108 protein-coding genes and 3 pseudogenes (2 of these 111 cut by a window edge) are annotated in these 111,427 nt (G+C 70.4%); 56 read left to right on the top strand and 55 right to left on the bottom strand.

Annotation, left to right across the window (positions count from 1 at the left end; all coding sequences use genetic code 11):
* From OG266_RS01355 to OG266_RS01335, 5 genes are all read left to right on the top strand, one after another.
* Window positions 1-497, top strand: partial view of an FAD-binding protein gene (locus OG266_RS01355; RefSeq protein ID WP_371541701.1) — the end only. Its footprint begins 1,165 nt before the window's first position; only the last 497 of its 1,662 coding nucleotides appear in the window; its start codon lies beyond the left edge, outside the window; its stop codon occupies window positions 495-497.
* Window positions 494-1,495 carry a thiamine pyrophosphate-dependent dehydrogenase E1 component subunit alpha gene (locus OG266_RS01350; RefSeq protein WP_371541698.1) on the top strand — a complete coding sequence of 334 codons (1,002 nt, stop codon included), beginning with the start codon at window positions 494-496 and terminating at the stop codon, window positions 1,493-1,495. Before OG266_RS01355 ends, OG266_RS01350 begins: the two co-directional genes overlap by 4 nt.
* Window positions 1,495-2,526 carry an alpha-ketoacid dehydrogenase subunit beta gene (locus tag OG266_RS01345; RefSeq protein ID WP_371541695.1) on the top strand — a complete coding sequence of 344 codons (1,032 nt, stop codon included), beginning with the start codon at window positions 1,495-1,497 and terminating at the stop codon, window positions 2,524-2,526. Before OG266_RS01350 ends, OG266_RS01345 begins: the two co-directional genes overlap by 1 nt.
* 65 nt (window positions 2,527-2,591) lie before the next feature.
* Window positions 2,592-2,825 (top strand): biotin/lipoyl-containing protein, encoded by a 234-nt coding sequence (locus OG266_RS01340; protein WP_332880653.1) that lies wholly within the window; start codon window positions 2,592-2,594, stop codon window positions 2,823-2,825.
* 104 nt (window positions 2,826-2,929) lie between these two features.
* Complete coding sequence (locus OG266_RS01335) at window positions 2,930-3,772, top strand: patatin-like phospholipase family protein (protein WP_371541692.1); 843 nt, start codon at window positions 2,930-2,932, stop codon at window positions 3,770-3,772.
* 235 nt (window positions 3,773-4,007) lie between these two features.
* Here OG266_RS01335 and OG266_RS01330 read toward each other — a convergent pair whose 3' ends face one another.
* On the bottom strand, window positions 4,008-5,564 hold the full coding sequence (locus OG266_RS01330) for a class I adenylate-forming enzyme family protein (RefSeq protein ID WP_371541689.1): 1,557 nt from the start codon (window positions 5,562-5,564) through the stop codon (window positions 4,008-4,010).
* A gap of 206 nt (window positions 5,565-5,770) precedes the next feature.
* Here OG266_RS01330 and OG266_RS01325 point away from each other — a divergent pair, with 206 nt between their 5' ends.
* The 4 genes from OG266_RS01325 to OG266_RS01310 all read left to right on the top strand — a co-directional run bounded on the left by OG266_RS01325 (window position 5,771) and on the right by OG266_RS01310 (window position 10,425).
* A complete protein-coding gene (locus OG266_RS01325; protein WP_371541687.1) occupies window positions 5,771-7,432 on the top strand; it encodes a bifunctional 3-(3-hydroxy-phenyl)propionate/3-hydroxycinnamic acid hydroxylase in 1,662 nt (553 codons plus the stop codon).
* A 66-nt stretch (window positions 7,433-7,498) separates the two neighbouring features.
* Window positions 7,499-9,163 (top strand): FAD-dependent oxidoreductase, encoded by a 1,665-nt coding sequence (locus tag OG266_RS01320; RefSeq protein ID WP_371541684.1) that lies wholly within the window; start codon window positions 7,499-7,501, stop codon window positions 9,161-9,163.
* The gene (locus OG266_RS01315) at window positions 9,144-9,776 is read left to right on the top strand and encodes an MFS transporter (RefSeq protein WP_371541682.1); all 633 of its coding nucleotides are present in this window, start codon (window positions 9,144-9,146) and stop codon (window positions 9,774-9,776) included. The genes OG266_RS01320 and OG266_RS01315 overlap by 20 nt, the downstream gene beginning before the upstream one ends.
* Complete coding sequence (locus tag OG266_RS01310) at window positions 9,688-10,425, top strand: MFS transporter (RefSeq protein WP_371541679.1); 738 nt, start codon at window positions 9,688-9,690, stop codon at window positions 10,423-10,425. The genes OG266_RS01315 and OG266_RS01310 overlap by 89 nt, the downstream gene beginning before the upstream one ends.
* Window positions 10,426-10,447: 22 nt before the next feature.
* Here the strand turns inward: OG266_RS01310 and OG266_RS01305 are convergent, their stop codons facing one another.
* From OG266_RS01305 to OG266_RS01285, 5 genes and pseudogenes are all read right to left on the bottom strand, one after another.
* Window positions 10,448-11,728, bottom strand: coding sequence for an acyl-CoA dehydrogenase family protein (locus tag OG266_RS01305; protein ID WP_332880659.1), 1,281 nt, complete (start codon window positions 11,726-11,728; stop codon window positions 10,448-10,450).
* A 67-nt stretch (window positions 11,729-11,795) separates the two neighbouring features.
* Window positions 11,796-12,596 carry an SDR family NAD(P)-dependent oxidoreductase gene (locus OG266_RS01300; RefSeq protein ID WP_371541676.1) on the bottom strand — a complete coding sequence of 267 codons (801 nt, stop codon included), beginning with the start codon at window positions 12,594-12,596 and terminating at the stop codon, window positions 11,796-11,798.
* Window positions 12,597-12,607: 11 nt separating this feature from the next.
* Window positions 12,608-13,660 (bottom strand): phosphotransferase family protein, encoded by a 1,053-nt coding sequence (locus OG266_RS01295; RefSeq protein ID WP_371541673.1) that lies wholly within the window; start codon window positions 13,658-13,660, stop codon window positions 12,608-12,610.
* 103 nt (window positions 13,661-13,763) lie between these two features.
* Window positions 13,764-14,932, bottom strand: a pseudogene (locus OG266_RS01290) (acetyl-CoA C-acyltransferase).
* 65 nt (window positions 14,933-14,997) lie between these two features.
* A complete protein-coding gene (locus OG266_RS01285) occupies window positions 14,998-15,711 on the bottom strand; it encodes an alpha/beta fold hydrolase (RefSeq protein ID WP_371541670.1) in 714 nt (237 codons plus the stop codon).
* A gap of 143 nt (window positions 15,712-15,854) precedes the next feature.
* Between OG266_RS01285 and OG266_RS01280 the strand changes: the two genes are divergently transcribed.
* From OG266_RS01280 to OG266_RS01255, 6 genes are all read left to right on the top strand, one after another.
* Window positions 15,855-16,997 (top strand): acyl-CoA dehydrogenase family protein, encoded by a 1,143-nt coding sequence (locus OG266_RS01280; RefSeq protein WP_371552598.1) that lies wholly within the window; start codon window positions 15,855-15,857, stop codon window positions 16,995-16,997.
* Between the two features lie 9 nt (window positions 16,998-17,006).
* On the top strand, window positions 17,007-19,124 hold the full coding sequence (locus OG266_RS01275; protein WP_371541667.1) for an acyl-CoA dehydrogenase: 2,118 nt from the start codon (window positions 17,007-17,009) through the stop codon (window positions 19,122-19,124).
* Window positions 19,125-19,158: 34 nt separating this feature from the next.
* On the top strand, window positions 19,159-19,911 hold the full coding sequence (locus OG266_RS01270) for a crotonase/enoyl-CoA hydratase family protein (protein WP_371541663.1): 753 nt from the start codon (window positions 19,159-19,161) through the stop codon (window positions 19,909-19,911).
* A 96-nt stretch (window positions 19,912-20,007) separates the two neighbouring features.
* The gene (locus OG266_RS01265) at window positions 20,008-21,162 is read left to right on the top strand and encodes an acetyl-CoA C-acyltransferase (RefSeq protein ID WP_371541660.1); all 1,155 of its coding nucleotides are present in this window, start codon (window positions 20,008-20,010) and stop codon (window positions 21,160-21,162) included.
* On the top strand, window positions 21,159-21,713 hold the full coding sequence (locus tag OG266_RS01260; RefSeq protein WP_371541657.1) for a DoxX family protein: 555 nt from the start codon (window positions 21,159-21,161) through the stop codon (window positions 21,711-21,713). The genes OG266_RS01265 and OG266_RS01260 overlap by 4 nt, the downstream gene beginning before the upstream one ends.
* Before the next feature lie 45 nt (window positions 21,714-21,758).
* Window positions 21,759-22,370, top strand: a complete 612-nt coding sequence (locus OG266_RS01255; RefSeq protein WP_371541655.1) for a cysteine hydrolase — start codon at window positions 21,759-21,761, stop codon at window positions 22,368-22,370.
* A 64-nt stretch (window positions 22,371-22,434) separates the two neighbouring features.
* On the opposite strand, the gene OG266_RS01250 is transcribed toward OG266_RS01255, so the two are convergent.
* From OG266_RS01250 to OG266_RS01210, 9 genes are all read right to left on the bottom strand, one after another.
* Window positions 22,435-23,535 carry a Gfo/Idh/MocA family protein gene (locus tag OG266_RS01250; protein ID WP_371541653.1) on the bottom strand — a complete coding sequence of 367 codons (1,101 nt, stop codon included), beginning with the start codon at window positions 23,533-23,535 and terminating at the stop codon, window positions 22,435-22,437.
* A gap of 23 nt (window positions 23,536-23,558) precedes the next feature.
* Window positions 23,559-24,848 (bottom strand): CaiB/BaiF CoA transferase family protein, encoded by a 1,290-nt coding sequence (locus OG266_RS01245; RefSeq protein WP_371541650.1) that lies wholly within the window; start codon window positions 24,846-24,848, stop codon window positions 23,559-23,561.
* Between the two features lie 19 nt (window positions 24,849-24,867).
* Window positions 24,868-26,355 carry an aldehyde dehydrogenase family protein gene (locus OG266_RS01240; RefSeq protein WP_371541647.1) on the bottom strand — a complete coding sequence of 496 codons (1,488 nt, stop codon included), beginning with the start codon at window positions 26,353-26,355 and terminating at the stop codon, window positions 24,868-24,870.
* 65 nt (window positions 26,356-26,420) lie between these two features.
* Window positions 26,421-27,602, bottom strand: a complete 1,182-nt coding sequence (locus OG266_RS01235; RefSeq protein WP_371541644.1) for a thiolase family protein — start codon at window positions 27,600-27,602, stop codon at window positions 26,421-26,423.
* Window positions 27,599-28,033: a Zn-ribbon domain-containing OB-fold protein gene (locus OG266_RS01230; protein WP_332880671.1), complete on the bottom strand. Its 435-nt coding sequence runs from the start codon at window positions 28,031-28,033 to the stop codon at window positions 27,599-27,601. The genes OG266_RS01235 and OG266_RS01230 overlap by 4 nt, the downstream gene beginning before the upstream one ends.
* Before the next feature lie 94 nt (window positions 28,034-28,127).
* Window positions 28,128-28,889 (bottom strand): FadR/GntR family transcriptional regulator, encoded by a 762-nt coding sequence (locus tag OG266_RS01225; protein WP_371541641.1) that lies wholly within the window; start codon window positions 28,887-28,889, stop codon window positions 28,128-28,130.
* A gap of 15 nt (window positions 28,890-28,904) precedes the next feature.
* Entirely contained in the window at window positions 28,905-29,222 is a 318-nt protein-coding gene (locus OG266_RS01220) for a hypothetical protein (protein WP_371541638.1), read from the bottom strand.
* Window positions 29,219-30,697, bottom strand: coding sequence for a class I adenylate-forming enzyme family protein (locus OG266_RS01215; RefSeq protein WP_371541635.1), 1,479 nt, complete (start codon window positions 30,695-30,697; stop codon window positions 29,219-29,221). The genes OG266_RS01220 and OG266_RS01215 overlap by 4 nt, the downstream gene beginning before the upstream one ends.
* Before the next feature lie 226 nt (window positions 30,698-30,923).
* Window positions 30,924-31,736: a GntR family transcriptional regulator gene (locus OG266_RS01210; protein WP_332880674.1), complete on the bottom strand. Its 813-nt coding sequence runs from the start codon at window positions 31,734-31,736 to the stop codon at window positions 30,924-30,926.
* Between the two features lie 264 nt (window positions 31,737-32,000).
* On the opposite strand from OG266_RS01210, the gene OG266_RS01205 reads away from it, so the two are divergent.
* Window positions 32,001-33,422, top strand: a complete 1,422-nt coding sequence (locus OG266_RS01205; RefSeq protein ID WP_371541633.1) for a family 1 glycosylhydrolase — start codon at window positions 32,001-32,003, stop codon at window positions 33,420-33,422.
* 12 nt (window positions 33,423-33,434) lie between these two features.
* Here OG266_RS01205 and OG266_RS01200 read toward each other — a convergent pair whose 3' ends face one another.
* The gene (locus OG266_RS01200) at window positions 33,435-34,484 is read right to left on the bottom strand and encodes a 2,3-butanediol dehydrogenase (protein ID WP_371541630.1); all 1,050 of its coding nucleotides are present in this window, start codon (window positions 34,482-34,484) and stop codon (window positions 33,435-33,437) included.
* Between the two features lie 154 nt (window positions 34,485-34,638).
* Here OG266_RS01200 and OG266_RS01195 point away from each other — a divergent pair, with 154 nt between their 5' ends.
* Window positions 34,639-35,271, top strand: coding sequence for a TetR/AcrR family transcriptional regulator (locus OG266_RS01195; RefSeq protein ID WP_371541628.1), 633 nt, complete (start codon window positions 34,639-34,641; stop codon window positions 35,269-35,271).
* Between the two features lie 5 nt (window positions 35,272-35,276).
* Window positions 35,277-36,254, top strand: a complete 978-nt coding sequence (locus tag OG266_RS01190) for an NADPH:quinone oxidoreductase family protein (RefSeq protein WP_371552596.1) — start codon at window positions 35,277-35,279, stop codon at window positions 36,252-36,254.
* Window positions 36,255-36,288: 34 nt separating this feature from the next.
* Here OG266_RS01190 and OG266_RS01185 read toward each other — a convergent pair whose 3' ends face one another.
* Window positions 36,289-37,887 carry a class I adenylate-forming enzyme family protein gene (locus OG266_RS01185; protein ID WP_371541625.1) on the bottom strand — a complete coding sequence of 533 codons (1,599 nt, stop codon included), beginning with the start codon at window positions 37,885-37,887 and terminating at the stop codon, window positions 36,289-36,291.
* A gap of 217 nt (window positions 37,888-38,104) precedes the next feature.
* Here OG266_RS01185 and OG266_RS01180 point away from each other — a divergent pair, with 217 nt between their 5' ends.
* A complete protein-coding gene (locus OG266_RS01180; RefSeq protein ID WP_332880679.1) occupies window positions 38,105-38,686 on the top strand; it encodes a flavin reductase family protein in 582 nt (193 codons plus the stop codon).
* Window positions 38,687-38,742: 56 nt separating this feature from the next.
* Here the strand turns inward: OG266_RS01180 and OG266_RS01175 are convergent, their stop codons facing one another.
* The 3 genes from OG266_RS01175 to OG266_RS01165 are packed head-to-tail and all read right to left on the bottom strand — an operon-like array spanning window position 38,743 to window position 42,045.
* The gene (locus tag OG266_RS01175) at window positions 38,743-39,660 is read right to left on the bottom strand and encodes an LLM class F420-dependent oxidoreductase (RefSeq protein WP_371541623.1); all 918 of its coding nucleotides are present in this window, start codon (window positions 39,658-39,660) and stop codon (window positions 38,743-38,745) included.
* Between the two features lie 54 nt (window positions 39,661-39,714).
* Entirely contained in the window at window positions 39,715-40,944 is a 1,230-nt protein-coding gene (locus OG266_RS01170) for an acyl-CoA dehydrogenase family protein (protein WP_371541620.1), read from the bottom strand.
* Between the two features lie 18 nt (window positions 40,945-40,962).
* A complete protein-coding gene (locus OG266_RS01165) occupies window positions 40,963-42,045 on the bottom strand; it encodes a CaiB/BaiF CoA transferase family protein (RefSeq protein ID WP_371541617.1) in 1,083 nt (360 codons plus the stop codon).
* A 158-nt stretch (window positions 42,046-42,203) separates the two neighbouring features.
* Here OG266_RS01165 and OG266_RS01160 point away from each other — a divergent pair, with 158 nt between their 5' ends.
* Both OG266_RS01160 and OG266_RS01155 read left to right on the top strand, forming a co-directional pair.
* Window positions 42,204-43,745, top strand: a complete 1,542-nt coding sequence (locus OG266_RS01160) for a class I adenylate-forming enzyme family protein (protein ID WP_371541614.1) — start codon at window positions 42,204-42,206, stop codon at window positions 43,743-43,745.
* Between the two features lie 34 nt (window positions 43,746-43,779).
* A complete protein-coding gene (locus tag OG266_RS01155; RefSeq protein ID WP_332880684.1) occupies window positions 43,780-44,397 on the top strand; it encodes a nuclear transport factor 2 family protein in 618 nt (205 codons plus the stop codon).
* Window positions 44,398-44,427: 30 nt separating this feature from the next.
* Here OG266_RS01155 and OG266_RS01150 read toward each other — a convergent pair whose 3' ends face one another.
* Complete coding sequence (locus OG266_RS01150) at window positions 44,428-45,177, bottom strand: GntR family transcriptional regulator (RefSeq protein ID WP_371541611.1); 750 nt, start codon at window positions 45,175-45,177, stop codon at window positions 44,428-44,430.
* A gap of 63 nt (window positions 45,178-45,240) precedes the next feature.
* On the bottom strand, window positions 45,241-46,419 hold the full coding sequence (locus OG266_RS01145) for a CaiB/BaiF CoA transferase family protein (RefSeq protein WP_371541608.1): 1,179 nt from the start codon (window positions 46,417-46,419) through the stop codon (window positions 45,241-45,243).
* Between the two features lie 162 nt (window positions 46,420-46,581).
* Between OG266_RS01145 and OG266_RS01140 the strand changes: the two genes are divergently transcribed.
* From OG266_RS01140 to OG266_RS01120, 5 genes are all read left to right on the top strand, one after another.
* Window positions 46,582-47,442 carry a MaoC family dehydratase N-terminal domain-containing protein gene (locus OG266_RS01140; protein ID WP_371541605.1) on the top strand — a complete coding sequence of 287 codons (861 nt, stop codon included), beginning with the start codon at window positions 46,582-46,584 and terminating at the stop codon, window positions 47,440-47,442.
* Entirely contained in the window at window positions 47,439-48,287 is an 849-nt protein-coding gene (locus OG266_RS01135) for a CoA ester lyase (protein WP_371541602.1), read from the top strand. The genes OG266_RS01140 and OG266_RS01135 overlap by 4 nt, the downstream gene beginning before the upstream one ends.
* 12 nt (window positions 48,288-48,299) lie before the next feature.
* Window positions 48,300-49,457, top strand: coding sequence for an acyl-CoA dehydrogenase family protein (locus OG266_RS01130; protein ID WP_371541600.1), 1,158 nt, complete (start codon window positions 48,300-48,302; stop codon window positions 49,455-49,457).
* A gap of 63 nt (window positions 49,458-49,520) precedes the next feature.
* Window positions 49,521-49,976, top strand: coding sequence for a MaoC family dehydratase N-terminal domain-containing protein (locus OG266_RS01125; RefSeq protein ID WP_371541598.1), 456 nt, complete (start codon window positions 49,521-49,523; stop codon window positions 49,974-49,976).
* On the top strand, window positions 49,973-50,398 hold the full coding sequence (locus tag OG266_RS01120) for a MaoC/PaaZ C-terminal domain-containing protein (RefSeq protein WP_371541595.1): 426 nt from the start codon (window positions 49,973-49,975) through the stop codon (window positions 50,396-50,398). Before OG266_RS01125 ends, OG266_RS01120 begins: the two co-directional genes overlap by 4 nt.
* A 76-nt stretch (window positions 50,399-50,474) precedes the next feature.
* Here the strand turns inward: OG266_RS01120 and OG266_RS01115 are convergent, their stop codons facing one another.
* The 7 genes from OG266_RS01115 to OG266_RS01085 all read right to left on the bottom strand — a co-directional run bounded on the left by OG266_RS01115 (window position 50,475) and on the right by OG266_RS01085 (window position 57,879).
* Window positions 50,475-51,401 (bottom strand): SDR family NAD(P)-dependent oxidoreductase, encoded by a 927-nt coding sequence (locus tag OG266_RS01115; RefSeq protein WP_371541592.1) that lies wholly within the window; start codon window positions 51,399-51,401, stop codon window positions 50,475-50,477.
* 1 nt (window position 51,402) lies between these two features.
* The gene (locus tag OG266_RS01110) at window positions 51,403-51,834 is read right to left on the bottom strand and encodes a Zn-ribbon domain-containing OB-fold protein (protein ID WP_371541589.1); all 432 of its coding nucleotides are present in this window, start codon (window positions 51,832-51,834) and stop codon (window positions 51,403-51,405) included.
* 2 nt (window positions 51,835-51,836) lie between these two features.
* Window positions 51,837-52,640: an enoyl-CoA hydratase/isomerase family protein gene (locus OG266_RS01105; RefSeq protein WP_371541587.1), complete on the bottom strand. Its 804-nt coding sequence runs from the start codon at window positions 52,638-52,640 to the stop codon at window positions 51,837-51,839.
* Window positions 52,637-53,917, bottom strand: a complete 1,281-nt coding sequence (locus OG266_RS01100; protein ID WP_371541584.1) for a cytochrome P450 — start codon at window positions 53,915-53,917, stop codon at window positions 52,637-52,639. The genes OG266_RS01105 and OG266_RS01100 overlap by 4 nt, the downstream gene beginning before the upstream one ends.
* 86 nt (window positions 53,918-54,003) lie before the next feature.
* Window positions 54,004-55,119, bottom strand: a complete 1,116-nt coding sequence (locus OG266_RS01095; protein WP_371541582.1) for an NDMA-dependent alcohol dehydrogenase — start codon at window positions 55,117-55,119, stop codon at window positions 54,004-54,006.
* Between the two features lie 41 nt (window positions 55,120-55,160).
* Complete coding sequence (locus OG266_RS01090) at window positions 55,161-56,609, bottom strand: aldehyde dehydrogenase (RefSeq protein ID WP_371541579.1); 1,449 nt, start codon at window positions 56,607-56,609, stop codon at window positions 55,161-55,163.
* Window positions 56,610-56,820: 211 nt separating this feature from the next.
* The gene (locus OG266_RS01085; protein WP_332880695.1) at window positions 56,821-57,879 is read right to left on the bottom strand and encodes a TIGR03857 family LLM class F420-dependent oxidoreductase; all 1,059 of its coding nucleotides are present in this window, start codon (window positions 57,877-57,879) and stop codon (window positions 56,821-56,823) included.
* Between the two features lie 81 nt (window positions 57,880-57,960).
* Here OG266_RS01085 and OG266_RS01080 point away from each other — a divergent pair, with 81 nt between their 5' ends.
* Window positions 57,961-59,031, top strand: a complete 1,071-nt coding sequence (locus OG266_RS01080; protein ID WP_371541576.1) for a phosphotransferase family protein — start codon at window positions 57,961-57,963, stop codon at window positions 59,029-59,031.
* A 99-nt stretch (window positions 59,032-59,130) separates the two neighbouring features.
* Complete coding sequence (locus OG266_RS01075; RefSeq protein WP_371541574.1) at window positions 59,131-60,462, top strand: TetR/AcrR family transcriptional regulator; 1,332 nt, start codon at window positions 59,131-59,133, stop codon at window positions 60,460-60,462.
* 5 nt (window positions 60,463-60,467) lie between these two features.
* On the opposite strand, the pseudogene OG266_RS01070 reads toward OG266_RS01075, so the two are convergent.
* A pseudogene (locus OG266_RS01070) lies at window positions 60,468-60,776 on the bottom strand (transposase); the annotation flags it as partial.
* A gap of 158 nt (window positions 60,777-60,934) precedes the next feature.
* Here OG266_RS01070 and OG266_RS01065 point away from each other — a divergent pair.
* On the top strand, window positions 60,935-61,894 hold the full coding sequence (locus OG266_RS01065; protein WP_371541571.1) for an SMP-30/gluconolactonase/LRE family protein: 960 nt from the start codon (window positions 60,935-60,937) through the stop codon (window positions 61,892-61,894).
* A 233-nt stretch (window positions 61,895-62,127) separates the two neighbouring features.
* Here OG266_RS01065 and OG266_RS01060 read toward each other — a convergent pair.
* Window positions 62,128-62,247: pseudogene (locus tag OG266_RS01060) on the bottom strand (DUF4253 domain-containing protein); the annotation flags it as partial.
* A gap of 342 nt (window positions 62,248-62,589) precedes the next feature.
* Between OG266_RS01060 and OG266_RS01055 the strand changes: the two are divergent.
* Together OG266_RS01055 and OG266_RS01050 are read left to right on the top strand one after the other, a co-directional pair.
* Window positions 62,590-63,225, top strand: a complete 636-nt coding sequence (locus OG266_RS01055) for a TetR family transcriptional regulator (protein ID WP_332880699.1) — start codon at window positions 62,590-62,592, stop codon at window positions 63,223-63,225.
* Between the two features lie 150 nt (window positions 63,226-63,375).
* Entirely contained in the window at window positions 63,376-64,122 is a 747-nt protein-coding gene (locus tag OG266_RS01050; RefSeq protein ID WP_332881040.1) for a glucose 1-dehydrogenase, read from the top strand.
* Window positions 64,123-64,922: 800 nt separating this feature from the next.
* Here the strand turns inward: OG266_RS01050 and OG266_RS01045 are convergent.
* The 5 genes from OG266_RS01045 to OG266_RS01025 are packed head-to-tail and all read right to left on the bottom strand — an operon-like array spanning window position 64,923 to window position 68,736.
* Complete coding sequence (locus OG266_RS01045) at window positions 64,923-65,444, bottom strand: aromatic-ring-hydroxylating dioxygenase subunit beta (RefSeq protein ID WP_371541567.1); 522 nt, start codon at window positions 65,442-65,444, stop codon at window positions 64,923-64,925.
* Window positions 65,441-66,754 carry a Rieske 2Fe-2S domain-containing protein gene (locus tag OG266_RS01040; protein WP_371541565.1) on the bottom strand — a complete coding sequence of 438 codons (1,314 nt, stop codon included), beginning with the start codon at window positions 66,752-66,754 and terminating at the stop codon, window positions 65,441-65,443. Before OG266_RS01040 ends, OG266_RS01045 begins: the two co-directional genes overlap by 4 nt.
* Entirely contained in the window at window positions 66,754-67,254 is a 501-nt protein-coding gene (locus OG266_RS01035; RefSeq protein ID WP_371541562.1) for a 3-ketoacyl-CoA thiolase, read from the bottom strand. Before OG266_RS01035 ends, OG266_RS01040 begins: the two co-directional genes overlap by 1 nt.
* An 11-nt stretch (window positions 67,255-67,265) precedes the next feature.
* Entirely contained in the window at window positions 67,266-68,435 is a 1,170-nt protein-coding gene (locus OG266_RS01030; protein ID WP_371541559.1) for a thiolase family protein, read from the bottom strand.
* Window positions 68,436-68,487: 52 nt separating this feature from the next.
* Window positions 68,488-68,736, bottom strand: a complete 249-nt coding sequence (locus OG266_RS01025; RefSeq protein ID WP_371541557.1) for a hypothetical protein — start codon at window positions 68,734-68,736, stop codon at window positions 68,488-68,490.
* Between the two features lie 202 nt (window positions 68,737-68,938).
* Here OG266_RS01025 and OG266_RS01020 point away from each other — a divergent pair, with 202 nt between their 5' ends.
* Genes OG266_RS01020 through OG266_RS00980 form a run of 9 tightly spaced genes read left to right on the top strand, consistent with a single transcriptional unit; the run spans window position 68,939 to window position 78,442 of the window.
* Window positions 68,939-69,487: a VOC family protein gene (locus tag OG266_RS01020; RefSeq protein WP_371541553.1), complete on the top strand. Its 549-nt coding sequence runs from the start codon at window positions 68,939-68,941 to the stop codon at window positions 69,485-69,487.
* 29 nt (window positions 69,488-69,516) lie between these two features.
* Entirely contained in the window at window positions 69,517-70,419 is a 903-nt protein-coding gene (locus OG266_RS01015) for an alpha/beta fold hydrolase (protein WP_371541550.1), read from the top strand.
* The gene (gene hpaH / locus OG266_RS01010; protein WP_371541548.1) at window positions 70,416-71,363 is read left to right on the top strand and encodes a 2-oxo-hept-4-ene-1,7-dioate hydratase; all 948 of its coding nucleotides are present in this window, start codon (window positions 70,416-70,418) and stop codon (window positions 71,361-71,363) included. Before OG266_RS01015 ends, hpaH begins: the two co-directional genes overlap by 4 nt.
* Window positions 71,350-72,126 (top strand): aldolase/citrate lyase family protein, encoded by a 777-nt coding sequence (locus tag OG266_RS01005; RefSeq protein ID WP_371541545.1) that lies wholly within the window; start codon window positions 71,350-71,352, stop codon window positions 72,124-72,126. Before hpaH ends, OG266_RS01005 begins: the two co-directional genes overlap by 14 nt.
* An 18-nt stretch (window positions 72,127-72,144) precedes the next feature.
* Window positions 72,145-73,602, top strand: a complete 1,458-nt coding sequence (locus tag OG266_RS01000) for an aldehyde dehydrogenase (protein ID WP_371541543.1) — start codon at window positions 72,145-72,147, stop codon at window positions 73,600-73,602.
* An 11-nt stretch (window positions 73,603-73,613) separates the two neighbouring features.
* Entirely contained in the window at window positions 73,614-74,666 is a 1,053-nt protein-coding gene (locus OG266_RS00995; RefSeq protein WP_371541540.1) for a DUF2889 domain-containing protein, read from the top strand.
* A gap of 10 nt (window positions 74,667-74,676) precedes the next feature.
* Window positions 74,677-75,810, top strand: coding sequence for an acyl-CoA dehydrogenase family protein (locus OG266_RS00990; protein ID WP_371541538.1), 1,134 nt, complete (start codon window positions 74,677-74,679; stop codon window positions 75,808-75,810).
* Entirely contained in the window at window positions 75,807-76,952 is a 1,146-nt protein-coding gene (locus OG266_RS00985) for an acetyl-CoA acetyltransferase (protein ID WP_371541536.1), read from the top strand. The genes OG266_RS00990 and OG266_RS00985 overlap by 4 nt, the downstream gene beginning before the upstream one ends.
* Window positions 76,949-78,442: a class I adenylate-forming enzyme family protein gene (locus OG266_RS00980; protein ID WP_371541533.1), complete on the top strand. Its 1,494-nt coding sequence runs from the start codon at window positions 76,949-76,951 to the stop codon at window positions 78,440-78,442. Before OG266_RS00985 ends, OG266_RS00980 begins: the two co-directional genes overlap by 4 nt.
* Before the next feature lie 21 nt (window positions 78,443-78,463).
* Here OG266_RS00980 and OG266_RS00975 read toward each other — a convergent pair whose 3' ends face one another.
* On the bottom strand, window positions 78,464-79,318 hold the full coding sequence (locus OG266_RS00975; protein ID WP_371541531.1) for a mycofactocin-coupled SDR family oxidoreductase: 855 nt from the start codon (window positions 79,316-79,318) through the stop codon (window positions 78,464-78,466).
* Window positions 79,319-79,476: 158 nt separating this feature from the next.
* Between OG266_RS00975 and OG266_RS00970 the strand changes: the two genes are divergently transcribed.
* The 7 genes from OG266_RS00970 to OG266_RS00940 all read left to right on the top strand — a co-directional run bounded on the left by OG266_RS00970 (window position 79,477) and on the right by OG266_RS00940 (window position 86,967).
* Window positions 79,477-81,039 (top strand): AMP-binding protein, encoded by a 1,563-nt coding sequence (locus OG266_RS00970; RefSeq protein WP_371541528.1) that lies wholly within the window; start codon window positions 79,477-79,479, stop codon window positions 81,037-81,039.
* 145 nt (window positions 81,040-81,184) lie between these two features.
* On the top strand, window positions 81,185-81,967 hold the full coding sequence (locus OG266_RS00965) for an enoyl-CoA hydratase/isomerase family protein (protein WP_371541525.1): 783 nt from the start codon (window positions 81,185-81,187) through the stop codon (window positions 81,965-81,967).
* A 92-nt stretch (window positions 81,968-82,059) separates the two neighbouring features.
* Window positions 82,060-83,232, top strand: coding sequence for an acyl-CoA dehydrogenase family protein (locus OG266_RS00960; RefSeq protein WP_371541522.1), 1,173 nt, complete (start codon window positions 82,060-82,062; stop codon window positions 83,230-83,232).
* Window positions 83,233-83,285: 53 nt separating this feature from the next.
* Window positions 83,286-85,157: a 2-oxoacid:acceptor oxidoreductase subunit alpha gene (locus OG266_RS00955; protein WP_371541519.1), complete on the top strand. Its 1,872-nt coding sequence runs from the start codon at window positions 83,286-83,288 to the stop codon at window positions 85,155-85,157.
* Window positions 85,154-86,230: a 2-oxoacid:ferredoxin oxidoreductase subunit beta gene (locus tag OG266_RS00950; RefSeq protein ID WP_371541517.1), complete on the top strand. Its 1,077-nt coding sequence runs from the start codon at window positions 85,154-85,156 to the stop codon at window positions 86,228-86,230. The genes OG266_RS00955 and OG266_RS00950 overlap by 4 nt, the downstream gene beginning before the upstream one ends.
* Window positions 86,227-86,418, top strand: coding sequence for a ferredoxin (locus OG266_RS00945; RefSeq protein WP_332880719.1), 192 nt, complete (start codon window positions 86,227-86,229; stop codon window positions 86,416-86,418). The genes OG266_RS00950 and OG266_RS00945 overlap by 4 nt, the downstream gene beginning before the upstream one ends.
* A gap of 60 nt (window positions 86,419-86,478) precedes the next feature.
* Window positions 86,479-86,967, top strand: a complete 489-nt coding sequence (locus OG266_RS00940) for a glutathione peroxidase (RefSeq protein WP_332880720.1) — start codon at window positions 86,479-86,481, stop codon at window positions 86,965-86,967.
* A 255-nt stretch (window positions 86,968-87,222) separates the two neighbouring features.
* On the opposite strand, the gene OG266_RS00935 is transcribed toward OG266_RS00940, so the two are convergent.
* Complete coding sequence (locus tag OG266_RS00935) at window positions 87,223-88,842, bottom strand: tannase/feruloyl esterase family alpha/beta hydrolase (protein ID WP_332880721.1); 1,620 nt, start codon at window positions 88,840-88,842, stop codon at window positions 87,223-87,225.
* A gap of 109 nt (window positions 88,843-88,951) precedes the next feature.
* Window positions 88,952-89,314, bottom strand: coding sequence for an SDR family NAD(P)-dependent oxidoreductase (locus OG266_RS00930; protein WP_332880722.1), 363 nt, complete (start codon window positions 89,312-89,314; stop codon window positions 88,952-88,954).
* A gap of 32 nt (window positions 89,315-89,346) precedes the next feature.
* On the opposite strand from OG266_RS00930, the gene OG266_RS00925 reads away from it, so the two are divergent.
* Window positions 89,347-89,634: a helix-turn-helix transcriptional regulator gene (locus OG266_RS00925; protein WP_371541512.1), complete on the top strand. Its 288-nt coding sequence runs from the start codon at window positions 89,347-89,349 to the stop codon at window positions 89,632-89,634.
* Between the two features lie 26 nt (window positions 89,635-89,660).
* Here OG266_RS00925 and OG266_RS00920 read toward each other — a convergent pair whose 3' ends face one another.
* A complete protein-coding gene (locus tag OG266_RS00920; protein ID WP_371541510.1) occupies window positions 89,661-90,356 on the bottom strand; it encodes a TetR/AcrR family transcriptional regulator in 696 nt (231 codons plus the stop codon).
* 107 nt (window positions 90,357-90,463) lie between these two features.
* On the opposite strand from OG266_RS00920, the gene OG266_RS00915 reads away from it, so the two are divergent.
* Together OG266_RS00915 and OG266_RS00910 are read left to right on the top strand one after the other, a co-directional pair.
* Entirely contained in the window at window positions 90,464-91,402 is a 939-nt protein-coding gene (locus OG266_RS00915) for an NADP-dependent oxidoreductase (protein ID WP_371541507.1), read from the top strand.
* Window positions 91,403-91,447: 45 nt separating this feature from the next.
* Window positions 91,448-92,128, top strand: coding sequence for an SDR family NAD(P)-dependent oxidoreductase (locus OG266_RS00910; RefSeq protein WP_371541504.1), 681 nt, complete (start codon window positions 91,448-91,450; stop codon window positions 92,126-92,128).
* A 157-nt stretch (window positions 92,129-92,285) separates the two neighbouring features.
* Here OG266_RS00910 and OG266_RS00905 read toward each other — a convergent pair whose 3' ends face one another.
* Window positions 92,286-92,930, bottom strand: a complete 645-nt coding sequence (locus OG266_RS00905) for a hypothetical protein (protein WP_371541501.1) — start codon at window positions 92,928-92,930, stop codon at window positions 92,286-92,288.
* Window positions 92,931-92,960: 30 nt separating this feature from the next.
* On the opposite strand from OG266_RS00905, the gene OG266_RS00900 reads away from it, so the two are divergent.
* Entirely contained in the window at window positions 92,961-93,143 is a 183-nt protein-coding gene (locus OG266_RS00900; RefSeq protein WP_332880726.1) for a hypothetical protein, read from the top strand.
* Between the two features lie 132 nt (window positions 93,144-93,275).
* Here the strand turns inward: OG266_RS00900 and mftE are convergent, their stop codons facing one another.
* The 10 genes from mftE to mftA are packed head-to-tail and all read right to left on the bottom strand — an operon-like array spanning window position 93,276 to window position 103,290.
* Window positions 93,276-93,971: a mycofactocin biosynthesis peptidyl-dipeptidase MftE gene (gene mftE / locus OG266_RS00895; protein WP_332880727.1), complete on the bottom strand. Its 696-nt coding sequence runs from the start codon at window positions 93,969-93,971 to the stop codon at window positions 93,276-93,278.
* Window positions 93,968-94,870 (bottom strand): mycofactocin-associated electron transfer flavoprotein beta subunit, encoded by a 903-nt coding sequence (locus tag OG266_RS00890; protein WP_371541497.1) that lies wholly within the window; start codon window positions 94,868-94,870, stop codon window positions 93,968-93,970. Before OG266_RS00890 ends, mftE begins: the two co-directional genes overlap by 4 nt.
* Window positions 94,871-94,919: 49 nt before the next feature.
* On the bottom strand, window positions 94,920-95,228 hold the full coding sequence (locus tag OG266_RS00885; protein ID WP_332880729.1) for a 4Fe-4S dicluster domain-containing protein: 309 nt from the start codon (window positions 95,226-95,228) through the stop codon (window positions 94,920-94,922).
* Entirely contained in the window at window positions 95,225-96,547 is a 1,323-nt protein-coding gene (locus OG266_RS00880) for an FAD-dependent oxidoreductase (protein WP_371541492.1), read from the bottom strand. The genes OG266_RS00885 and OG266_RS00880 overlap by 4 nt, the downstream gene beginning before the upstream one ends.
* Complete coding sequence (locus tag OG266_RS00875; RefSeq protein ID WP_371541490.1) at window positions 96,540-97,571, bottom strand: mycofactocin-associated electron transfer flavoprotein alpha subunit; 1,032 nt, start codon at window positions 97,569-97,571, stop codon at window positions 96,540-96,542. Before OG266_RS00875 ends, OG266_RS00880 begins: the two co-directional genes overlap by 8 nt.
* Complete coding sequence (locus tag OG266_RS00870; protein WP_371541488.1) at window positions 97,568-99,535, bottom strand: mycofactocin system FadH/OYE family oxidoreductase 2; 1,968 nt, start codon at window positions 99,533-99,535, stop codon at window positions 97,568-97,570. The genes OG266_RS00875 and OG266_RS00870 overlap by 4 nt, the downstream gene beginning before the upstream one ends.
* On the bottom strand, window positions 99,532-101,574 hold the full coding sequence (locus tag OG266_RS00865) for a mycofactocin system FadH/OYE family oxidoreductase 1 (RefSeq protein ID WP_371541485.1): 2,043 nt from the start codon (window positions 101,572-101,574) through the stop codon (window positions 99,532-99,534). The genes OG266_RS00870 and OG266_RS00865 overlap by 4 nt, the downstream gene beginning before the upstream one ends.
* A complete protein-coding gene (gene mftC / locus OG266_RS00860) occupies window positions 101,571-102,800 on the bottom strand; it encodes a mycofactocin radical SAM maturase (RefSeq protein ID WP_371541483.1) in 1,230 nt (409 codons plus the stop codon). The genes OG266_RS00865 and mftC overlap by 4 nt, the downstream gene beginning before the upstream one ends.
* The gene (mftB, locus tag OG266_RS00855; RefSeq protein WP_332880735.1) at window positions 102,797-103,129 is read right to left on the bottom strand and encodes a mycofactocin biosynthesis chaperone MftB; all 333 of its coding nucleotides are present in this window, start codon (window positions 103,127-103,129) and stop codon (window positions 102,797-102,799) included. Before mftB ends, mftC begins: the two co-directional genes overlap by 4 nt.
* A 17-nt stretch (window positions 103,130-103,146) precedes the next feature.
* Entirely contained in the window at window positions 103,147-103,290 is a 144-nt protein-coding gene (gene mftA, locus OG266_RS00850) for a mycofactocin precursor MftA (RefSeq protein WP_332880736.1), read from the bottom strand.
* 83 nt (window positions 103,291-103,373) lie between these two features.
* Between mftA and mftR the strand changes: the two genes are divergently transcribed.
* Entirely contained in the window at window positions 103,374-103,979 is a 606-nt protein-coding gene (gene mftR / locus OG266_RS00845; protein WP_371541480.1) for a mycofactocin system transcriptional regulator, read from the top strand.
* Here mftR and mftF read toward each other — a convergent pair.
* A complete protein-coding gene (gene mftF, locus OG266_RS00840) occupies window positions 103,970-105,526 on the bottom strand; it encodes a mycofactocin biosynthesis glycosyltransferase MftF (protein WP_371541478.1) in 1,557 nt (518 codons plus the stop codon). The genes mftR and mftF overlap by 10 nt on opposite strands.
* A gap of 136 nt (window positions 105,527-105,662) precedes the next feature.
* Between mftF and OG266_RS00835 the strand changes: the two genes are divergently transcribed.
* Window positions 105,663-106,475: an SDR family oxidoreductase gene (locus OG266_RS00835; protein WP_371541476.1), complete on the top strand. Its 813-nt coding sequence runs from the start codon at window positions 105,663-105,665 to the stop codon at window positions 106,473-106,475.
* A 198-nt stretch (window positions 106,476-106,673) separates the two neighbouring features.
* Window positions 106,674-107,627 (top strand): MBL fold metallo-hydrolase, encoded by a 954-nt coding sequence (locus tag OG266_RS00830; RefSeq protein WP_371541474.1) that lies wholly within the window; start codon window positions 106,674-106,676, stop codon window positions 107,625-107,627.
* Between the two features lie 9 nt (window positions 107,628-107,636).
* Here OG266_RS00830 and OG266_RS00825 read toward each other — a convergent pair whose 3' ends face one another.
* Window positions 107,637-108,440, bottom strand: coding sequence for an enoyl-CoA hydratase (locus tag OG266_RS00825; RefSeq protein WP_371541471.1), 804 nt, complete (start codon window positions 108,438-108,440; stop codon window positions 107,637-107,639).
* An 83-nt stretch (window positions 108,441-108,523) separates the two neighbouring features.
* Window positions 108,524-109,450, bottom strand: a complete 927-nt coding sequence (locus OG266_RS00820; RefSeq protein ID WP_371541469.1) for a VOC family protein — start codon at window positions 109,448-109,450, stop codon at window positions 108,524-108,526.
* Between the two features lie 164 nt (window positions 109,451-109,614).
* Between OG266_RS00820 and OG266_RS00815 the strand changes: the two genes are divergently transcribed.
* On the top strand, window positions 109,615-110,220 hold the full coding sequence (locus OG266_RS00815; protein ID WP_371541466.1) for a TetR/AcrR family transcriptional regulator: 606 nt from the start codon (window positions 109,615-109,617) through the stop codon (window positions 110,218-110,220).
* A complete protein-coding gene (locus OG266_RS00810; RefSeq protein ID WP_371541463.1) occupies window positions 110,217-111,023 on the top strand; it encodes a TetR/AcrR family transcriptional regulator in 807 nt (268 codons plus the stop codon). The genes OG266_RS00815 and OG266_RS00810 overlap by 4 nt, the downstream gene beginning before the upstream one ends.
* Here OG266_RS00810 and OG266_RS00805 read toward each other — a convergent pair.
* On the bottom strand, window positions 110,995-111,427 hold the end of the coding sequence (locus OG266_RS00805; protein WP_371541460.1) for an amidohydrolase family protein. It continues 767 nt past the right edge of the window; the window shows 433 of its 1,200 coding nt (coding positions 768-1,200); its start codon lies beyond the right edge, outside the window; its stop codon occupies window positions 110,995-110,997. The two genes, OG266_RS00810 and OG266_RS00805, sit on opposite strands and share 29 nt — an antisense overlap.

Below are 111,427 nucleotides of genomic sequence, written 5' to 3'. Positions count from 1 at the left end.
AACTCGGCTATGTCTTCAGCCCGTTCGGCCACCACAAGGCGAACACCCTGGAGAAGCTGGCCCGATCCTGCAAGATCGACCCCGCCGGGCTGATCAGGTCGGCCGCCGAGCACGACGCTGCCCTCGCCTCGGGCGAGCCCGACGCGTACGGCAAGAACGACGAGTTCCGGCACTCCCTCGGCCAGGGACCGTACTACGCAGTGAACATCGGCACGGACGCCTCACGGACCTTCTACCCGCTCCCCTTCATCACCCTCGGCGGACTCGTCGTGGACGAGGGAACCGGCGGAACCGTCCGCGAGAGCGGAGAGGTCATCGCGGGCCTGTACGCCGCCGGGCGCTCCGCGGTCGGGATCTGCAGCAACAGCTATGTGTCGGGCCTCTCCCTGGCCGACGCCGTCTTCTCCGGACGACGCGCAGGCGAGCACGCGGCGGGCGTGGCCCGCTCCGGGGCCGGGGCTGCGGCCGGGACACACAAGAAGGAGAGCACCGCATGACCGCGCAGGTTACCCAGCCGGCCGCCGAACCGGACGCGAATGTTCTGGTCGAACTCTTCGCCACCGCCACCCGCATCAAGCTCTTCGACGAGAAGTACCTCTCGCTGATGAAGGCGGGGCAGATCGGCGGGATGTACTACTCGCCGCGCGGCCAGGAATTCGCGGCCGTGTCCGTGGCCCAGCACCTGCGCCCCGACGACTACGTCGTCACCATCTACCGCGGCCTGCACGACCAGATCGCCAAGGGGGTGCCGCTGCGCGACCTGTGGGCCGAGTACCTGGGCAAGGCGGTCGGCAGCTGCAAGGGCAAGGGCGGCCCCATGCACGTCACCTCGCCCGAGCACGGGCTCATGGTCACCACCGGTGTGGTTGGCTCCGGCATCCCGATCGCCAACGGGCTTGCGCTGTCCGCCCAGATGCGCGGTACCGACCAGGTGGCCGTGACGAACTTCGGCGACGGCGCGTCCAACATCGGGGCCTTCCACGAGGCGCTCAACCTGGCCTCCGTGTGGAAGCTGCCCGTGATCTTCGTCTGTCAGAACAACGAGTTCGCCGAGTACACCCCGCTGAGCGAGGGCACCTCGGTGGCCCGCATCGCCGACCGTGCCGCCGCCTACGGCATGCCCGGCGAGAGCGTGGACGGCAACGACCCGGTCGCCATGTGGCAGGCGGCGGGCCGGGCGGTGGACCGGGCCCGGCGAGGGGAGGGCCCGACCCTTCTGGAGGCCAACACCTTCCGCTTCAACGGGCACCTGATGGGCGACCAGCAGGCGTACATGCCCAAGGAGCTCCTGAAGGAGAAGATGGCCGCAGACCCGGTGCCCCGCTTCCGGGCCCGGCTGATCGCCGACGAGGTGGCGACCGAGGCCGATCTGACCGCCATCGAGGAGCAGGCCGCCGAGGAGGTCGCGGACGCGGCCGCGTACGCGCTGGCCGCCGATTATCCGGACACCGCCGAACTCGACACGGACGTGTACGCCCCGGAGGTGGCGGTCTGATGACGGAGACTCAGCTCAAGGCGACAGCGACAGAGACAGCGACAAAGACCCGCAAGATGGGGCAGGTGCAGGCCCTCAACGAGGCGCTGGACATCGCGCTCGGCGTCGATCCTTCGGTGTTCCTCCTCGGCGAGGACATCCAGGAACCCAATGGTGGGGGGTTCGGGGTCCACAAGGGCCTGGGCAACAAGTACGGCACCACCCGGGTCCGCCACACTCCGATCTCCGAGCAGGCCATCATGGGCGCGGCGGTCGGCGCGGCGATCTCCGGGATGCGCCCGGTCGCCGAGATCATGCTGATGAACTTCGTGCACGTCTGCGCGGACCAACTCATCAACCACGCCGCCAAGTTGCGCTACATGTCCGGCGGACGCACCCCGGTGCCGCTCACCGTGCGCACCGCGACCGGGACGGGCGGCGGGTTCGGCGCCCAGCACTCGGACATGCTGGAGGCCCAACTGGTGCACGCCGCAGGCCTGAAGGTGGTCGTCCCCAGCAACCCGGCAGACGCGAAGGGCCTGTTGCTGTCGTGCATCTTCGACGACGACCCGTGCGTGTTCGTCGAGATGAGCCAGCTGTACTTCGCCGGCAAGGGCGAGGTCCCCGAGGGTGACTACCGCGTTCCGCTCGGCAAGGCCCGGATCGCGCGCGCCGGCTCGGACGTCACACTGCTCACCTACGGCCGGCAGGTCGGAGACTGTCTGACGGTCGCCGAGACACTCGCGGCCGACGGCATCGACGTCGAGGTCGTGGATCTGCGCACCCTCAACCCCCTGGACACCGACGCCGTACTCGGTTCGGTGGCAAAGACGAAGCGGGCCGTGGTGGTACACGAGGCGGTACGCCGCAACGGCTTCGGCGCCGAACTCGCGGCGACCATCCAGGAGGAGCTGTTCGGTGAACTGGCCGGACCGGTGCTCCGTGTCACCGCGCCGGACACGCCGGTTCCGTACGCCAAGTCGCTGGAGGACGCCTTCCTTCCCGGACCTGTGCGCATCGAGGCCGCGGTCCGGCGCCTGACCAAGTCTTAGTCAGGACCAGCCCAGGCAGGACCGGCGATGAGGCCCGGAGACCTGAGAACGAGAAAGCGGAGCACATGAGTCACGAACTGCAGATCCCCCAGCTCGGTGTGACGATGACGGAGGGCGAGATCACCGAGTGGCTGGTGGCCTCCGGCGACACCGTGGCGGAGGGGCAGGTGCTGTACGTCCTGGCCACCGACAAGACGGAGACCGAGATCGAGTCCCCGGCTTCCGGCACCCTCGAAATCATCGGCAAGCCCGAGGAGACGTACGCGGTCGGAACGCTGATCGGCCGGATCAGCAGCTGAGAAGGAAGGGGGAGGCCACTGTGGCCTCCCCCGCATCGCGCCGACGTCAGTGCCGTGCGCAAGACTGATCGCGGTGACGGACGTGGCGAGATAAGAGGGAACTCATGGCGGGCAAGGCGCTGGTACTCGGTGGCGGGGGCAGCAGCGGGATCGGCTGGTTGTCGGGAATCCTGTACGGGCTCGGCGAGGCCGGCGTGGATCTGAGCGATGCCGACGTGGTGATCGGTACGTCCGCCGGCTCGACCGTTGGAGCCCAGCTCGCCTCGGGCAGGCTGACGCTGAGGGAGCTGTACGAACGGCAGCTGGCCGAGCCCACGGGAGAGCTCACCGCACGCCTGGGCGCGGCTACGATGCTCCGTTACGCATGGTCCATGCTGACCTCGCGTGCACCCGAGGCGTACGGGCGGAAGATGGGTCGGCTGGCGCTGGCGGCCGACACCACGGACCAGGCGACGCGCCGTGCGTCGGTCAAGACCCGGCTGGTCTCACCGGAGTGGCCCGACCTGCCGCTGCGCATGCCTGCCGTGGACACCGCGACCGGCGAGCTGCGGATCTTCGACAAGGACAGTGGCGTGTCTCTCCTGGACGCCATGACCGCCAGCTGTGCGGTGCCGGGGGTCTGGCCGCCGGTCGCCATCGAGGGCCTGCGCTGGATGGACGGCGGGATCCACTCGTCCGCCAACGCCCACCTTGCCGCCGGGTACGAGCGCGTCGTCGTCCTGGCCCCCATGGCCGCGGGCGTCGGGCCCCTCGCCTCGGCCGCCGACCAGGGCCGCAAGCCCGTCGAGGACGGTGCCAGGGTCGTGGTCATCACGCCGGACCGCGCCGCGAAACGGTCCTTCGGCCGCAACCCCCTGGATCCGTCGGTGAGGGCTGCCGCCGCCCGCGCGGGGCGGTCGCAGGCGGCTGCGCACGCCGCCGAGGCCGCCGAGGTGTGGAAGGGCTGAGCCACCCGTGGCTGTACTCCGGGTGTGGTGGGAGAGGCAGCCTGAACACGCGGCTCTCGTGCCCCTGGGCGAGAGGGCGACCCGGGAACTGAGGGCTGCTGGCGCTCCGGTGCTCGGCGGTGCCGGAGGCCCTCTCGGCGCCGACGTGGCAGTGCTGTTGCTCAACGCCCTGCCCGTGGAAGTACCCGGGGCCCTCTCCGGCGAGGGCCCCGGCGGGAGCGACGACGAAGGGAGTTCATGCCCGTCCGGCCGACTCCAGGAACCGTTCACGCAAAGCGGTCTTGACCACCTTGCCCATGGCATTACGAGGCAGCTCGGCAAGGATCTCCAACTGCACCGGGAGCCTACGGGTGTTGAGTCCCCGGGCCCGCAGATGAGCGCAGATCTCGCCCAGTTCCGGCGGGGACGCGGGGTCCACCGGAACCACCACCGCACACACTCGCTCCCCGGTGTCCGGGTCGGGCAGGCCGATGACGGCGGCGTCGGCCACGCCGGGGACGGCCAGGAGGTGGTCCTCCACCTCGCGGGCGGAGACGTTCTCCATGTTCCTGATGATCACGTCCTTGAGGCGGCCGGTGATGGTCAGGTAACCCCGGCCGTCCAGGGACGCCAGATCCCCTGTACGGAAGAACCCCTCGGCATCGAAGGCGGCCTTGTCCAGGCCGGAATCGACGTAGCCCACCGTCAGTTGGGGTGCCCGCACCCACAGTTCGCCGATCTCCCCGGCATCAGCCCGCGTCCCGTCGGCCCTGACGATGCGCACCCGCGTCTCCGGTCCCGGCTGCCCGTCGGCCGTCGCGTGCTCGTGGTCGCCGTCGTCGGGGCGGCCCCAGCTGAGGAACGGGCACTCGGTGAGGCCGTAGCCGGACGAGATACCCGCTCCGCCGAGCCTGTCCCGCGTCTCGTAGTGCAGCGACTCCTGCCGGGGTGCCCCGCCGATGAGGAACGCGCGCATGCTCGGGAAGAGCCGCTCGCGCGGGCGGGCACGCTGCTCGCGCAGGAAACCCAGGAGGAACGGGACGCCCGAACCGCCGAGGGTCACCCCCTCGTCGCGCAGCAGTTCGGCGCTGGCCGCAGGTTCGAAGACGTCGTTGATGATCAGGGCGGACCCGGCCATGAGAGCGGCCAGGACATGCAGGACTCCGCCGACATGGGCGAGGGGCGCGAGAGCCGCAATCCGGTCGTCCGGGGTCGGCTCGATGGCCGTGCAGAACGTCCTGGCGGCGGCGAGGAGACCTTCGTCCGTGTGCTTGGCTCCCTTGGCGGCGGCCGTGGTCCCGGAGGTGTAGAACAGCCAGCGCGCTTCGGGTCCTTGAGGCTCTGGTGGCAGGGCGGCGGGGTCGGCCTCGGGCAGCCCCGCACCGGTGGTCAGCACCTCGAGGCCGGGTAGCCGTGCCGCGAGGGAATGGGCCATGGCGCCGTGCTCGAACCGTCGGAAGGACTCGGGGACGATCAGCAGCCGGGAGCCCGCCTGACGGCAGATGAACTCCACCTCCGGCTCCCGCAACATCATGATCAGCGGATTCTGTACGGCACCCAGCCGGGACAGCGCCGCGAACAGGACGATGGTCTCGATCCAGCTGGGCAACTGCCAGGAGACGACGGTTCCCCTGCCGACTCCCCGGGCTGCCAGACCGGCCGCCACCCGCTCCACCGAGTCCCGGAACTCGGCGAACGTCATCCGCCGGCGGCGCTCGTCGACGACGAGCAGCGCGCCGGGCGTGGCCGCGGCACGCCTGCACACCAACTCCCAGACGCTGTCGGCCTGGAGATGCGGGCGGAGCTCTGACATAGCGGGTGCCTCCAGAATTCGGCGGGGCGTAGGTGCCGGGTACGTCGACTGTCTGACGAACTATTCACGTTGTTCCTGGCTGGTCAAGCAGCCCGGATGTGGCTGTACGTAGGCAATTAGCTCCTACACCGTCCAGGGTAGACAGGGGGATGCTCTTGTTCCAGACTAAGATTCTGACATCAGCGTCTAGTGTAGGGCGGCCTTCCGTGACCCCACCCGGCGATGCCGACGTTCTAGTCGTCGGCGCGGGCCCGTGCGGTATGACCCTGGCGAACCTGCTGGGGGTGTACGGGGTCTCGTGCATCGTCATCGACCGCGATACGGAGGTGCTCAACTTCCCGCGCGCCGTCGGCATCGACGACGAGTCCCTGCGCAGCTACCAGGCGGCCGGCCTGGTGGATGACGTCCTTGAGGACGTCATCCAGAACACGGCGATCCGCTACTACACCTCGTGGGGACGGCTTCTCGCCCACGTCAGTCCGAGCGGCCGCCCGTTCGGCTGGCCCCGGCGGAACCTCTTCCTCCAGCCGCTCTTCGAGGCCGCGCTGCGCCGCGGCGTGCGGCGGTTCCCCCACGTCGATGTGCGCCTCGGTCATGAACTCGTCCACCTGGAGCAGGACGACGAGGGGGTGCGGGCCACCGTGAAGTCGGCTCAGGGCGAGCCCGCCACGCTGCGTGCGCGGTACCTGGTTGGCGCGGACGGCGGCAAAAGCACCGTGCGCCACGAGGTCGGCGTGCCGCTGACCGGCACCACGGCTCCCGTCAGGTGGCTTGTCGTCGACGTCGCCGAGGACCGGATGGAGGGCCTGTACTCGGCCGTCCACTGCGATCCGGTGCGGCCCGTCCTCACCATCCCGCTGCCGTACGGGCACCGGCGCTTCGAGTTCAAGCTCCGGGGAGACGAAGACGAGGGAGACGAGGACGCCGTGACCCGGCCGGAGAACATACGCGCACTCCTCGCCCCGCTCTACGGCTCGACGCCCCTGCCCACGATCCTGCGCGGCCGCGTCTACCTCCACCACTCACGGATCGCCGACACCTTCACCTCCGGCCGGGTGTTCCTGGCAGGCGACGCCGCGCACCTGCAGCCCCCGTTCTTCGGCCAGGGGATGAACTCGGGAATCCGCGACGCCACCAACCTGGCGTGGAAGCTCGCGGCCGTCGTCTCGGGCAGGGCCGGGGAGCGGCTGCTGGAGACGTACGACACCGAACGCCGCGGCCACGCCGCGCAGATGGTGGGCTTCGCCACCCGGATCGGCCGCATGTACAGCCCCTGGAGCAGGCTGACCGAACGGCTGCGCGCCCTCGTGTTCCGGGCCGTCAGCCGGGTGCCCGGCGGTCGCGACTACATCCTGCAGATGAAGTACAAGCCGATGCCCCGGTACGTCACCGGGGCACTGGCCGCCGACCCCGCACGACCCGGCAGCCACCCCGTCGGCAAGATGTTCATGCAGCCGTACGTCGAGACCGGCTCCGGCGCGAAGGCGAAGCTGGACGACGTGACCGGCCCCTGGTTCGCGCTCGTCGGCGTGCGGTTCGACCCGGCCGAGGTGCTCGAACCCGAGGAACTCGCCTGGTGGCAGGCGCTCGGCGGCACGGTGGTCCAAGTGGACTGGCCGCGCTCCGAGTCGCGCCCGCTGAACGGAGGCGCCCGCCCCGGACGGTCGCGGGGGGACACGGGCACGGCTCTGGTGGAGGACGTGGACGGAGCGTTCCGCGAATGGCAGGCCAACCGGCCCGGCGACGAGTTCTTCGTGCTGCGGCCGGACCGCTACCTCGCCGCGGTCAGCGACCGGCTCGGGGCCGGGGCGGCACTGCGGGACCTGCGCGACGTACTGGGCGGACCGGGCCTGGACCGGGCCCACTGACTCTCCGCGACGGCCGCCCCATCCAGTGCCGATCGGTCTCATTCGCTCGATTCGGAGGTACGAACCGTGGTGCAGCAATTCGACGTCATCGTGCTCGGCAGCGGCGCGGCGGGCCTGACCGCGGCGTTCACCGCGGCCGAAGGGGGTGCCTCGGTCGGCCTGTTCGAGAAGGCCGACCAGGTGGGGGGCACGACCGCCTGGTCGGGCGGGAACGTGTGGATCCCCAACAACCCGCTCATGGCGGACGTGGGTGTGCGGGACAGCGCCGACGACGCGTTCACGTACATCATGTCGCTCTCCCGGGGCCTGCTCGACGAGGACCTTGTGCGCGCCTATGTCGAGGCGGGCCCGGACATGGTCGGCTTCCTCGACGCCAAGGCCAGCACCGACTTCTACGTGGCCGAAGGTTTCCCGGACTACCACGCCGAGCATCCGGGAGGGAAGCCGCAGGGTGGCCGGTCGCTGGAGACGCCGCTGTTCCCGTTCGACGAACTGGGCGAGTGGCGCGAACGGGTCACCACCGGGCCGTACTTCACCAACCTCCACTTGGTGCAGCGTGAGACGCCGATCGGAGCCTCGGTGCCGCAGCCGCCGTCGGACGAGGAGCTGGAGCGCCGGAAGATACGTGATGAGCGTGGCCGGGGGCAGTCGCTGGTAGGCAGACTGCTCAAGGCCTGCCTGGCCGTCGGGGTCGAGGTCGTGACGGGGCATCGCGCCCGCGAACTGGTCGTCGACGCGGGCCGGGTGGTCGGTGTCGTGTTCGAGGACCCCGAGGCGAACCCTGAGGAGGACTTCGGGGAGGGCCGGGTCGAGGTGCGGGCCCGTCATGGCGTCGTCCTGGCGACCGGTGGCTTCGAATGGAACGAGGATTACAAACGGGCGTTCCTGCGGGGGCCGTTGACCCATCCCGTGACCATGCCGACGTCCGAGGGCGACGGCCTCTACATGGCGATGAAGGTGGGCGCGTCGCTGGGCAACATGCGGGAGGCGTGGTGGAGCCCGGTCGCCGTCCTGCCGCCCGGGGTCAACGACATGAACCGCGTCATGGTCAACGCCGATCGCACCCGCCCCCGGTCCGTCATGGTCAACCGGCGCGGGCGGCGTTTCACCAACGAGGCGGCGAACTACAACGCCTTCGGCGGTGCCTTCCACGCGGAGGACGTCGCCACCTTCAGCTACGCGAACCTGCCGTGCTGGTTGGTGTTCGACCAGGAGTACCTGCGCCGGTACGGGACCGTCGGACCGTTTCCGCCGGGGGAGGTGCCGCCGCCGTGGCTGATCCGCGGTGCGACGCTCGCTGAACTGGCCGGTGAACTCGGTATCCCGGCAGGGGAGTTCGAGGCGACCGTACGCCAGTGGAACGAGCACGCCGCCGCGGGCCGCGATCCGGACTTCCACCGGGGCGAGAGCGCACACGACCGGTGGTGGGGCGACCCGCACCTCAAGGGCAGGCCCGAGGCCACGCTCGGTCCGCTCGACGAGCCGCCGTACTACGCGATCGAGCTGGTGAGCGGCGCGCTCGGCACCAAGGGCGGCCCGCGCACCGACACAGACGCCCGCGTACTGGACCTCGACGGCCGTGTCATCGAGGGGCTCTACGCCGCGGGGAACGTGATGGCCTCGCCCTTCGGCATGACCTATGGCGGCGCGGGCGGCACCCTCGGGCCCGCGATGGTGTTCGGATACCTCGCGGGCCGCCACCTGGCCGGCGGTGCCCGGAACCGACCATGAGGGCCCGGGCGGTCACCCCCGACGAGCGGGACCGCGGGCGCGCCTTGCGAAGCGTGCCGCGCTGGCCGGGGGCGCCGGCACGCTCATCGAGTTCTTCGACTTCAGTGTCTACGGTTATCTGTCGATCACCATCGCACCGCTGTTCTTCCCGGCCGACAACGCGACCACCTCGCTGATGGCCACGCTCGCCGTCTACGGGGTGGCCTACGTCGCGCGTCCGCTCGGCGGCGTGGTGTTCGGGCACATCGGCGACCGCCGGGGGCGCCGCGGCGCGCTGATCGCCACCGTCGTGTCCATGGGCGGGACGAGCATGCTGGTCGGCCTGCTCCCCACGCACGCGCAGATCGGTGCCTGGGCCGGGGCCCTGCTGCTCGTCCTGAGGCTGGCGCAGGGGCTGTCGTCCGGCGGAGAGATCGGCGGAGCGGCCACGCTGATCTCCGAACTCGCCCCCGCGCGGCGCCGTGTGCTCTACGCATCGGCCCCGGGGATCGGCGGGACGCTGGGCCATCCCGTTCCTGCTCTCGGTGCCGTTGACGGCGCTCTCGCTGTGGGCATGGAGCCGGGTGCCGGAGGCGGTGGCCGAGGAGGCCCGGGACGATCGCGAACCGCGTGACCTGCCGATCGTCGACGTGGTGCGCAGGCAGCCGCGCGGGATCGTCCTCACCGCCTGTCTGAGCCTGGTCGCGAACGGCACGACCTACATCGGCCTGGCCTACCTCAGCATCCACCTGATCAGGGTCCACGGGTATCCGAGCACGCCCGTCTACTGGATCACCACGGTGGTGATCTTTCTGTCCGCGCCCCTCGCCCCGCTGTGCGGGATCTGGGCCGACCGCGTCGGGGTGAAGCGGGTCGGGTGGGTGAGTCTGCTCGGCTACCTGGTGCTCGCCTATCCGGTCCTGGCCGTGATGGCGTGGGGCAGTCTGACGGTCTCGGCCGTGGCTTTCCTGCTCTTCGTCGTCCTGAACGCGCCGATCCAGGTGGCCACGTTCGCGCTCATGCCGCGCTACTTCGACCGGGAGCTGCGGTACTCCGGTGTGGCGCTCGGCTACAACATCGGCGTCATGCTCGCCGGTGGGACCGCGCCGCTCATCGCCACCTGGCTCGTGGAGACCACCGGCAGCGCCAACGCGCCGGCCCTCTTCGTCGTCGCGACGGTTCTGGTCGGTGCGGTGGCGCTGTCGGCCACCCGGAAGCGTGACCTCCGTGACGACTCGGGGCCGGCCGAAGTCCCGGTCCTGCCGGACGGCGCGATCACTTGAGGCCGATCGCCGACTCGGGCGGCTAATCGGTTCCCAGCTTGGTCCTGGCCGCCGCGAGGCGCGTGGGGATGTGCTCGGAGGGCCAGGCGGAGTCGCTGGGCTTGTGTCCCTTCAGCACCTCGCGGGCGACGGTGACCTTGTGTACTTCGGTCGGCCCGTCCGCGAGTCCCAGCACAGGTGCCGTCACCCACCAGTCGGCGAGCGGCAGTTCGTTGGACACGCCGAGCGCGCCGTGCACCTGGATGGTCCGCTGCACGATGTCGTGGAGGACGGTCGGTGTGAGTGCCTTGATGGCCGCGATGTCCCTGCGCACCTTCTTGTAGTCCTGGTAACGGTCGATCTGCCAGGCGACGTTGAGCACGAACAGCCTGAACTGGGTCAGTTGGGCGTAGGAGTCGGCGACGTACTCCTGCACCTTCTGCTTGTCCGCCAGTACGGAACCCTTGGTGTGACGGCTCAGCGCGCGTTCGCACAGCATGTCGAGTGCGCGCTGGGCCACTCCGACCGTGCGCATCGCATGGTGCACCCGGCCCCCGCCGAGGCGTACCTGCGCGACGGTGAACGCCCCGCCCTCGGGGCCGAGCAGACTGCTCGCGGGAATGCGGACGTTGTCGTAATGGATGAGCGCGTGGGATCCGTCCTCGGCAGGCTCGCCCATGAGCCCGACGTTGCGCTCGATGCGCACGCCGGGGGTGTCGCGCGGCAGCAGGAACATGGACATCCCGCGATAGGGGCCGGCGTCCGGGTCCGTGATCGCCATGACGATCAGGAACTCGGCCCAGCGGGCGTTGGAGGAGAAGAACTTCCAGCCTTCGATGACCCAGTCGTCCCCGTCCCGTACCGCGCGGGTGGTGAACTCGCCAGGATCGGCGCCACCTTGGGGCTCGGTCATCGAGAAGCAGGAGAAGATCTCGCCGTTCAGGAGAGGGTCCAGGTAGCGCCGGCGCTGTTCGTCCGTGCCGAAGTGGGCGAGGATCTCCGCGTTCCCGGTGTCCGGGGCCTGCGTGCCGAAGATGACCGGAGCCCAGGAGGAGCGGCCCAGAATCTCGTTCAGCAGGGCCAGCTTGACCTGCCCGTACCCCTTGCCTCCGAGTTCCGGGCCGAGGTGGCAGGCCCACAGCCCGTGATCGCGTACGGTCTGCTTGAGCGGATCGACGACCTTGCGCCGCTCCGGGGTGAGGGGCTGGTAGTTGAGGGGCGAGGGCCATACGAGATCGAGGGGTTCGACCTCCTCGCGGACGAACGTCCCGGCCCAGTCGAGCTTGTCCTGGAACTCGGGCTCGGTGCTGAAGTCCCATGCCATGGGTGGGTCCTCCTTGATGCGGTCAGGAGATCGGTCGGCCATCGGGCGGCCATGGGTCGGGCCTCGGTCAGGGGATGCCGCCGTCGGCGCGCAGGATCGCGCCGGTGGTGTAGCTGGAGGCGTCGCTCGCGAGGAACAGTGCCGCGCCGACGATCTCCTCTGGCCGTCCGCCGCGCCGCAGGGCGTGCTGCTGAAGGCTCTGCTCCACGGCCGGCATGTCCCAGGCCTTGCTGATGTCGGTGAAGAACGGGCCCGCCATGAGGCAGTTGACGCGCACCGTCGGGCCGAACGCCCGGGCGAAGCCCTCGGTGAGCGCGTTGAGGCCGGACTTCGCTGCGGCGTACGGCAGGATGCCGGGCGTCGGACGGATGGAGCCGGTGCTGCTCACATTGATGACCGACCCGCCGCCCTGCTCGACCATCCGGCTGCCGATCAGTGAGGTCAGCCGGAACGGGCCCTTGAGATTCAGGCCCACGACGCTGTCCCACATCTTCTCGGTGACATCGATGGGCTGGTCGTACGGCACCGACATCCCGGCGTTGTTCACCAGGACGTCCACCCGGCCGAAGCGCTTGTACGCGGCCTCGACCAGCCCGTCGAGTTCGTCCCAGTGGGCCAGGTGACAGCCGTACGCGAGCGCGGCCCGGCCGGTCCGCTCGGTCACCTCACGGGCGAGTGCCTGGCAGGCGTCGAGGCGCCGGCTGGTGATGACGACTTCGGCGCCCGCCTCGGCGAAGGCCATCACCATCTCCCGGCCCAGGCCACGGCTGCCGCCCGTGACCAGCGCCACCTTGCCGGTGAGGCTGAAGAGATCGGACGACGTGCCCGAACTCCCGGGCTCCCTGGGTTCTGCGGACTCTCGTGTCATGTCTCCGCCGCTCATTTCAGGCTTGTGCTGTGGGAGAGTTCGGCCGCCTTGCGGAGCAGCTCCAGCACGATGCCCTCGAAGGCCGCGGCGTACGGGTCAGCGGTACCCGCGGTGCTCGCCTTGCCCCTGGCTACGGTCTTCTCGAGAACGATGGCGAGTTTGAAACGGGCCAGGACGACGTAGTAGTCGATGTCGTCGACGGGGCGTCCGCTCACCGTCGCGTAGTGCTCCAGGAGGTCGTCGCGGGGCGGCATACCGGCGTAGTCCAGGTAGCGGGAGCGGTGCATGTCGTCGCCCTCCGGCGGCCACGCGATCAGTGCCCATCCGAGATCGAGGAGGGGGTCGCCGACGGTGGCCATCTCCCAGTCCACGATGGCGGCCAGCCGGGCCGGTGTGCCGTGCGCGTACATGACGTTGGCGAACTGATAGTCCCCGTGCATGATGCCGGGCCGGTAGGTGCGAGGACGGTGCCCGCGCAGCCAGTCGGCCGCGGCATCCAGACCGGGCAGTTCCCGGAACCGGTATGCGGCCAGGAAGGAGAGCCACCGGTCGACCTGTCGGTCGTGAAATCCGTCCGGGCGGCCGAACCCCTGGAGGTTCCGGGCCTGCCAGTCTACGCGGGAGAGCCGGGCGATGCCGTCCACCAACTGCACGGCGAGGCCCGCGCGCGCCTCGGGTTCGGCGTCGAAGGGTGCTGCCCAGCCCTGGGTCGGCGACCATCCGTCGATGTGATCCATCACGTAGAACGGGCTGCCCAGCACCGACGCGTCGTCGGTCGCGGCGTGGACGCGGGCATGCGGTACATCGGTGTCGGCGAGCGCGCGCACCAGGCGGTACTCGCGCATCATGTTCTGCGCCTGCTCGGGTGTGGCGTGCCGGGGCGCGGCACGCAGGACGAGTCTCGTGTCACCGCTGCGGAGGCCGTACAGCAGGTTCTGTGAGCCACCGGAGATCAGCTCGATCTCCAGATCTCCATCCCCGCCAGGGAGGTTGTGGCGGTCGAGCCATTGACTGAGCCGAGGTATGTCAACGCTCGGCCGTGCGGCGATGCGTTTGTTGGCCATGGCTGGAGAATAGGATTCTCCAGTCAGAGACTTCAACGCTCCGGGTAGAAATATTTAACTGATTCAGCAGAATCGTTGGAGCCCACCGCCGTCTGCTGCCCAGTCAGAACGCCTCGACGACCAGCGCGGATCCCATGCCGCCGCCCGCGCACAGCGCGGCCACGCCGATCCCGCCGCCCCTGCGGCGCAGGTCGTTGAGGAGTGTGGTGACCATCCGGGCGCCGGTGGCCGCGACGGGGTGGCCCAGGCTGCATCCGCTGCCGCTGATGTTGACGATCGCCGGGTCGATCCCCAGAATCCGGGTCGTCGCCACGCACATGGCGGCGAAGGCTTCGTTGATCTCGAACAACTCGACGTCGCCAAGGCGTAGTCCGGCGCGCTCCAGGGCCTTGGGGATGGCCTTGGCCGGAGCCAGGCCGGTTTCCACGGGATCCACGCCGACCGACGCCCATGACCGTACGACGCCGATCGGCCGCAGGCTCTCCCGCTCGGCCAGCTCGCCGGAGGCCAGGACGAGCGCGGCGGCCGCGTCGTTGATCCCGGACGAGTTGCCGGCAGTGATGCTGAAGCCGGGGATCTCCGGGTGCAGGGGCTTGAGGGCGGCCAGTCGTTCCATGGAGGTGTTGCGGCGCGGGTGCTCGTCGGTGCTGAAGACGAAGCTGTCACCTGCGGCGTTGCGCACCGTGACCGGCACGATCTCCTCGGCGAACCTGCCTTCGTCGATCGCCCGGACCGCCCGCTGATGGGACCGCAGTGCCCAGGCGTCCATGTCCTGGCGCGAGACGTCCTTGAGCCTGGCCGTGTTCCAGCCGACCGTGATGGACATGTCGTCGGCGGGCGCCTCCGGCGTCGACGGATGGGACGGCGGCATCCACGGATCCTGCCAGTCCTGCGTGCCGGGGATCCGCTGTCGTAGAGCCGGTGCGGTGGAGACCGACTCCGCCCCACCGGCGATCACGGCACGGTCCATGCCGGCCCGGATGCCGGCCGCGGCGGTCTGGATCGCAGAGAGGCGCACTGGCGCTGGTGTGCCAGGCCGGGTACGGAGAGCAGCCCGGCCCGTATCGCCGCGTGCCGGGCGAGGTCGCCGCCGCCCTGCATCACCTCACCCAGGACGATGTCGTCGAGCAGGGCGGGGTCGATGGCCGCACGCCGGACCACTTCGGTGATCACCGTGTGGGCCAGTTCGTGGGCGGAGGTCTCGGCGAGGCTGCCTTTGAACGCCGTACCGATGGCGGTACGGCAGGCGGCGAGGATGACGGCTTCGGTCACGGTGGACTCCAGAGGTGCGTCGGTGGCAGGGGCGCTCGGCGGATACGTGTGCGTGGCGGAAGGGGTCAGACCCGTTCGCCGGAGATGGCGTTGAGTGCCGCAGCGACCAGCTCGGGCCGGCTGATCATCCCGTCGTGACCGGCGTCGAGGTCCACGACCTCGGCACCGCCCAGATTGTCGATCATGACCTGTGCCCGGTCCGGGGTGATGATCCGGTCCTGGGTGAACCGGATGTAGAAGACCGGGAGTTGCGGCGGGAGCGCCGGTCGGGGGAGAGGTTCGACAACGAGCTGGACCGCCTCGGGAACGAGCCGGTCCAAGGTGCGCCGGGCCGTCTTGGGAGACATGTCGTTGCAGAAGGCCCGGCGGGCGAGGAGCCGGGGCATGGACGGCGCGCGCACGCCCAGCCGGTGCTGCGCCAGGCTGAGCATCCGCACCGGCGCCGGGAGGAGATCCACGATCCGCCCGCCGGGCGGGGCGACGGCGGCGGCCACGAGGACGAGCGCCTTGATGCGCTTGGGGATCCGGGCGCAGACCGTTGGCACGATCACCCCGGCGAGCGAGTGCCCGACGAGTACGACGTCGTGCAGGTCGGCCCGTTCGATCTCGCCTGTCACCGCGTCCACGAAGTCGTCGACAGTCAACTCGCGCAGCCGCCGCCGGTCGGGACCCCGGCCCGGCAGGTCCACGGCCAGGGCCGGGCGGTTCAGATGACCCACCAAGTCCTCCCAGCACCAGGCCGCGTGCGAGCCTCCGTGTACCAGCACGAACGATGACATCCAGGCCTCCCTTGTCGACGAACCGTTCCGTAATATAGATTTATTAGTTAACTGTTTCAATCCTTTACGGTGGACTGCTCGGGCGTCTAGACTTCTGAATCATCTAACTCATTCAGTGATCCGTGGAAGAGGTGGGAGAGTCGGTGCGCCGAGGCATCTTCACCGAGGAGCACGAGCAGTTCCGGGAGACCGCTCGCGCCTTCTTCGACAAGGAATGCGCTCCTCACAGCGAGGAGTGGGAACGAGCGGGCAAGGTGAGCCGGGACGCCTGGCGCAAGGCGGGCAAGGCCGGGCTGCTGGGCTGGGAAGCCCCGGAGGAGTACGGCGGGCTCGGCATCCGGGACTACCGCTTCAACATGATCGTCAGCGAGGAGATGTTCCAGTCCGGCTCCGTGGGCATCGGACTCGGCGTGCAGAACGACATCATGGCCGCCTATCTCGTCGGGCTGTGCACCGAGGAGCAGAAGCGGCGCTGGCTGCCCGGCTTCACCAATGGCGACATCGTGACCTCGATCGCGATGTCCGAGCCCGCCGCCGGCTCCGACCTCGCGGGGATCAAGACGACGGCGAAGCGGGTGGGCGACCACTACGTGATCAACGGTCAGAAGACGTTCATCAGCAACGGTCTGCTCTCCGACCTCGTGCTCGTGGCCGCGAAGACCGATCCCGGGGCCGGGCGCAAGGGCATCAGCCTCATCGCCGTCGAGACCACCAGGCCGGGCTTCAGCCGGGGGCGCAAGCTCGACAAGATCGGCCAGTGGTCCGCCGACACCGCGGAGCTCTTCTTCGGCGACGTCGAAGTACCCGTGGAAAACCTGGTGGGTGAGGAGAACCGCGGCTTCTACCACCTGGTCGCCAACCTGCCCAGCGAGCGTCTCGGCATCGCCACCTACGCGGTCGCCGCCGCACGACGTGCTCTCGACCTGACCACGGAGTACGCCCGGGAACGACGGGCGTTCGGCCAGCCGATCGGAACCTTCCAGGTCAACCGCCACTTCCTGGCCGAGATGAAGACCAAGCTGGACGTCGCCACGGTCTATCTCGACCAGTGCGTCCTGGCAGCCAACGCGGGAGAACTCACCGCGCAGGAGGCCGCCGGACTCAAGTGGTGGACCTCCGAAATTCAGTGGGAGATCCTCGACCGCTGCCTCCAACTGCACGGTGGCTACGGCTACATGAACGAGTACGAGGTCGCGCGGCTCTGGCGGGACTCCCGCGTTCAGCGTCTCTACGGCGGCACCACGGAGATCATGAAGGATCTCGTCGGCCGCTCCATGGGCTTCTAGGAGGATTCCGTGGGACTGCCCCTCACCGAGGAGCACCGTCTGCTCGCCGAGTCGGTGCGTGACGTACTGGCGGACCGCGGCGCACTGGGCGCCGCACGAGCCACGCTGGACGACGACACGTCCGCCACCCCCGCGTTCTGGAAGGACGTCCTGGAACTCGGCTGGTTGGGTCTGCACATCGCGGAGCAGTACGGTGGCCAGGGCTTTGGACTGCCCGAACTCGCCGTGGTCACCGAGGAGTTCGGGCGGGTGGTGGCCCCCGGCCCCTTCCTGCCGACGACCCTGGCACTCGCGGTCGTCCAGGCGTCCGGCACCGCCGAACAGTGTGCGGCTGTGCTCCCGGAACTCTCCGCCGGCACGGCCACCGCAGCGGTCGGCCTGCACGGCAGCCTGACCCTGACCGCCGACGGCAGGCTCGAAGGCGACGCCGGATCCGTGCTCGGTGGGGCCGAGGCGAAGGTGCTGCTGTTGGCTGTGGGCGATGACCTCGCCCTCGTACGCACCGGCCCCCAGGTGACTGCGGTGCCCGCCACCGGCATCGACACCACCCGCCGAGCTGCCCGGGTGCTCTGCTCGGGAGCCGTACCGGACGCCGTCTTCCCCGGCGCGCGGCGTACGGCCCTCACGCTGGGCAGGGCGCTGGCCGCGGCCGAGGCGGCGGGAGGCGCGCGGGCCTGCACGGAGGCCGCGGTGGCGTACGCGAAGCAGCGGGAGCAGTTCGGCCGCCCGGTCGGCAGCTTCCAGGCCGTCAAGCACCACTGCGCGGACATGCTGGTCGCCGCCGAACTGGCCACCGCGGCGGCCTGGGACGCGGCCCGGGCCGGCAGCAGCGGACCGGAAGCGGAGTTCGCCGCCGCGGTCGCCGCACAGGTCGCGCTCGACGCCTTCGTACGGTGCGCCGAGCTGAACATCCAGGTGCACGGCGGCATCGGGTTCACCTGGGAGCACGACGCCCACCTCTACCTGCGGCGCGCACTGTCCCTGCGCGGGACGTTCGGCGGTCCGGGCGCGGCCCACGAGCTCACCGCTCTCGCCCTCGTGGGCACCGCGCGACAGCCGGCACTGGACCTCCCCCCGGAAGCCGAGACCTACCGGCAGCAGGCCCGAGCCTTCCTGACGGAGTATCAGGTCGCCCCCGAAGAGCAGCGGCGCTCGCTGCTGGTGCGCTCCGGCTACGCCTACCCGCACTGGCCCGAGCCGTACGGGCGGTCCGCGGGCCCGGTCGAGCAACTCGTGATCGAGCAGGAACTGCACGGCGTGCTTAAACCACAACTGGGCATCGGCACCTGGGTCCTGCCGACCCTGCTGAGCCACGGGAACGCGGAACAGGTCGGCCGCTGGCTCTGGCCCAGCCTGGAAGGCGAACTGACCTGGTGTCAGCTCTTCAGCGAGCCCGACGCCGGCTCCGATGCCGCCGCCATCACCAGCCGGGCCCGGCGCGTCGACGGCGGCTGGTCGGTGACCGGCCAGAAGGTGTGGACGAGCGGCGCCGAATCGTGCAACCGCGGCCTGGCCACCGTACGCACCGATCCGAAGGCGCCCAAGCACAAGGGCATCACCATGGTCGTCATCGACCTGACCGCGCCGGGCGTGACCGTGCGGCCGCTGCGCGAGATCACCGGCGAGTCACTGTTCAACGAGGTGTTCCTCGACGAGGTCTTCGTACCCGACGCCGACGTGGTCGGTGAGGTGAACGCGGGCTGGACGGTCGCCCGCGCCACCCTCGGCAACGAGCGCGTCAGCATCGGAACCGGCGAGCACGACTACGCTCCCGTCAGCCGCGCCGTGGAAGGCGTGCGGCACGATCCCATGCTGCGCGGCGAAGTCGGCGCCCTGGTGGCGCAGCGGCAGGCGATGCGGCTGCTCAGCCTGCGCAACGCCGCCCGCGCGGTCGCAGGCGGGGACCCCGGCCCGGAGGGCAATGTGACCAAGCTGCTCACCGGGGAGCATCAGCAGCGGGTCGCCGACGTCCTGCTCCGCACCGGGGGCGCCGAAGCGGTACTCGACGGTGACCCCGCGGTCCACTACAGCGCGCTGTTCACCAGGGCGCTGACCATCGCGGGCGGGACCTCCGAAGTCGTACGCAATCAGATCGCCGAGCGTGTGCTCGGCATGCCTCGTGACTGAGACCGCTCGACAGATTCTCCGAGGGAGTGTGGAAATGACCGTAGTGGTCGACCGGCATGACGCCGTGACCGTGGTGACGATCAACCGGCCCGAGGCTCGCAACGCCCTGGACGCCGAGACGATGGCGGGCATCGGCGAAGCGCTGGTCGAGGCCGAACGGGACGACGAGGTACGGGCCGTCGTGCTGACCGGCGCGGGCGACCGGGCGTTCTGCGCGGGCATGGACCTGCGCGCCTTCGCCGCGGGCGGCAAGATCATCGACGAGTCCCGGCCGGGTCTTGAGGTGTTCACCGAGCGGGTGTACCCGAAGCCGCTCATCGCCGCCGTCAACGGGACAGCCGTGGCGGGCGGCTTCGAGCTCGTGCTCGCCTGCGACCTTGCCGTGGCTGCCGACCACGCCAGGTTCGGTCTGCCGGAGGTCAAGCGGGGACTGGTCGCCGCGGGCGGCGGGACCAACCTGCCGGCCCGGATACCGCTGGCACTCGCGCTGGAACTGGGGCTCACCGGAGACACCTTCGACGCTCGGCGCGCACAAGAGCTGGGGCTGGTCAACCGCGTGGTCCCCGGGGACCGGGTGCTGCCCGAGGCACTCGCCCTCGCCGGCGCCATCGCACGCAACGGCCCACTGGCACTGCGGACCACGAAGGAACTGATGCTGGCTCAGGCCCGTGGGGCGAGCCGGGCCGAGATCGCCGCGGCCGTGGCCCCGGTGTTCGCGAGCGCGGACGCCAAGGAGGGCGCGACGGCGTTCGCGGAGAAGAGGGAGCCGCGATGGACCGGAGCGTGAGGCACGCCGATCAGGTCCACGTCGTAAGGCAGGTGCACGTTGTGGAGCAGGTGCATGCCGCAAGGCCCATGGGAAACCTGGATCTAGGAGAGAACGATGCGTGACGCGGTCGTCGTCGAAGCAGTACGGACCCCGGTCGGCAAGCGCAACAGCGCGTTGTCCGGAGTGCACCCCGTTGATCTGTCCGCTCGGGTGCTCCAGGCGCTCGCCGAGCGCTCGGGCATCGATCCGGGCCTCGTGGACGACGTGATCTGGGGGTGCGTCGGGCAAGGGGGCGAGCAGACCTTTGACATAGCGCGCAACGCGGTGCTTGCCGCCGGCTGGCCGCTGGGCGTACCGGGCACGACCGTCGACCGGCAGTGCGGTTCCTCGCAGCAGTCGGTGCACTTCGCGGCGGCGGGCCTGATCAGCGGACAGTACGACATGGTGGTGGCCGGCGGCGTGGAGTCGATGAGCCGGGTGCCGATGGGCGCAGTGCTCGGGGACGCCAATCCGTTCGGCTCCGCGCTGGAGACACGGTTCGGGGGAGTCGCGCCGAACCAGGGCATCGGCGCCGAGACGATGGCCGAACGCTGGGGACTCTCGCGTGCCCGGCTGGACGAGTTCTCGCTCGCCTCCCACGAGAAGGCCGCGGCAGCACAGGACGACGGCCGCTTCGCCGCGCAGATCGCACCGGTCACCCTGGACGACGGGATGGTCGTGGACACCGATGAGGGGGTCCGCCGCGGCAGCACGTTGGAGAAGCTGGCCGGTCTCAAGCCCGCCTTCAAGCCGGACGGGGTGATCCACGCCGGCAATAGTTCCCAGATCAGCGACGGCTCCGCGGGGCTCCTGATGACGACGAGCGAGAAGGCCAGGCAGCTCGGGCTCACCCCCCTCGCCCGTGTGCACACGGCGGTCGTGGCGGCCGACGATCCCGTCATCATGCTCACGGCGCCGATTCCCGCCACCCGCAAGGCACTTGAACGCAGCGGGCTGAGCCCTTCCGACATCGGCGCGTTCGAGGTGAACGAGGCCTTCGCCTCCGTGCCACTGGCTTGGCTGGCAGAGATCGGCGCCGACCCCAAGGCCCTGAATCCCAACGGCGGCGCGATCGCGATCGGGCATCCGCTCGGCGGCAGCGGGGCACGGCTGATGACCACCCTCGTGCACCACATGCGCGACAACGGCATCCGCTACGGCCTGCAGACCATGTGCGAGGGCGGCGGCCAGGCCAACGCGACGATCCTCGAACTGGTCGGCGCCGTATGACCACCGCGGACACAGCGGTGCTCGTGCTGCGGGCCGTCGCCGGGCTGACGATGGTGGCCCACGGTTACCACCATGTCCTCGGCGGTGGCGGCCTGGCCGGTACGAGCCGCTGGTTCGCCTCCATGGGCCTGCGTCCGCCGCGAGTCCACGCCCTCCTCAGCGGCGCCGGTGAACTCGCCTGCGGACTCGGCCTGTTGGCCGGTCTGCTCACACCGCTGTGCGCCGCCTTCGTGGTGGGAACGATGACGGTAGCGGGGGTCGCGGTCCACCGCCCCAACGGGTTCTTCGTCTTCAAGGACGGCTACGAGTACGTGCTGCTGCTGGCTGTCGTCTCGGTCGTGATCGGGCTGCTCGGGCCGGGCCGTGTCTCCGTGGACCACGCGCTCGGCATCGACGACGCGTTGGACGGCGGGGTCGGCGCGGCCCTGGCGGGGGGTGTCGGGATCCTCGGTGCGGCGCTGCTGCTGGCCCTCTGCTGGCGGCCGGGCACCACCCGGTCCGAAACGGAGACGGAGACGGAGACGGAGGAGACCGAGATGGAGACGACGTGATGCCCAGCACCATGATCGCCGGCCGACCGCACAGGAGGCGCCGCCATGCCACGGCCCAGCTTTGACCTCGACCCCGCGCACACCGCCTTCGTCGTCTCCGAATGCCAGAACGGCACAGTCGGTCCGAGCACGACGCTCCCTCAACTGGCCCTGGCCGCAGCCCCGGTGCTTCCGGTGATCGCCCGGCTCGCGCGTGCGGCGCGGAAGACGGGTGTGCCGGTGGTGCACCTGACCTATGTGCCGGCGTTGGGCAACAGGTCGTCCAACCGCAACGCTCCGCTGATGGCCAGGACCAGCACGCAGACGGACGCCTGGACGGCGGGACACGGCGCCGGCCAGGTCGTCGACGAGATCGGCGTCGAGTCCGGGGACCTCGTCCTGCCGCGCCACACCGGTATGTCACCCACCCACAACACGGAACTGTTCGCCCTGCTGCGCAACATCGGCGTCACCTCGGTTCTGCTGGCCGGAGTCTCGCTGAACGTCGCCATACCGGTCGCCACGACCGAGTTGGCGGACGAGGGGTTCCAGGTCGTCATCGCCCGTGACGCCGTCGCCGGTACCCCCGTGGAGCACGGCGAGAGCATGCTCCGCCACACCTTGCGTTACCTGGCGGCGATCACGACGGCGGACGAAGTGATCGCGACCTGGTCCTGAAATGAGGGCAAGGGGATGCGGGCCGGACTCCCGGCCCGCATCCCCTTTGTGTCCCCTGCCGCGGTCAGGCCAGCGACACCCAGCCCTCGCCCGCCGAACTCCGCCGCGCCGCGTCGATGACACGCTGCACCAGCCAGCCGTCGCGCAACGTCGGTACACCCGGCGCCCGGCCACCGCGCAGGGCCGGCAGCCAGTCCTCCAGCATGAGGGCGAGGGCACGGATCGGAGTGGCCCGCCGGCCACGCGGCGGGATCGCGTCCGGGTCGCCGTCACGGGGCATCCGGTCGCTGCCGGCCACCTCCCGCGGCCCGTCCTCGCCGACCGCGCCCGCGCGCACCCGCCCGTCGAAAAGCGTGCCCTCGATGTCTAGCGCCCCGTCGCTCCCGAAGGCCTCGAAGCGGTAGCGGGAGTCGGTCTGCAGGCCCATCACCGAGAGGCTGAGCGTGGCGTGCACCCCGGACCGCATGCGCAGCAGCAGGCTCACGGTGTCGTCCGCGTCGGCTTCGAAGGAGGTGCCGTCGGGACGGACTCGCGTCGGGATCGTGGCGCGTACGTCGGCGCACACTGCCTTCGGTTCCCCGAACAGGCAGCACAGGAAGTCGATGTCGTGCGCGGCCATGCCCAGCAGATAGCCACCGCCATGCTTCAGCCGGTACATCCACTCGGACTGGAGCGGATGGCTCGGATGCCAGTAGTCGGCGGCGATGGTGACCCGCGCGAAGTACGGGTCACCCAGCATCCCGCCCTCGACGAGTTCCCAGACGGGCAGCTTCTCCCGGTTCCAGCGGCTCTCGAAGCACACCGCCGTCGCCACCCCCGCCGCCTCCGCGGCTTCCGCCATCGCGCGGGCGTCGGGCTCGTGGACAGCCACCGGCTTCTCGCACAGCACGTGCTTGCCGGCCTTCAGCGCGGCCAGCACCTGGTCGTGGTGCAGATCGGTTGGCGTACAGACGGAGATGACGTCGAGGTCGGGCCGCTGGACGAAGGCCCGCCAGTCGGTGGACACGTCCGTGATGCCCCAGCGGCGGCCCGCCTCGGCCACGCGTTCCGCTCGTCGTGCGCACAGCGCGGCGACCTCGTAGCCGCCGGCCGCCCGGAAGGCCGGTACCTGGACCATGGAGCCCCAGCCGACCCCGACGATCCCCACCCGGATCGGATCACTCATGTGTCGTCCCCTGCCCTTCCCTGTCAGAGAATCGTGGACGATTCCTTGAGTGCCACGATCTGCTCCCACTGGTAGCCGAGTTCGAGCAGCAACTCCTCGGTGTGCTGGCCGTGTTCGGGCGCGGCGCGCAGCACCGGCGGTGTTTCGTCGAACTGCACCGGGCTGGCGGCGAGGGCGAAGGTGTTGCCGTTGCCGTCGGTGACCTGCGGCAGATAGCCGTTGGCCTTCACCTGCGGGTCGTCATGGAGTTCCAGCGAGGTCTGGAAGGTGTCCCACACGCCGCGGAATCCCTCCAGACTCTGCTGCCAGTGCTTCAGCGGCTTGGACTCGAAGGTGCGGCGCAACTCGGCGACGCACTCGCGGCGATTCGTGTACCGGGCGCGGGCATCGGCGAACCGCTCGTCCTCGACCAGATCCTGGCGGCCGACGCGCGCGCAGAACTCGGGCCAGAACCGGTCGGACTGCAACAGGACGAGGGCGATGAACCGGTTGTCCTCGGTCCGGTAGACGCTGGTCACCGGGTTGGGCGCCTCGGCCAGATCGATTTTCGGGATCGGAGCGCCGATGAGCTTGGACCCTACGATGTCCGGAGCGAGCTGCCAGACCGCGGCGCCCAGCAGCGAGACGTCGACGACCGACGGAGTGCCGGTCCGCTCGCGCCGGAACAGGGCCGCGGCGATACCGCCCGCGATCGCGAAACCGCCGAAGACATCGCCGAACGCGGGCCGTTGGACAGGCGGGTATCCAGCGTCCTCAGAGGTGAGATAGCCGTCGCCGAGCCCGCCGCGCGCCCAGTAGGCCGCGAGGTCGTAACCGCCGCGGTCGGCATCGTCGCCCTTGATGCCGTAGCCGCTGCCCCGGGCATAGATGATCTTGGGATTGAGTGCGCGGATCTGTTCCACGTCGATCCCGAGCCGCTGCCGCGAGCCGGGCAGCAGATTGGTGACGAAGACATCGGCCCACTCGACGAGTCGGTGCAGGACCTTCAGGCCCTCTGGAGTGGCCACGTCCAGACCGATGCTGCGCTTGCCGCGGTTGGGCTGCTCGATGAAGTGGTTCACACCGTCCGCGCCGGCGACGACACCGGAGCTGATCAGACCCCGCTGGGGGTCTCCGGTCTCCGGATGCTCGATCTTGACCACATCGGCACCCCAGTCGGCGAGGACCGCCCCGGACGACGGGACGAAACTCCACGAGGCGAGCTCGACGACCTTGACACCTTCGAGAATGGGCTCCATCGCCTGTTCCTTTCCTGGCTCGTTGACGCAGTGGTGCTCGTTGACGCAGCGGTGGTCGTGACTGACCCGGCTCATCGGTCCTGGCGCCTGCTCGTCAGCGGAAGCCGATCGTCTTGGTCTCCAGATAGCCGTCGAACCCCTCCAGGCCGTTCTGCCGGCCGAGTCCGCTCTGCTTGTAGCCGCCGAAGGGCGCGTCCGGCCCGTAGAACAGACCGCCGTTCACATTCATCGTTCCGCTGCGTACGGCACGGGCCACGTGGTCGGCCCGCCTCGCCGAGCCGGAGTGGACGCTGCCGGACAGGCCGTAAGGGCTGTCGTTGGCCAGCCGGACGGCGTCCTCGTCGTCGTCGAACGGGATGACCACGAGAACCGGGCCGAAGATCTCCTGCTGGGCGATGGCCATGCGGTTGTCGACATCCGCGAACACCGTGGGCTGGACGTAGAAGCCCCGCGGCAGGTGCTCGGGGCGGCCCCCGCCGACCGTGACCCTGGCGCCCTCCTGCGTGCCCTTCGCGATGTGCCCGAGGACCCGCTCGCGCTGCCTCGCGTTGATCAGCGGCCCGGCCAGGTTCGCCGGATCGGCCGGATCCCCGTACGGCACCTGCGCGTACGTCGCGGTCGCGATCTCGACGGCTTCGGCGTAGCGGGAGCGCGGCACGAGAAGCCGGGTCGTCAGTGCGCAGCCCTGTCCGGCGTGCATGCAGGCCACGGCCGAATGGGGGATGACCTGCGCGAAGTCCGCGTCGTCCAGGACGATCATCGCCGACTTGCCGCCCAGCTCCAGCATCGTGCGCTTCAGCGTGGCCGCGGACAGTTCGAGGATGCGCCGGCCGACCCCGGTCGAGCCGGTGAAGGAGACCAGGTCGACTCTGGGGTCGGTGACCAGCCGCTCGGCGACCCGGTTGTCCGATGTGGGTACGACGTTGAGGACGCCCGGCGGCATGTCGGTGCGCTCCGCGGCCAGTCGGCCGAGGCGGGTCGCGTTCCACGGAGTGTCCGGGGCCGGCTTGAGTACGACCGTGTTGCCTGCGGCCAGTGCGGGGCCGATCTTGTTGATCGCGACTTCCAGCGGGAAGTTCCACGGGATGATCGCGGCGACCACACCGACGGCTTCCTTGACGACCTTGCGGTGGCTGGTCCAGCCGACGGTCTCCGTGTCGGGGAGGCTGCGTTCCCAGGCGAAGTCACCGATCAGCCCGGCCGGGTAGCGCAGCCCGTCCGAGAGGGGCCACTCCACCTGTGCCATGTGCGTGGTGAGGACCGGCGCTCCCACCTCGGCGACGATCTCGGCGCGGATCGCCTCCTTCTCCTCCTGCAGCGCCTGGTGGAGCTGTTCTAGACAGTGCCTGCGCAGTGCGTGGTCGGTGGACCAGCCGGTCTCGTCGAAGGCCCGACGTGCCGCGGCGACGGCGCGGTCCATGTCCGCGGCCGACGCGTCCGCGGTCTCGCCGAGGACCTCTTCGGTGGCGGGATTGATGTTCTCGTACGTCGAGCCGTCGGCGGCGTCGACCAGAGCGCCGTCGACGAGCATGCGCGATTCGCCGTGAACGAGGGTGGTGCGCGGTGGGGTGGACGCCGTCATGGTGGGCTGGACTCCTTTGTCACGAGCCTGGGTCACATACAGATGAGGTACGGGTCAGGTACAGATCAGGTGCGGGTGAGCAGCAGGGCGCCGCCCAGGTCACCGCCGCCCGCGGCGACGACGCCGACTTCGGGGGTGTTGGGCACCTGGCGTGCCTCGGCGTCACCTCGCAGTTGGAGGCAGACCTCGTGGAGATGGCCGTACCCGTGCAGCCGTCCCGCCGAGAGCTGGCCGCCACCGGTGTTGAGCGGCAACTGCCCGTCCCGTGCGATGCGCTTCCCGCCCTCCAGGAACGGGCCGGCCTCGCCCCGCCCGCAGATGCCGAGCGCCTCCAGCCAGACCACCGTCAGGATGGTGAAACCGTCGTAGATCCCGGCCACGTCGATGTCGGCGGGCGTGAGATCGGTGTGCCGCCACAGCTGACGGGCCGCGTCGGCGCCGGACATCGAGGTGAGGTCCTCGTACTGGTCCCAGTAGGGCCTGCCGTGCAGCGCGGAACTGTGCGCGGCGATACGCAGCGGAGGCCGGCGCAGGCCGGGTGCGGCGTCGGCGCGGGAGACGATCACGGCCGTACTCCCGTCGACCGGGATGTCGCAGTCGAACAGGCAGAGCGGGTCCGAGATCATCCGCGCGCCGAGGTACTGCTCCTCGGTGAGCGGGTCGCGGAAGACCGCCTTGGGGTTGAGTGCGGCGTTGGCCCGGGTGTTCACCGCCAGTGCCCCGAGCTGCTCGCGGGTCGTGCCGTACTCGTGGAAGTGGCGCTGGGTGATGATGCCGCACCAGTTGGCGGCCGAGACCGCGCCGAAGGGCACCAGCCACTCGTGCGCGCCGCCCACCCGGCTCCCGCCGCCGCCCACTACGGACGCGCGGCGGTCCGCCGTCTGGGCGGTGCTCTCCCAGAGCGTCCGGAAGCACAGCACATGGTCCGCGAGACCGGCCTTGACGGCGGCGACGGCGTTGATGACCGAGCCGAGCTGGCCCGAGGACTCCATGCCCCCGGAGAACCAGTTCAGCTCCAGGCCGAGCGCGTCCTTGATGTCCCAGACGCCGACGCCGGAGAACCCGGGCGTGGCGGCGAACGCCCCCGGCCAGGTGGAGACGCCGTCGATGTCCGAGGGCCTGAGGCCCGCGTCGCCGATCGCTTCGAGAGCGGCGTCCACCGTGAGCGACAGAGGCGAGCGGCCGAGCCTGCGCCCGACGTCCGACTGTCCTATACCGCTGATCACCGCGTCCTTGGCGGGCTTCATCGGGCCTCCTCCTCCGAGGTCTTCGAGTGCGGGGTGAACAGCGGGAGCCAGATTTCCTCGACCTGTTCGAACACCACCCGCACCGGAAGCCCGATCCGGACGTCGGAGGGATCGACGCCCGTGAGCCGGGTGGTGAGCCGCAACCCGGGGTCCTCGGCGAGTTCGACAACCGCGAGGACGTACGGCACTTCCATGTCCGGCATCCACTGCTGGCGGTTGACGGTGTAGCTGTACACCGTGCCCTCGCCGGACACCGGCTGCGGGGTCACCGCGCGGGACATGCACCGCCGGCAGACCGGTTTCGGAGGATGCAGCCACAGCCCGCACTCGCCGCACCGGTGGATCAGCAACTCGCCGCGTTCGCCACCGGTCCAGAAGGCGAGGCTCTCGAACTGCGCGTCAGGAAGGGGGAGACCGGGCACCCGTGACACCACCAGATCCTTGGGAATAAAGATTTAACTCTTTATACTGCTTAAGGGTCGGCCGGGCAATGCATCTGCAAGGGGATACCGGGTTGTTGAGGGCTCAGGAGAGCACGTCAAGGACGATCTCTCCCGGGTCCGTGATCATGTAGTCGCTGACCCGGCTCAGGTGGTCGTGCCAGAAGCCCACAGCCGTCGCGTCGTCCTGCTGCCGCACCAGCTCCACGAGCCTGACGTGCGTGCGGTGGGCCGCGCGGACGAGTTTCTTCGAACTGCTGTCAGGGGGATGGGACTTCAGGAACGAGCGGTTGTGCAGCTCGATGATGGTGAACAGCGTGTCCAGCAGTACGAGCATGGTCTGATTGCCCGCCTGCTTCATGAGCAGCCGGTGGAACCGGAGGTCGTACTCCTCGGCGAACCCGGCGGGGTTTCCCAGCAGCGCCTCGCCCTCGGACAGCGCCTGGTCCAGTTCGCGCAGATCCGCTGCGGTTCGCTTCCTGGCGAGGATGCCCACCCCCGAGGCTTCCAGGTGCGAACGGGCCTCGTGTACGTCGGACAGGGTGGTGCGCCGGTACTGGAGCAGCGTCCCGGCGTAGCGGCCCGCCGCGGAGGCGTCCGGTACGAGGACGTGCGCCCCGCCCCGGGCGCCTCGCCTGACCTGGATGATCCCCTCGGACTCCAGGATGCGGAAGGCTTCGCGGAGGGTCGGCCGGGAGACGCCGAACTGTTCCATGAGGGCCGACTCCGTGGGGAGGCCGTCCCCCTCCTGGAGCGCGCCGGTCACGATCTGACGCCGAAGCTGCGCGGCGACCAGTTCACCGGCCTTCGGTACGCGTACGGCAGTTGACCTGGGTGGTGTGATCATGAAGCTCCCCGTGAGTCAGTCGCTGGCCGGCAGCGGCTTCGCCCGTTTGACTTCCAAGGGCGTGTCACCGATACCGAGCGAGCCGTTGCCCGGCCTGGTGACGAGCACTTCGAGCGTGCCGTCGGCATCGGAGTAGCGCTTGCCGAGCAGGGATCCCCCGTCCCAGCCTTCGGCGGGGCCGGAGTTCGATGCCGTCGGCTGCCCGTCCTCCAGGCGCACCATCGGGGTGCCTCCGCAGCGCAGGTCGGACTCGGCCGACGGGGCGCGGACCACGATCACCTCGGTGTCGCAGACCTGACTCCGGTAGCGGCCACCGGTCTTGAGCACTGTCATGCTTCGTTCCTTTCGAATGCCGCCACCCGGACCAGTTCGCGGCGCAGGAGCTTTCCGGTGGGCGTGTACGGGAGTTCGTCCCGGAAGACGATGAGGTCCGGCGTCTTGGAACCGCGTAGGCGTGCCCGGACCCAGTCGCGCAGCGTCTCGCCGTCGACCTCCGTCCCTTCGTGGACGACGACGAACGCGGCGATGCGCTCCCCCCATTCCTGGTCCGCCAGGCCCACGACGGCGGCCTCCCGCACCGCGTCGTGCCGCAGCAGGGCGTCCTCCACCTCGGCGGGGGCGATGTTCTCGCCGCCGCGGATGATGGTGTCGTCCGCGCGGCCCTCGATGAAGAGGTAGCCGTCGCTGTCGAAGTGCGCGAGGTCCCGGGTGCGGAACCAGCCGTCCTCGTCGAGCGGTGATTCGGCTCCCTTGTACTCGCCGGACACCTGCGGTCCCCGTACCCACAGTTCGCCACTGTGCCCGGGGGACAGGGCGGTACCGTCGAAGGAGGCGATCCGAGCCTCCACGCCCGGGACCATGAGCCCGGCCGAGTGCAGCCGGGCACGCACCGCGGGGTCGTCGGACGAGAGGGCGGCCCGGTGGTCGTGGGGGCCGAGCAGAGCGATGGTCGAGCTGGTCTCGGTGAGGCCGTAGGCGTTGGTGAAACCGGTGTCCGGGAAGGCGCGCAGCGCCGCCTCCAGCACGGTGGGCGGCATCCGAGCCCCGCCGTACGCCAGTGAGCGCAGGCTCGGCACCTCGGCGGACCTGCCGTCCAGATGCTCCGTGAGCCGGGCCAGCATGGTCGGCACGACCATGGCCGAAGTGATCCGCTCCTCGCGGACCAGCCGCAGCCAGGACTGTGGGGTGAAGCTGCTCAGATGGACGATCCGGCGCCCGGCGTAGAGGTTGCTGAGCAAGGACCCGACGCCTGCGACGTGGTACGGCGGAACGCTGACCAGGGTGGCGTCGTGCGGGTCCGCCGCGCCGAACTCCACCGTCTGCAGGATGTAGTTGACGAGGTGGCGGTGGCGCAGCACGGCCGCCTTGGGCTCGGCGGTGGTTCCGCTGGTGAACAGCAGCACGGCGGGGTCGTCCTCGGATGCCCCCGGCCCGCCGCCGGGCCCCGCCGTCCGCGCCTTGTGCAACATGTCCGCGGTCGTGATGACGTCGTGGCCGCTGCCGGCGAACACACCGGCGAAATCCTCGTCCGCGACCACCAGGGGGCGCTCGGTGCGGTCGAGCAGGCCGGCGAGGGCCTGTGCGGAGAGCCGGTAGTTCACCGGTACCAGCGGCACACCGGCCAGTGCGGCCCCGAAGAGCAGCACAGGGAAGGCGGGCCCGTTCAGCCCGGCGAAGACCAACTCCTCGGCCCCGACGGCGCGGACGAGGTTCGCGACACCGGCCGCGGCATCCCGCAGCTCGGCACGGGTCGTTCCCGCGTTCAGCGGGCCCGTCGCCACCCGGTCGGGGTCGTCTGCCGCTGCCATGTCGAGCAGCATCGCGATGTTCAACGGGGTCCCTCCGCAGTGCTTCACGGTAACCGATTAATCAGTTAGATTTTTACACGACTACCGAGAAGTGGCCAAGAGGGCTGCGCACACGGACGGGACCGGACCGGTGGCACAGGAGTCGGCCGAGCGAAGAAATGACGAAGAAGTCAGGGGCAGGACGCCCGAAGGTGTCCTGCCCCTGGTGGATCTGAAGTGGCTGTGGTCACCCGAGAAGGTCGAGGACCGTCTTGGTGCCCTTCGCGTTGACGGCGTCATCGGCGGCCGTGAGGTGACGGGCCCAGAGCTTCTCGGCTTCGTCCGCCTGGCCGGCTTCGATGAGGGCGAGGAGCTTGACGTGCGTCCGGTGTCCCTTGCGCGCCTGCGAGCGGCGGGCGGGGGAGTCGGGATCGGCGGCGACCTCCGAGGCGTTGGCCTCCCGGATGATGCGGCGCAGGATCGTGCTGAGCAGGACGAGGGTGTTGTTGCGGGAGAGCTCGACAAGGAGCGCGTGGAACTTCTCCTGAGCGTCGAGCAGAGCCGCGGTGTCGTCGAGGGTGGCCTGCTCGGCGGCGAGAGCCCTGCGGAGTTTGGCCAGGTCGGCGGCGGTGTGCTTGGTGGCGACGATACGGGCGCAGGCGGGCTCGATGACCGTGGCGGCGCGATAGACGTCGGCGAGCGTGGTGTCCTGGTACTCGAGGATGAGGCCGGCGTACCGTGCGGCCACATCCGGGTCGGGCGCGCTGACGCGGGCGCCGCCGTGGGCGCCGCGGCGGATGGTGATGAGGCCTTCGGACTCCAGGACGCGGTAGGCCTCGCGCAGCGTGGGGCGGGAGACGCCGAACTGCTCCATGAGGGAGGACTCGGGCGGCAATGCGTCATCGGGGGAGAGCTCGCCGCGGATGATCTGGCGGCGCAGGGAGCCGGCGATGATCTCGGCGGTCTTGGGAATTCGGACCTGGCTTCCGACCAACAGCCGCTTGGTGGCCGGGGTGGGGGTACGCGCCGGTGCCGCGGCTGACCGGGCTGCCTCACTCATCGAAATACTCCTCAGCGGCCTGCGGGTGGTGCACGCTCATTAGTAAAAATAGTTTACTTCATCTGCTCTTCCGTCCGCACGGACTCCACCATGTTCGTGCTCTCGGTCGCCCGCGGTGCCATGGGCCCGTGAACATTCATTACGCGGTTACCTGGCAGAAATATTGTGCCGCCGCTACTCGGGTGTTAGCGTCCGAGCGATCGGCGCGAACCTGGTCTGACAGTCAGGTTCGCTTTGCTGGCTGTGTGATCTCGGGCGGTGCGCATGAGCGGCTCCGAAGTTCCTCACCTGATGCGCGACCTGGACTGGGGGATGGCCACGGCGCAGACCCTGGCCGAGTATCCCGCCGCGGACGGCCTCGGTCTCAACCTCTCACCGCAGGCCCAGCATTGGGCTGATGATGTGACGCACGTCGTCGGCGCCACAGCGGTCTCCCTGCGCACGGTCCTCGGATGGTCCCGGCTGCAGCCGGAGCCGGGTCGCTGGGACCGAGCCGCGCTGGATCGCTGCGACCGCGCGCTCGATGCCGTACTGGAGGCCGAACTGCGGCCGGATCTGACACTGATGCACCTGGATCTCCCCGACTGGCTGGAGAGCCGGGGCGGTTGGCTCGCGCGGGAGACGGCGCTCAGATTCGGCGAGTACGCGGCCGAGGTCGGGCGCCGGTTCGGCGACCGGGTGGACCGCTGGGTCACCACGCCGTCCGTGGGCGGAATCCTCGCCGACCGCGTCGCCGGCATGCGGCCACCCGGCCGGGGCGCGAGCGGTGCCGCAGGGCTGGCCGCCGTACATCACGCGCTGCTCGCCCACGGCCTCGCCGTCCAGGCCCTCCGGGATGCGGGGGTGCTGGGCAGGATCGGCGGCTCACTTCCGCTCATCGGCGCCTATCCCGCGACCGACGACCCCTTCGACCGCCTCGCGCTGGAGCGTTTTGAGTCCTGGGCCATGGGACTCCTCTTTGAGCCGATGCTGTTGGGGCGGCACATGGTGCCGGACGAGCCGGGCCCGTCGGTCGAGGCGACCGGCTGCGTACGACCCGGCGACATGGAGATCATCGCCGTACCCCAGGATTTCCTCAACCTGCTGTGGCACGCACCCTGCCGGATAGCGGCACCCGAGAACCTCCCCCTGGTGCTGCCGGCCCTCGGATGTTTCGAGCCTCTCAACGAGGTCAACGGCCTGCTCGCCAGGCTGGGTTTCACGATCATCCCCTTCGACGAGGTGGCCACGACCTCCCTGGGCCTGCCGATACTTCCCGAAGCTCTCGCCGACGCGGTACAGGTCGTGCACGACCTGTACCGCGACGCCCTCCCCCCGCTGCACATCACGGACAGCGGCAAGGGGGACCGCGGTGACGTACTGGGGCCGGCCACCGAAGCGCCGGCCAGGCGCCGGCGTCTCCTGGAGTCGAGGCTGTTCTGGCTCGCCAGCGTCGTGGCGGACGGTGTCGACGTACAGGGGTACGAGTACTGGTCCGTCATGGACAACGTCGGCTGGTTGCTGGACTACGCCCTGGCGTACGGCCGGGCCGTACCCGAGACGGACCCGGGGTCGGGACCCTCTCTGCCGTGCGCGTGGGTGTCGGCCGGTACCTTCCGGGCGAACGCGGCCGACGCTCCGGAACCGGTCGCAAGGGCTTCGGCGTTGGGGAACGGGGCACGGGTCCTCGCCCTCCACCGACGCTGAAGGGTGGCTGCGCTACGGGTGAACCAGGATCTTGACGTGTCCGCCGGCGTTGTCGGCCAGCTCTGCGTAGCCCTTCTCCGGAGCGTCCTCCAGAGTGATGCGATCGGAGATGAGCCCGTCGGGGTTGATGCGTCCGTCGTGGATCGCGGCGATGACGGCGGGGAAGTCGGGCCCGTTGTAGCCGAAGCTTCCGGTGTAGTTGATCTCGGTGAGCATCAGCTGGTTCGGGTCGAACTCGGTCGGGCGCCCGGCCGCGACGGTGACGGCGTGGCCGCCCTTGCGCAGGGAACCGATCAGCGCGTCGACCGCGGGCTTTCCGGCGCCGGAAGCCTCGTAGGAAGCGTCCACGCCACCGGGGACCTCGTCGCGGATTCGGGCGACGACGTCCTCCCGGGTGGGGTCCAGCACCAGGTCGGCGCCGAGGTCACGGGCGAGCTGCTTGCGGGCCTCGCTCACCTCACTGACGGCGACGAAGCGTGCCCCGTGGGCCTTCGCCGCCAGCAGCAGGCCGAGGCCGATGGGGCCACCGCCGACGACGAGTGCCGTGCCGCCGTCGGCGAGGCCGCTGCGGCGTACGGCGTGCCAGGCGACGGTCAGCGGCTCGACCAGCGCGGCGGTCTCCGCGGAGCTGCCGTCGGGCATCACATGGGCGTTGCCGGCGGGCACGACGACGTACTCGGACATGCCGCCGCCACCGCCCATGAGGCCGATGAAGCCGAAGTTGTCGCAGAGGTTGTACTCGCCCCGCAGACAGGCCGGGCAGGTGCCGTCGGAGACCAGGGGCTCCACCGCCACCAGCGCTCCGACCTCGATGCCGTCGACGTCGTCCGCGACCTCCGTCACACGGCCGGAGAACTCGTGTCCGAGGACGAAGGGACCCTGCTCGCCGAGCACGGGGTGGACGTAGTCCGGGGGGAACGCGGGGTGGATGTACTGATGCAGGTCCGAGCCGCAGATACCGGCCCACTCGACCCTGATCTTCACAGTGCCGGGGCGGAGCGGCGGCTCAGGAACGTCGTCGAGCCGTACGTCCCTGGGGCCGTGGAGGCGGAGTGCGCGCATGGGATGTCCTTCGGGTAGATCCGATCTGCCGTGCGGGCAGAAATTACTGGCACACTGCGACAGTAACTCGTCGCTTCAGTGGATGCGATCGGGGCCACGGTGCTGGAGAATATTGTTCTCCCGTCATGGAACATCGGCCTCTCGGAGGAGAACCGTGAAATCCCGTGCGGATGCGGCCGTGGAGCGTGCCCTGGACGCGCGCCAGCGCGAGGCCGCCGAGGATGTCGAGCGGATTCTGGCGGCCGCGGTCGCGGTGATGGAGCGGGCGGCCCCCGCGGAGCCGCGGGTCAGTGACATCGTGGTCGAGGCCGGAATCTCGAACAAGGCGTTCTATCGCTACTTCGGCGGGAAGGACGACCTCGTCCTGGCCGTCATGGAGCGCGGCATCGGGATCGTACGGTCCTATCTGGAACACCAGATGGCGAAGGAAGAGGATCCGGCGGGCAAGGTGGCCAGGTGGATCCGGGGCTCGCTGGCGCAGTTGAGCGATGCGCGGCTGGCCAGGGTGAGCCGGGCCGTCTCGGCGGAGCTCATCGCCTCGGCCGACCTCCGGGTGGCCGAGGAGGAGATCACACGTCCGCTGCGGGACCTTCTCCTCGACCCGGTCGCGGAGTTGGGGAGCGCCGACCCGCGGCGGGACGCCGATGCCGTCTTCGCCGCGGTCTTCGGGACGATGCGCCGCCTCCAGGCGCTGGACGTCCGGCCGGGGCATGACGATGCCGAGCATCTCGTCGGGTTCTGTCTCAACGCCCTGGGCCCGGGTGTCGGACGGCGGTCCGACCGGTGACCGGTATGCGCGCCGTGGTGTGCCGCAGATACGGGCCTCCTCAAGGACTGCTGATCGAGGAACTGCCCGTGCCGAGGCCGGGCGCCGGGGAGCTGCTGGTGGATGTGCACACCGCCGCCGTCAACTTCCCCGACGTACTTCTCGTCGCGAACGCCTACCAGGTGCCGGCGCCCCTGCCCTTCGTTCCGGGCAGTGAACTCGCCGGCCAGATACTCGCGGTGGGGGAGGAAGTGTCCGAATTCGCCCCTGGGGACCGGGTGTTCGGCACCGTGCCGACGGGAGCCTTCGCCGAACGTGTGATCGTTCCGGCCGGTCAACTGACACGGATTCCGGAAGGTGTGGGCTTCGCCGAAGCCGCCGCGTTCGGAGTGACGTACCGCACCGCCCACCACGCCCTGCGTTCCGTCGCCGAGGTCCGTCCAGGGGACTGGGTGGCGGTGCTCGGCGCGGCGGGCGGCGTCGGGCTCGCGGCACTCGACCTGGCCCGGCAGTTGGGCGCGCGGGTGGTGGCCGCGGCGTCCGGACCCGAGAAGCTCGCCCTGTGCCGCGCGCGAGGGGCGACGCACGTCATCGACTACACGACCGAGGACCTGCGCCTGCGGCTGCGCGAACTGACGGACGGCGGCGCGCACGTGGTGATCGACCCGGTCGGCGGGCCGGCGTCCGAACAGGCGCTGCGCAGTACGCGGCGCGGCGGCACCTTCGTCACGCTGGGGTTCGCCTCCGGAACCATCCCCGCGATTCCGCTGAATCTGGTGCTCCTCAAGGGAGTCACTGTGAAGGGGATGGAACTGCGCACCTTCGGCGAGCAGTTCCGCGAGCTGGAGCGGCGGGACCGCGACGAACTCCTGGGGCTGCTGGCGGCGGGCGCCGTCCGACCCCATATCGGCGCACGGTTCCCGCTGGAAGAGAGCGCCGCGGCCCTCGCGCTTGTCGCGGACCGGCGGGCACTGGGCAAGGTGGTCATCGACGTGGGCCTGTGACCCCGCGGGGTCAGGTTCGGTGACTCCCGCGACGTCAGGTGGTCATCGACGTGGCCTTGTCGACGTCCGCGGTGAGCATGTCCCGCAGGGCCGACTTGTCCACCTTGCCCAGCCCCCGTACGGGCAACTCGCTCACTATCTCCAGCTGTTCGGGGATCTTCTGCTCCATCAGACCGGCCTTGCGGAAGTGGTCCGCGATATCGGCGAGCAAGGGCGCGGGGGCACCCGCGCGCAGGACGAGCACCGCACAGACTCGCTCGCCCCGCTGGGCGTCGGGCAGCCCGATGACGGCCGCCTGGTCGACCGACGGATGATCCGACAGGAGCTGTTCGAGCTCCTGGGGCGCGATCTTCTCGCCCTTGCGGATGATCAGATCCTTGACCCGTCCGGTGAGTTCGACGTGGCCGTCCGGCCGGAGGTGGCCGCGGTCCCCGGTCCTGAACCAGCCTTCCTTCGTGAACGACTCGGCCGTCTGCCGGCTGTCGGTGTATCCGAGGCAGACCGTCGCGCCCCGGATCTGGATCTCACCGTCGACGCCCACCGGAACGCTCTCCTCGCCGTCCATGACCCTGAGTTCGAGGCCCGGGGCGGGCCTGCCCTCGGTCTCCCGCAGCTGCTCGTCCCCGTCGTGGAGCGCCGCCACGCAGACCATGGGGGACTCCGTCATCCCGTAGCAGTGCAGGAGCCGGGCCCCCAGCTCGTCGCGGACCTCGTCGAAGAGGTGCGGAGGACAGGGAGCGCCGCCTCCGGTGACCGTCCTCAGGGTGGGAAGAACCGGGGTCGCTGGCCGTTTGCGCTGCTCGGTGAGCAGTGCCTGGTAGAAGACCGGTCCGCCCCCGACCAGCGTGGCCCGGTGCCGTCGCAGCACCTCAAGCCCTTCCGTGGGGGTGAACGCCTCCAGGAGGACACACGCGCTGCCGCTCGACAACGCGGAGGCCAGCTGGAGCGGTCCGCCCACGTGCGCGACCGGAAAGGGTACGCAGCAGACCTCGTCGGCCGACTCGCCGGTCCGGGTGCGGACGGCGTGCGCGTACGCGGCGGTCAGCAGCGAACCGTCCGTGTGCAGGGCCCCCTTCGGCAGCCCGCTGGATCCGGAGGTGAAGAAGATCCACCGGATCTGGTCACCCTCCGTCGGGGCGGGTGGCAGGGTGGACACATCGTCGAGTTCGGGGGCGAGTGGCCCGACCGTGAGGACACGCGGCGCGGACGGGACGCCGCGAGCCATCTCCTCGTAGTCCGTGCCGTGCCAGGTGCCGGGCACCAGGAGCCACTCCGCTCCGCTCCCCTCGACCGCCGCGCCGACCTCGCGCAGACGGTATTGGGCGATCACCGGGGCCTGGACGGCTCCCAGCCGTGACAGGGCGGCCATCACCAGCACGGTGCTCGTGCGGGTGGGGAGCTGCCAGGCCACTCGGCTGCCGGGACCTATGCCGTGTGCCCCGAGGGCTGCCGCGACCCGATCGGTCCGGTCGCGGAAGTCGGCGAACGAGAGCCGGGTGTCGTGCTCGTCGAGAAGGAATGTCCTGCCGCCCGTGAGGTCCGCCCGGCGGCGTATGAGTTCGGTGAGCGAGGTGGGACGCAGCAGCCCCGCCTCGTAAGCGTCTCTGTTCCGTTCCGGACCACTCGTCGTCAACGTCGTTCAGCTCCCGTCCGTGACGTCCGCTCGCTGCCAGAAAGTGACAGTAACGTCTGACCGGAGTTTGTCCAGAGCGGCGGCAGCCGTAGCTGTAATGAACTACACAGTGCTTGTTGCGATGCTTTCGTCTGAAGCTGGACCTCTATATCGTGCAAGGGAGTGACTGAACTGTCAGATTTGCTTGTGAGTGTGAGCGTCACGAGAAGGAGCACCGATGAGTCTGGATCTTGAATCGGCCAACCGCACCCTGGGTGGTCTGCGCCCCTACCCGGTCGCGGTGACCACGTTCGCGGACGGCCGTGCGGGCGGTCTGATGTCGCTGTCGGCGGGTGCGGCCGCCATCGTCCCGGAGGCGCCCCGGGTGACGATCAGCCTGACGAAGTACAACCTGACCCACGACATGGTGCTGAGCTCCGGCGTCTTCGCGATGCATCTGCTGGCCAACGACCCGGAGATCATTGATGCCTCGCTCGCCATCCTCATGGGGCTCGGCGGCAGTTCGGGGCGGGACGGGGACAAGATCGCGCCGTTCGCCACCAAACCGGGGGTCACCGGCGCGCCGATCCTGCTCGATGCCCTGAGCTATGTGGAGGGCCGCGTGGTGCACACGCTGGACGTGGAGGAGAGCACCATCTTCGTGGCCGACGTCGTCGGAGCCGAGACCCTCCGTGAGGGGCATCGGCTGAACGTGGGCGAGGCCTGGTCCCAACTTCCCCCGGCGTGGATCGAGCAGTACGAGACGAACCATGTGCCGCAGGTGGACAGTGCGCGGCGCAATCGCGGTCTGCTCGCCTGATCGGTGGACCGTCCGGTGTCCGCCCCGGTGGGGGGAGGGGGGCGGACACCGGACGCTCAGCTGCCCGCTCGCACCAGCAGTTCGCCGAGCCTGCCGATGTCGTGACGGAAGTCGTCCAGGCTCCTGCTCGTCGGTTCGATGGTGATCCAGGTGACGCCCGCGGCCGCGTACGCGGCCAGCCGGTCGCCGACGGCCGTGGCGAACTCGTCGACGTCGCCCGAGCGCAGCAGATGGCTCTCGAAGGGCGCGAACGCCACGTCCAGCGGGGCGAGTCCGGCCGTCGACCGCTCGGTCTGCGCCGCGGAGACGAGGGTGCGCAGCTCGTCGATGCTCTCCAGAGCCGGTGTCCTGGTGATCGCGGCCGTCTCGGCCGACTGGGCCATCGGCAGCCAGCCGTCCCCGAGAGTGACGGCGCGCCTGCGGGCCGCCGCGCTGTTCCCGCCGATCCAGATCGGCGGGCCGCCCTTCTGGACCGGTGCCGGCAGCATCGTGTGGCCGCGCGTGGGGAATGCGGGATCGTCGTGGTCCGTGCCCGCCCAGGCCGCCCGCATCGCCGGGATGGCGGCGTTCAGCAGCGCCCCCCGCCGGGTGAAGTCGGCGTCCAGGACCTCGAATTCGGAGCGCAGGTACCCGGCGGCCATGCCCACGATCAGCCGGCCCTGAGAGACGGTGTCGAGGCTCGATATCGCCTTCGCGGAGAGATACGGGTGGCGGTATCCGGGCACCATGACGTACGTGATCAGCTTGACGCGGCTGGTGTGCGCGGCCATGAACGTCAGTGACACGAACGGGTCGAAGGCGTGGTGGCCCCCGTTGCCCAGCCAGGCGTCGTCCGGATAGGGGTGCTCGCTCATCGAAAGACCGTCGAAGCCGGCCTCTTCGACGATGCGGGCCACTTCACCCAGGTCCGAGCCCTGGATCCAGCGGTCGTAGTGCTTGACGGCGCGCATGGGGAACATCAGGTTGAATCGCATCGGTACGGCAACCTCCTTGTCGAGAAGGACAGTTGGGGATGGTCGTACGGCAGTTCATCCGGCGGAAGCCGGTCGCGCCCGGCCCAGCAGATGGCGGGCCACGACCATGCGCTGGACCTCTGACGCGCCCTCGCCCAGCCGCTTGACCCGCAGATCGCGGAACCACCGCTCCAGCGGCAGCTCCTGGGACAGACCGAGCGCGCCGAACATCTGCACGCACCGGTCGACGACGCGGAACGCCGTCTCCGTCGCGAACACCTTGCACACGGAGGCATCGACTTTCACGTCCTTGCCCAGGTCGGCGTTCCAGGCCGCCTGGTACATCAGCAGGCGGGCCGCGCGGATCTCGATTTCGCTGTCCGCCAGCATCCACTGGATCGCCTGTTTGTCGGCGAGACGTGAGCCGAATACCTGACGCTCCTTCACCCACTCCACCGCCGAGTCGAGCGCCGCCTGCGCGATCCCGATCGGCCCCGCCGCGTACGCGATGCGACCGCGCACCAGGAAGTCGCCGGCCAGTGCGAAGCCCTCGCCCTCCGCGCCGATGCGGTTGGCGGCCGGGATACGGGCGTCCGCGAAGTGCAGCTCGTAGGGCGAGTAGGAGGCCATGACCCTGATGGGCGTCCGGGCCAGGCCGGGTGTCGAGGTCTCCACGATGAAGCAGCTGATGCCGTCGCGGCGGCCGGGTTCACCGGTCCTGGCGTAGACGATGCCCCAGTCGGCCGTCCCGGCATGGCTGGTCCACAGCTTCGTACCGTTGAGGACGTAGTGGTCCCCGTCGCGTTCCGCGCGGCACTGGATGGCGCGGGCCGGGTCGGAGCCGCCGGATGCCTCGCTGATGGCCGTGAACGCGCGACCCGAGGACCCCTCGACGATGGGCCGGGCGTAGCGCTCGAACTGCTCCTGGGTGGCCCGGAACAACACACTCGGCGGGTTGCCGCCGAAGGCCCCGGCGGCCGGGAAGAACGCGCCCATCCGGCACTTGGCCGCCTCCTCCCCGACCACTACCTGGCCGAGCACACTCAGCCCCGCGCCCCCGTACTCCGCCGGCGTCTGCAGGGCCCACAGGCCCAGCGACCGCGCCTTCTCCTGGAGGGGCTTCAGCAGTTCGGAGGGCGCGCCCTCGGCGTCGTGTTCGAGTTTGTCCTCCAGTGGACGTACGTCGGACTCCATGAACCGTCGCACGGTGTCCCGCAGCATGCGGAACTCCTCCGGCAGCTCCCACGCGCCGGTGGGGAGGAGGCCCGGGTCACCGGTCGTGTCCTCGGCCATGTTTGTGGTCATGCGGTTGCTCCTGGCGGGTCAGGTCCATACGGCGAGGACGGCGGCGGCATCCACCGGCTCGCGCGGCGGGACGCGGGGTACAGCGGGGGCGGTACGGGAGAAGCGGGGGGCCGGGGCTGCCTGTTGGACGCCGTCGAGCTCGACGATTGCGTCGCGGGCGGCCATGTGCGGATGGCCCGCCACCTCGCCGAAGGAGAGCACCGGGGTCGTACAGGCGTCGCTGCCTGCGAAGACCTCGGTCCACTCGTCCCGGGTCCGGGAGGCGAAGGTCTCGGTGAAGAGCTTGCGCAGGGCGGGCCAGCAGGAGCGGTCCTGGCGGTCGGGGAGCGCCGCCGGGTCGAGGCCGAGGCGGAGTACCAACTCGTCGTAGAAGCGGGGTTCCAGGGCGCCGACGGCCATGTGGCGGCCGTCCGAGGTCTCGTAGACGTCGTAGAAGGGTGCGCCGGTGTCGAGGCGGTTGGTGCCGCGCTCGTCGCTCCACCGGCCGCGTCCGCGCTGGGACCAGATCATCTGGGCGAGGCCGCTCGCGCCGTCGACGATGGCCGCGTCGACCACCTGGCCGAGTCCGGAGCGTTGCCGTTCCACCAGCGCGGCGAGCACGCCGAGGACGAGGTAGAGGGATCCGCCGCCGAAGTCGCCGACCAGGTTGAGGGGGACGACGGGGCGCTCGCCCGCCCGGCCGATGGAGTGCAGGACGCCGGTGAGCGCGATGTAGTTGATGTCGTGCCCCGCGGTGGCGGAAAGCGGGCCGTTCTGGCCCCACCCGGTCATCCGGGCGTAGACGAGCCCCGGATTGCGGGCGGAGCAGTCGGCGGGCCCGAGGCCGAGCCGCTCGGTGACACCCGGCCGGAACCCCTCGATCAGCACGTCCGCGCGGGCTGCCAGGCCGAGCACGGTCTCCCGGCCCGCGGGCGACTTGAGGTCGGCCTCGATGTAGCGACGCCCGCGCAGCAGTTGGTCTCCGGGCGGATCCTCGGGCGTGCCGGGTCGCTGCACGCGTACGACGTCCGCGCCGAGATCGGCCAGAAGCATCGCGGCGTGCGGTCCGGGCCCCATGCCCGCCAGCTCCAGGACCCGTGTCCCGGCGAGCGGTCCTGCCATGTGGCCTCCCTCTCTATGGTCTGTATCTGACGTTGGTATCACACAATGAAGTGCCTGATCTGTCGATGGTTACGACAGATTACGTCTCGTACATCTCTAGAATCTGACGGCATGTGTACGGTAGAAACTGAAGCTGCGACCCATCGACTGGAGGTCCCATGCTGGTCGGCGACATTCCCCGCCGTAACGCCCGGCGCTACCCGACGAAGACCGCGCTGGCGTACGGCGACACCCGGCTGAGCTGGGCGGCGGTGGACGAGCGTGCCAACCGGCTGGCCACCCATCTGCTCTCGCGCGGCCTGGGCATGGGGGACCGCGTCCTCGTCATGGCCCGCAACTGCCTGGAGTGGCCCGAGATCGCCTTCGGCCTCGCCAAGGCGGGACTCGTCCTCGTGCCGGTGAACATACGGCTCGCGCCGGACGAGGTCGCCTACGTCATGGCCGACTCGGGAGCGCGCGCCGGCATCCTCCACACCGACCAGGCGGAGACCTTCGGCGAGGTGATGTCCGGCCTGGAATTCCTGCTGGAGATCGGCGGTAGCGAGGCGGGCGACGACTACGAGACCGCGCTGTCCAAGGGGCGCGCGGTGGATCCCACCCCGGGCGCGCTGACCGCCTCGGACATCCAGTTCATCCTCTACACCAGTGGAACGACCGGTCGCGCCAAGGGAGTTGTCCACGAGCACCGCGGCATGCTCGCGCAGGTCCTGGACACCACGATCTCCACGGACGCCCGGCACTCCGACGTGATGCTCGCGACCACGCCCTTCTTCACCGCCGGCGGCATGGTCCGTACGCTCTCCTGGCTCTATCTCGGCCAGACGATGGTCATCCACCCGCGTTTCGATGCCGAGTCCGTCCTCGACGAGATCGAGCGAAGCCGGGTGACCTTCACGACCTTCATCCCGACGATGCTCCAGCGCACGCTGCGGCTGCTGGAGGAGGGGTCGTCGCGGGACGTGTCGAGCCTGCGCAGGATCAGCTACGGATCGGCGCCGGTGCCGGTGGGCCTGGCGGCCAGGGCCATGGATCTGCTGGGCTGCGACCTCCAGCAGCGGTACGGGCTGACCGAGGCGGGCGGCCAGGTGACGATCCTCGGCCCGCGGGAGCACCGGGCGGCGGTCGCCGGGCAGGAGTCGTTGCTGACCTCCTGCGGCCGTGAGACCCCGCACGCCGAGATCAGCGTCGTCGGCGAGGACGGCGAGGAACTCCCGCCGGGCGAAGTGGGGGAGATCGTCATCCGGTGCGATTCGGCGGCCCGCGGCTACTGGAACAACCCGGAGCAGACCGCCCAGGTGTTCCGGCCCGGGGGACTGTGGTCCGGCGACCTGGGGCGCCTCGACGAGGACGGCTATCTGCACATCGAGGGCCGTCGCACCGACATGATCATCTCCGGCGGGTTCAACGTCTACCCGGCCGAACTGGAGCGCGTGATCGGCGGCCATCGGGGCGTCGACGTGGTCGCTGTCGTCGGCGTGCCGCACCAGGAGTGGGGCGAGACGCCGGTCGCGGTCGTGGTGCCCAAGGGCCCCGCCCCCGCCGACACGGGGGCGCTCCAGGAGGAGCTGCGGGCACTGTGCCGGGAGCGTCTCGCGGGGTACAAGCAGCCCCGCTCGTTCGTCTTCCGTACCTGGGACTCACTGCCGCTGGGTCCGGCCGGCAAGGTCCTCAAGCGCGAACTGCGCGCACAACTCGTGTGACGCGCGGGAACCGACAACGCAGAGCGGAGTGGCCATGGCAAGCGCCAAGACCTTCGAACGGGACGAAGTCGAGAGCGCGTTCCGGCACTACTTCCTGACCGGCCCGGTCCACGAGGACTGGGTCGCCTGGGGGAAGCTCTTCCTGGACGACGCCCCCTACAACGACCACTACTACGGCACCTTCCACGGGCCCGAGGAGATCGCGTACTTCCTGGACGGCACCATGTCGTTCGCGGCGCACGTCTACTCGCCCCTGGTCTGGTACAACATCGACGGCAACCAGGTCGTCTACAAGGTCACCAACCGCGCGGACAACCCCGAACCCGGCGGCCCGCCCATCGAGTTCCCCTCCCTCCAGGTCATCCAGTACGCGGGCGGTGGCAAGTGGGCCTCGGAGGAGGACTGGTGGACGCCCCAGGAGATGAAGCTCTTCAACCAGCACTACACCGAGGCTCGCGAGCGCGCGGGGCAGAGCGGCCCGTTCCCGCTGAGCCGCAAGGACTGGGGGGAGTGGGTGGACTGGGCCCGGCTGCCGGAGGGTGCCGATCCGAAGCCGTCGTGGCTCGGCCGTGACGTCAAGCCGATCACGCACATCAAGGAGATGACCAAGGGCGTACGGCATCCGCGTCCCGGTTCCGCCCGGCGTTCCTGACCGCGTACGGGTGCGGCGATGCTCAGGCGCTCAGCGCACGCCCCTGCGCAGCCGCACCCGGTACGTGTACTGCTCGGGCAGGAAGTAACTGGTGGACTGCTCAAGCGGCTCGGACCCGGTGGTGCAGTACAGCCGGTCGATGCGCAGCAGCGGATCGCCCGGCCGGCAGCCGAGCAGCTCCGCGGTCGACGCATCCGCCGCCGTGGCGGTGATGGACTGGTCGGCCTCCAGGACGGGGATCCGCAGCCGCGCCTCGATCAGCCCGATGATGGTGAACGAGCTTTTCGCCCCGGCCGCGGACAATTCCTCGGCGTCCCCCAGGGCCTGCCCGACGTCGGGGCGCAGGCGCACGGTCGTCACACAGAACGGCGCGCCGCCGTGCAGCCGCCGAAACACCACCTCGTACACCGCGTCGGAGTCGAGCTGAAGCCGCCCCGCCGCCTCGATGTCGACGCGGCGCCGCAGCGGGCTCAGGACCTCCATGTCGGTGTCCAGAGACAGGCTCATCAGGTCTTCCACGCTGCCGAACTGCCGCAGATACCGGCTGCCGTGCTCGGTGGCGAAGGTGCCCCGGCCCGGGACGCGATGCACCATGCCTTCGGCGACCAGCTCCTGGAAGGCCCGCCGCACGGTCTGCCGGCTGACCGCGTACTGGACGGACAGCTCCGCCTCCGTCGGCAGCCGGCTTCCGTCGGCGTACCGCTGCCCGAGGAGCGCCTCGCGCAGTTCCCTCGCCACGGTCTGGTACGCCGCTTCCCGCTCGCGCTCCTTGGCGGCCATCTGCTCCGGCTCTCCTCGCTGTTGTTCCCGGCGGCTGCTGACCGGACAAGCATGCACCACAGGTCAGACCGCTCCGGCCGCGCGCAGCTCCTTGATCTGGGCGTCGGTGCGGCCGAGCTCCGAAAGGATCGCCGCCGTGTGTTCCCCGGCCTCCGGCACGGGATCCATGCGGGGCTCCACTCCGCCCAGCGTGGCCGGCGGGAGGAGGGCGTCGACGGGGCCGCCGGGCGTGCCGACTTGGCGCCAGCGGTCGCGGCCGGTGAGGACCGGGTGGTCCAGCAGGTCGGAGACGGAGTTCAGCCGCGCGTTCGCCACGCCGGCCCGGTCCAGGAGCTTCACCGCCTCGCCGGTGCCCAGTTCGGCGAACCGACGCGCGACGACGGCCTCCAGGACATCGCGGTGGGCCACGCGCGCGGAGTTGCGGGCGAACCGCTCGTCGGTCGCGAGCCCCGGATCCTCGAGTACGACCTCGCACAGCGCGGCCCATTCGCGTTCGTTCTGCACCGCGAGCAGCACCGTGCCGCCGTCGCCGGTGGTGAAGGGCCCGTACGGTGCGATCGTGGCATGCCGGGCCCCGGTGCGCGGTGGCTGAGTGCCGCCGTACCGGGTGTAGTAGGCGGGCTGGCCCATCCACTCGGCCAGCGCCTCGAAGAGCGACACCTCCACCGGGGCAGCGTGACCCGTGGTCGCGCGCTGGTAGAGCGAGGTGAGGATCCCGGAGTAGGCGTACATCCCGGCGGCGATGTCGGCCACCGAGATCCCCGCCTTCGCCGCCTCCTCGGGGCTGCCGGTGACCGAGACAAGACCCGTCTCGCACTGGACCAGCAGGTCGTACGCCTTCCGGTCCGCCCAGGGTCCCGAGCCGCCGTACCCGGAGATGTCGCAGGTGATCAGTCGGGGGTGGCGCCGGGCCAGGTCGGCGCTGCCGAAGCCGAGGCGCGTGGTGGCCCCGGGGGCCAGGTTCTGCACGAAGACATCGGCCCGGCCCAGGAGTTCGTGGAGCACCGCGCGGGCGGCGGGTGTCTTGAGGTCGAGGGTCAGGGATTCCTTGGAGCGGTTGATCCAGACGAAATAGCTCGACTGACCGTGGACGGACTCGTCGTAACGCCGGGCGAAGTCCCCGCCCCCAAGGCGCTCCACCTTGATGACTCTCGCGCCCAGATCGGCGAGCTGGCGCGTGGCGTACGGAGCTGCCACCGCCTGCTCCAGGCTGACCACCGTGACACCGGACAGGGGAAGCATGCGGCCACCTTTCCATAATTTGTACGGCCATTTTCGCCGGGCCCCACGTGGCTGTCAATGACTATGGCATTGACATGGATGGATCTCGAGGCAAGACTTGACGTCGATATGGCCGTACAAATCGAGCGGCTACCGACTGAGCAGCGGAGGGGCCGGGCACCGATGGCTGGACTGGAGGACTACTTCGCGGACTGGAAGCCGGCACCGGACATCACCGAGGACGTGATCACCGAGGCGCCGGCCGCGGCGCTGGCCGCAGTCCTCGACGTCCCGGAGACGGCGCCCGGCTCGGGAGAGCCGCTGCCGCCGCTGTGGCACTGGCTGTACTTCCTCGACGCGCCGCCACAGCGGGAGTTGGGGGCCGACGGGCATCCCGCGCACGGCCGTTTCCTCCCCCCGGTGCCCGACCGCACCCGGATGTTCGCGGGCGGCAGACTGCGGGTCGAGCACCCCCTCGTGGTCGGCCGGCCCGCCGAGCGCCGATCCGAACTCGCGGATGTCGCCGTCAAACGGGGACGCAGCGGCGAGCTGGCCTTCGTGACCGTCCGCCACGAGGTATGGCAGCAGGGGCGTACCTGCCTGGTGGAGGAGCAGGACCTGGTGTACCGATCGGGCCGGGGCACTCGCGCCGCACGTACGACATCGGCCCAGCCGCCGGAAGTCCCTTCCGGTGGCTGGCAGTTGACCCTCGAACCCGACCCCGTCCTGCTCTTCCGGTTCAGCGCGCTGACCGGCAACGCCCACCGCATCCACTACGACGAGCCCTACGCCAGGGACGTCGAGGGATACCCCGGTCTGGTCGTGCACGGCCCGCTGCTCGCCGTCGCGATGCTGGAGACGGTCCGCCGCCATGCGCCGCAGCGCCGGGTCGAGTCCCTGTCGTACCGCCTGCGCGCTCCGGCCTTCGCCGGGGAGCGGCTGCGGATCGACGCCGAACCGACCGGAGCCGACGGCGATTGCGCGGTCCTCACCACCCGCGTCGCCGACACCCTGGCCGCCAGCGCCGTGGCGGAGCTGCGATGACCCACGCCCCCGAAGGGATCGAGCGGACCGTGGCCGCCGCGCGGAGCCTGCTGTTCGTGCCCGGAGACCGGCCCGACCGGTTCGACAAGGCCGTCGCCAGTGGCGCCGACCTCGTCGTGCTGGACCTGGAGGACGCGGTCGCCCCGGAACGGAAGGCCGCGGCCCGGGAGTTCGTCCGGGACTGGCTGACGGGCGGCCACCCCGCGCTCGTACGGGTCAACGCCCACGGCACCCCCTGGTCCGCGGACGACCTGGCGATGGTCCATGCCACGGGCGCCGCGCTGATGGTGCCCAAGGCCGAGGACCCGGCCCGGCTCGCCGTCCGCCGTACGGTGCAGGTCCCGCTGATCGAGACCGCGCTGGGCGTGCTGCGGGCCGGGGAGCTGTGCGTGGTGCCCGGCGTCGTACGACCGGCCTTCGGCAGTATCGACCTCGCCGCCCAGCTCGGCGTCGACCCGGACGACCGCGAGGCGTTGCGTCACGCACGCGCCACGTTGGTCCTCGCCGCCGCGGCAGCCTCGGTCGCGCCGCCCGTCGACGGTGTCACCACGGCGGTGAACGACACCGGGGCCGTGCGCGACGACACCGCGTACGCGGCCCGCCTGGGCTTCTCCGGGAAGCTGTGCGTCCACCCCCGGCAGGTGACCGCGGTGCACGAGGCACTGGCCCCGACGCCCGGGCAGGTGCGCTGGGCACGAGAAGTCGTCGAGGCCGCCGCAGGCAACGCGGTCGTCGTACTCGACGGAAACATGATCGACAAGCCAGTGGTCGACCGAGCCCGGCGGCTGCTCGTACGCGCCGGGGACCGGGGCCGGACCGAACCGGCCGCCCCGACCACCCCCTGAGGAGGCAGCAAGGTGTTGTACGGACTCGACGCCGAGGAGCGTGCCGTCGTGGCCACCGTCCGCGACTTCGTGGACAACGAAGTGCGACCGGTCGCCAGAGAGCTGGAACACGCCAACACATATCCCGAAGAACTCATCGACCAGATGAAGGAGTTGGGCGTCTTCGGCCTCGCCGTCCCCGAGCCGTACGGGGAGGTCCTGGTGTCCGCCGTCTGCTACGCCCAGGTCACCGAGGAACTCGCGCGCGGCTGGATGAGCCTCGCCGGCGCCATGGGCGGGCACACGGTGGTGTGCAAGCTCATCGACACCTTCGGCACCGCCGAGCAGAAGAAGACATACCTGCCCCGGCTGGCCACCGGCGAACTGCGGGCCACCATGGCACTGACCGAACCGGGCGGCGGCTCGGACCTGCAGGCGATGCGCACGCACGCCCTCCGCGACGGCGGCGACTACGTGATCAACGGCTCCAAGACCTGGATCACCAACGCCCGCCGCTCCGGCCTGGTCGCCCTGCTCTGCAAGACCGACCCGACGGCCACCCCCGCCCACCGGGGCATGAGCATCCTGCTGGTGGAGAAGGTTCCCGGCTTCACCGTCTCCAAGGACCTGCCCAAGCTCGGCTACAAGGGAGTGGAGAGCTGTGAACTCTCCTTCGACGACGCCCGCGTACCCGGCGACGCACTGCTCGGCGGTGAGGAGGGGCACGGCTTCGCACAGATGATGAAGGGCCTGGAGACCGGCCGCATCCAGGTCGCCGCCCGCGCCACCGGCGTGGCCCGCGCCGCCCTCGACGACGCGCTGCGGTATGCCCAGGAGCGGGAGAGCTTCGGCAAGCCCATCTGGCAGCACCAGTCGATCGGCAACCACCTCGCGGACATGGCGACCCGGCTGACCGCCGCCCGGCAACTGGTCCTGCACGCGGCAGCCCGGCTGGACGCGGGCGAGCGCTGCGACATGGAGGCGGGTATGGCCAAGCTCTTCGCCTCGGAGACGGCGATGGAGATCGCCCTCAACGCCCTGCGCATCCACGGAGGTTACGGCTACTCGACGGAGTTCGACGTCGAGCGGTACTTCCGGGACGCGCCGCTGATGATCGTCGGCGAGGGCACCAACGAGATCCAGCGGAACGTGATCGTCCGCCAGCTCGTGGCCCGAGGCGGCCTCCAGTGAGCACCCGTTCCGTACCGAACTGAGTGGACGGACAGGACCGTACTGAGTGGAAGGACACGACAGTTGGACCAGCAGCCCCCGGGTGCCCCGGGCCCCGAGTTCACCGTGCCGGTCGAGCGCGGGAAGATCCGCGAGTTCGCCACCGCCATGCAGTCACAGCACCCCGCGTATCAGGAGCCGGACGCCGTCGTCCCGCCCACGTTCCTCGTCTCCTCCGCCTTCTGGGCGCCGGACGGCGCACGCCCCGACACCGGATTCGACCGCCGCCGGTTGCTCCACGGCGAACAGGAGTACGTCTTCCACGGTCCTCCACCCCGGGCAGGCCAGGTACTGACCGCCCGTGTCCGCCTCGCCGAGCGTTACGAGAAACCCGGCAAGCGGGGCGGGACCATGAGGTTCGCCGTGATCGTCACCGAATTCCGTGACGAGAAGGGCGAGTTGGTCGCCGAACAGCGCTCGACGCTCATCGAGACGGCCAAGGCCCCCAAGCCGCAGCAGGCGAAGGAGGACGGCCAGTGACCACCACTCCCGTACCGGAACTCATGGTCGGGACGACCGGCGAGCCGCGTGCCTTCGGCCCGCTGACCCGCGCCATGTTCGTGCGCTACGCGGGCGCCTCCGGAGACTTCAACCCCATCCACTACGACGAGGAGTACGCGCAGGGAGCAGGCTTCCCCTCGGTCTTCTCCCAGGGCATGCACCAGGCCGCACTGCTCTCGACGTACGCCACCGACTGGCTGGGCGCCGAGAACGTCCGCCGCTTCCACGTCCGGTTCCGCGAACAGGTGTGGCCGGGCGACGTGCTGACCTGCGCGGGGCGGGTCATCGGTGTCCAACCGCAGACAGCGGGCGGGGCCTTGGTGACGGTCGAGCTGACCTGCACCCGGCAGACCGGCGGGGTGGCGATCGCGGGATCGGCGGACTTCCTGGTCGGCGGCTGAGGGGCGCTTGGCGGTCGCACGCAGCAAGGAGCGGGCCCGAACCGCGAGGTTCGGGCCCGCTGCTTACTGCGTGTCGTCAGCCGCCGAGTCGCAGCCCCGCCGCCTGCGTACCGAAAAGGTCGCGGCTGAAGACCTGGCCGAGTTGGGTCGCGTCCCAGCGCTTGCCCTCGCCGGAGACGGTGCGGGATTCGGTCCAGCCCTGCATGAGCTGGATGTTCCCGCCCACCGCACGGATGACCTGACCGCTGACATGGCCGGCCTCCCCGCTCGCGAGCCAGGCCACGACCGGGCTGCACAGCGAGGGGTCCTTGGGGTCGTACTCGCCCTCGGGGCGCTCGTCGGGTTCCAGCGGTGCGGGCGCCCCCGGCATGGTGGACGAAATGCGGGTGATGCCGCCCGGACCGATGGCGTTGACCGTGACGCCGATGGAGGCCAGCTCCAGACTGAGCGTCAGGGTGAGGCCGACGATCGCGGCCTTGGCCGCGGCGTAGTTGGTCTGGCCGAAGTTTCCGAGCAGCCCGGCACCCGAGGTGGTGTTGACGATGCGTCCGTACACCTTGCCGCTGTCACCGGCCTTGGCCAGCTCGCGCCACCGCTGCGCCGCCGCGTGACACGTGAGCCAGGTGCCCCGGACATGCACCCGCATCACCAGGTCGAAGTCCTCGGCCGACATGTTCCAGACCGCCCGGTCACGGACGATCCCGGCGTTGTTGACGAGGATGTCGAGCCGGCCGAACTGCTCGTACGCCTGGTCGACCAGCGCGGTGGCCTGGGCCTCGTCACCGACGTCGGCGAAGTTCGGCGCGGCCTTGCCGCCGCGTTCGGTGATGATGCCGGACACCTTCTCGGCGTCCCGGCCGCTGCCCTCGCCGCGCACCGAGCTGCCGAGGTCGTTGACGATCACGGTCGCACCGTGCCGGGCGAGCTCCAGGGCGTGGCCCCGCCCGATGCCGTGACCGGCGCCGGTCACGATGGCTACCTTGCCTTCGAGGAGGCGGGACATATCACTGCTCCTTGCTGTCGGAGGTGTTCGGGTGTTCGCGGGCGGGGCGGAAGACCGGTGCGGTCACCTCGTCACTGAGGACGCGATAAGTGACCTCCAACCGCATCCCGATCGCGAGGTCTTCAGGTGCGCAGTCGACGATGTTCGTCATCACCTTGGGGCCCTCGGCCAGTTCGACCAGGGCGGCCACATACGGGACCCGCTCCTTGAAGGGCGGCAGGTCGTTCACGAAGACCGTCGAGTACGTGTAGAGGGTCGCCCTGCCGCTCGCCTCCACCCACTCGACGTCCTCGCTCCAGCAGGAGGGGCAGAACGGCCTCGGGTAGTGGTGGACCGCACCGCAGGCGACACAGCGCACGACGAGGAACCGGCCCTCCCGCGCCGCGTCCCAGAACGGGCGGCTCTCCTCCTCGATGACGGGCAGCGCGCTCATCCTCACCACCCCAGGTAACGGGGCGTGCGGCGTTCCTTGAACGCGGCGATCCCCTCGGCCGAGTCATGGGCGTACGACTGCAGGTCCTGCAGGGCGCCCTCCAGCAGGAAGGACTCCTCGCGGTCACCGTCCAACGAACGGTTGAACAGCTTCTTGGTCAGCGCGATGGCGCCGGTGGGCGCGGCGGTGAGGCGTTCGCTCAACTCCGCCACGGCCTTCTCCAACTCCTCGGGCGGCACCACCCGGTTGACCAGACCGAGGTCGTGGGCGTCCTGGGCGGTGAGTTTGTCACCGAGGAAGGCGAGCTCCTTGGCCTTCTGCAGGCCGATGCGCCGCGGCAGCAGATACGCGCCGGCGGCATCCACCACCAGGCCGCGCAGCACGAACGACTCGATGAAGGTGGCCGTGTCGGCGGCCACCACCAGATCGGCGGCGAAGGCCAGATGGGCGCCCATCCCGGCGGCGGGGCCCTGGACGGCCGCGATCACCGGCTTGCCGCAGTCGAGCACGGCGGCGATCAGCCGCTGCGCGCCGCCCATGATCCGCCGCATGCCGTCGCCGACTCGTTTGGGCTCCGAGGAGTCGGCGTGGATACGGGTGACATCGGCGCCGGCGCAGAAGTGCCGGCCGTTCGCGGCCAGCACGACGACCCGCACCTCGGGGTCGGCGTCGGCCTGTTGGAGCAGCGCGATGATCCGGTCCCGGGCCTCGGGGGCGATCGCGTTGGCCGCCTCGGGCCTGTTCAGGGTGATTCGGGCGACCCCGTCGCCGAACTCGTGCAGTACATCAACGTCGTCGGTGCTCATCGGCGCTCTCCCTCGACGGCGACGGGGCTGAACTCGGCGTCCAGGTGCTTCAGCCCGCGCACGAAGTTGGAGCGCAGGGGCTGGGGTTCGCCGACCGCCCGGATGTCGGGAAGCAGCCGGAAGAGTTCACGGAAGGCGATGGTGATCTCCAGCCGTGCGAGGTGCGCGCCCAGGCAGAAGTGCGGTCCTGGCCCGCCGAAACCGATGTGGGGATTGGGGGAGCGGGTCACGTCGAAGCGGTCCGGGTCGTCGAAGACGTCCTCGTCCCGGTTGGCGGAGCAGTGCCACATGACGACCTTGTCGCCCTTCTTGAACTCCAGCTCGCCGAGGCGGACTCCGTCGGCGGCCACCGTGCGCCGCATGTGCACGACCGGGGACGAGTGGCGCACGATCTCTTCGACGGCGCTCGGCGCCACTGCCTCGAAGTCGGCCTGCCAGCGGGCACGTTCGGCGGGGTGCTCGGTGAGCAGCCGCAGGCCGTGGGCGATCGCGTTGCGCGTGGTCTCGTTGCCCGCGCCGACCAGCAGAATGAAGAAGGAGGCCAGTTCCTGCGGGGTGAGGACCTCTTCCCGGGTGCCGCCCGTGACCAGCGAGGTGATCAGGTCGTCGCGGGGTTCGGTGATCCTGGCCTCGGCCAACTCCCGGAGCAGCTCGGCGAGTTCGTTGGCCTTCGTGGCCAGGGCGGTGGCCACTCCGCGGGGGGACTGGTCGGCCACGTACTCGGGATCGCTGGCGCCAAGGACCACGTTGGTGGCCTCGAAGATGAACTGCTCCTCGCTGCGCGGGATCCCCATCAGGTCGTTGACGATCCGCAGCGGCAGCAGAGCGGCGACCTCGGTCACGAAGTCGATCCGCCCGCGCCCGGCGACCGAGGCGACGATCTCCCGGGTGGTCTCCTCGATGTGCGGAGCCAGTCCGGAGAGCATGCGCGGCGAGAACCCCCGCGAGACGATCCGACGCAGCCGGGTGTGCCGGGGGTCGTCCATGCTGATGATGGACCCGTAGAACTCCCGCAGATCGGGCGGGTTGTCGAAGATGTTGACGCCCTCGCCCGAGACGAACTCGTCGGGGCGACGGCTGACGTCGACGACGTCGGCGAACCGGGTGAGGGCGTAGAACCCCTCCTCCCGGCGGTTGCCCCGCAGATCGTGCTCGTGGAAGAACCGCCGCGGGTCGCTTGCGCGCAGGGTGCGAAAGGCGGCGTCCACCTCGGCCGCCGGGCGGGTCCAGAAGTCCAGGTCGTCCAGCTCTATGTCGTCGGTGAAGGGCAGGGGCACGGTCTCTCCCGTGGGCGGTTGGGCATGAAGGGCATGGCGGAAAGCGCGGCCTTCCGGCACGGCGACTCAGCCAGGGGCGGTGGGACTCAGCGATAGACCAGAACACCGCGCAGGTTCTTGCCGGCGCGCAGATCGTCGTAGCCCTCGTTGACGGCTTCCAGCGGGTAATGGCGGGTGACCATCGAGTCGAGGTCCACCTGACCCCGGCCCCAGAGTTCGAGGATCTTGGGGATGTCCGCGCGCGGGTTGCCGGATCCGTACAGCGAGCCCACCAACTGCTTCTCCGTGAGCGTGAGTTGCATCAGGCTGATGTCGATCGACGTCTCGGCGGCAGCGTGGACATTGGTGACGACGATCCGGCCGCGCTTCGCCGTCATGGCCATGGCCTGCTGGATCAGGGCGCCCCGGCCCACGCCCATCGTGCAGATGAACTTGTCGGCGCCGCGGTTCCAGGTGGCCTCGGAGACCAGCGACTCCGCCTCCTCCCACGAGGCGGCGACATGGGTGGCACCGAGCTGCAGCGCGGTTTCCTTCTTCTCCGGGACGGGTTCGATGGCCACGATCACCTTGGCGCCCGCCAGTCGGGCGCCCTGGATCGCGGCGCCGCCGATGCCGCCGACGCCGGCGACCACGACCGCGTCGCCGGGACGTACGTCGGCCGCGTAGACCGCGGAACCCCAGCCGGTGACGAAGCCGCAGCCCAGCAGACATGCTTTGTCCAGCGGGTAACCGGGGTCGATCTTGATGCAGCTCGCCTCGTTCACGACGGTGTGATGGGCGAAGGTGCCCAGCAGGCAGGCCGTCGAGAGGTCCTCGCCGTCCGCGCTGTGGTGGCGTGCGGTGCCGTCGGCGATCTGCCGTCCCTTGTACGTGTAGGCGCCGAGGTCGCACAGGCTCTGGTGGCCGGTGGAGCACGACGGGCAGCGGCCGCACGAGGGGATGAACCCGAAGACCACGTTGTCGCCGGGCTTGAGCCAGGACACGTGCTTTCCGGTCTCCAGGACGACGCCCGCGCCTTCGTGGCCGCCGATGCAGGGCAGCCGGAAGGGCATGTCGCCGGTGACGATGTGCTCGTCGGAATGGCACATCCCCGAGGCGTGCAGTTCGACCAGTACCTCGGTTTCCTTGGGCGGGTCGAGCGTGATCGGTTCGACCGACCAGGGGGTGTTGCGCTCCCGCAGCACCGCTGCAAGCGTCTCCATGGAACGGCTCTCTTTCTCTCCCGCGTCGCGGACGTGTGCCGTCAGCTCGCGGGAAGCACGATGGTCTGGAACTCGGTGTACGCGGAGATGCCCTCGGGCCCGGACTCCCGGCCGATCCCCGACCGCTTGAAGCCCCCGAACGGAGCGCACATGTCCAGCGGAGCCGAGGAGTTGACGGCGACGACGCCGGTGCGGATGCGGGTGGCGACCGCCTCGCCGCGGGCCGGGTCGGCGGTCCACACGGCACCGGCCAGGCCGTAGTCGGAGTCGTTGGCGAGGTCGACGGCGTCCTGCTCGCCCTCGTACGGCGTGACGGTGAGGACCGGCCCGAAGATCTCCTCGCGCGCGATGGCCATCTTGGGGTCGACATCGGCGAAGAGGGTCGGCTCGACGTACCAGCCGCGGTCCAGGTCCTTCGGGCGGCCACCGCCCACCACCAGGCGGGCGCCCTCGTCACGACCGGCTGCCAAGTATCCCTCGACCCGCGCACGCTGACGTTCCGTCACCAGCGGTCCCAGATCGGTGGCCTGGTCGTACGGATCGCCGACCCGCAGGGCGCCCACCGCCTCGGCGAGGGCGCCGACCACGTCGTCGTACCGTTCGCGCGGCACCAGCAGACGGGAAAGCGACGTGCAGACCTGGCCGCTGTTCGTCATCGCGCCGCCGACGAGTTGTCCGACGACGGCCGGCGTCAGGTCGACGTCGTCGAGCAGTATCGCGGCGGATTTGCCGCCCAGTTCGAGAGTGCAGCGGCGTACGTCGTTGCCGCACAGCTCGCCGATGCGGCGGCCGACCGCGGTGGAACCGGTGAAGCTCACCTTGTCCACGCCGGGGTGGCGCACCAGATGCTCACCGCCCTGCGCACCCGAAGGGACGATGCTCAGGACCCCTTCTGGTATCCCGGCCTCCTGCGCGGCCTCGGCCAGCAGAAAGGAGTGCAGGGGCGTCTCGACCGGCGGCTTCAGGACCACCGTCGCGCCCGCCACCAGGGCCGGGGCGAGCTTGAGTGCGGACACGAAGAGCGGCGTGTTCCACGGCACGATCGCCGCGACCACGCCCACCGGGACCTGCCGCACTCGTACGGTCGCACCCCGCGCTCCCTTCCGGGTCTCGGACCACGGGTAGTCGGCGGCGAATCGCGCGTACGCGTCGAAGACGCCCCGTGCGGTGCCGACCTGGACGAACGGCGACAGTTTGCGTGGCGTGCCGACCTCGCCGGTGAGAATGTCGGCGAACTCGTCGGCCCGGGCCCGAATCGCCGCGGCGAGCCGGGCCACCGCCTCCGCGCGCTCCACGGGGGGCAGCGCGGGCCAGGGACCGGAGTCGAAGGCGGTCCGGGCCGCTGTGACGGCCCGGTCCAGATCGGTGGCCGAGCCGAGAGGAACCCGCCCGATGGGTGTTTCGGTGGCGGGCGAGACCACTTCGATCGTCTCGTCACTGTCCGGGGCGGTCCAGCGGCCCCCGACAAAGAGAAGTTCGTGGGTGAGCAAGGCAAACCTTTCGGCCGGCGCCGGGACGGCCCACAGCCGTGCGGCGGCGCGTGAAGGCGGCCGGTACCGGGAGCTCGAAAGCAACCGTCTGCCGTCCCCTCGTTCATCGATTCTGGCAGTCGTGTCACTAAAAGGCAATTGTCGGTGGCGGCGGCCTCGGACCGCTCTCGGACCGCACTCGTGCCGTGCTCAAGCTCCACTCATGCCGCTCTCAGGCCGCTGAGGTGAAGTGCTGGACCAGCGGACCGAGCAAGTCCGGAGTGCTCCCGTGCAGAATCAACTCGTCCGCCCCGGCGTCGAGGTAGGCGCGCAGCCGGTCCGCGCAGGCCGCGGCCGGGCCGGCCGCGGATGCCGTGGCCAGCCACTCGGGCGGCAACGACCCGACCACATCGAGCAGTTCATGCCGGGTGAAGCGGTTGTCCGCGGCCCCGCGCAGACCCGCGAGCTTCGGGTGGGTGCGGAGTTTCTCCAGCTCGGCGGTGTCCCAGCCGTTCGCCCCGGCGAGCGTCTCGCCGAAGAAGGGGATCTGGAAGTATGTGACCGCCCGCGCCCCCACGACCGCGTTCTCCTCGTCCTCGGTGAGGTCGGGGGCCGTCACGACCTCGGCGTGGATCCGTACGGCCGCCGGATCCCGGCCCGCCTCCTCGGCCGCCTTCCGGACCAGGGCCGCCGACCTCGCGACGGCCTCCGGAGTGAGGAACGGATGCAGTATCGCCCCGTCGAAATGGCGCCCCGCGAGGGCGAGCGTCTTCGGTCCGATGGCGGCAAGCAGTACCGGCGGCACGGGCACGTCGGAGGGGAGATCGCCCAGCCGCAGATGGGGGAACCGCCCGGCCGGACCGTCGTACGACACCCGCTCGCCTCGGCACAGTCGGCGGAAGATGTCGGCCGAGTCGGTCAGTACGGCATTGCTCATCCGGGGTAGCCCCGCCGCCTTCCACAGCGCGTCGGTGGAGCGCCCGACGCCGAGCGTGAAGCGGCCCCCGGTGAGCGCTTGCAGGGTCATGGCGGTGGAGGCCAGCACCGCGGGGTGGCGGACGAGGAAGTGGGTGATTCCCGAGGCGATCCGGATCGTGTCGGTGGCCTGCCCGATGGCGCCGGCCAGTACCGCCAGGTCCTTGGTGCCCCAGCGTTCGCTGATCCAGACGCTGCCGAGCCCGAGGTGCTCGGCGGTGCGGGCCTCACCGACGGCCGGGCGGGGGTCCTGGACTCGGCCGGGCAGCACATAGGCGCCGAGGCGGGCCGGATCAGTTGTGTCAGTGGTCTTCATGGGGAGCGAGTCTGGCATTAGTGTCACTATTTTGGGAGCCCTCCCGGGAGCAGTCCGGGGGGAGTGGCTGAGGAGGAGCGGATGGCGGTCACGACACGGCGGGACCTGGAGGCCACTAGGCGGACACTGGCCGGCTGGCTGTCGATGCGGCTCGGGGCCAAGGCCGTGGACGTCAGGGAACTGGTGTTGCCGAAGGCGGGCTACTCCAACGAGACGGCGTATTTCGACGCGGTCTGGACCGGCCCGGACGGTGCGCGGCGCGAACACGGCTTCGTCCTGCGCGTTGAACCCACCGGTCATCAGCTCTTCGTGAAACCCGACGCCCTCCTCCAGGCCCGGACGATGCGGGCGCTGGCCCGTCACTCGTCCGTGCCGGTGCCGCACGTGTGGTTCACGGAGCAGGACGTCTCGCTCCTCGGCGCCCCGTTCTATGTGATGGACCGAGTGGCCGGCCGCATCCCCTCCGACGTTCCCAGCTGGCACAAACGCGGCTGGACGGTGGACCTGACCCCACAGGAACGCGGACGGCTCTACGACGAGGGGCTGACCCAGGTGGCCGCGCTGCACCGGATCGACTGGCGCGAGGGCTTCACCTTCCTCGCCCCCTCCGGCTCGCCCTCCGGTACCGCCCTGGAGGCCTACCTCGTACGCCTCGGCCAGTGGTACGAGTGGTGCGCCGACAGTCGTCACCGCGACGCCGAGGTGATCGACAGGGCGTGGGAGTACGTGCGGCGCCACCGGCCGAGGGACGCGGCCACCTCCGTGGTGTGGGGAGACGCCCGCGTCGGCAACATGATCTTCGAGGAGGATCTGTCGGTGGCGTCGCTGCTGGACTGGGAGACCGCCACCGTCGGGCCGCCCGGAATCGACCTGGGGTGGTGGCTGGTGTTCGACGAGTTCCTGTGTGAAGCGCAGGGGCTGACCCGGCTCGACGGGGTCCCGGACCGGGACGCGACCGTGGCGCGTTACGAGGAGCTGAGCGGCCGTCGCGCCCCCCATGTCGCGTACTACGAGATCGTCGCCGGGCTGGTGCTCGCCCTGATCAACAGCCGTCTGGCGGATCTCCTCGTCGCGAGCGGCAAGGTCGGCGAGGACGTGGCGGGCGAGTATGTCACCAGGGTCACGGGCATGCTGGCCAGGCGACTGGGGTGAAGAACGGGTCCGTCGACTCAGGGTCGTCTGACTGTCGCGTCACGGTAGTCTGGTGCGGCGGCACTCAGTGAACCCGTAGTGAGAGCGAGGGAGTCCACCATGACCGGTGACGCAGTCACCCGGCGCGCGAGCTACGGACCGAAGAGCCCCGTGGTCGGTGAACGGGGATCGCGCACCCGTAGGCAGATCGTGGACGTCACCCTCGACCTGTTCGCCACCTGGGGGTTCCACGCGACGTCGGTGGACGACATCGCCCGCGCCGCGGGGATCTCGCGGGCGACGCTCTACCAGTACTTCGAGAGCAAGGACCAGATCTTCGTCGAGCTGATGGAGGAGTGCGGTTCGGCGCTGCTTCGGGTGGTCCGGCGGCTCGGGCCGCTGGGTCCGACGACCGAGGGCTTCGACAACCTCCACTGGTGGCTGGGGGAGTGGGCCTGGGTCTACGACAAATACGCCACCATGTTCGTCCAGTGGGCCCACATCGACTCCTCCGAGGCGGCCGTCGGCGAGATGGTCACCGGCTTCTCCGACGCCTACGCCGATCGGATCTCGGTCCGGCTGGAGTCCTCCGGCGTCCGAACCGCCGACGTGCGCAACACCTCGATGGCACTGGCGGCCCTCGTCCACCGGGTGAACTACCTCCGGCACGTGGGGGAGAACCGCGGCCTCACCGACGAGATGGTCGTGGACAGCCTGGCGGTCGTCGTCCAGCTGGCGCTCTTCCCCGAGACTCCGGCCGAGATCCTGACCGCCCACGGACTGCAGGCCTCCGGCACGGATCTGCGCTCGCTGGGGCGCCCGCCGAAGCACCCGGCGCCCACCTCCGGCCGCTTCGACCACCTCAGCGTCCGCGCCCGCCGCACCGTCGACCATCTGCTGGACGCGGCCTCGCGTGCCTTCGCCGCCCGCGGCTACAACAGCGCGAACGTCGATGTCGTCGTCACCGAGGCCGGCGTCGCTCGCGGCACCTTCTACAAGTACTTCCAGGACAAGCTGGACCTGCTCACGGCACTGTCCGAGGAAGCCACCGGCCAGCTGTGCGAGTCGGCCGAGCGCTTCGCCGACATCCGTCCCGGAGACGGCGCGGCAGAGCAACTCCGCTCCTGGCTGGCGGAGTTCCTGCCGATCGAACAGCGCTACGCGGGTGTGCTCCGCGCCTGGGTCGAGCGGCAGCCGGACGACCCCACCGTACGGGCGCTCGGCTATCAGGTCGGCGCGAGCCTGGTTGACGCCCTGGGAGGGGTGCTGGCCCAGGTGAAACGCGCGTACCCGCTCAGCCCCGAGGTCGCCGCACTCGTCCTGATCGCGTTGCTGGAGCGGGTCCCCGACGAGCTGGCGGCCGGGAGCCGTCCGGCGAGCGGCGAGGCGATCATCGAGACCCTCGCGGAGTTCATCGAGCGGGGCCTGCTGGCCGGGGAGCCGGTGGCTTAGTCTGCCCGGCCTGCGGCCTGCCATTCGTCGTGGAGTTCGGCTGGGACCGCGGCGGCGAGCCGGTCGAGGGCGGCGTGGTTGGGGAAGAGCTGGACGACGTCGGCCCGGCGTTTGACCTCCCGGTTCAGCCGCTCCAGCGGGTTCGTGGACCAGATCTTCTTCCAGTGCGCCGGCGGTAAGTCCGCGAGCGCGGTGATAGCCGATGCGGCGTCCAGCAGCATGGTCTTGGCCTGGGGGAACTGCCGTCCGAGCATGTCGGCCACCACGTCCAGCTGGGTGCGGACGGCCTCGCCGGTGGTCTGCGCGAAGGTGGTATCGAAGCTCAGCTGAGCCCTCCGGCCCGAGCGGTTAGCGCGGGCGGCGCGCAGATAAGGGGGTTTCTCATCCGAATCCTGGACTGTTCCCAGACAAGGTTGTGAGCATCAGGCCCATTAACCGCTCGCATCTGTCCGCCAACGGCCCGGGAGCTCTCATGTCCATTCGCCTTCGCCGCTGTCGCCGCTCCCTCCTGCTGAGTTCGGTCGTGCTCGCCGGACTGGCCGTCGGCACACAAACCATGGGCACCGCCTTCGGTGCCACCGCGCCGCTGAGCGATGCGCGCGAGGTCGTCCATTTCGACATCGCCGCCCTGCAGCAGCCGGAGAACATCACGCTGGAGCCGGGCGGGGCCGCCGATGTGACGTTCCAGAAGTCCCGGCAGGTGGCCCAGGTGACCACGAGCGGGACGATCACCGTACTGGCGACCCTTCCCGCGCCGACCACCGGCAGCGCGACGGCGTCCGGCATCGTACGCACCGCCGACGGCACGCTCTACGTCAACTACAACGCGGGCGCCAATTCCGGCATCTACCGGATCCCGGCGGGCGGCGGCACTCCCGTGCTGGTGGTGGCGATGCCCGATGTGAAGGTGCTGAACGGCCTGGCGATCGACGCGAGCCGTGACACCTTGTACGCGACCGACTCCTCGTCCGGCGCCGTGTGGAAGGTGTCGCTGAAGACGAAGACCGCCTCCCTGTGGACACAGGGAGCCGACTTCCAGCCCGGTTCGACCTCGACGTCCTCGTTGGGGGCCAACGGTGTCAAGGTGCACGACGGTGCAGTGTGGGTGAGCAACACCGGCAACGGCACGTTGCTTCGGGTACCGATCAACAAGGACGGCACGGCAGGCACGGACACCGTCAAGGCGACCGGCTTGCCCGGGATCGACGACTTCACCTTCACCGGCCGCGGCGACCAGGTACTGGCCGCCCAGAACGGCACCAACCAGGCCAGCATCGTCAGCTCGGACGGCACGGTTCAGACGGTGCTGACGGTGGCGGATGGGATCGAGAACCCGACGTCGGTGGCGGTCAGGGGCTCGACCGTGTACGTGGCGAGCGGGGCGTACCTCACGCGCACGGATCCGAATCTGTTGCTCGCGCGGCTGCGCTGAATGCGGGCGGGCCGGGGACGGTGAGATGAGGGAAGTGGGTCCAGAGGTAGTGCTCCAGTGCTCCGAGAGGCAGTGCCCCAAGCGCTGTGAAGCGCTCTGAGCAAGGAAGCCGGGCGGCGTGGCGGCCCGGCTTCCTTGCTGCCCGCGGCACTTTTGCTGTGGTCTTGCGGCGGCTCTTTCTACGGCCTTTTCGATCCTGGTTCAGTCCCAGCTCAGTCTCCGGTCAGCCGCGATCAGTCCCAGAAGAAGCTCTGGGCGGGGGCGGCTATTAGCTTTTCGGCGTAGGTGCGCGGGGTGTTGCCGTCCTGGTCGATGGTGTCAGGAGAGAAGGCGTAGTGATCGGCGGCGATGGCCTCGCGGCTACGGCGCCAGCTCGCCCGAGCCCTCGGCGACGAACGAGCTGCGGCCCGAACCCGTCACGCTCCGTATCGATCGGTCCCCGCTGAAGCTCGCCCTGGAGGTTCACGCGGCTACACCACTTCGCGGGACACGATCCCGATGTGCCTCACATGCTGCCGATGTTGGCCTCCAGCGCCGCGGTGCTGGAGGTGGACGCCGAAGCGCGGCGTCACTTCTCGGACTCATGCTTGACGCGTTGCGTCCGCAACGCGCGTGACGGGTCTGCCGTGGGAGTAACGGATCAACGGATTGAGCGTGTCCGCGACACGGCGCTGGCCTGTGCCAGAGTGTGCCGGATGACGACGACGAGCGGACGGGGGCGTGGCCGGCCACCCGTTTCTTCGCGGGAGGCGATCGAGCGACAGGCGATGCGCCTGTTCCGTGAGCATGGCTACGCCGCGACCACGATTCCGATGATCGCTCGCGCCAGCGGCGTGAGCCGTACGAGCGTGTTCCGGTACTGGGGTTCGAAGGCGGAGATCATCTGGGCGGAGTTCGAGACCCATACACATCGGCTCTCCCAACTGCTTCGGGAAGCGGACCAGGGCGCGGCGACGATGACGATCGTCCGCGAGCAGGTGGTCGCGAACCTCGCCCGCTCCATCGATGACACACCTCTTTGGATGGAGAGGTTCGCCATCCTCGACTCGTCCCCCGACCTGCAGGGGGAGGCGGCGGCGCACTGGCTCGTCTGGGCTGCGGTCATCGCGGAATACGTGGCGCAGCGACATGGCGTGGAGCCCGCGGAGGTCCTGCCGCAGTCCACGGGCGCGGCTGTCCAGGGGGCTTTTTCGGCGATGCTTCGCCGCTGGTTGCGGGTCGACGAGCCGTCGTCAGCACTCCTGCCTGAACTCGACGCAGCTCTGCGACCTCTGTGCGAAGTGTTGCAGCGGTGGATCGACGGTCAGGTCACAACGGCCGAGGAGGACTGAGGTCCCGCTCGGAAACACGCCACCGCTGTGTCTTTTTTTTGGTACCGAGTACCAGTATTCTGGATGGCGCCGAAGGTGTCTCGACGTCGAGACACCGACGACCCTGAACCGTGAGTGCGGTCCATGGCGAACGAGAAGAATGGACCCGAGATGGGAAAGCTCGATGGCAAGGTCGCCATCATCACCGGAGCAGCACAGGGCATGGGTGAGGCACATGCCCGACGTTTCGTCAGCGAGGGCGCGAAGGTCGTCCTCACTGACGTGAACCAGGACCGTGGCGCGAAGATCGCCGCCGAACTCAGCCCGAACGCGCTGTTCATCCGTCACGACGTCAGTTCGCTGGATGGGTGGCGCGCGGTAGTCGAGCGAGCCGAGGAAGCGTTCGGCCCGGTGGACATCCTTGTCAACAACGCCGGCATCCTCGGCCCGATCGCCGACGTGGTGGAAATCGAGCCGGACGACTACCTGAAGGTCATCGCGATCAACCAGCACTCCCAGGTCTGGGGCATGAAGACCGTCATCCCCTCCATGAAGAGGGCGGGCGGCGGGGCGATCGTCAACATCAGCTCGACGGCCGGCATGGTCTCCGTCGTCGGTGCCCCCAGCCTCGCCTACGTCGCGAGCAAGTTCGCCTCCCGTGGCATGACCAAGCAGGTGGCGGTGCAGTTCGGCCCGGACCGGATCCGGGTGAACTCCGTCCACCCCGGATATATCAAGACGCCCATGATGGTCGAGGCCAGCGACGAGAACGGCGGTGGCGTCGGCGAAACCGTCCCACTCCGGCGTCTGGCCGATCCTGACGAGGTGGCGAGCCTGGTTCTCTTCCTCGCCTCCGACGATTCGTCCTACATCAGCGGGATGGAGCACGTCATCGACGGCGGCCTCACCGCTTCCTGACGGCGAAGCCACGGCCCGGAGCAGCGCCTCGCGCCATCGCGGACGCCCGGACCTCGGATCGAGGGTCCGGGCGCCGTTCCGGTTTCGGTTCCCGCCAGACCGGCCGGTCCTCGTCCGCGAACCATTGGACGACGCTGGAGTCCTTGGCCCGGAGCGGTCGTGCCCTTCGGCCAGCCGGCGGGCTGGGACGGGTGGGCCGGGTGGACGTTCACCTCGCCGGGGTTGTTGCTGCCGAGCAGGGGCTCAAGCGGGTCGACGCTGACGACATCGGCGGGCCGGGGAACGACGACGTCGGCCAGTTCCCGCGCGGTTGTCATCAGGTCCAGAGCGTTCCCGATGCGTACGCGTGCCTCATTCAGGATGTTCGGCCCTTACCGTAGTGGTGCCGCTCAGTGACGGAGCGCCTGGGCTCCGACCAGCTGCTCTCGGGTGATCGCGTGAGTGTGCAGGTCGTGACGGTATGACGATGCGTGGTAGGCCCGGTCCGGACGCAACGAAGCTCCGGTTGATGCCGGTGACCGATCAAGTCGCCTGCACCGCCCGGAGCTTCGATGTGTCGTGAGCCTGCCACCGTATGTCTGATCAAGTCGCCGACCCGTCAGCACCGGTTGATCGGACCGCTGACCCTGCGACTGCGGACCTTGGCCGACGCCCGGTATCGGCGCGGGAAGCGTCACTCGTTCGTGAGCCCGCAGGACACGCTCGCCCGGCGCGGCGCCCGCGCCACGACGAACGTCAGGACCCTGCCTGGTTGTCAGGCCTCAGACGTAGCTTCTGAGAGCAGCTGTGTGGTGCCGGGGTCAGATCAGGAACGCCAGCGTCGGCACGGCGCCGTGCCCGTTCACCAGGTGCACGGTCTTCTCCACCAGGCGTGGCCCGCCCGGGCCCGTGCGGATGCGGTGGACGTAGCGGCCGGCCCAGACCGTCAGCTCGTAGCGGTACTCGTGGAGTGCGAAGTTGGAGGCGATGGTCACCGTGTCGCCGTCCTGGGCGAGCACCTCCAGGTTGGACACCGTGCGCCGCATCCGTGAGGGCGGGGTCTGCGCGTGCCGGGAGCCGGTGTTGAGCTGGGCGATCCGGCTGCGCAGCCGGCGCCGGTTGTCGTAGATGTAGGACAGGTTCCGTTGGGGGTCGTCGCCCTCGCGCATGGGGACCCAGTAGCAGGCGTCGTCGTCCCACAGGGCCTCCCACTCCGAGTAACGCGACTCGTCGGCGAGGCGGGCCTCCAGGTAGATGAAAGCGGCCAGTTCGGGGTCGACGGGTGTGAAGACGGGCCGGGTCGCCTCGCTCGTCCCGGCGTCGGTGTTCGCCACCGTGGTCATGCGGACGCTCCCATCACTCGGGCCCACTCGCGCCAGAAGCCGCGCTGCGGGGTCTCGGAGCTCTTGTCGTAGTTGACGGTTCCGGTCTCGTTGTCGAGGTCGCTCTCGAGGCCGCGACTGAGCTGCAGCCACTCGGATCCGCGCGCCGCGAGCCCGCGCTGGTTGCGGAAGCCGATCTCACCGTCGTCCGCGATCAGGAAGCCGGCCGGGCCCATCGCGCCCTCGGTGCGGCGCAGCATCTTGCCGTTGAGCTCCGGGGCGCCCTTGAGGAGAGCCGGGGTGGTGTAGGCGACGGTGCGGTCGGCGGCCAGCAGATCCACCGTCATGATGTTCATCTCGGCCAGGAAGAGATTGGGGAAGATCAGCGTGTGCGGCGGGCCGACCACCAGGGAGTGATGGGTGCGCTCGGGGCCGTACGCCGCCTCCATCGCGGACACGTAGGCGGGCAGCTTCTCGCGCGGGCTGCGGCCGAACCAGACGAACTCCTCGTCCAGCTTCTCGTACTCCTCGCTGTAGTCGATCTCGGAGTGGCCGCCGCCGAGGTCGCGTACCAGGACCTTCACCTTCGCGGGCTGGTGCGAGACCTTGGCCGGACGTACGGCGTCGTAGACCGACTTGTGGGTGAACAGCGCGTGGTAGCCGTCCACGTTGTTCTCCATCACCATCTTCCAGTTGCAGTTCTGGAAGTGCTTCATGTGCCCGGCGCCCAGCTGGAGTTCACCGGCGGGGGACAGCGCGAGGAGCCGGTCGATGGCGTCGGTGGAGCGCCCCAGGTGCTCCAGCAGGGAGATGCCGGTGGGAGCGAGGGAGGCGAAGACGAAGCCCCGGTAGGTGTCCACACGGGCGGCCGGGGTGAGGCCGAGTTCGCCGCGCAGCGAGTCGTAGCGGTCCGCGTAGCCGTTCCTCATCGGTACGGCGACCAGCGGGCCCTCGTTGCTGAACGTCCAGCCGTGGTACGGGCACCGGAAGGAGGTGGCGTTGCCCTGCTCGGCGTTGCAGAGCCGGTTGCCGCGGTGGGCACAGCGGTTCGCCAGGACACGGACCTGGCCGTCCTTGCCGCGGGCCACGATGACCGGCTCCTGGCCCATCATGCGGGTGATGTAGTCGCCGGGTTCGGGGACCTCGCTGTCGTGGGCCACATAGACCCACCCCTTGCGGAAGATCTGCTCCAGCTCGCGGCGGAAGATCTCCGGTGAGGTGTAGACGGAGCCGTGGACGCGGTCGGGGCGCACCAGGGCCTCCACGTCGAAGGTGTTGGTGGGGTTGGCGGCCTCGGTGGTTTCGGCAGGCGGGTTGTCGAGGGTGGTCATCAGGCGGTCTCCGGGTTGTCGGGCTCGGCGGGCACACCTGCGTCGGGTGCGCCGCGTACGGCGGTCAGGGACACCGCCGGGAGGACGGTGCCGCCCACGGTGCGGAAGCCGATAGGGACGGGGTCCGCGATCGCGGGTGGTGTGTCCGCCGGTCTGTCGGTGGTCAGCACGAGGCGGTGCCCGCTGGCCAGTTCGGTATCGATCACGTGGTACGGGCGGTCGGACGGCCGGGTCAGCCGCGGCTCACGCCGGTGCACGGTGGTCACCGCGTGGACCACGCCCACCGGCTCGACCCGCCGCCAGACGACGGAGCCGGACGCGCACCGGTCGCAGAGATCCTGGTCGAGTTCGAGGGTCGCGCCGCAGTCGCCGCAGAACGGCAGGGCCAGCACCCCGGTGGCGGCAGCCTCGTACAGCGGGGCGAGCGTGCCTGTCACGGCCGGGGCGAGCTCGTCGGCGACCAGCCAGTCCGGCGCCACCGCGTCGGATGTCGAGGTCATGGGGTCGGAGGTCACAGCGGCTCCCGGTCGAGTACGAGGAAGGCGTGGTGGTCGACGCGGCCGCCGATGCCCGCCACGAAGGCGGTGGCCGCCCGGGGGACCTGCCGGGCGCCTCCCGTGCCGCGCAGCTGGACGACGGCCTCGGCGAGCGGCGTCATGCCCTGGAGGTAGAAGCCCGCCAGCTGTCCGCCGCCCGTGTTGACCGGCAGCTCGCCCCCGGGCCCGAGAGCGCCGGCGCGGGCCAGCTTCCCGGCGTGCCCCGGCTCGCAGAACCCGTACCCCTCCAGTAGGCACAACGTGACGACGCTGAACGGGTCGTACAGCTCCAGGACGTCGACGTCCCAGCGCCGTCGGCGTGCCATGACGAGGGCGCGGTCGGCAGCCGCCCGCAGGGCCGAGGAATCCTGGTCGAACCAGGACTCCGCCCCGGCGCGCCGGCGCCGCATGGAGTGGTGCTGCGCCATACCGCGCACATGGACGGGCGGTGGCCCGCCGCTGTCCCGGCCGGGTGCGCCGACGACCAGGGCCACGGCGCCGTTCACCGGGCGCGCGCAGTCGTACAGCCGCAGGGGGGTGGAGATCATCCGGCCCGCGAAGTAGTCGTCGGCGCTCAGCGGGGTGCGGGCGACGGCGTGCGGATTGCCCGCCGCCCAGGCGCGTGCGGTGCGGGCCACCGCGCACAGGTCCTCCTCCGAACCGCCGGTGAGTGCCAGATAGCGGGAGGCCAGCAGGGCGTACGTGGGGACGGAACCGAGCACCCCCGAGGCGCGTTCGAGGCCGCGCGCTCCCTCGGTGCCGCCGCTGTGCGCGTACGTGGAACCGGAGCCGCCGCCGGCTTGGAGCGGCGCGTCCGCGAAGACGCACACGACGGTGCGGGCGAGCCCGGCCCGTACCGCGAGCACGGCGCGCTGGATCATCGCGGCGGCCGTGGCCCCTTTGATCTCGACGTGTTCCAGCAGCGCGAGGTCGCCGAAGCCGCCCTGCCGGGCCAGGGACACGCCCACCCGGTCCGGGCGGACGCCCTGGCTGGAGCCGACCAGCAGTCCGTCCACGTCCGCGCGGGTCAGTCCGGCGTCGGCCAGGGCGGCGGACACGGCCCGGTGCGCCAGTTCGCGGGCGGTCCCGCCGGGCCGCAGGGACATCTCGGTCATGCCAAGTCCGATGATGGCCGGGTACGTCATGCGTCCTCCCTCAGGCCGCTACTCGCGCGCGTTCGTGACCTCAGTCGTGCCCTCATACGACGGCGTCCGACCGGTACTGGCCCACGCGCAGCCAGTCGGCCCGGTCCGGCTCGGTCACCTGGCAGAAGCTGGCGAGCTCCAGCGGATCGATGTGGATCGCGTCCCCGGTCTCCAGGTCCTCGACACGGAGCCGGGGGGTGTGACCGCAGAGGTCCACCGACAGCCGGACCGATGCGAACTCATTCGTCAGAACTGCATTGAATTGCGGGAAGCCTTCCCGGTGTCCATCACTGCTCGGCATGGGACTCCATCTGTACGGCGACCGGGAACATATCTCGGTGATCCTGCGCATCTTCCGGGTTTTCAGCAGGATAAGACGGGTGTGCTCACGGGTGCTAGATCTAGACGACATTGATGTCAGATACTATCGTCCTGAGCACCCAACTGGGGCCCGTGCGGGAGCCACCCCGCCGCATCGCTCCCCAGGTCATCGAGGGAGGACCATGAACACTCCGCCACCTGCACAGCTCACCCACTTGGGGCTCTATGTCGACGACATGGACGCCATGGTCGGCTTCTACACCGAGCTCATGGGGATGGCGGTGAGCGACAGCGGGGAGTTCCTCGGCCGCCGCCTCACCTTCCTGAGCCGCAAGGCCGACGAACACCACCAACTGGTCCTGGTGACCGGCCGCGAGGCACCGCGCGGGACGGTGCTGCTCAGCCAGCTCTCCTTCCGGCTGAACGACGACGACCTCGGCTCGCTGCGCTGGTTCCACCGGCGGGCGCTCGAACTCGGCGCGGCCGGCATGGAAGGCCGCAACCACGGCAACAGCTGGAGCATCTACTTCGAGGACCCGGAGGGGAACCGGCTGGAGCTGTACACCCCCACGCCCTGGTACGTCAGCCAGCCCTGGCGGGTCACGCTCGACTTCGACCGGAGTGACGAGGAAATCCGCGCGGAGACCGAGAAGCTCATCGGGGAGACCGGCACCGCCAAACCCGTCGAGGTCTGGCAGCAGGAGCTGGCCGCCCGGCTGGCCGCACAGTGACCACGGGAGACACGGGAGAGGGCGGCGCGATGAGCGAAGTCGAGACCGGCTTGCACGAGGAGCCCGACCGGTACGCCGACTACCGGAGTATCTGGACCGAACTGCGCGAGGTGCCGTTCCGGCAGGCATGGACGGATGTCGACGGCGTCTCCACGCGCTACGTCGAGGCGGGAGACCCGGAGGCCCCCGCCCTGGTCATGCTGCACGGCACCGGCGGCCACTGGGAGACCTGGGCCTCGAACCTCGGCCCGCTCTCCCGGCACTTCCGCTGCGTGGCGCTCGACATGGTGGGCAACGGCTTCTCCGACAAACCCGACTACGACTACGACATCGACGTGTACGCCCGCCACGTCACCGGCTTGATGGACCGACTGGGCATCGAGAAGGCATCCTTCGCGGGCACCTCCCTCGGCTCCTGGGTCGCCGCACGCCTCGCGCTCACCCACCCGCAGCGCGTCGACGGGCTCATCCTGTGCTCCCCGGCCGGCCTCGTCGGCACCGCGAGCAACATGGCACGCATCCGGGCCGAGCGCACCCGCGCCGTGGACGACCCCACCTGGGAGTCCATCAGGGCCATGTTTCTCAACCTCATGGCCGAGGAACGCAACCGCATCCCGGACGTGATCGCCCTGCGCCAGGCCATCTACCGGCTCCCGGAGACGAAGGCCGTCATCGACCACGTACTCATCCTTCAAGATCCGGACGTACGGCAGCGCAATCTGCTCACCGAGGAGGAGTGGTCCTCCATCAAGGCACCGGCCCTGGTCGTGGCCTCCGGCGAACGCAACGAGTACCGCAGCACGGCATACCGCGTGGCCGAACTCATCCCCGGCGCCCGTCTGTTGGAGATGCCGCACGTCCGCCACTGGCCGCACTTCGAGGACCCGGCGACCTTCAACACGGTCGCCCTCGACTTCCTGCTGAGCCGATGACGGCGCCGACGATGACGACGGCCGACGACCGCCCGACCGCTGCCCGCCCGAACGCCGACAACCTGCGCGACGCGGCCGACCGGCTGCACGACGCCGAACGCACCCGGATCCCGATCCGCCAACTCTCCCTCCAGTACCCGGAGATGACGATCGAGGACGCGTACGAGGTCCAGCGCACGCTCGTCGACCGCAAGCTCGCCGAGGGCCGCCGCCTCATCGGGCGCAAGATCGGACTGACCTCGCGGGCCATGCAGCAGGCCGTCTCGATCACCGAACCCGACTACGGCGCCCTCTTCGACGACATGCTCTTCGATGACGGTTCCGACGTGCCCGTCGACCGGTTCATCCGGCCCCGGGTCGAGGTCGAGCTGGCCTTCGTCCTGGGAGAGAGCCTGCGCGGCCCCGGCTGCACCCTCTTCGACGTGCTGCGGGCGACGGAGTTCGTCACCCCGGCCCTCGAAATCCTCGACGCCCGCGTCCAGATGAGCGATCCGGACACCGGCCATCTGCGCACCATCGTGGACACCATCGCCGACAACGCCGCCGACGCCGGCCTGGTGCTCGGCGGCCGGGCGGTGCGACCGCTCGACGTCGACCTGCGCTGGGCCTCTGCCCTGCTGTATCGCAACGGCTCCATCGAGGAGTCCGGGGTCGCCGCTGCCGTACTGAACAACCCCGCCAACGGAGTGGCCTGGCTGGCCAACAAGCTCGCCCCGCACGACGTGGAGCTGGAAGCGGGCCAGATCATCCTCGCCGGTTCCTTCACCCGGCCGGTGCACGCCCACGACGGCGACACCTTCCAGGCCGACTACGGGCCACTCGGCACGATCACCTGCCGGTTCCTCGGCGAGAAGGGCAAGGGGAGCACGGAGATTGGGAAGACCAGGGAGATCAGGGAGACCAGGGAGACCAGGGAGAGCGGGGAGAGCCATGCCGGCACTTGACAGCGGCGGCTTCGGGCGCCAACTCGGCTCCGGGCGCCCGCAGATCGGGATGTGGGTCGCCTCCGGCAGCCCCTACATCGCCGAGATCTGCGCGGGCGGCGGCCTCGACTGGCTGCTCATCGACATGGAACACGCGCCGAACGACCCGCAGTCGGTGCTCGCCCAGCTCCAGGCCGTGGCCCCCTATCCGGTCGAACCGGTCGTGCGTCCCACGTCCGCCGACCCCGTACTGATCAAACGGCTCCTCGACATCGGCGTACGCAACCTCCTGGTCCCCATGGTGGATTCGGCGCAGGAGGCAGAGGCGGTGGTGCGGGCGACCCGCTATCCGCCCGACGGGATCCGCGGCGTGGGCAGCGCCTTCGCCCGCGCCTCGCGCTGGAACCGGGTGCCCGGATACCTCCAGCAGGCGGGCGACGGCATCACCGTCCTGGTTCAGGCCGAATCCGCCCACGCGATTGACCACTTGGAGAAGATCGCGGCGGTCGACGGCGTGGACGGCGTCTTCATCGGCCCCGCCGACCTCGCCGCGTCACTCGGCCACCTCGGCAACCCCGACCACCCGGACGTGCTGAGCCGCATCGAACAGGGCATCGGCGCCATCCTCGGGCAGGGCAAGGCCGCCGGAATCAACGCCTTCGCCGAGCCCGCCGCCCGCCGGTATCTGCGGCTCGGCTGCACCTTCGTCCTCGTCGGGGCCGACGTGACCCTGCTCGCCCGGGGCAGCGAGGAACTCGCCGCCCGCTACCGCACCGATACCTGAAGCCTGCTGGGGAGAGACATGGAAGCCATCGCCATGACCATCGGCGCCGAGCGGCGCCCGGGCCGTACGACGTTCGACTCCCTGGACCCCTACCGGGGCGGTCCATGGGCCCAGGTCGCCGAGGCGACCGCACGGGACGTCGACGACGCGGTGGCCGCGGCCCGCGCCGCCTTCGACGGGCCCTGGGGCGCCCTGTCCGGCGCCGAACGCGCGCGGCTGCTGCGCCGCCTGGGCCAGGAGATCGAGGCGGCGGCCGACGAACTCGCCCTGGCCGAGACCCGCGACAACGGCAAGCTGCTGCGCGAGATGGGCGGCCAGGTGCGCTCGCTGCCCGCCTGGTACGAGTACTACGCCGGATTCGCCGACAAGATCGAGGGTCGGGTGGTCGACACCGGTCGCCCCGACTTCTTCGGCTACGTAAGCCGGGAACCCGTGGGCGTCGTGGCCGCGGTACTCCCCTGGAACTCGCCCCTGCTGCTGCTCACCTTCAAGCTCGCGCCCGCGCTGGCGGCCGGCTGCACCGTGGTGGCCAAGCCGTCCGAGCACGCCCCCGTCTCCATCCTGAAGTTCGCCGAGCTGTTCGAACGCGCGGGCTTCCCGCCGGGAGTGTTCAACACCGTCAGCGGCGCTTCCCGGGAGGTGGGGGAGTGGCTGGTCAGGCACCCCGGAGTCGACCGGGTCTCCTTCACCGGCTCCGAGACCACCGGCGCCGCCGTGGCCGCGGCCGCCGCCTCCCATCTCGCCCCCGCCACCCTGGAGTTGGGCGGCAAGTCGGCGAACATCGTCTTCCCGGACGCCGACATGGAAGCCGCCGCCAACGGACTGATCGCCGGGATCTTCGCCGCGGCCGGGCAGACCTGCATCGCCGGCTCCCGGGCACTGATCCACGCGGACGTCTTCGACGAGGTGGTCGACCGGGTCGCCGAACGCGCCGACTCCATCGTCATGGGAGACCCCACCGGGAGCGCCACCGAGATGGGCCCCATCTGCTTCCCCGGCCAGCTGGAGAAGATCCAGCACTACGTCGACACTGCGCGCAAGGAAGGCGCCGTCATCCGCGTCGGCGGCGGCGACGGCGGGCACGGCGGCCTGTTCTTCCAGCCCACCCTCATCACCGGCCTGCCCAACGACTCGGTCGTGTGCCGCGAGGAGATCTTCGGCCCCGTGCTCGCCGCTGTGCCCTTCGGCGACGAGGACGAGGCGGTACGGCTGGCGAACGACTCCCGCTACGGACTGGCCGCGGGGATCTGGACCGCCGACGTACGCCGGGTCTTCCGGATGACCCGCGCGCTGAAGGTCGGCACGGTCTGGGTCAACGCGTACCGCACGCTCAACTACGCGATGCCCTTCGGCGGTGTCAAGAACAGCGGATTCGGGCGCGAGAACGGTACCGAGGGACTGGGCGAGTACCTCGAGGAGAAGGCCGTCTGGATCGAGACCACCGGCCGCACCCGCGATCCCTTCGTGCTCGGCTGAGGAGGCAGGAGATGACCACGGACCGACGCCCCGCGCACCCGCGACACGGCCCGCACCACCCGACCACCCACACCCCGCCGCGCCGCCCCGGCTCACTGCGGCGCACCAGCAGCATCGACATGCTGCGCCCGGGGGGCGTCGACGGGGAGCTGATCCTCTCCGGGCGGGCCCGTGACCTGCTCACCGGCCCGGACGGCCGGGCGACCGTCGTCGCGGAGGCCGCCGTGCACGCCCGGGTCGACTACGCCGGGCACTTCGCGCTCACCGAGATCCGGACCACTCCCGAACTCCCCGGCGCGCAGGACCTGTTGGGGGCCTCCGTCTCCGCCGGATTCCGCTCCCGGGTGGGCCGGGCGCTCCCCGAGGAGCGCGAGCGGGCCACCTTGACGCACCTGCTGCTCGACGACCTGCCGGGCGCCGCCCTGGTCAGCGGGTACGCGGTCGGCGCCGGGAACGAGCGGATCAGCAAACGGGACACCGGCCCGTACGCGTTGCAGCAGGCGGACATCTGCTCCGGCTGGCGCTCGGACGGGACCATGCTCCTTGAGATCGGCCGCACCGGGACCATGCCGACGGTCCAGGGACCCCTGGCACCCGTCTTGGAACCGGACGACGACCCCTGGTCCTGGCACCACACCGGACCACTGCCGGCCTACGGCATGCGGCGACGACGGCGCCTGGACCTGATCGACGGCCGGCCGCTCGCCCTCGACGTGTTCTACCGGGACACCCACATGAGCCCGGACGGCGTGGAGACGGTCATCCACGATTACGCGGTGGACGGCCGGATCGACCCCGCCACGCTGGAGATCCTCGCGCTGAAGGCCGAGCCCCGTGCCCTGCCGTGGACCGAATGCCCGGCCGCGGCGGCGGGCGCCGGCCGGCTCGTCGGCCGCACCGTCGACGGCCTGCGCCGCTGGGTACGCGCCGAACTCACCGGCACGAGCACCTGCACCCATCTGAACGATGCCTTGCGGTCGGTCGAGGACGTGGACACGCTGGCCCGGATCCTGGCCAGTTCCACTTCCACTTCGACTGCCACGGCCGCCGGTACCGACACCTGAGAGGACGAACATGGACCTCCTTCCCACCGCCGACCAAGAGGCCGTCATCGCCTCCGCGGCCGAGTTCCTGGCCAAGGAGATGCCGATCTCCTCCCTGCGTGAACGCGCCGGTGAGGCCGAGGCGTTCGACCGGGCCTCGTGGCAGCAGGCCGCCCGCCTGGGCTGGTTCGGGCTCGGACTCCCGGAGGAACAGGGCGGAGTCGGGTACACGGCGGCCGAGGAAGCCCTGCTCTTCCGGGAGATCGGACGCCACCTCGCACCCGGCCCCTTCGTCGCCACGGTGCTCGGCGCCCACATCGCCGCCGCGGCGGGGCGTGACGATCTCGTCGAGGCCATCACCGCCGGCGAGATCGTGGTCGGAACCGCCCAGCGCCGGGTCGGGGCGCGCGCCGCCACAGGCCCCGAGGCATCGGGCGGCCTGGAGGTCGTGTCCGGCGACTTCGATCTGATCGACACGACGGGGGCCGCGCTGGTCGCCGTCGTCGAGCCGCAGGGCGCCGTGCTGCTGGAGACGGCTGCCTTCGGCATCCCCCGGCAGCTGCCGCCGATCGACCCCGGCATACGGCTGGCCACGGCCTCCGTGCACCGGCAGCCCGCGCTCGTCTCGGTCGGCCCCGACTTGGAACCTGCCTTCCTGCGCGGTTCCGTTCTCGTCGCCGCGCTGCAGACCGGCATCGCGGAAGCCGCCCGTGACCTTGCCGTCGAACACGCCAAGAACCGCGTCCAGTTCGGCCGACCCATCGGCGTGAACCAGGCCGTCAAACACCGCTGCGCCGACATGGCCGTACGCGCCGAGGCAGCCAGGGCCCAACTCCTCTTCGCGGCCCTCGCACTGGCCGAGGACCGCCCGGACGCCGAGTTCCACGCCGCCGCCGCGCGCACCGTGAGCGCGGACGCCGCCCTCAGGAACACCTCCGAGAACATCCAGATCCACGGCGGCATGGGCTACACCCACGAACACGACGCCCAGTTGTACGCGAAGCGCGCCCGGGTCCTGGACCAGTTGCTGGTCTCGTCCCGCGAGACCCTCCAGCTGATCAGCAGCCTGACGGCCTCGGCCGTACGGGCAGAAGCCACCGAGCCGACTGCCTCGACTCCGAGCGCCGAGCCGTCCGCGCAGACCCCCGCCGGAGCCGGCCGATGAGCCGTCGTGCCGTCATCGCGGGCGTCGCCCTGTCCGACGTCGGCCGGGTCGGCCACGCGACGCCGTACGCCCTGGCCGCGCAGGCAGCCCGCCGCGCCCTCGCCGACGCCGGTCTGCGCCCCTCTGACGTGGACGGTCTGGGCTCCACCTCGCTCGGCACCCTGCCCCCCGTCGACATGGCGGAGTACCTCGGCCTGCGCCCGCGCTGGATCGACTCCACCTCGGTGGGCGGCGCCTCCTGGGAGGTCATGGCCGCCCACGCCGCCGACGCCATCGCCGCCGGACACGCCGACGTGGTCCTGCTGACCTACGGCTCGACGGCCCGATCCGACCTGCGGAGGGGACTGCGCACCGCCAGCCTCGACTGGGGCTCGCGCGGGCCCCAGCAGTGGGAGGCCCCGTACGGGCACACGCTCATCTCCAAGTACGCCATGGCCGCGCGCCGCCATATGCACGAATACGGCACCACCATCGAGCAGTTGGCCGAGATCGCGGTCTCCGCGCGGGCCAACGCGGCCACCAACCCCGAGGCGTCCTTCCGCGATCCCATCACCGTGGACGACGTGCTGTCGGGGCCGGTGATCGCCGACCCGTTCACCAAGCTCCAGTGCTGCATCCGCTCCGACGGCGGTGCGGCGGCAGTGATCGTCGCCGAGGACCGGGCTGCCGATCTGCCCAAGGCACCCGTCCACATCCTCGGCACCGGCGAGTACGTCAGCCACATGGCGACCAGCCAGTGGCCCGACTTCACCACCGGACCGGCCGCCGTGTCCGGGCCGCTCGCCTTCGAACGCGCCGGAGTGCGGCCCCAGGACATCGACGTGTGCGAACTGTACGACGCGTTCACGTACATGCTCCTCATCACCCTGGAGGACCTCGGCTTCTGCCCCAAGGGCGAGGCGGGGGCCTTCGTCGAGAAGGGGCGGCTGAGGAACGGCGGCGAGTTGCCCACCAACACCGACGGCGGTGGACTGTCCGCCTGCCACCCCGGGCAGCGCGGCCTGTTCCTCATCGTCGAGGCGGTACGCCAGTTGCGCGGGGAGTGCGGTGAACGGCAGGTGCCCGACGCCGAGTTGGCCTGCGTGAGCGGTACCGGCGGCTGGTTCTGCTCCAGCGGCACCCTGATCCTGGGGCGTACGTGAGCGTCGAGACCCTGGCCGACGCACTGGACGTGGCGGTGCGCGAACACGGCGACCACGAGGCCTATGTCGAGGGCCCGCGCCGCCTCACCTTCGCCGAGTGGGCGCGGGCCGCCGACGGCCTGGCCGCCGTACTCGCCGACCGCGGGGTGAGACAGGGCGACGTGGTCGCCCTCATGCTCCCCTCGTCCGTCGACTACGCGGTCTGCTACGCCGCCACCGCCCTGCTCGGCGCCGTGACCACCGGACTGAACACCCGTCTCGGACCGGACGAGACAGACTCGGTCATCGCCCAGTGCCGGCCCGCCCTGGTCATCCGCGACACGGACCTGGACCTGCCGCCGCTGCCGTACGGCACCCCGGTCCTGGCCCGCCGTGAACTCGCCGCCTGCTACCGGCAACCCGGCCTCGGCCGGCGCCGCCCGCGCGGCGCCGCCACCGACCCCGCCGCGATCATCTGGACCAGCGGGACCACCGGAGTCCCCAAAGGCGCCTGGTTCGACCACCGCGGACTCGCCGCCGCGCTGATCACCGGCGGCGTCCTGACGGCTCGTCACGACCGGCGGCTGACCGGCACCCCGTTCCCGCACGCCGGATACATGGCCAAGCTCTGGGACCAGCTAGCCACCGGCTCCACCATCGTGGTCAGCCCCACCCCGTGGCGGGCGTACGACATGCTCCGGCAACTGATCGACGAGGACATCACCGTCGCGGGCGGCGTCCCCACCCAGTGGGCCAAGCTGCTCGAAGTACCCGGGATCGACCGCGTACGGCTGCCCCGGCTACGCCTCGGGGTGTCCGCCACAGCCCCCGCCCCGCCGGAGCTCGTCGAGCGGGTCGCCCGTGTCCTGGGCTGCCCGCTCGTCGTCCGGTACGCGATGACGGAGTCGCCGAGCATCACGGGCACCGACCCGGCCGACCCGCCCGAGGTGCAGTACCGCACCGTGGGGCGACCGCAGAGCGGCGTCGAGATCGCGATCCGTGACGAGGAGGGCAAGCCCCTGCCGGACGGTGAGGTTGGGCGCATCCACCTCAAGAGCCCCTGCGCCATGCGCGGTTACTGGAACGCGCCCGAACTCACCGCCGCCGTCCTGGACTCCGACGGCTGGCTGACCACCGGCGACCTCGGCCACCTCACCCCCGACGGGAACGTGACGCTGGCCGGCCGCGCCGACGACCTCTACATCCGCGGCGGCTACAACGTCTACCCGATGGAGGTCGAGCACGTGCTCGCCGACCATCCGGCGGTCGACAGGGTCGCTGTCGTGGGCGCCCCCGCACCGGTCATCGGCGAGATCGGGGTCGCCTTCGTCGTGCCGGCGGACCCCGGCCGCCCGCCGACGCTCGACGACCTGCGGGCCCTGGTCCGGGGCAGGCTGGCCGACTACAAGGCACCCGACCGGCTGGAGGTCGTGCCGGAACTGCCGCTCACACCCCTGCTGAAGACCGACAAGAGGGCGCTGCGGGCCCTGGCCGAGGGGCGCCGGTCGTGAAGAGCGAGCCGTTGCCGGGTGTCACTGCTTCCAGGGCTGGACCTTGATGACGGCTCCAGCGTCGACCCGCAGCTGGAGACCGGTGACATAGCGGGACTCGTCCGAGGCGAGGAAGAGCACCGCGTGGCTGACGTCGAGCGGCTCGACGTACGGGATCGGCATGGCCTGCATGGCGTGGAACGCGGGCTCGGCGTCCTCGCGGGTGGGTTGGTCGAGGTCCGGCCGGAACATGCGGTACATCGGGTCGCTCTGCAGCATGTCCGTGTTGCAGTTGGCCGGGTGCACGGCATTGGCTCGGATGGACTGGGGGGCGAGTTGCACGGCGAGATCGTTGATGTACTGGGCGACCACACGCTTGGCCAGGCCGTAGCCCGCGCCGCCGGGGCCGCCGGCGTCCGTGCCGGTGGTGCCCGGCAGGAACGCGGCCACGGAACCGGTGGCGATGACCGAGGCGCCGGCCTTGAGGTACGGCAGGGCGGCATGCACCGTGTTGACGGTGCCGCCGAGGTTGATGTCCACCACGTCGGCGAACGCCTGCACCGGGCCAGGACCGAGCGGTGCGATCCCGGCGTTGGCGACCACGATGTGCAGGCCGCCGAGTTCGGACACGGCCTCGGCCACCAGCGCGCGCAGCCCCGCGGCGTCCCGTACGTCGGCCTGACGGGCGATCACGCGCCGTCCCGCCTTCTCCACCTGGCGGGCCGTCTCCGCCAGGTCCTCGGGCGTGGCCAGCGGATATCCGTTGCTCGCCACGTCCACACAGGCGTCCACGGCGATGATGTCGGCACCCTCCTCGGCGAGGCGCACCGCGTGGCTGCGGCCCTGCCCGCGTGCGGCACCGGTGATGAGCGCGATTTTTCCCTCGACCCTGCCCATGTTCTCTTCCTCCCACGAGGCTCGGCCATGCGGAGTGCGTACGTACCATCGCGCTGGTCTGACGTCTTCGTCAATAATCTGTACCGCATTCATCCTTGACTAGGCGATGTCGATTCAGCGAGCCTCAGGAGATCTGACGACCGTGTAACTTATGGGAGGTGACCCGAGTGATCGACGTGGATCATTTGTGGGAGCTGGTGTCACGTCGGGCCGAGGCCACGCCGGACAAGGTGTTCGCGGTGGACGAGTACGGTGGCTCGCTCACCTTCGACGGGCTCCGCGGCGAGGCCGAGCGGGTGGCCGCGGGGCTGGCCGCCCGAGGTGTGACGGAAGGCACCGTCGTCTCCTGGCAGTTGCCCACCAGGCTGTCCGCGTTCGTCCTCATGGTGGCGCTGAGCCGGCTCGGGGCGGTCCAGAACCCGCTCGTGTCCATTCTGCGCAGGCGTGAGGTCGAGTTCGTCTGCCGCCAGGCGCGGCCCTCGCTGCTGATCGTGCCCCGGGTGTTCCGCGGTTTCGACCACGAGGCGATGGCCCGTGACATCGCTGCCGGGCAGCCGGGACTCGACGTACTCGTCGCGGACGACGGTCTCCCGACAGACGACCCGGCCCTGTTGCCACCTTTTTCCGGGGCCGCGCCGGGCGGGGCGGCCGGACCGGCGCGCTGGTACTTCTACACGTCCGGCACCACCGCCGACCCCAAGGGTGTCAAGCACCGCGACGCCACGATCATGGCGGCGACCCGCACGATGGACAGCGCGCTGCGCCTGGACTCCGCCGACGTGGTCAGCTTCCTCATTCCCGCCGCCCACATAGCAGGCCCCGTGCACCTCATGTCCGCGCTGCGCACGGGCCACGAGCTGGTCATCGCGGAGACCTTCGAGCCCGCCCGGGAGATCGAGCGCCAGCGTGCCCGCGGGGTGACCCACGTCGGCTCGGGAGTCCCCTTCATCCGGGCCTACCTGGCGTATCAGCGGGCCCATCCGGAGCAGGCGCCCCTGTTTCCCGACGCCAAGTCGTTCCTGAGCGGCGGGGCCGCCAAGTCCGCGGCGCTGCACGAGGAGGTGAGGCGCGAGCTGGGCGGGATCGGCATCCTCGCCGGCTACGGGCTGACCGAGTGCCCCATGCTCGCCTGGGGCTCCCTGGCCGACGACGACGAGCATCTCGCCCACTCCGAGGGGCGTGGCGGGGAGGGCATGGAGGTGGTGATCGTCACGGCCGACGAGCGCCGCGCGGAACCCGGCGAGGAGGGCGAAGTACGTGTGCGCGGCCCGCAGTTGATGGACGGCTACGTCGATCCGGCGCTGGAGACCGGTGCCTTCGACGCCGACGGCCTGTTGCGCACCGGCGATCTGGGCCGGGTCGACAAGCAGGGGCACCTCACCATCACGGGACGCCTCAAGGACGTCATCATCCGCAACATGGAGAACATCTCGGCGCAGGAGATCGAGAACGCCCTCGCCACCGACCGCCGCGTGGCCGATGTGGCGGTCCTGGGCATGCCCGACGTGCGGACGGGTGAGCGGGTGTGCGCGGTCGTCGTACCCGCGGATCCGGGCCTGCCGCCCACGCTGGCCGAGCTGTGCGAGCGTCTCCTGGCGAGCGGCCTGTCCCGGCGGAAACTACCTGAGCAGCTGGAGATCGTCGCGGAGGTGCCGCGCAACGCACTGGGCAAGGTGATCAGGGCCGAGCTGCGGAAGAGCCTGGTGTCCCAGTCGGACTGACCACCTGTCTTGGTCGTCAGATTGATACTCAGAAGTTGCTCAGGTGCGCGATTCCACTCGGCATTTTGAGTGACACTATCGTCAGATAGAGTTAGAGTGGGGCTGCCGCGACACTGCGGCACCACCGCTGTCCCTGTGGAGTCGCATGACCAGCCCCGGACCGTACGAGACCATCCTTTTCGACCTGAGGGATCACGTCGCGACGGTGACCTTGAACCGGCCGGAGAGCCTCAACGCGTTCAACCAGCGCATGACCATCGAGGTGGCCGACGTCTGGCGTCGGATCAGGGAGGACGACGCCGTGCACGCCGTCGTCCTGCGGGCGGCGGGCGACCGCGCCTTCTGCACCGGGATGGATGTGCGCGAAGGCCCTTGGTGGACCGACCGCGGCTTCTGGTCGCAGGAGGACCCCGGCGCCCGCCTCGGGCCCAAGCAGCAGAAGGTGTGGAAGCCCATCGTCGCGGCGGTCCACGGCATGGCCGCGGGCGGCGCCATGTACTTCCTCAACGAGGCCGACATCGTCATCTGCTCCGACGACGCCACCTTTTTCGACCCGCACGCGAGCGGGGGCATCGTCTCCGCCCTCGAACCGATCGGGATGCTGCAACGCGGTGTGCCCCTGGGCGACGTACTGCGCTGGGCCCTTACCGGCAATGAGGAACGGCTGACCGCCGACACGGCCCTGCGGCTCGGCCTGGTCACCGAGATCGTCCCCCGCGAGGACCTCTGGGATCACGCCGCGCGGCTCGCGGGCGAGATAGCCGGGCGCCGCCCCGAAGCCATCCAGGGCACCGTCCGCGCCATCTGGGAATCCCTCGACCAGCCGACCTCGGTGGCCCTGCGCAACGGGCTCGTCTATCCGCGCATCGGCAATCCCGGGGGCGGGCCACGCCACAACGGCCGCAAGACCGAGCCCCGGCTGCGCTGAGCGCCGCCGAGGGCCGCTGCGAGCCAGGCTTCCTCGGGACGGCGACGCGGCCATCCCCCCCAGACGACCATCAGACGAAAAGGAGAGCGCCGATGGATCTCGGCTTTTCGCCCCAGGAGACCGAGTTCCGGGACGAGGTGAGGACCTGGCTGCGGGAGAACGCCCCGCGCGGGACCAGGCCGTCCGACGGCAGTGCCATGCGCGAGCACGACCTCGCCTGGCAGCGACGCCAGTGGGACGGCGGCTGGGCCGGCATCTCCTGGCCCGAGGAGTACGGGGGCCGTGGTCTCTCCCTGATCCAGCAGCTCATCTGGTACGAGGAGTACGCACTGGCAGGACAGCCCGGCATCGACAGCTGTTTCGTGGGGCTGAACCACGCGGGACCGACGCTGATGGCACGGGCCTCCGAACAGCACAAGGCCGCCCATCTGCGCCCCATCCTGCGCGGCGACGTCGTCTGGTGCCAGGGCTTCTCCGAGCCCGACGCCGGCTCCGACCTGGGCTCGCTCAGCACCCGGGCCGAGATCGACGGCGACGAGCTGGTCGTCACCGGCCAGAAGATCTGGACCAGCTTCGCCCATGTCGCCGACTGGCAGGAGCTCCTGGTGCGCACGGGCCGGAGCGACCGCAAGCACGACGGCATCACCTGGGTCATCTGCGACATGCACAGTCCCGGCATCGAGGTACGGCCCATCCGCACCATGGACGACGGTGAGGAATTCTGCGAGGTCTACTACGACGAGGTGCGCATCCCCCTCGCCAACGTGGTGGGTGAGCTCGGCGGCGGCTGGAGCGTGGCCATGTCCACCCTCGGCTTCGAGCGGGGTACGTCCTTCACCGCGAACCAGGTCCGGCTGGCCCGCACCGTGGAGGAGCTGTACGAACTGGCCGGGCAGCGCACCGGCCCCGACGGCCGCCGACCCGCCCTCGCGGACGACGAGTTCGCCCGGCGTCTGGCCACGTCACGGGCCGAGGTCTCCGCACTGCGCGCCATGACGTACGCGGGCATCTCCCGCAACGCCAGGACGGCGACACCCGGCCCGGAGGGATCGCTGATCAAGCTGTACTACGCGGAAGTCGCCCGCCGGGTCTACGAGTTGGCCTTCGACCTGCTCGGCGCCGACGCGCTGCGCTTCCGCAGCCGCTGGGAGCCGGACGGGTGGAGTGGCAAGTACCTCTACTCCTTCTCCCTCTCGATCGGCGGCGGCACCTCCGAGGTCATGCGCAACATCATCGGCGACCGAGTATTGGGGCTGCCGCGATGACCACCGAGACGACTGAGCCCGCAGAGACGACTGAGCCCACTGGGGCCGCTGAGATGACTGAGACCACCGAGGCCGCCGACCCGCAGCCCCTGCACCGGGCCGTGATCCGCTTCGCGGGCGACTCCGGCGACGGCATGCAGCTGACGGGCGACCGGTTCACCTCCGACGCGGCGGCCCTGGGCAACGACCTGGCGACCCTGCCGAACTTCCCCGCCGAGATCCGCGCCCCCCAGGGCACCATCCCCGGCGTCTCCAGCTTCCAGGTCCACTTCGCCGACTTCGACATCCTCACCCCCGGCGACCGGCCGGACGTCCTGGTCGCGATGAACCCCGCCGCGCTGAAGGCCAACCTGGCGGACCTGCCCGCAGGCGGCACCCTGATCGTCAACACCGACGCCTTCACCACCCGCAACCTGAGCAAGGTCGGATACGACGCCTCGCCGCTGGACGACGACACCCTGGCCGGCTACCAGGTGCACGCGGTCGCCATGACCTCGCTCACGCTCGGCGCCCTGTCCGAGACCGAGGTCGGGAAGAAGGACGGCGAGCGGGCGAAGAACATGTTCGCGCTGGGCCTGGTGTCCTGGATGTACGGCCGCGCCACGTACGGCACCGAACAGTTCCTGCGGGAGAAGTTCGCCAAGAGGCCGGATCTCGCGGACGCCAACATCCTTGCCTTCAAAGCGGGTTGGAACTACGGCGAGACCACCGAGGCCTTCGCCGTCTCCTACGAGATCGCTCCCGCCGGTCTGCCGGAGGGCACCTACCGGCAGATCACCGGCAACACCGCGCTCGCGTACGGGATCGTCGCGGCCGGTCAGTGTTCCGGACTGCCGGTCCTGCTCGGCACGTACCCCATCACCCCGGCCAGCGACATCCTGCACGAGCTGTCCAAGCACAAGAACTTCGGGGTGACGACCTTCCAGGCCGAGGACGAGATCGCCGGCATCGGCGCGGCGCTCGGCGCCTCCTACGGCGGGGCGCTGGGGGTGACCACGACATCCGGGCCGGGTATCGCGCTCAAGTCCGAGACGATCGGGCTCGCGGTGATGACCGAACTCCCGCTGCTCGTCATCGACGTACAGCGCGGCGGCCCCTCCACCGGCCTGCCCACCAAGACCGAGCAGGCCGACCTCCTCCAGGCCATGCACGGCCGCAACGGCGAGTCCCCGGTGGCCGTGCTCGCCCCGCGCTCGCCCGCGGACTGCTTCGACACCGCGCTGGAGGCCGCCCGCATCGCACTGACCTACCGCACCCCCGTACTGCTCCTCTCGGACGGCGCGATCGCCAACGGCTCCGAGCCCTGGCGCATCCCGGACGCGGCCGACCTGCCCGACCTGACACCCGAGTTCGCCGACGGCCCCAACGCCCCCGACGGATCAGGGGAGTTCTGGCCCTACCTGCGCGACCCCGAGACCCTCGCCCGCCCCTGGGCGGTACCCGGCACACCCGGGATCGCCCACCGCATCGGCGGCCTTGAGAAGTCCGACGGCAGGGGCGACATCTCGTACGACCCCGACAACCACGACCGGATGGTACGGCTGCGGCAGGCCAAGATCGACGGAATCCGCGTACCGGACACGGAGCTTGACGATCCGTCAGGCCGCGCCGAGGTCCTGGTGGTCGGCTGGGGGTCCACCTACGGACCGATCGGCGCCGCCGCACGCCGCGTCCGCCGGGCCGGCCTGGAGGTCGCCCATGCTCACCTGCGTCACCTCAACCCGTTCCCGGCGGACCTCGGCGAAGTCCTCGGCCGCTACCGGCACGTGGTCGTGCCGGAGATGAACCTCGGCCAGCTCGCGTCGCTGCTGCGGGCCAAGTACCTGGTCGACGTGGAGAGTTGTTCGAAGGTCGCCGGGCTGCCCTTCCTGGCCGAGGAACTGGAAAGCGTGCTGACCCGCATCATCAAGGAGGGGTCCTCGTGACCTTGACCGACCTCGGCCTGCCCACCGCAGGCGGACTGGATGGCGTACCCACCGACAGCGCGAAGCAGTCGGCCAAGGACTACAAGTCCGACCAGGAAGTGCGCTGGTGCCCCGGCTGCGGCGACTACGCGGTCCTCGCGGCCGTGCAGGCCTTCCTGCCCAAGCTCGGACTCAAGCGCGAGAACATCGCGTTCGTCTCCGGCATCGGCTGCTCGTCCCGCTTCCCGTACTACCTGGACACCTATGGCTTCCACTCCATCCACGGGCGCGCCCCCGCGATCGCCTCCGGTCTCGCCGTGGCCCGGCCCGATCTGAGCGTCTGGGTGGTGACCGGCGACGGCGACGCGCTGTCCATCGGCGGCAACCACCTCATCCACACCCTGCGCCGCAACGTCAACCTCAAGATCCTGCTCTTCAACAATCAGATCTACGGCCTCACCAAGGGCCAGTACAGCCCGACCTCGGAAGTCGGCAAGGTCACCAAATCGACGCCGATGGGCTCGATCGACGCACCCTTCAATCCGGTCTCGCTCGCCCTGGGCGCCGAGGCCACCTTCGTCGCCAGAGCGCTGGACTCGGACCGCAAGCAGCTCACCGAGGTGCTCGCCGCCGCGGCGGCCCATCGCGGCAGCGCCCTGGTGGAGATCTACCAGAACTGCCCGATCTTCAACGACGGCGCCTTCGACCTGCTCAAGGAACCCGGGGAGCGCGAGCAGCACCTCATCGGACTGCGGCACGGGGAGCCGATCCGCTTCGGCCGTGACAACGAATGGGCCGTGGTCCGGGGCCGGTACGCCGGTCTGCGCGTGGCCCGCGCGGACGAGGTGAACGAGGACGACATCGTCGTGCACGACGCCACCGTGGACGACCCCTCGTACGCCTTCGCCCTCTCCCGGCTGACCGGCTCCGACCTCAACCACACCGTCACCGGTATCTTCCACTCCGTGGCCCGGCCGACCTACGACGACCAGGCCCGGCAGCAGGTCGCCGAGGAGCGGAAGGCGCGCCCGGCCGGCCTCCAGTCGCTCCTCGACGGCAAGGACACCTGGACCGTGGGCGCGGCGACGCCATGACCGAACTGCGTATCGACCCTGATCTGTGCGCCGGTCACGGCCGCTGCTTCGATGTCGCACCGGATCTGTTCGCCGAGGACGAGGAGGGCTACGGGACGGTGACCGTCCCCCGGCCCGAGAACCGCCAGCTCGCCGACGCCCGGCTCGCGGGACGGTCCTGCCCCGAACAGGCCGTGCTGCTCACCTGACACCGGGAGACAGACGCCGAGAAGCAGATACCGAGAGAGACTGACCTGAGAGAAGACCTGATGACTCTGTACGACATTCCCCTGCGCACCCTGTCCGGTGACCCGACCACGCTCGACTCCTACAAAGGCACTGCGGTCCTGGTGGTGAACGTCGCCTCCAAGTGCGGCCTCACACCGCAGTACGCCGCCCTCGAGCGCCTGCAACAGCAGTACGGAGACCGGGGGTTCACCGTCCTCGGCGTACCGTGCAACCAGTTCCACGGGCAGGAGCCCGGCAGCGCCGAGGACATCCAAACCTTCTGCTCGGCGACCTACGGCGTCACCTTCCCACTGCTGGAGAAGACCGACGTCAACGGCGAGAACCGGCACCCGCTGTACACCGAGCTGACGAAGCTCGCCGACACCGACGGCGAGGCCGGTGACATCAAGTGGAACTTCGAGAAGTTCCTGATCTCCCCGCAGGGCGAGCCCGTGGCCCGCTTCAGGCCGCTGGTCGACCCGGAAGCGGCGGAGGTCGTCGCGGCCATCGAGGGTCAGCTCCAGGCCTGAACACGTCTTGGCTCCCTGCTGCACGGGCAGGGAGCCTGCAGTCATCCCCCGGCCCTCCATGCGCCGACCATGGCCGCAAGAGCCTCAACGGCATCGACGAACGGGGGCGGACCTCGGAGATCTGGCACGACATCATCGGGGACCGGGTGCTGGGCCTACCGCGTTGAGGCGGCGCACGAGGAGAACCGTGAAGCTCCTGATCCCCGTGCCGCCCGCCCCTGAGCCGGGGCCTGGCAGCACGGGGAGATCAGGCGGTCATCGGCGACAGAACCAGTTCGCCGCGTCGAGCGGGTCCAGGCGCGCGGGGTTGCGCACCCCGCCGAGGAACGTGGGTGTGCCGGGGTAGGGGCACAGCCGGAAGCCGGCCTTGGGCTGGCCCGGTCCGGAGTTCACCACGATCGTCTGCGGCGGTTGGCCCTGCTCGACCCACTTCGCCAGCGCGGCAAGGCCCTGGACCGGGGTGTCCTGGGGGCCGGGGCCGCCGAAGCAGTGCAGCAGGCCCGGGGTGGTGAACAGCCGGATCGACTTCTGCGTAACGGCGTATCCGCCGTCGTGGCCGGCGATCTGCCGGTAGAGCTTGGTGGTGTCGAACACCGAGATGCCGTTGTCGCTCACCCCATGCCAGATCAGCATCTTGCCGCCGCGGGCCTGGAAGGCGTCGAAGCTGGCCGGGCCGGGGTTCTGCGCGGGGAAGACCTCGTCGAAGGCGGTCGTCCAGCGTTGGAGGTCGGCCGGGTCGTCGAAGTCGAACTGGGTCCGGAAGTCGTAGTCAAGACCGAACATCGCCCTGGTGTTGGTGTCGAACAGTCTCAGCGAGGGCGGTGTCTGGGTGGCGCCCCAGTCCGAGGGCGGCACGAATCCGGTCAGGAACTGCGCCCAGCCCGTCGGGTTGGACGCCGAGTATCCCTTGTAGACACGGTCGCCGACCTTCAGCTCACCCGTGATGACCTCGAGGAGGCCGAGCTGCGCCGGCGTGAAGATGCCCAGGGAGCCGAACCACTTGGGGTCGATCTTGCTCGGGTCCCGGACGAAGCCGTCCACGGCTCCGTCGCTCGCGTCGTACTTCGCGACCACCGCGGTCTCCAGCTGCTGGAGCTGGGCGGGGGAGACCCACGAGTCGGAGTGGCGCAGCAGGTGGTCGACGATCTGCCCGAACTTGAGGATGTTCAGGCTGTTGCTGCCTGGCGCCCCGGCGAGCACGCCGTCGTACTCGGACGGGTACTGCGACGCCTCGACCAGTCCCATCCGGCCGCCGCCGGAGCAGCCGTCGATATACCTGTACAGCTGTCCCCGCCGGTTGGTCAGGCCGTAGTACGCGCGAGTGATGGCCTGCGTCTCGACGGTGGACAGGTGCACGCCGCGGGTGGCCCAATCCAGCGCCTTGGTGCGGTCGGCCGCGAACGTGTAGTCCAGGATCTGCCCGGGCCCGCGGGCGTCGGTGCCCGCCTGGGCCCAGCCCTGCTGGAGCTGTACCTCGGTGGGGTCCGGGACGGACCCGGCGGCGCCGCCGACACCGATGAGCACGTAGCGGCTCGCGAAGGTGTCCGGCAACGACACCTGGAAGTTCACCTGGTCGGTGCCGGCCGGTCCGGAGGTGGTGAGGTATCCGTCGACGCGGCAGTACGCGGTGTGGGTGGTCGGCGTGGTCACGGACCGTGCGGACACGATCGTCGCGTCACCGGACACGACACCCTGCATGTCCGTGACCGCGCAAGTGGGCCGGTCGGGCGCGTGGTGCGGGCCGGCCGCGAGGGCCAGGGGCTGGCCTCCCGCGACGAGCATGGCCCCGACAGCGCTCGCGACCACCAGCTTCCTCAGTGGTCGGCCCGTCGTCCAGGAGGCTTTGCCGGTGTGGATCGGTCTGCGCACGTCCATGTCGCACTCCATTCACGCCGTGCCGCGCGCGTCCCGTCGACGCCATCGGCCCGCCGCTCACCGTTCCATAAAGTAGTTGAATCAACTAGCCTTTTGTTCGGAATGAGTGTCAGACGAAGCTGCCGCTGGGACCGTCCGCCGGGAGCGTGGCGGCGCGCACGACGACCTTCGCTCCCTCCGAGGGGCGCTGCGTTCCGGGGTTGCTGTTCATATCGGTGGCGTTGGACCCCGGGCACACTGAGTTGATTTTGACCGGCGTGTCCTGGAGTTCGACGGCGAACCATCCGGTGAGCGCGTTGACGAAGGTCTTCGACGAGCAGTAGGCGAAGGCCGGGATCTGCTCTGTAGGGCTGCCCGGAGATAGGAGCGTGGTGATCGAGCCCAACGTGCTGCTCACATTTACGACGCGCCCGGCCTGAGCCTTCTGCACGAGCGGCAAGAACGCCTGCGCGACGCGCAGCGTCTCCGTCATGGGTGAGTTGAGAACTCTCCGGTATCAGCCGCATGTCACGCTCGGCGTTCGCTGCATCTTTCAAGAACCAGGTCGGAACTGCGCCACTGGAGTGCTTGATCGCGTGGCGAATGAGCCTGGCCCGTGATGCCCTGCGTCGCGGCACGCGATCGATCTCCGAATTCGCATTCGCGACCGGCTATGAATCCGAGAGCGCCTTTAGCACCGCATTCCGCCGCGTGGTCGGCTCCTCACCCAGACAGTTCCGAGATACAGCACATCGCGCCGCGAAACTGCCCGGAACGGCATGCCGACGCCGAGCAGAATCGCGCACACCGTAAGGCCTGCCTCGTCTCGCGCGCGATGGTCACGAGGTGGTGGGCCGGGGGCGGGCGAGTCGGATCATGGCGCGGTAGAGGGCGGTTGGCGCGGGGGTCGGGGCCAGGGGTGGGATCTCTGTACCGGGGGCGGCATAGGCGCGGAGCATGTGGCCGACCAGGCGGCGCCAGGTGTCGGGGGCGTCGTCGCCGGTGGCGGCGACGACGCCGGCGTTGGCCATCAGCAGGATGACGAGGTCCTGTGCGGTGAAGTCGTCGCGGAGCCGGCCGGTGGCCTGGGTGCGTGAGATGAGTTCGAGGAAGCTATTGTACGCCTCGGCCCGGCGGGCTTCCAGCGCCTTGGCGGCGGGGAAGGTCATGGTCAGAACGTCGGCGAAGCCGCGGTCTGCGGCCTGCATGGCGCAGACGGCCTCGATGTAACGGGTGAAGCCGTGCCAGGGGTCGGGGTCGGCGAGGGCTTCGGCCACGGCGGCGGCGTAAGCGTCCATGCGGTCGGCGAAGACGGCGGTGATGAGCTCTTCGCGGGTGGCGAAGCGGCGGGAGAGCGTGGCCTTGCCGACGCCTGCCTCGCGGGCGACGGAGGCCATGGAGACGCCGAGGCCCTCGGTCGCGTAGAGGTGGCGGGCGGCGGCCAGGATGCGGTCGCGGTTGCGTTCGGCGTCGGCGCGCAGTCCCGGCTCGGGCTTGCGGCCTGGGGTTTCGGCGGGGGCTGCGGAGGTCGGCATGCCCCCAGACTACCTAACTGGAACAGGGTGCCCACTTGTGTTGTTACGCTGGCATCATGGAAGCGGGAAGGCCGTTCCATTTTCTTGGACTCCCAAAGGTGATGATCATGCGGGCTGTAATCCTGGACTCCGTCCCCGCCGACCCTGCCGTGGCCGAGGTCGACACTCCGCGCCCGGAGGCCGGTGAGCTGCTGGTGAAGGTGGCCGCCTCCTCCGTGAACGGCTTCGACGCCGCGACGGCGGCCGGCCATCTCCAGGGGATGATGGAGCACCGCTTCCCGCTGGTGATCGGCAAGGACTTCGCAGGCACCGTCGAGGCCCTCGGCGAGGGCGTGGAGGGCTTCGCGGTCGGTGACGCGGTCTTCGGCGTCGTGATGAAGCCCTTCCTGGGCACCGGTTCGCTGGCCCAGTACGTCACCGTGTCCGCCGGATACGGCGTCGGCTCGATCCCCGCGGGCCTGGGTGTGCTGGACGCGGGTGCCCTGGGGCTGGCCGGCACCGCGGCGCTGGACAGCGTGAACGCGGTGGACCCGGGCAAGGACGAGACCCTGCTGATCTCCGGCGCCACCGGCGGTGTGGGCGCGCTGGCCGTGCAGATCGCCGCCGCCCGGGGCGCGATGGTGATCGCCACCGCACGGCCCGGGGCACAAGCCGACTTCGTCACCGCACTGACCACGGCGGATCTCCACCTGGTCGACTTCAACGGTGACCTTCAGGCCCAGGTGCGCCAGATCGCCCCGGACGGTGTGGACGCGGTGCTGCACCTGGCGGGCGACGGAGCCCAGCTCGCGGGGCTGCTGCGGCCGGGCGGTCGGATCGCCTCCACTCTCGGTTTCGGCCCGGACGCTGTCGCGGGTCAGGACATCACGGCCTACTCGGTGATGGCTGACGCGAACGCGCAGACTCTCGCCACCCTGGCCGCGGACGCCGCCTCCGGCGCGCTGCGCGTGCCGGTCACCGCCACCTACCCCTTGGAGCAGGCCGCGGACGCGTTCACCGCCTTCGGCGCCGGCGCACTCGGCAAGCTCGCCGTCACCTGCTCCTGACCCCGTCCCGCCAGCACCGCGCACCACCGGAAGAGAGAACTGATCGTGGACACACTCGCCATCGTCGGCGCCGGCCCCGGCATGGGCCTGGCCATCGCCCGCACCTTCGGCCGCCGCGGCTTCGACGTCGCGCTGATCGCCCGTACCAAGGAGAAGCTGGACGCCCTCGTCGACCAGCTCGGCCAGGAGGGCATCACGGCGGCTGCGTTCCCCGCCGACGTGATGGACCGCCCCTCGCTCACCGCCGCTCTGGAAGCGGCCAGGACCCGGTTCGGCGGCCTCGACGTACTGGAGTACTCCCCGGCGCCGCACTCACCGGTGCCCGGCTTCACCATGGCCACCCCCAGCGAGGTCACGGTGGACAACCTGCAGCCGCAGATCGAGTACACCTTCTACGGCGCCGTCACCGCCGCCCGTACGGTTCTGCCCGCCATGCGGGAGGCCGGCGCCGGAACCCTGCTGTTCACTACCGGCGGCGGCTCCGTCCACCCGATCCCCATGCTCGGCAACGTCAACGCCGCGGCCGGAGCCCTGCGCAACTGGGTGCTCAACCTGCACAACGAACTGGCGGGCAGCGGCGTGTACGCCGCGCACGTGGCGATCAACACCTGGATCGGCGACGGCGGCCCCGAGGGCATCCCCGCGGCCACGCCCGAGCAGATCGCCCCGCTGTACTGGGATCTGTACGAATGCCGCGACCGGCCTGAACTCGTCTTCAACGGCTGACTCCGCACCGGTCCAGTGGCCCGACGGTCCGCCGCCGCTTCCCATTTCCCTTCACGACCCGCACGGACATCGCGGCCTTCCTCGTCTCCCAGCTCACCGACACCCGCTACCGCCGGGCCATGTCGCCGGGCGGCAGGTCAGCGAGAGGGGCGCGTCCTCACATCGGGCGTGGGGCCGACGGGCGGGGCGGCGGGTCACCGGGCCGTCTGGAAATCCTGTGTTCCGACCGTCCGCAGCAGTTCGAGCTTCTCGCGTGCGTCGGCGCCCTCGGTCGGAAAGAAGGCCACAATCTTGCGGAGGTCGCCCGCAGATCGCTGACGTGTGCGAGGGAATGCCGTGGCCAGTCCTCCTCCGGGAAGCAGGTGCGCAGGGCCGGCTCGGTGAACCACCGCCACACGATGTTCGCCGCGCGGTCGGCTCGGCGCCCCGCAGTCCACGCCAGGGTGATCGCGGCGAGGGTGTTCTGCCACAGCACTTGACCCAGGTCGCTGACGACACACGCCGGGATGTCGCGGAGTCGGTCCAGCAGACTCATCAACCCAGGCCGTACGTACCCACCCGAGTAGCGGGCCGGGGGCGAGAACCCGGCCAAGTGGTACAGGTGGTCGCGCTCGTTGGGATCGCAGCGCAGCGTGAGACTGAAAACGCGGCCGTGGTGCCCCGGTGGCCGGGGCACTACGGAACACGGGCGATGCCGTCTCTTCCTTCTTTCGAGCCTGCCTCCCGCCCCGTCGAACACGCGGTGCGGGCATGCGGGCCTCTCACTCCGCCGGGTCGGCGGTCTCCTGCCGACTCCCGTCATCAAGAACATCGCAATCCAGGAGGAACGGCCATGACTTCGATCCTGATCACCGGCGGCCACTCGGGCATCGGTCTTGCCGCGGTGCGGAAACTCAACCGCGCAGCACATCGACCTCGTCCTCGTTACGACGAGCCGCGCGCGGCACAACTGTGGGACGACTCCAAGCGCCTCGTCCACCTGACCGACGAGGAGGAGCCGACGCAGCTCCGGTAGGACGGCTTCGACCGGTCTTCGCCGACCGGCCGTTGCCTCCGTCGTCCAGAGCGATGCCTTGCCCAACTGCGCCGAAACCGCAATGCAACGGGCATCCGTAGCGTCGGGCAACGTGCTGGAGCGGGTGGACACTCACGGCTGGGACAGCTTGACAGCCGGCGGCCAAGCCACGGCCAACGCCACGAGATCCTCCACGGCCTCGGACAGCAGGGCCCGGCCCACCGCGGCCGAGGCACCGCCCGGATCGCCGAGCACGCCGTTGGCGCTCACCGCGCGCACGCCGGACTCGCGCAGGGCGGGCAGCAGTTCCGCCAGCGGGCCTACGGCTCCGGCCTCGGCCAGGTCCTGCCGTACCCGGCCGGGCGTCAGCGCGAGCTGTACGGAGGTCTCGGTGTGCCCGGCGTGCGCGTCCCCGCGCCACCGCGGGGACCAGGTCCGTACGTCGCGTCCCTCCTGCCGGAGCCGGCGCACGGCCTGGCGCAGCGGTTCGACATTGCCGCCATGGCCGTTCACGAACAGCAGCCGGCCGAACGACGCCGAGGCCGAACGGCCGAGTTCCACCAGCACCAGCTCCAGCGCCTGTTGGCCGATGGACAGAGTTCCGGGGAAGTCCGCGTGCTCACCGCTCGACCCGTACGGGACGGCGGGCCCGACCAGGACATCGTCGCGCCGCCGGGCCAGTTCACCGGCCAGCGCAACCGCGACATCGGTGTCCGTCGACAGCGGCAGGTGCGGTCCGTGCTGCTCGGTCGCCCCCAGGGGCACGGCGAGGATCGCCGAGCGAAGGCGCCCGGCGTCCTGCCAGGTCAGGTCGGACAGTGCGGTCATCGGGGCGTGTCCCGTGGGGTGTCTGCCCGGGCCGGCGCGTTCAGGTAACCGCGCTCCTGGAGGAATTCCAGGAGCGCGTCGGCGGCCTTGACCGCGTCCACAGGACCGATGAGCTCCGGGGCGTGGTGCGGGGTCTGTACGCCGGTCAGTGCCCGTAGCCGGTCACGCGGCGCGGTTCCGTCCGGGGGTGCCACAACGCGGGTACGGGGGCGGCCGGGCCGCGGCGGCCCGGCCGACACGGCTCCCACCGACGAGGCCTGGCCGTCTGTCGGCACGATGGACTCCACCGGAGCCCGCGCCGCGCGGAGCACCGCGGGCAGCGCGGACCTGCGCAGGCGTAGGCCGGCGGCCTCGACCGAGCACACCGCCCCGGGCGGCACGCGCAGCAGTTCCCGCCGCCCACCGTCCAGACGGCGCTCCCCGACCAGCGCCCCGTCACCCTCCCGCACCTCCAGACGGGTCAGGCCCAACGCCTGCGCCGCGCCCAGTTCGTGGGCGAGGAACGCGGGCAGCGCACCCGTGCCGCCGTCGGCCGACCCGTCCCCGCACAGCACCAGGCGGACGTACGGCAGCCGCCCGACGGCCGAGGCGATCACCCGGGCGAGGGCACGGTCGTCCGCCATCAGGTCCGCTGCCTCCGGTGCGTCGACACGCAGGGTCCCGGCCCCGAGCGCCGCCGCGATCCGCAAGGCCTCCTCGGACTCCGGGCCGCCGATGCCAATTACGTGTACCCGGGCCGACCAGGCGTCCGCGAGCCGCAAGCCGTACTCCAGCGCCGCCGCGTCCGCGTCGGTCAAAGCTGGGCTCCCGCTGCGGTGGGATACAGCTCCGCTCAACGGGTCGACATCAGCGGCCGGTTCGGCAGGGCGCACACACACCAGGACGGTTTCCACCGGCATCGCTCCTCCTCACTCCTGTCGTCATCCGGTCATCTCGTCACCGCTGTCGTCATCCGTGCCGGAAGACGACGCCGTGACCGCCGTCCGGATACGTCCACGTGATTGCGCCCTCGGCGTCGCACACCTGGTAGCAGGTGCCGCATTCGAAGCACTGTTCGTAGTTGAAGAGGATTCCGCCGTCGGCGGTGGGCGCGAACAGGTCGGCGGGGCAGGCCGTGACGCACGCGCGCGTGGTGCACGACCGGCACACCTCGGAGTCGACGCTGATGTGGGCCCGCTCGCCGACCCGGAACTCGACGGTCGACATACGGTCCTCGAAGGCGATGTCCGCCCACCGGGCGGGGTCGGGGGCGCTCATCGGAACACCCGCGCGGCGCGGACCGCATCGGCGGCCAGGTCGCGAAGCCGTATGTCGTGACGGCGGGCGGCCTGCCGCAGGAGGGAGACCAGACCGGGTTTGGGGCGGGGGTTGTCCACGGCGAAAACTCCTTCGGCGAGCTCGGTCATGAGGCCGGGGTAGCGGTGCTGGACTCGCTCGGAGAGGACGAGCGCCGGGGCGCGGCGCAGCCGTTTGTGGTCGGCGAGCACGAAGGAGTCCTCCAGGCGGCTGCGATAACCCGAGAGGCCGCGCGCGCTGGTGTCGCCCGCGTCGAGCGCACCCGCGGCTGCCTGCCCGGCAGCCAGGCCCGAGCCGATGGCGAAGTTGACCCCTTCGAGCCAGATGCCCGCGGCCAGACACATCCCGGCGGCGTCCCCGGCGACGAGCAGCCCGTCGGCGGCGAGTCGCGGCATGTGGTCGTAACCGCCCTCCGGGATGAGGTGCGCGCCGTACTCCTTCAGCGTCGCGCCCTCGATGTACGGGGCGATCGACGGGTGTGCCTTGAGGCCGGCGATGATCTCCTCGGGCCGGAGCTTCGCCTCGGCCAGCTGCGGCAGGGACAGCACGACGCCGAGCGCGACGGTCTCGGCGTTGGTGTAGAGGAACCCACCGCCCGGAATGCCGCGCGTGCAGCCCAGGATCTCGATGTCGACGCCTTCGTCACCGCGAACCCCGAAGCGCTGGTCGATGACCTCGCGGGGCAACGCGAGCACTTCCTTTACGCCCAGCGTCAGGTGGGAGGCGTCGGTGCGGGGCAGCAGTCCGGCGTCCTTGGCGAGGAAGGAGTTCACCCCGTCGCAGGCGATCACGACACCGGCCCGCAGGTCGCCGTCGGGCCGGTCGGTCCGTACGCCGATGACTCGGCCCGAGGGGTCGCGCAGCAGACCGGTCGCGGTCGTCGAAGTGACGAGCACGGTGCCCGCGTCGACGGCCTTTCCTGCCAGCCAGCGGTCGAACTCCGCGCGGTGGGTGGTCATTCCGTTGTACGGGGGCGCAGCCCAGGCCGGGTTGCGGTAGTCGACGCTGACGGCCCGGTCGCCGGAGGTGACCATGGTGGACCGGCGTACCACCCACCGCTCGACCGGTACTTCCTCCCACCAGCCGGGGACGACGTCGTCGAGCACCCGCCCGTACACGACCCCGCCGTAGACGTTCTTCGCCCCGGGGAACGGCCCTCGCTCCAGGAGCACCACCGACCTGCCGGCGCGGGCGAGTTCCAGCGCGGCCGAGGCCCCCGCCGGACCGGCGCCGACGACGATCGCGTCCACGTCTCCGTCCACGGCCATGTGTTCAGTCATCGGCGCTCTCCTGTGCGGTGTCGGCCGGGGTGTCGCCGCCGAGCCGTCGTGCCAGTTCCAGCAGGAGCTCACGGGCGTCGGTGACCAGGCCGAGATCGGCCATGGTGGTCATCGGGCAGGAGGGGTCGGTGTTGACGCTGACCACGTGCCGCGGCGACCCGAGACCGCCGGTGTGCTGACTCGCCCCGGAGACCCCGAAGGCCAGATACAGCTCGGGGTCGACGGCGACCCCGGTCGTGCCGATCTGCCGCTCGTGGCCGAGCCTGCCCGTGTCGGTGACCACCCGGGTCGCCCCCATGGAGGCTCCGAGCTCTCCGCCCACCGTGCCCAACAGGTCGAGAAGGTCCCGAGCTTCATGGTCGGGCATACCGGGCGGGACGAGTCCGGCCCCGGCGCCGACGACCCGCGGCGCCTCGGCGAGGTCCATGGTGTCCGGCAGTGGTTCGAGGATCTCGATCAGCTCGGTGTCGGTCCCGGTCCTGGGGAGAACCAGGGGGATTGTCACCGGAGTTGCCAGCTCGGGCGTCGGCTCCACGGAACGTACGCCGGGCAGCAGAGTCGCCACCACCGGGCCAGGACCGGTCACCGGAACGACGACCCGGCCGTCGAGGCGGGAGAGTTCGGCGCGAACGCCAGGGCCGTCCGGCGGGGTCAGGTAGGAGAGCCGGACGCACTCCGCCAGCAGCGGACGGTTCAGTTCGGCGGCCAGCCGGGGTGCCAGGTCCCGGCCGTCGGGTGAGGCGGGCAGGAGTACGAGAGAGGTGTCGGTCAGGAGGGGGGCGAGGGCGTGGGCCAGTGCTCCCGGCCGAAAGCCCTCGCCGGTCTCACAGGTCCAGGCCCGGTACGCGGGCAGGGCGGCCGCGGCGCGTTCGGTGCCCGACCCGGTCACCAGCACGGCGCCGCCCGCCTCGGCGACGGCCTCGTCCGCCCCGAGCGGCAGCACACCGCCGCGCGCCACAACTAGGGCCAGTACAGGGGGCAGGGCCGACACGTCCGGCAAGGCCGAGGCCCCGGTCGGCGTCACAGTGCCACCGCCACGCGGTGACCCTCGATCACGGCGGCATGCGCGCGACGCGGGGCGAGACAGTCGCCCACGCGGTGCACGGGGAAGGGCGCGTCGCGCAGCGCCTGCCACAGACCGCTCTCGGGCTGCTGATGCACCGCGCAGACGACCCAGTCCGCCACGCGGCGCCGGGTGCCACCGGTGGGATGGTGCTGGAGGGTGAGCACCACACCGCCGGTGTCCGTCACGGCGGCGTCCATCGGCACCAGGTCGGTGCTCTGCCGGACGCCTTTCCCGTCCGCTTTCACGTTCCACGTCTCCAGGTCGAGCGTGATGCCGAGATCCTGTCCGACCACCATGCCGGGGGTGACGATCTCCACCGAGCAGCCCCGGTCGGCCAGCAGTTCGGCGACCGAGGTGGCCTGGTGGAAGCCGAGTTCGTCGACCAGCACGACCCGCCCGTCGGGCCGCGCCCGCCCCTCCAGCACATCGCGGATGTCGACGACCCGTTCATGACCGCCCGCCCACCACGGGACGGCGGGCCGCGCGCCGGTCGCCAGAACCACGGCGTCCGGCTCGTGTGCCCGCACTGTGTCGGCGTCGGCCTCGGCCGAGGTGCGCAGGTCCACGCCGAGCAGCCGGGCGCGGGCGGCGAGGTTGCGGGTCAGGTCCAGGAACTCGGCCCTGCTCGGTACGGAGGCGGCGAGGGCCACCTGCCCGCCCAGGCTCGCTTCCCGTTCGTACAGCAGCACTTGGTGACCCTGCTCGGCCGCCGTCACCGCGGCCTGCAACCCGCCCGGGCCGCCCCCCACTACGACGATCCGTTGGCCGCGACGCCGGGGGGTCGGCAGGCCGACCGCCTCCCGCCCGGCGCGCGGGTTCTCGATGCAGCCCAGCCAGCGGTTGAGGCCCATCCGGCCCACGCACTCCTGGTTGCACGACAGACAGGTGCGGATCTGGTCGGCGTTGCCCGAACGGGCCTTGGCCGCGAAATCGGGGTCGGCGATCTGGCCGCGTACGACACCGATCAGGTCGGCCTGCCCGTCGCGCAAGGCGCGGTCGGCCTGCAACGGGTCCTTGAACCGGCCGACGCCGACAACGGGAACGCGCACCGCCTCACGTATCGCGCTGGAGATGTACATGGCGTACCCGGGCGGAACCTGCATGCTGGCCTCGATCATGTACAGCGTCGAAGTGGCCACGCCGATCGAGGTGTTGATGTAGTCCACCCGCCCGTCGGCGTCGACCATCTTCGCCACCTCGACCGCCTCGGCGATGGTCGTCCCGCCTTCGATCAGCTCGTCGCCGCATAGCCGCACCCCCAGCGCGCGGTCGGGCCCGATCGCCTCGCGCACCGCGGCGACGATCTCCAGGAGCAGCCGGGCCCGGTTGGCGAGTGGGCCTCCGTAGGCGTCGGTGCGCAGGTTGGTGGCGGGGGAGAGGAAGCCGCGCACGATCGAGGAGTGCGAGCACTGCAACTCCACTCCGTCGAAGCCGCCCGCCGCGCAGTGCTCGGCCACGCGCGCGTACCCGGCCACGATCTCGCGGATCTCGTGTGTCTCGACCGCCTTTGGTACCTCACGGAACAGCGGGTCCGGCACCGGGCTCGGCGCCCACACCGGCAGCCGCGTGTACATCCCCGACGCCTGGCCGCCGTTGTGGTTGAGCTGGGCGAGGATCGGCACCCCGTGGGCGTGCACGGCGTCCGTGATCCGCCGGTAGCCGGGAATCACCGCGGGGTTGAAGCCGTGGATGAGTTTCTCGTACGGCCAGTCCGTGGGGTGGGTCGAGTGCTCCTCGGTGATGATGAGCCCGGCGCCGCCGGCCGCGCGGGCGGCGTAGTAGGCGGCGTGCTGCTCACTGGGGAGGCCGTCCGCCGCGTAGTTGGTCAGGTGCGCGGAGAACACGATGCGGTTGCGCACGGTCAGCGGGCCCATGCGCAGCGGGCTGAACAGGTGGCGGTAGCGGGTGGGTTGCCGGCTCATCGGCGCTGACTCCTGACGGGGGACACCGGAGTTGTGGACGCCTTCGACGCGGCCGCACCGGCGGGTACGGGCACGCGCTCGGCGTCCGAGGCGAACCGCAGCGCGAGGCGGCGGCCTTCGAGCACCGCTTCCAGTACGGTGCGCGGCGCCACGCAGTCCCCGGACCGTGGTGTTCCCGGCGTGGCCAGGTACAGCGTCTCCTCGGGCAGCCGGTGCCCGCAGTCGACGACCGCGACGCACGGCACCTCCCGGGTGGCGCCTGTCCAGATGTCCTCAAGGAGCACGTGGTCGGAGCGCAGCTCACGCAGTCGGGCACGCAACTCCCGTCGTACCTGCGCGCGTTGCAGGCGTACGTTGGCATCGGAGAGGTCCCCGGTCCGCGCCAGCTGCACCCCTGCGACCTGGTCCTGGGTGACCAGATGCACCTGCCGCCCCGCGGCGGCGAGCCACTCGGCCACCGCCACCCCGATCGGTCCGCCCACCGGGTCGTCCACAACCACCGGGCCGTCGGGCGGCAGGGCTCCCGGTCCGCCCGAGAGCAGGACGGGCACGTCCAGCACAAAGACGGGCTCCGGCGTCCCGGCAGCGGCCCAGGCACGTGGTGCGGGGCGCGAGCCGGTGGCGAGCACGACCCGCTCACCCCGGTCCTCGGCATCCGCCAGCTCGGTCGATCCGATCTCCGTACCGGTGAGGATCCGCACTCCCAGCCGTCCGCACTCCTCCTCCAACCAGTCGGCCAGAAGGGCAAGCCGCTCCCGAGCCGCGCCGCCCGCCGCGGCGGTCCGCAGCATGCCGCCCGCGCGCTCGGCCCGCTCGGCGACGCGGACCCGGTGTCCCAGGGACGCGAGCACCCGGGCGCACTCCAGCCCGGCCGGGCCGCCACCGACGACCAGTACGGGCTGAACGCCTGCCCCTCCGGCGGGCCTTGGGGCGTGTTCCGGCTCCGTCTCGTGTCCGCTGCCCGGCTCACCGATGCACGAGACGACCGGGTTGCGGTTGTCCCGGACCTGGCACGCCTGGTTGCACAGCACACACGGCCGGACGCGCTCCGGCGTACCCGCCCGGACCAGTTCGACCAGGCGCGGCTCGGCGATCTGCGCCCGGGTCATCTCGACCAGGTCCGCCGCGCCGCTCTCCAGGGCCGCCCGGGCGGCCGGCACCTCGGTCACACTGCCCTGCAGCACCACCGGAACCCGCCCGCCCGCGGCCTCCCGCATCGCCCGGCACAGCTCCAGGTTGAACTGGGGCTCGGTATGGGCGTCCGGCCGGTACGCCGAGGTCGCGAACGGGCCACCGCGGACGACCACCAGCAGGTCCGTCACGTCCGCCAGCTCCGCCACCTGCCCGGCGGCCTGCTCCGGCGTCACCCCAGCCCAGGGTGCCAGCTCGTCGCAGGACAGCCGCAGTGCCAGCACCCGGTCGGCACCGATCACCTCCCGTACGGCGGCGACGACCTCACGCGTGAGGCGCAGCCGGTCCGTTCCGTAGCCGTCCTGGCGCTGATTGGTGAGGCCGGAGTGGAACTGCCGCAGCAGCGCGAACACCCCGGCGTCCAGCTCGACACCGTCGAGCCCGGCACGGAGCGTGCGGCGAGCGGCCTCGGCGAACCCGGCCACCACGGCGTCGATCTGCTCCTGCTCCATCTCGGCGGGCAGCTCACGGCTCGCCGCGTCGGCGAAGGGGGAGGGCGCCCACAGCACGGACTGCGAGTAGGCGCTGGACCCCTGCCCGCCCGCGTGCCCGAGCGAGGCGAGGACGAGCGCGCCGTGCCGGTGGCAGGCCTCTCCGACCTCCGTCCAGCCCTGCTCGCAGCGGGCGGCCAGCGGTGCCCTCTCGTAGGGGTGGTCGTCGTCGGTGACCGACGCGGTCTCGGTCACCACGATGCCCGCGCCGCCGGCCGCCCGCCGCTCGTAGTAGGCGGTATGACGCTCTGTCAGCTCGCGGTCCGCGGTGCCGAGGTTGGTGGGGTGCGGGCCGAAGAGCACTCGGGACGGCGCCCGGCGTCCGGCCAGGGTGATCCCGTCGGTCAGGAGTGTCACCGTCGGCTCCGCGTGACGTCGGGCACGCCGACGGAGATCCCAGCGAGCGGGCTGTCGTCGCAGGGCTTGGCGGGCGGTCGGTCGGTCCCGGCAGGCGGTCGGCGGCCGATGCTCACCGGAACGGGTCGTGCAGGCCGGGACGCCCGCGAGTGGTCCTGCGACGGCCGGGGCGTCTGCCCGGCCCCGACTCCGGCCAGAGCGGTCTCCCCGAACCCTCGTACGCACTCGGGGTCGGGCCCGTCCAGCGGCAGGCCGGTGAAGAACTTCGCCGCCATGCAGCCGCCCTGGCAGGCGTCGAAGTGCCCGCAGGACGCGCACGCTCCGGCCGACTGCGGCTCCCGCAGCGAGGCGAACAGCTCCGACTCCCGCCACACCGAGGTGAATCCGCCCGGTTCACGGACATTGCCGGCCTTGAAGGTGTCGTGGATGGCGAACGGGCAGGCGTACACATCTCCGACGGGGTCGATGAGGCACACCACCCGGCCCGCGCCGCAGAGGTTCAGGCCCGGCAAGGTCTCGCCGTAGGCGGACAGGTGGAAGAAGGAGTCGCCCGTGAGTACCTGCTCGCCGTGCGCCACCAGCCAGTCGTACAGCTGCCGTTGCTGATCCGGCAGTGGATGCAGTTCGTCCCAGGTGTCGGCGCCGCGTCCCGAGGGGCGCAGCCGGGTGAGCCTCAGCTGCGCGCCGAAGCGGTCGGCGAGCGCCTTGAACGCGTCGAGCTGGCCGATGTTGTGACGGGTCGCCACCACGGAGAGCTTGAAGCCGCGGAACTCCGCGGCGGCCAGATTCTCCATGGCGCGGATCGCGGTGTCGTACGAACCGGCCCCGCGCACCGCGTCATTGACCTCGGCGGTGGCGCCGTCGAGGGAGATCTGCACGTCGACGTAGTCGCTCGCGGCCAGCCGCCGGGCGACCTCGGGGGAGATCCGCACGCCGTTGGTGGAGAACTTCACCCCGACGCGGTGCGCGGTGGCGTAGTCGACGAGCTCCCAGAAGTCCGGCCGCACGGTCGGCTCTCCGCCGCCGATGTTGACGTAGAAGACCTGCATGCGCTCCAGCTCGTCGATCACCGCACGGCACTCGGCGGTGGTCAGTTCGCGTGGATCGCGGCGGCCGGAGCTGGACAAGCAGTGCACGCAGGCGAGGTTGCAGGCGTACGTCAGCTCCCAGGTCAGGCAGATGGGGGCGTCGAGGCCCTCACGGAAGTGCTCCACCAGACGGGTCACGGGGCTTTCCCTCCCTCCAACTCGGGCTCGGGTGCGGCGAGTTCGGGCTCGTCGCGCGGGACGATCATGTGGGTGCGGGCGAGCGTCGCCAGGGCCTGGCCGAACGCGGGGAGGCGGGCCCGGTCGATGCCGACCTCGGCGCAGGCGGCGCGGGCGCTGGGCTGTTCGCCCAGGGTTCGGACCACCCGCAGCAGATCGGGGTCCTTGAGGAAGGACAGGCGGCGAGTGCCGAAGTGGTACAGCAGGGCCCCGAAGGGCTCGGGGCGCACTGCCACTTGCGGGTGCAGCGACCAGGGTCGCCGCAGGTCGAAATCGGCGGGTTCGGTCATGACGACGGCCGTGGCGTTCAGTAGACGCCGCACATGCCGTCGATGGATATGTCTTCCACCAACAGGTCCTCCTCGACGAGCCCGTCGAGTTCGTCGACTCCATCGAGTCCATCGAGTTCGGCTTTGGCGGGTGTGTCGGGGGTGGTTGCGTCGGTACTCATCGAAGTTCCTTCCGACGGACGACTTTTGGCACCGGATGCCGTAAACAGTAAGTGATACTAGTGTCAGATGAGAAGGGGTCGACGTGCATCCACGGAAATCGGCACCGCTGGGGCGCCCCTCGGCCACCTCGCGCGCGGAGCTGGAGCGGCATGCCTTCGCACTGTTCGCCCGCAAGGGCTTCGCGCGGACCACGGTCGATGACATCGCTGCCGCCGCCGGTATCTCCCGCCGCACTTTCTTCCGCTACCACGCGTCCAAGAAGGACCTGGTGTGGGGCGACTTCGACGACCATCTGGAAGGGCTGCGCGACCAGTTCGCGGGCGGGCCGGCGACGGTTCCCACGATGGACGCGGTGCGCGCGGCGGTGGTCTCCTTCAACCGCTTCGACCCGCGCGAAGAACCCGGGCACCGCAGACGAATGCAGCTGATCCTGCGTGTCCCGGAGCTGCAGGCCGACGCCACCCTGAGGTATGCGGCGTGGCGGTCCGTCGTCGCCGAGTTCGTCGCCACGCGCACCGGCCGACCCGCCGACGCGCTGCTGCCGCGGCTCGTCGGCCACGTGGTGCTGGGCGCCGCCCTCGCAGCGTACGAGGAGTGGCTGGACCACGAAGGGGCGGACCTCTCGGCCCTGCTGGAGACCGCCATCAGGGAACTGTGCAACGGCTTTGCCGATGGTGCTCAGGGGTGAGCGGGCCGACCGGCGTCCCCCTTCGTGTCACCGCCGCGGCGGAGCCTCGGGCCACGGCCTCTTGCGGAGACGCCATCGTCAGATATCCACCACAGGCGACCTCGCAGTGGTGCCGCGGTGCGCTCGCGCAGACAGCCTCGCCAGACCCCGAGGCCGTACGCCGCGTCGTCGAGCAGCTTGAGCGTCACCCACGGCACCGCGCCCAGCCCGCTGCCGCTGCGACGGTAGGCAAGCACCGCCGGAGCGACCGCGGCCGCCGCGAGCGGCAGCCTCAACTTCGGCACCGCCACGGCGACGGGCAGCGCGAGCGGCAGCCACGCCCGCAGCAGGGTGCGGCCGAGCAGCTCGCCCGCCATCAGGGTTCCGCCGCCGGCCAGTCGCGTGGCCAGCGGCCAGGGCCGGTCGTTCCAGGCGGAGAGTTTGTGGGCGAGCGCCGCGGTGCTTCCGGCGGCCACCGCCGCCCCCGCCACCGGATGCCGCGCCAGAGTCAGCCCCCAGGCCAGCGCGCTCCAGCCGGACATCGACACCGCAGGCAGCCGCCCGGGGTGTCGCAGGGCCAGCGGGGCGGCCGAACTGCCGTAGTCCATCCGCCGGGAGAACCAGTCGCCCGGCCGCGTCCGGTGCTCGTGCCGCACGGTCGCCGCCGGCTCGTAACGGACCCGGTGTCCGCCGGCCGCGAGCCGCCAGACCAGGTCCACATCCTCGCCGACGCGCATGTCCGCGTCGAACCCCGCACCGACAGCGGCCCGCCGCACCACCAAGGCTGCACTCGGCACGTACGGCACCGCTGTTTGCGGCCGTACGACGCTTTCCTGTGGTCCCATGTCCAAGGGCGAGTGCTCCGCCTCGTAGGCCGCGATGGACGAGGCGACACCGGTGGTGCGGATGGTGCGGGCGCCGTCCGCGGCTCCCGCGGCGGAGGAGCCCGGGTCGAGCGCGACGATGCGTGGCGCGACCACCGCTACCGCCGGGTCCGAGAAGTGCGGCAACAGTGGCGCCAGCCAGTCGAGGCCGGGCACGCAGTCCGAGTCGACGAAGGCGACCAACTCGGTGGACGCCCGCTCAAGGCCGGTATTGCGTGCGGCCGCAGGCCCCCGGTTGGTCCGGTGCCGGATCAGTTCGGCTCCCGCGGCGGACGCCACCCGCGCGACCGCCGCCGGCTCCAGCGACCCGTCGTCGACCACGAGTACCCGCGTGCAGCCGTCCTGCGCCGCCAACCCCGCCAGACACCGGGCGAGTTGGACGGGTCGATCCCGTACGGGGATCACGACCGTCACCTCGGGCACGGGGCCGACGACCGGATCCGGCACGGGGTGCAGCATCCCGGCGTCGACCAACCGCCGGGCCAGCAGCCCCGGAGCCCGCCCGCCGCCCACCGGCTTCCCGGAGAGCCACCCGTCGACCAGCGGGGCCGCGCGTTCGGAGAGCCGGATCAGACGATAGGGGGCACCGCCCAGGAGAACTCGGCCGTCCTGGAGGACCGCGAGGCCGGGGTCGGCGCGTAGCCGGAAGCCGGAAGGCAGCGGAGGAACATCGTCGTTCGTCAAGGATTCTCCTGATCGCCGAGAGCTCGATGGATGTCGATGAAACTCGATGGCCTATCAATCAGTTTAATTCTTCATCTATCATCGCGGGAAGCGCCCGGCAGGTGTCCAGCATCTGGCGCCCACCGGAGGAGGCCGTATGAGCGAGACGGGAACGGACGGACCGAAGGAAGCGGAAGGGCGGACGGGAATCGTCACCGGAGCGGCGCGTGGCATCGGCGCCGAGACCGCGCGCGTCCTGGCGCGGAGCGGCTGGTCGCTGGTCCTGGTGGACGCATGCCGTGACGATCCCTCCCTCACCTACCCCATGCCGAACGAGAAGGACCTCGATGCCGTGGCGGACGAGTGCCGTGCCGCCGGAGCACCCGACGTCCGGGTGTGCGTGGCCGACGCGGCCGACCGCGGGTTCCCCGCCCGGCTCGCCGACGCACTCGACGGCCGAACACCCACCGCCGCCGCGGCGGTCGCCGGAGCCATCCACGGAGCCCCCGCCTGGCAGACACCCGACGAGGTGTGGGACAGCATGCTGAGCGCCAACCTGCACTCCGTGCGACGGCTCGCGGAGGCAACCGTCCCGGCCATGACGAGGGCCGGGTACGGACGCTTCGTCGCCGTCTCCTCCGCCGCCGGACTGCGCGCGATGCTGCACCTGGGGGCGTACTCCGCCGCCAAGGCCGCCGTGATCGGGTACGTCCGCTCCCTGGCCGCCGACCTCGCCGGTACCGGAGTCACCGCCAACGCCGTGTGCCCCGGATCCACCCGGGGCGAGATGCTGCGCGCCAGCGCCGCCGTCTACGACCTCGACGACCCCGAGGAGTTCGCGGGCCAGCAACTCGTCCGGCGTCTCCTCGAACCGCGGGAAGTGGCGGAGGCCATCGCCTGGCTCTGCGGGCCCGGGGCGTCGGCCATGACCGGGGCGATCGTGCCGGTCGACGGCGGCCTCACCAGCTGACCGGAAGCCGCTCCGACGCCCGACGCCAACCCCAGATGACCGAAGGAAGCCCTTCGCATGGCGAGCCCTGCCGCACAGCCTCCCGTATCTCCTGCATCTCCCTTGTCTCCCATATCTCCTGGGGCGGGCGCCGCCGCGCGCCCGCAGCGACCCCTGCCCCCGGTCGAACTCGTCCGCCCCGGGCTGTGGAGCATTCCTGTGCCGCTCCCCAACACCTCGCTGCGCTACGTCCTCGTCTACGTCTTCGAGACGCCCGCCGGGCCCTACCTCGTCGACGCGGGGTGGGACAACGACGAGGCGTACGACGTCCTGTCCGCCGGACTCGTCACCGTCGGCAGCCGTATCGAGGACGTACGCGGTGTCCTGGTGACCCATGTCCACCCCGACCACTACGGGCTCGCCCACCGGGTCCGTGAGGCGTCCGGTGCCTGGGTGTCGCTGCACCCGGCCGACGCCGCGGTGATCCCGCAGTTCGAGGGCAGCGAACCGTCCCCCGCGTTCTACGGAATGCTGCGCCGCGCGGGTGCGCCGACGTCGGCGATCGACGAACAGCGCACCGCCCTGCGGATGCTGGCCTCCCGCGAGATCCCCAGGCCCGACCTGCTGATCGAGGACGGCGAAGAGCCGGACGTTCCGGGATGGGCCCTCACATCCATCTGGACCCCTGGGCACACCCCCGGGCACCTGTGCTTCTGGGAACCGCGCTACCGGCTGCTGCTCTCCGGCGACCACGTGCTGCCGCGCATCACCCCCAACGTCCCGCCGCCGGCGGACGACGACGGCGATACGCTCGGCGACTTCCTGGAGTCCCTGGGCCGTCTCGCCGAACGCGACGCCGCGGAGGTACTCCCCGCGCACGAACACCGGTTCACCGATCTCGGCGGCCGTCTCGCACAGCTGGTGGGGCACCACGAACGGCGTTTCGCGGAGGTGCTGACCGCGCTCGCGGAGGGCTGCGAAGTGGCCTGGGACGTCGCGGAGCGGATGAGCTGGTCCCGGCCCTGGCAGCAGATGGACCTGCTCGCCCGACGGGCGGCGGTGGGCGAGGCGTTCGCTCACCTGCGCGCGCTGGCCCGACGCGGCCTCGTCATCGAGAAGTCCGGGGAAACCGTCCGCTGGAGTCCGGCGGACGGTGTCGGGTCCCGGGAGTAGGACTCTCCGTCAGGAGGGCCGGCCGTTCTTCTCGGAGACTTCCTTCATACGGTCGAGACCGGCCATGGCGGGGTAGCCCACGGCGCTGTACCAGTGCCCGTGGCCGGTCTGATGCACGTCGAACACCGCCTGCAGAGCCGTCTGGAACCCCTGGATGTCCAGTGTCTGGTTGACGGCCCGCTTGGCCTGGGCCAGGGCGAACGGATGCTGCCTCGCGATCTGCTGGGCCAGTTCCAGCGTTTCGTCCTGGAGGGCGTCGAGCGGGACGACGCGATTGACCATCCCCAGCCGCTCTGCTTCCGCGGCCGCGATACGCCCGCCGGTGAACAGCATCTCCTTCGCCTTGCGGGCACCCAACTCCCAGGTGTGACCGTGGTATTCGACCCCTCCGATACCCATCGCCACCACGGGGTCCGAGAAGTAGGCGTTGTCGGCAGCGATGATCAGGTCGCAGGGCCAGCACAGCATGAGCCCCGCGGCGATGCATGCCCCCTGCACGGCGGCGATGGTCGGCTTGGGGACGTTGCGCCACTTCAGGGAGTAGCCGAGGTACTTGCGGGCCTCCTGCCGGTACATCTCCGCGAGTGTCTCCGGCGCGGTGTCCGTGCCCGACAGGTCATGCCCTGCCGAGAAGTGTTTGCCGTTGGCGTTGACCACGATGACCCGCACCTCGTCGTCGTACTCGGCGCGGCTCCAGGCGGCGTCGAGTGCGTCGAGGAACGCGAGCGACTGGGCGTTGGCCGCCTCGGGCCGGTTGAGGGTGATGACCGCGACGGGGCCCGAGGTGCGGTAGAGGATCGGATCGGTCGTCATGGGGTGCGCCTTCCAGGAGCTGGTACGGATTCCTCGTTCACGAGGACGAGAGGGCGGGGGTGGTGAGGGTGAGGAGCGGGACGTCAGCTGCGGTGGGCCAAGGCGGTGGCCGGCCGTTCCACCAGCTCGACGACCACCTCGTCGGGGCCCGTCATGAACAGCACGGTCAGACCGGGCAGGGGCGAGCCGGGCATCGGCACCCAGAGCGGCTCGCCGACCTGCCAGCCGGGGGTGTCCAGCAGTGCGGAGTGTGCTTCCTTCACGTCCTCGCAGCCCAGCGCGATCCGGTACAGCCCCTGGGCGTTGCCCGCTTCGGCGGATGGCTGGGTCACCTTCACCGGCCGTCGCCACTCGACGAGTTCGAGGGTGAACGTCGGGTCCTGGGAGAGCCCCAGCGAGACGGTGGACACCTCGGCCTCCGGGGTCTCCACATGGGACGGGCCGGCGACCTCCTGGAACCCCAGCGCGGCGTAGCAGACCGAGGACCGGGCGAGGTCGTGGCAGCCGATCCGCAGATGGGAGAGGACGGTCGCGCCCTCCGCGTGCTGCACCAACTCCACCGGAACTCCGTCCGGGTCGGTGACCCGCATACCGCGGTGCCGTTCGCCCCGGTACGGCAGTACGCACCGCTCCGCCGAAGCGCTCGCGCCGTCCGGCCCGAGCCCCCTCAACCGGATCCCTTCGAGGGACGGGACCCGGAAGCCGACGGCGAGCAGACCGGTGTGGCCCGGGACGGGCGCCGAACGGCGCGCCACCGCAGGGGAGTTCCACTGCACCAGTTCGAGTGCCGGCGCCACGCGGGGTCCGCGCTCGTCGTAGAGGAACCAGGTCTCGGAGTCGGTGTCGCCGTCGATTCCCAGCATCGCGCCGTCGCCCGCCGGAGTGAGCGTGCGCATCCTCCGGGTGAGGCCGAGCAGACCCGCGTAGAAGTCATGTGCGGCGGAGACGCCAACGGTGTTGATGTTGCAGTGGAGGATGCCGTGCGCGAGCCCGGAGCGCTCCGTCGTCATCTGAGGTTTCTCCATTCGGGCGGGGGAGGGGCGGGGGAACGGGAAGGGGTGGAGCTGGATCGGGAGACAGATACAGATGACTGAGTTGAATGTTTCGTCGCTCCGGATCCAGGAGCCGGGCCCCGGCCTCCCTGGGCTAATCTCGGGGCGAAGGAGGCCGAGTGGTGGCAGAACAGCGGAGTGCGGATGCCCCGAGCGCGCCGGGGCGGCGGCCTCACGGATCCCTGGACCGTGAGCAGATCCTGTCCGCCGCCCAGCGGATCATCGAGCGCGAGGGCCTGGACGGATTCAGCATGCCCGTCCTCGCCCGGGAGCTCGGCGCCGGAGTGACCAGCACCTACTGGTACTTCCGCACCAAGGAGGACCTGCTCGCCGCGCTGCTCGACCGGGTCACCCGGCAGATGTACCTGCAGATGCCCCCGGTCGGCGACGGCCCCTGGGACCAGGAGGCGGCCGCGTACTTCACCGCCTTCCGCGAACTGCTGCGGGCCACGCCGGTGTACCGCGACGTCATGGCCTTCGACGCGGAACCGATGTTCGTACGGTCGAGCATGGCTCCGACCATCCTCAGCCGGCTGGAGGAGGGTGTGGGCCTCTTCGTGCGGGCCGGACTGAGCCCCGAAGAGGCCGTGTACGCGTTCAACGCATGCGCCCATTACACCCAGGGCCATGTACTCGGCGAGCCCCTCGGACACGGCGACAACGACAGTGACAGTGACGAGGACTTCAGGTTCGGCCTGAACCTGCTCGTGGACGGGATCCGCCGATGAACGACACGGCAGGGGAGGGCGAGGTCGGTAAAGGTGAGGCGGCGAACGGCGAGGCCGGTAACGACAAGGCCGGTAACGGCGAAGCGAGAAAGCGCCGTGCACGAGGGTCCCTGAGCCGTGCGGAGATCCTCCGCGCGGCCGACTCGCTGCTGTCGGAGGGCGGGCCGCGCGCCCTGACCATGCCCGCCCTGGCGCGGGAGCTCGGCGCCGGAGTGGCCAGCATCTACTGGTACTTCCGCAACAAGGAGGAACTGCTGATCGCGCTGGCCGACGAGGCCACCGAGGAGATGTACCGGCGTCTTCCGCCGCCGGGTGCCGGACCCTGGCAGGAGGAACTGGCCCGGTACTTCACCGCCCTGCGCCACGCGTACCGGACCCTGGCCGAACGCCTGGAACTGCTGCGGGCCCGCCCCGGCGCGCAGGGCACCGCCGCGACGCCCGAGCACGGGTCGGCGGCGGACGGACGTGCCGAGGCGTATCTGCTGCTGCTCACCGGCGCCGGCATGCCGCCCGCCGACGCGCGGCGCGTCTACCGTGCCTGCTGGACGTACACGCGCGGCTACGCGCTCATCGAGCTCGGGCGCACCCGGCAGACGGGCGACGGCGGCCGGCGGGACGGTGACGAACTGCGCGCCGCGGTGGCCCGGTTGGACCCCGCCGGGCATCCGCTGCTGACCGGGCTGCCGGACGTCGCACGGCTGATGAGCACCGACGACGAACACTTCGCCAGAGGTCTGCGACTGCTGCTCGACGGAGCCGCGAAGCGCCTGCCGGTCAGGCGGCGACACCGATCAGCTCCCTGAGGTTGTCACCCATGATCCGGCGCTGGCTCTCCACCTTGATGCCGGCCAGGTCCTTGACGTAGTCCATGGGTTCCACCAGCCCTTCGGGGTGCGGCCAGTCGGAACCGAACAGGATGCGCTCCGGCCGCATGAGGTCGAGCAGGGGGGCCAGATTGTCCTCCTGGAACGGGGCGACCCAGATGTGCTCGTGGAATGCCTCGATCGGATCCTTGCCGAAGGTCTGCGGGATCCTGCCGTAGGCGATCCTGAACCGGCGCAGCAGATCGGGGATCCACCCCGAGCCGAGTTCGACAGTGGCGACCCGCAGTGCCGGATGGCGGTCGAACACGCCGTGGCAGATCAGCGCGGCGATGGTGTCGGAGACCGGCCGGTCGACGTGCAGGGCGAGCGTCTCGGTCAGCGGC

It is taken from the genome of Streptomyces sp. NBC_00554, from assembly GCF_041431135.1.
GTDB lineage: Bacteria > Actinomycetota > Actinomycetes > Streptomycetales > Streptomycetaceae > Streptomyces.
Note: the sequence above shows the minus strand (reverse complement) of the source record. Positions and strands in the feature narration are given on the sequence as shown.

Excerpts from the sequence above, each read along its gene's own strand:
- OG266_RS00985 (WP_371541536.1), top strand. The coding sequence starts at position 75,807 with ATGAGCCGTCGTGCCGTCATCGCGGGCGTCGCCCTGTCCGACGTCGGC.
- OG266_RS01175 (WP_371541623.1), bottom strand. The coding sequence starts at position 39,660 with ATGCGATTCAACCTGATGTTCCCCATGCGCGCCGTCAAGCACTACGAC.
- mftA (WP_332880736.1), bottom strand. The coding sequence starts at position 103,290 with ATGAGTACCGACGCAACCACCCCCGACACACCCGCCAAAGCCGAACTC.
- OG266_RS01050 (WP_332881040.1), top strand. The coding sequence starts at position 63,376 with ATGGGAAAGCTCGATGGCAAGGTCGCCATCATCACCGGAGCAGCACAG.
- OG266_RS01235 (WP_371541644.1), bottom strand. The coding sequence starts at position 27,602 with ATGAAGCCCGCCAAGGACGCGGTGATCAGCGGTATAGGACAGTCGGAC.
- OG266_RS01255 (WP_371541655.1), top strand. The coding sequence starts at position 21,759 with ATGCCACGGCCCAGCTTTGACCTCGACCCCGCGCACACCGCCTTCGTC.
- OG266_RS00885 (WP_332880729.1), bottom strand. The coding sequence starts at position 95,228 with ATGAGCGCCCCCGACCCCGCCCGGTGGGCGGACATCGCCTTCGAGGAC.
- OG266_RS00810 (WP_371541463.1), top strand. The coding sequence starts at position 110,217 with ATGAACGACACGGCAGGGGAGGGCGAGGTCGGTAAAGGTGAGGCGGCG.
- OG266_RS01065 (WP_371541571.1), top strand. The coding sequence starts at position 60,935 with ATGTCCATTCGCCTTCGCCGCTGTCGCCGCTCCCTCCTGCTGAGTTCG.
- OG266_RS01150 (WP_371541611.1), bottom strand. The coding sequence starts at position 45,177 with ATGGCCGCCAAGGAGCGCGAGCGGGAAGCGGCGTACCAGACCGTGGCG.
- OG266_RS00990 (WP_371541538.1), top strand. The coding sequence starts at position 74,677 with ATGGACCTCCTTCCCACCGCCGACCAAGAGGCCGTCATCGCCTCCGCG.
- OG266_RS00870 (WP_371541488.1), bottom strand. The coding sequence starts at position 99,535 with ATGAGCCGGCAACCCACCCGCTACCGCCACCTGTTCAGCCCGCTGCGC.
- OG266_RS01165 (WP_371541617.1), bottom strand. The coding sequence starts at position 42,045 with ATGGCAGGACCGCTCGCCGGGACACGGGTCCTGGAGCTGGCGGGCATG.
- OG266_RS01240 (WP_371541647.1), bottom strand. The coding sequence starts at position 26,355 with ATGACGGCGTCCACCCCACCGCGCACCACCCTCGTTCACGGCGAATCG.
- OG266_RS01260 (WP_371541657.1), top strand. The coding sequence starts at position 21,159 with ATGACCACCGCGGACACAGCGGTGCTCGTGCTGCGGGCCGTCGCCGGG.
- OG266_RS01115 (WP_371541592.1), bottom strand. The coding sequence starts at position 51,401 with ATGTCCCGCCTCCTCGAAGGCAAGGTAGCCATCGTGACCGGCGCCGGT.
- OG266_RS01200 (WP_371541630.1), bottom strand. The coding sequence starts at position 34,484 with ATGCGCGCACTCCGCCTCCACGGCCCCAGGGACGTACGGCTCGACGAC.
- OG266_RS01220 (WP_371541638.1), bottom strand. The coding sequence starts at position 29,222 with ATGACAGTGCTCAAGACCGGTGGCCGCTACCGGAGTCAGGTCTGCGAC.
- OG266_RS00820 (WP_371541469.1), bottom strand. The coding sequence starts at position 109,450 with ATGACGACGGAGCGCTCCGGGCTCGCGCACGGCATCCTCCACTGCAAC.
- OG266_RS01000 (WP_371541543.1), top strand. The coding sequence starts at position 72,145 with ATGGAAGCCATCGCCATGACCATCGGCGCCGAGCGGCGCCCGGGCCGT.
- OG266_RS01020 (WP_371541553.1), top strand. The coding sequence starts at position 68,939 with ATGAACACTCCGCCACCTGCACAGCTCACCCACTTGGGGCTCTATGTC.
- OG266_RS00920 (WP_371541510.1), bottom strand. The coding sequence starts at position 90,356 with ATGCCGACCTCCGCAGCCCCCGCCGAAACCCCAGGCCGCAAGCCCGAG.
- hpaH (WP_371541548.1), top strand. The coding sequence starts at position 70,416 with ATGACGGCGCCGACGATGACGACGGCCGACGACCGCCCGACCGCTGCC.
- OG266_RS01160 (WP_371541614.1), top strand. The coding sequence starts at position 42,204 with ATGCTGGTCGGCGACATTCCCCGCCGTAACGCCCGGCGCTACCCGACG.
- OG266_RS00995 (WP_371541540.1), top strand. The coding sequence starts at position 73,614 with ATGACCACGGACCGACGCCCCGCGCACCCGCGACACGGCCCGCACCAC.
- OG266_RS01345 (WP_371541695.1), top strand. The coding sequence starts at position 1,495 with ATGACGGAGACTCAGCTCAAGGCGACAGCGACAGAGACAGCGACAAAG.
- OG266_RS01205 (WP_371541633.1), top strand. The coding sequence starts at position 32,001 with ATGAGCGGCTCCGAAGTTCCTCACCTGATGCGCGACCTGGACTGGGGG.
- OG266_RS01180 (WP_332880679.1), top strand. The coding sequence starts at position 38,105 with ATGAGTCTGGATCTTGAATCGGCCAACCGCACCCTGGGTGGTCTGCGC.
- OG266_RS01210 (WP_332880674.1), bottom strand. The coding sequence starts at position 31,736 with ATGAGTGAGGCAGCCCGGTCAGCCGCGGCACCGGCGCGTACCCCCACC.
- OG266_RS01015 (WP_371541550.1), top strand. The coding sequence starts at position 69,517 with ATGAGCGAAGTCGAGACCGGCTTGCACGAGGAGCCCGACCGGTACGCC.
- OG266_RS00825 (WP_371541471.1), bottom strand. The coding sequence starts at position 108,440 with ATGACGACCGATCCGATCCTCTACCGCACCTCGGGCCCCGTCGCGGTC.
- OG266_RS01040 (WP_371541565.1), bottom strand. The coding sequence starts at position 66,754 with ATGACCACCCTCGACAACCCGCCTGCCGAAACCACCGAGGCCGCCAAC.
- OG266_RS01305 (WP_332880659.1), bottom strand. The coding sequence starts at position 11,728 with ATGGCATGGGACTTCAGCACCGAGCCCGAGTTCCAGGACAAGCTCGAC.
- OG266_RS01270 (WP_371541663.1), top strand. The coding sequence starts at position 19,159 with ATGACCGTAGTGGTCGACCGGCATGACGCCGTGACCGTGGTGACGATC.
- OG266_RS01340 (WP_332880653.1), top strand. The coding sequence starts at position 2,592 with ATGAGTCACGAACTGCAGATCCCCCAGCTCGGTGTGACGATGACGGAG.
- OG266_RS01335 (WP_371541692.1), top strand. The coding sequence starts at position 2,930 with ATGGCGGGCAAGGCGCTGGTACTCGGTGGCGGGGGCAGCAGCGGGATC.
- OG266_RS01005 (WP_371541545.1), top strand. The coding sequence starts at position 71,350 with ATGCCGGCACTTGACAGCGGCGGCTTCGGGCGCCAACTCGGCTCCGGG.
- OG266_RS00955 (WP_371541519.1), top strand. The coding sequence starts at position 83,286 with ATGACTGAGACCACCGAGGCCGCCGACCCGCAGCCCCTGCACCGGGCC.
- OG266_RS00880 (WP_371541492.1), bottom strand. The coding sequence starts at position 96,547 with ATGACTGAACACATGGCCGTGGACGGAGACGTGGACGCGATCGTCGTC.
- OG266_RS01190 (WP_371552596.1), top strand. The coding sequence starts at position 35,277 with ATGCGCGCCGTGGTGTGCCGCAGATACGGGCCTCCTCAAGGACTGCTG.
- OG266_RS01170 (WP_371541620.1), bottom strand. The coding sequence starts at position 40,944 with ATGACCACAAACATGGCCGAGGACACGACCGGTGACCCGGGCCTCCTC.
- OG266_RS01245 (WP_371541650.1), bottom strand. The coding sequence starts at position 24,848 with ATGAGCCGGGTCAGTCACGACCACCGCTGCGTCAACGAGCACCACTGC.
- OG266_RS01055 (WP_332880699.1), top strand. The coding sequence starts at position 62,590 with ATGACGACGACGAGCGGACGGGGGCGTGGCCGGCCACCCGTTTCTTCG.
- OG266_RS01250 (WP_371541653.1), bottom strand. The coding sequence starts at position 23,535 with ATGAGTGATCCGATCCGGGTGGGGATCGTCGGGGTCGGCTGGGGCTCC.
- OG266_RS01045 (WP_371541567.1), bottom strand. The coding sequence starts at position 65,444 with ATGACCACGGTGGCGAACACCGACGCCGGGACGAGCGAGGCGACCCGG.
- OG266_RS01155 (WP_332880684.1), top strand. The coding sequence starts at position 43,780 with ATGGCAAGCGCCAAGACCTTCGAACGGGACGAAGTCGAGAGCGCGTTC.
- OG266_RS01110 (WP_371541589.1), bottom strand. The coding sequence starts at position 51,834 with ATGAGCGCGCTGCCCGTCATCGAGGAGGAGAGCCGCCCGTTCTGGGAC.
- OG266_RS01285 (WP_371541670.1), bottom strand. The coding sequence starts at position 15,711 with ATGTCATCGTTCGTGCTGGTACACGGAGGCTCGCACGCGGCCTGGTGC.
- OG266_RS01225 (WP_371541641.1), bottom strand. The coding sequence starts at position 28,889 with ATGATCACACCACCCAGGTCAACTGCCGTACGCGTACCGAAGGCCGGT.
- OG266_RS01215 (WP_371541635.1), bottom strand. The coding sequence starts at position 30,697 with ATGGCAGCGGCAGACGACCCCGACCGGGTGGCGACGGGCCCGCTGAAC.
- OG266_RS00915 (WP_371541507.1), top strand. The coding sequence starts at position 90,464 with ATGCGGGCTGTAATCCTGGACTCCGTCCCCGCCGACCCTGCCGTGGCC.
- OG266_RS00835 (WP_371541476.1), top strand. The coding sequence starts at position 105,663 with ATGAGCGAGACGGGAACGGACGGACCGAAGGAAGCGGAAGGGCGGACG.
- OG266_RS01135 (WP_371541602.1), top strand. The coding sequence starts at position 47,439 with ATGACCCACGCCCCCGAAGGGATCGAGCGGACCGTGGCCGCCGCGCGG.
- OG266_RS00960 (WP_371541522.1), top strand. The coding sequence starts at position 82,060 with ATGGATCTCGGCTTTTCGCCCCAGGAGACCGAGTTCCGGGACGAGGTG.
- OG266_RS00905 (WP_371541501.1), bottom strand. The coding sequence starts at position 92,930 with ATGACGGGAGTCGGCAGGAGACCGCCGACCCGGCGGAGTGAGAGGCCC.
- OG266_RS01265 (WP_371541660.1), top strand. The coding sequence starts at position 20,008 with ATGCGTGACGCGGTCGTCGTCGAAGCAGTACGGACCCCGGTCGGCAAG.
- mftE (WP_332880727.1), bottom strand. The coding sequence starts at position 93,971 with ATGACCGCACTGTCCGACCTGACCTGGCAGGACGCCGGGCGCCTTCGC.
- OG266_RS01095 (WP_371541582.1), bottom strand. The coding sequence starts at position 55,119 with ATGGAGACGCTTGCAGCGGTGCTGCGGGAGCGCAACACCCCCTGGTCG.
- OG266_RS00935 (WP_332880721.1), bottom strand. The coding sequence starts at position 88,842 with ATGGACGTGCGCAGACCGATCCACACCGGCAAAGCCTCCTGGACGACG.
- OG266_RS01025 (WP_371541557.1), bottom strand. The coding sequence starts at position 68,736 with ATGCCGAGCAGTGATGGACACCGGGAAGGCTTCCCGCAATTCAATGCA.
- OG266_RS00940 (WP_332880720.1), top strand. The coding sequence starts at position 86,479 with ATGACTCTGTACGACATTCCCCTGCGCACCCTGTCCGGTGACCCGACC.
- OG266_RS01075 (WP_371541574.1), top strand. The coding sequence starts at position 59,131 with ATGACCGGTGACGCAGTCACCCGGCGCGCGAGCTACGGACCGAAGAGC.
- OG266_RS01330 (WP_371541689.1), bottom strand. The coding sequence starts at position 5,564 with ATGTCAGAGCTCCGCCCGCATCTCCAGGCCGACAGCGTCTGGGAGTTG.
- OG266_RS00925 (WP_371541512.1), top strand. The coding sequence starts at position 89,347 with ATGTCACGCTCGGCGTTCGCTGCATCTTTCAAGAACCAGGTCGGAACT.
- OG266_RS01030 (WP_371541559.1), bottom strand. The coding sequence starts at position 68,435 with ATGACGTACCCGGCCATCATCGGACTTGGCATGACCGAGATGTCCCTG.
- OG266_RS01350 (WP_371541698.1), top strand. The coding sequence starts at position 494 with ATGACCGCGCAGGTTACCCAGCCGGCCGCCGAACCGGACGCGAATGTT.
- OG266_RS00930 (WP_332880722.1), bottom strand. The coding sequence starts at position 89,314 with ATGACGGAGACGCTGCGCGTCGCGCAGGCGTTCTTGCCGCTCGTGCAG.
- OG266_RS01145 (WP_371541608.1), bottom strand. The coding sequence starts at position 46,419 with ATGCTTCCCCTGTCCGGTGTCACGGTGGTCAGCCTGGAGCAGGCGGTG.
- OG266_RS01140 (WP_371541605.1), top strand. The coding sequence starts at position 46,582 with ATGGCTGGACTGGAGGACTACTTCGCGGACTGGAAGCCGGCACCGGAC.
- OG266_RS01035 (WP_371541562.1), bottom strand. The coding sequence starts at position 67,254 with ATGACCTCGACATCCGACGCGGTGGCGCCGGACTGGCTGGTCGCCGAC.
- OG266_RS00965 (WP_371541525.1), top strand. The coding sequence starts at position 81,185 with ATGACCAGCCCCGGACCGTACGAGACCATCCTTTTCGACCTGAGGGAT.
- OG266_RS01080 (WP_371541576.1), top strand. The coding sequence starts at position 57,961 with ATGGCGGTCACGACACGGCGGGACCTGGAGGCCACTAGGCGGACACTG.
- OG266_RS00900 (WP_332880726.1), top strand. The coding sequence starts at position 92,961 with ATGACTTCGATCCTGATCACCGGCGGCCACTCGGGCATCGGTCTTGCC.
- mftB (WP_332880735.1), bottom strand. The coding sequence starts at position 103,129 with ATGACCGAACCCGCCGATTTCGACCTGCGGCGACCCTGGTCGCTGCAC.
- OG266_RS01295 (WP_371541673.1), bottom strand. The coding sequence starts at position 13,660 with ATGGCCAACAAACGCATCGCCGCACGGCCGAGCGTTGACATACCTCGG.
- OG266_RS01300 (WP_371541676.1), bottom strand. The coding sequence starts at position 12,596 with ATGACACGAGAGTCCGCAGAACCCAGGGAGCCCGGGAGTTCGGGCACG.
- OG266_RS00975 (WP_371541531.1), bottom strand. The coding sequence starts at position 79,318 with ATGGGCAGGGTCGAGGGAAAAATCGCGCTCATCACCGGTGCCGCACGC.
- OG266_RS00945 (WP_332880719.1), top strand. The coding sequence starts at position 86,227 with ATGACCGAACTGCGTATCGACCCTGATCTGTGCGCCGGTCACGGCCGC.
- OG266_RS01085 (WP_332880695.1), bottom strand. The coding sequence starts at position 57,879 with ATGAAGACCACTGACACAACTGATCCGGCCCGCCTCGGCGCCTATGTG.
- OG266_RS01105 (WP_371541587.1), bottom strand. The coding sequence starts at position 52,640 with ATGAGCACCGACGACGTTGATGTACTGCACGAGTTCGGCGACGGGGTC.
- OG266_RS00890 (WP_371541497.1), bottom strand. The coding sequence starts at position 94,870 with ATGCCGGTGGAAACCGTCCTGGTGTGTGTGCGCCCTGCCGAACCGGCC.